90 protein-coding genes, 2 tRNA genes, 1 pseudogene and 1 riboswitch (1 of these 94 only partly in view) are annotated in these 115,343 nt (G+C 44.6%); of the genes and pseudogenes, 31 read left to right on the forward strand and 62 right to left on the reverse strand.

Translation table 11 applies throughout. From position 1 onward, the window contains the following. Window positions 1–133: 133 nt before the first annotated feature. The 14 genes and pseudogenes from F752_RS0100365 to F752_RS0100445 all read right to left on the reverse strand — a co-directional run bounded on the left by F752_RS0100365 (window position 134) and on the right by F752_RS0100445 (window position 16,832). Complete coding sequence (locus tag F752_RS0100365; RefSeq protein ID WP_017729736.1) at window positions 134–3,772, reverse strand: ABC transporter permease/M1 family aminopeptidase; 3,639 nt, start codon at window positions 3,770–3,772, stop codon at window positions 134–136. Between the two features lie 33 nt (window positions 3,773–3,805). Then, window positions 3,806–4,723, reverse strand: a complete 918-nt coding sequence (locus F752_RS0100370; RefSeq protein ID WP_017729737.1) for an ABC transporter ATP-binding protein — start codon at window positions 4,721–4,723, stop codon at window positions 3,806–3,808. Window positions 4,724–4,781: 58 nt separating this feature from the next. Further along, window positions 4,782–6,107, reverse strand: coding sequence for a S41 family peptidase (locus tag F752_RS0100375; protein ID WP_017729738.1), 1,326 nt, complete (start codon window positions 6,105–6,107; stop codon window positions 4,782–4,784). Between the two features lie 1,585 nt (window positions 6,108–7,692). Beyond that, window positions 7,693–7,827, reverse strand: a pseudogene (locus tag F752_RS26940) (site-specific integrase); the annotation flags it as partial. 51 nt (window positions 7,828–7,878) lie between these two features. Further along, window positions 7,879–8,157 carry a hypothetical protein gene (locus F752_RS0100385; RefSeq protein WP_152424974.1) on the reverse strand — a complete coding sequence of 93 codons (279 nt, stop codon included), beginning with the start codon at window positions 8,155–8,157 and terminating at the stop codon, window positions 7,879–7,881. Between the two features lie 721 nt (window positions 8,158–8,878). Next, window positions 8,879–10,105: a site-specific integrase gene (locus F752_RS0100395; protein WP_017729741.1), complete on the reverse strand. Its 1,227-nt coding sequence runs from the start codon at window positions 10,103–10,105 to the stop codon at window positions 8,879–8,881. Window positions 10,106–10,550: 445 nt separating this feature from the next. After that, on the reverse strand, window positions 10,551–11,897 hold the full coding sequence (locus tag F752_RS0100405; protein WP_017729743.1) for an ATP-binding protein: 1,347 nt from the start codon (window positions 11,895–11,897) through the stop codon (window positions 10,551–10,553). Further along, window positions 11,866–12,951 carry a SpoIIE family protein phosphatase gene (locus F752_RS0100410; RefSeq protein ID WP_017729744.1) on the reverse strand — a complete coding sequence of 362 codons (1,086 nt, stop codon included), beginning with the start codon at window positions 12,949–12,951 and terminating at the stop codon, window positions 11,866–11,868. Before F752_RS0100410 ends, F752_RS0100405 begins: the two co-directional genes overlap by 32 nt. Further along, window positions 12,914–13,321 (reverse strand): anti-sigma regulatory factor, encoded by a 408-nt coding sequence (locus F752_RS0100415; RefSeq protein WP_017729745.1) that lies wholly within the window; start codon window positions 13,319–13,321, stop codon window positions 12,914–12,916. Before F752_RS0100415 ends, F752_RS0100410 begins: the two co-directional genes overlap by 38 nt. After that, window positions 13,305–13,721 (reverse strand): STAS domain-containing protein, encoded by a 417-nt coding sequence (locus F752_RS0100420; RefSeq protein ID WP_026135416.1) that lies wholly within the window; start codon window positions 13,719–13,721, stop codon window positions 13,305–13,307. Before F752_RS0100420 ends, F752_RS0100415 begins: the two co-directional genes overlap by 17 nt. Before the next feature lie 17 nt (window positions 13,722–13,738). Next, window positions 13,739–14,593 carry an STAS domain-containing protein gene (locus F752_RS0100425; protein ID WP_017729747.1) on the reverse strand — a complete coding sequence of 285 codons (855 nt, stop codon included), beginning with the start codon at window positions 14,591–14,593 and terminating at the stop codon, window positions 13,739–13,741. A 276-nt stretch (window positions 14,594–14,869) separates the two neighbouring features. Then, window positions 14,870–15,343: a hypothetical protein gene (locus F752_RS0100430; protein ID WP_017729748.1), complete on the reverse strand. Its 474-nt coding sequence runs from the start codon at window positions 15,341–15,343 to the stop codon at window positions 14,870–14,872. A 181-nt stretch (window positions 15,344–15,524) separates the two neighbouring features. After that, window positions 15,525–15,923 carry a hypothetical protein gene (locus tag F752_RS0100440; RefSeq protein WP_017729750.1) on the reverse strand — a complete coding sequence of 133 codons (399 nt, stop codon included), beginning with the start codon at window positions 15,921–15,923 and terminating at the stop codon, window positions 15,525–15,527. Between the two features lie 24 nt (window positions 15,924–15,947). After that, window positions 15,948–16,832: a TIGR02587 family membrane protein gene (locus tag F752_RS0100445; RefSeq protein WP_017729751.1), complete on the reverse strand. Its 885-nt coding sequence runs from the start codon at window positions 16,830–16,832 to the stop codon at window positions 15,948–15,950. Between the two features lie 575 nt (window positions 16,833–17,407). Between F752_RS0100445 and F752_RS0100455 the strand changes: the two genes are divergently transcribed. Continuing rightward, window positions 17,408–18,349 carry a DUF389 domain-containing protein gene (locus F752_RS0100455; RefSeq protein WP_017729753.1) on the forward strand — a complete coding sequence of 314 codons (942 nt, stop codon included), beginning with the start codon at window positions 17,408–17,410 and terminating at the stop codon, window positions 18,347–18,349. Window positions 18,350–18,518: 169 nt separating this feature from the next. Here the strand turns inward: F752_RS0100455 and F752_RS26945 are convergent, their stop codons facing one another. The 5 genes from F752_RS26945 to F752_RS0100485 all read right to left on the reverse strand — a co-directional run bounded on the left by F752_RS26945 (window position 18,519) and on the right by F752_RS0100485 (window position 23,964). After that, a complete protein-coding gene (locus tag F752_RS26945) occupies window positions 18,519–18,674 on the reverse strand; it encodes a hypothetical protein (RefSeq protein ID WP_407635414.1) in 156 nt (51 codons plus the stop codon). Beyond that, complete coding sequence (locus tag F752_RS23225; RefSeq protein WP_081604479.1) at window positions 18,628–18,843, reverse strand: LD-carboxypeptidase; 216 nt, start codon at window positions 18,841–18,843, stop codon at window positions 18,628–18,630. Before F752_RS23225 ends, F752_RS26945 begins: the two co-directional genes overlap by 47 nt. Before the next feature lie 155 nt (window positions 18,844–18,998). Beyond that, on the reverse strand, window positions 18,999–19,403 hold the full coding sequence (locus F752_RS0100465) for a DUF389 domain-containing protein (protein WP_081604480.1): 405 nt from the start codon (window positions 19,401–19,403) through the stop codon (window positions 18,999–19,001). 6 nt (window positions 19,404–19,409) lie between these two features. Continuing rightward, window positions 19,410–19,763, reverse strand: coding sequence for a DUF389 domain-containing protein (locus F752_RS0100470; protein WP_017729756.1), 354 nt, complete (start codon window positions 19,761–19,763; stop codon window positions 19,410–19,412). Window positions 19,764–20,250: 487 nt separating this feature from the next. Next, on the reverse strand, window positions 20,251–23,964 hold the full coding sequence (locus F752_RS0100485) for a PKD domain-containing protein (RefSeq protein WP_081604481.1): 3,714 nt from the start codon (window positions 23,962–23,964) through the stop codon (window positions 20,251–20,253). Between the two features lie 683 nt (window positions 23,965–24,647). Between F752_RS0100485 and F752_RS0100490 the strand changes: the two genes are divergently transcribed. After that, window positions 24,648–25,802 (forward strand): AI-2E family transporter, encoded by a 1,155-nt coding sequence (locus tag F752_RS0100490; protein WP_017729760.1) that lies wholly within the window; start codon window positions 24,648–24,650, stop codon window positions 25,800–25,802. A gap of 159 nt (window positions 25,803–25,961) precedes the next feature. Here F752_RS0100490 and F752_RS0100500 read toward each other — a convergent pair whose 3' ends face one another. The 4 genes from F752_RS0100500 to F752_RS0100525 form a co-directional block, all read right to left on the reverse strand. Continuing rightward, window positions 25,962–26,951 carry an endonuclease/exonuclease/phosphatase family protein gene (locus F752_RS0100500; protein WP_017729761.1) on the reverse strand — a complete coding sequence of 330 codons (990 nt, stop codon included), beginning with the start codon at window positions 26,949–26,951 and terminating at the stop codon, window positions 25,962–25,964. A 115-nt stretch (window positions 26,952–27,066) separates the two neighbouring features. Next, window positions 27,067–28,182, reverse strand: coding sequence for an AI-2E family transporter (locus F752_RS23230; RefSeq protein ID WP_152424977.1), 1,116 nt, complete (start codon window positions 28,180–28,182; stop codon window positions 27,067–27,069). A gap of 117 nt (window positions 28,183–28,299) precedes the next feature. Beyond that, a complete protein-coding gene (locus F752_RS0100520) occupies window positions 28,300–29,190 on the reverse strand; it encodes an ATP-grasp domain-containing protein (RefSeq protein WP_017729765.1) in 891 nt (296 codons plus the stop codon). Window positions 29,191–29,249: 59 nt separating this feature from the next. Continuing rightward, window positions 29,250–30,629, reverse strand: a complete 1,380-nt coding sequence (locus F752_RS0100525; protein ID WP_262491824.1) for a Na+/H+ antiporter NhaC family protein — start codon at window positions 30,627–30,629, stop codon at window positions 29,250–29,252. Between the two features lie 217 nt (window positions 30,630–30,846). After that, window positions 30,847–30,959, reverse strand: a riboswitch (SAM riboswitch). A gap of 366 nt (window positions 30,960–31,325) precedes the next feature. Here F752_RS0100525 and F752_RS0100535 point away from each other — a divergent pair. After that, complete coding sequence (locus F752_RS0100535) at window positions 31,326–32,597, forward strand: PAS domain-containing sensor histidine kinase (protein ID WP_017729768.1); 1,272 nt, start codon at window positions 31,326–31,328, stop codon at window positions 32,595–32,597. 2,154 nt (window positions 32,598–34,751) lie between these two features. Here F752_RS0100535 and F752_RS0100555 read toward each other — a convergent pair. Continuing rightward, on the reverse strand, window positions 34,752–35,126 hold the full coding sequence (locus F752_RS0100555) for a hypothetical protein (RefSeq protein WP_017729771.1): 375 nt from the start codon (window positions 35,124–35,126) through the stop codon (window positions 34,752–34,754). A 71-nt stretch (window positions 35,127–35,197) separates the two neighbouring features. Beyond that, entirely contained in the window at window positions 35,198–35,944 is a 747-nt protein-coding gene (locus F752_RS0100560; RefSeq protein WP_017729772.1) for a ParA family protein, read from the reverse strand. Between the two features lie 304 nt (window positions 35,945–36,248). Between F752_RS0100560 and F752_RS25095 the strand changes: the two genes are divergently transcribed. After that, a complete protein-coding gene (locus tag F752_RS25095; protein WP_081604483.1) occupies window positions 36,249–37,118 on the forward strand; it encodes a DUF6089 family protein in 870 nt (289 codons plus the stop codon). Between the two features lie 548 nt (window positions 37,119–37,666). On the opposite strand, the gene F752_RS0100585 is transcribed toward F752_RS25095, so the two are convergent. Next, window positions 37,667–38,434 (reverse strand): glycosyltransferase family 2 protein, encoded by a 768-nt coding sequence (locus F752_RS0100585; protein ID WP_017729777.1) that lies wholly within the window; start codon window positions 38,432–38,434, stop codon window positions 37,667–37,669. Between the two features lie 428 nt (window positions 38,435–38,862). Beyond that, complete coding sequence (locus F752_RS0100595; RefSeq protein ID WP_017729779.1) at window positions 38,863–39,438, reverse strand: putative colanic acid biosynthesis acetyltransferase; 576 nt, start codon at window positions 39,436–39,438, stop codon at window positions 38,863–38,865. 281 nt (window positions 39,439–39,719) lie between these two features. Between F752_RS0100595 and F752_RS0100600 the strand changes: the two genes are divergently transcribed. From F752_RS0100600 to F752_RS0100610, 3 genes are all read left to right on the forward strand, one after another. Continuing rightward, window positions 39,720–43,721 (forward strand): Ig-like domain-containing protein, encoded by a 4,002-nt coding sequence (locus tag F752_RS0100600; RefSeq protein WP_017729780.1) that lies wholly within the window; start codon window positions 39,720–39,722, stop codon window positions 43,719–43,721. Continuing rightward, entirely contained in the window at window positions 43,722–43,940 is a 219-nt protein-coding gene (locus F752_RS23240) for a PID-CTERM protein-sorting domain-containing protein (RefSeq protein WP_017729781.1), read from the forward strand. 238 nt (window positions 43,941–44,178) lie between these two features. Next, on the forward strand, window positions 44,179–45,015 hold the full coding sequence (locus F752_RS0100610; protein WP_017729782.1) for a hypothetical protein: 837 nt from the start codon (window positions 44,179–44,181) through the stop codon (window positions 45,013–45,015). Window positions 45,016–45,273: 258 nt separating this feature from the next. Here F752_RS0100610 and F752_RS0100620 read toward each other — a convergent pair whose 3' ends face one another. The 6 genes from F752_RS0100620 to F752_RS0100645 form a co-directional block, all read right to left on the reverse strand. Then, entirely contained in the window at window positions 45,274–45,783 is a 510-nt protein-coding gene (locus tag F752_RS0100620) for a hypothetical protein (protein WP_017729784.1), read from the reverse strand. After that, the gene (xrtX, locus tag F752_RS25100) at window positions 45,776–46,318 is read right to left on the reverse strand and encodes an exosortase X (protein ID WP_017729785.1); all 543 of its coding nucleotides are present in this window, start codon (window positions 46,316–46,318) and stop codon (window positions 45,776–45,778) included. The genes F752_RS0100620 and xrtX overlap by 8 nt, the downstream gene beginning before the upstream one ends. A 107-nt stretch (window positions 46,319–46,425) precedes the next feature. Continuing rightward, window positions 46,426–47,577, reverse strand: coding sequence for a glycosyltransferase (locus F752_RS0100630; protein ID WP_017729786.1), 1,152 nt, complete (start codon window positions 47,575–47,577; stop codon window positions 46,426–46,428). A gap of 109 nt (window positions 47,578–47,686) precedes the next feature. Further along, complete coding sequence (gene asnB / locus F752_RS0100635) at window positions 47,687–49,555, reverse strand: asparagine synthase (glutamine-hydrolyzing) (RefSeq protein WP_017729787.1); 1,869 nt, start codon at window positions 49,553–49,555, stop codon at window positions 47,687–47,689. 208 nt (window positions 49,556–49,763) lie between these two features. Next, the gene (locus F752_RS0100640; RefSeq protein ID WP_017729788.1) at window positions 49,764–50,819 is read right to left on the reverse strand and encodes a glycosyltransferase family 4 protein; all 1,056 of its coding nucleotides are present in this window, start codon (window positions 50,817–50,819) and stop codon (window positions 49,764–49,766) included. Next, window positions 50,820–51,752, reverse strand: a complete 933-nt coding sequence (locus F752_RS0100645; RefSeq protein WP_160164064.1) for an O-antigen ligase family protein — start codon at window positions 51,750–51,752, stop codon at window positions 50,820–50,822. Between the two features lie 812 nt (window positions 51,753–52,564). Here F752_RS0100645 and F752_RS0100650 point away from each other — a divergent pair. Then, on the forward strand, window positions 52,565–53,497 hold the full coding sequence (locus F752_RS0100650; RefSeq protein ID WP_026135419.1) for a hypothetical protein: 933 nt from the start codon (window positions 52,565–52,567) through the stop codon (window positions 53,495–53,497). Between the two features lie 91 nt (window positions 53,498–53,588). Here F752_RS0100650 and F752_RS0100655 read toward each other — a convergent pair whose 3' ends face one another. From F752_RS0100655 to F752_RS0100730, 15 genes are all read right to left on the reverse strand, one after another. Further along, window positions 53,589–54,497 carry a glycosyltransferase gene (locus F752_RS0100655; RefSeq protein ID WP_081604484.1) on the reverse strand — a complete coding sequence of 303 codons (909 nt, stop codon included), beginning with the start codon at window positions 54,495–54,497 and terminating at the stop codon, window positions 53,589–53,591. Then, window positions 54,494–55,438 (reverse strand): glycosyltransferase, encoded by a 945-nt coding sequence (locus F752_RS0100660; RefSeq protein WP_017729792.1) that lies wholly within the window; start codon window positions 55,436–55,438, stop codon window positions 54,494–54,496. Before F752_RS0100660 ends, F752_RS0100655 begins: the two co-directional genes overlap by 4 nt. Beyond that, window positions 55,431–56,360, reverse strand: a complete 930-nt coding sequence (locus tag F752_RS25105; protein WP_017729793.1) for a glycosyltransferase family 2 protein — start codon at window positions 56,358–56,360, stop codon at window positions 55,431–55,433. Before F752_RS25105 ends, F752_RS0100660 begins: the two co-directional genes overlap by 8 nt. Window positions 56,361–56,371: 11 nt before the next feature. After that, window positions 56,372–57,469 carry a glycosyltransferase gene (locus F752_RS0100670; protein ID WP_017729794.1) on the reverse strand — a complete coding sequence of 366 codons (1,098 nt, stop codon included), beginning with the start codon at window positions 57,467–57,469 and terminating at the stop codon, window positions 56,372–56,374. Window positions 57,470–57,480: 11 nt separating this feature from the next. After that, window positions 57,481–58,044, reverse strand: coding sequence for a serine acetyltransferase (locus tag F752_RS23255; protein WP_017729795.1), 564 nt, complete (start codon window positions 58,042–58,044; stop codon window positions 57,481–57,483). A gap of 53 nt (window positions 58,045–58,097) precedes the next feature. After that, window positions 58,098–59,852, reverse strand: a complete 1,755-nt coding sequence (locus F752_RS0100680) for an asparagine synthase-related protein (RefSeq protein WP_017729796.1) — start codon at window positions 59,850–59,852, stop codon at window positions 58,098–58,100. Between the two features lie 10 nt (window positions 59,853–59,862). Further along, window positions 59,863–61,299, reverse strand: a complete 1,437-nt coding sequence (locus tag F752_RS0100685) for an MOP flippase family protein (protein WP_017729797.1) — start codon at window positions 61,297–61,299, stop codon at window positions 59,863–59,865. 10 nt (window positions 61,300–61,309) lie between these two features. After that, window positions 61,310–62,446, reverse strand: a complete 1,137-nt coding sequence (locus F752_RS0100690; protein ID WP_017729798.1) for a TDP-N-acetylfucosamine:lipid II N-acetylfucosaminyltransferase — start codon at window positions 62,444–62,446, stop codon at window positions 61,310–61,312. A gap of 14 nt (window positions 62,447–62,460) precedes the next feature. Then, window positions 62,461–63,081: an acetyltransferase gene (locus F752_RS0100695; protein WP_017729799.1), complete on the reverse strand. Its 621-nt coding sequence runs from the start codon at window positions 63,079–63,081 to the stop codon at window positions 62,461–62,463. Between the two features lies 1 nt (window position 63,082). After that, on the reverse strand, window positions 63,083–64,165 hold the full coding sequence (locus tag F752_RS0100700; RefSeq protein ID WP_017729800.1) for a DegT/DnrJ/EryC1/StrS family aminotransferase: 1,083 nt from the start codon (window positions 64,163–64,165) through the stop codon (window positions 63,083–63,085). A gap of 89 nt (window positions 64,166–64,254) precedes the next feature. Further along, window positions 64,255–66,591 carry a GumC family protein gene (locus F752_RS23260; protein ID WP_017729801.1) on the reverse strand — a complete coding sequence of 779 codons (2,337 nt, stop codon included), beginning with the start codon at window positions 66,589–66,591 and terminating at the stop codon, window positions 64,255–64,257. Window positions 66,592–67,171: 580 nt separating this feature from the next. Then, a complete protein-coding gene (gene gmd, locus F752_RS0100715; protein ID WP_017729803.1) occupies window positions 67,172–68,284 on the reverse strand; it encodes a GDP-mannose 4,6-dehydratase in 1,113 nt (370 codons plus the stop codon). A 475-nt stretch (window positions 68,285–68,759) separates the two neighbouring features. Then, on the reverse strand, window positions 68,760–69,059 hold the full coding sequence (locus F752_RS0100720) for a GIY-YIG nuclease family protein (RefSeq protein WP_017729804.1): 300 nt from the start codon (window positions 69,057–69,059) through the stop codon (window positions 68,760–68,762). Window positions 69,060–69,231: 172 nt separating this feature from the next. Further along, window positions 69,232–70,164, reverse strand: coding sequence for a GDP-L-fucose synthase (gene fcl / locus F752_RS0100725; protein ID WP_017729805.1), 933 nt, complete (start codon window positions 70,162–70,164; stop codon window positions 69,232–69,234). A gap of 142 nt (window positions 70,165–70,306) precedes the next feature. After that, window positions 70,307–71,092 carry a polysaccharide biosynthesis/export family protein gene (locus F752_RS0100730; RefSeq protein ID WP_152424980.1) on the reverse strand — a complete coding sequence of 262 codons (786 nt, stop codon included), beginning with the start codon at window positions 71,090–71,092 and terminating at the stop codon, window positions 70,307–70,309. Between the two features lie 831 nt (window positions 71,093–71,923). Between F752_RS0100730 and F752_RS0100745 the strand changes: the two genes are divergently transcribed. From F752_RS0100745 to F752_RS0100790, 5 genes are all read left to right on the forward strand, one after another. Next, window positions 71,924–73,210 (forward strand): citrate synthase, encoded by a 1,287-nt coding sequence (locus F752_RS0100745; RefSeq protein WP_017729809.1) that lies wholly within the window; start codon window positions 71,924–71,926, stop codon window positions 73,208–73,210. A gap of 1,126 nt (window positions 73,211–74,336) precedes the next feature. Then, complete coding sequence (locus tag F752_RS0100765; protein ID WP_017729812.1) at window positions 74,337–74,636, forward strand: GIY-YIG nuclease family protein; 300 nt, start codon at window positions 74,337–74,339, stop codon at window positions 74,634–74,636. Window positions 74,637–75,097: 461 nt separating this feature from the next. Beyond that, window positions 75,098–75,358, forward strand: coding sequence for an acyl-CoA-binding protein (locus F752_RS0100780; RefSeq protein WP_040663910.1), 261 nt, complete (start codon window positions 75,098–75,100; stop codon window positions 75,356–75,358). A gap of 373 nt (window positions 75,359–75,731) precedes the next feature. After that, window positions 75,732–77,411 carry a DEAD/DEAH box helicase gene (locus F752_RS0100785; protein WP_026135421.1) on the forward strand — a complete coding sequence of 560 codons (1,680 nt, stop codon included), beginning with the start codon at window positions 75,732–75,734 and terminating at the stop codon, window positions 77,409–77,411. Between the two features lie 262 nt (window positions 77,412–77,673). After that, a complete protein-coding gene (locus F752_RS0100790; RefSeq protein ID WP_017729817.1) occupies window positions 77,674–78,378 on the forward strand; it encodes a 16S rRNA (uracil(1498)-N(3))-methyltransferase in 705 nt (234 codons plus the stop codon). A gap of 249 nt (window positions 78,379–78,627) precedes the next feature. Here the strand turns inward: F752_RS0100790 and F752_RS0100795 are convergent, their stop codons facing one another. Together F752_RS0100795 and F752_RS0100805 are read right to left on the reverse strand one after the other, a co-directional pair. Next, window positions 78,628–78,930 (reverse strand): GIY-YIG nuclease family protein, encoded by a 303-nt coding sequence (locus tag F752_RS0100795; protein ID WP_017729818.1) that lies wholly within the window; start codon window positions 78,928–78,930, stop codon window positions 78,628–78,630. A 331-nt stretch (window positions 78,931–79,261) separates the two neighbouring features. Next, window positions 79,262–79,789 (reverse strand): hypothetical protein, encoded by a 528-nt coding sequence (locus F752_RS0100805; RefSeq protein ID WP_017729820.1) that lies wholly within the window; start codon window positions 79,787–79,789, stop codon window positions 79,262–79,264. Window positions 79,790–79,905: 116 nt separating this feature from the next. On the opposite strand from F752_RS0100805, the gene F752_RS0100810 reads away from it, so the two are divergent. Beyond that, the gene (locus tag F752_RS0100810) at window positions 79,906–81,186 is read left to right on the forward strand and encodes a nucleoside recognition domain-containing protein (RefSeq protein ID WP_017729821.1); all 1,281 of its coding nucleotides are present in this window, start codon (window positions 79,906–79,908) and stop codon (window positions 81,184–81,186) included. Window positions 81,187–81,322: 136 nt separating this feature from the next. Continuing rightward, window positions 81,323–81,787, forward strand: a complete 465-nt coding sequence (locus F752_RS0100820; protein ID WP_152424981.1) for a DUF7832 domain-containing protein — start codon at window positions 81,323–81,325, stop codon at window positions 81,785–81,787. 551 nt (window positions 81,788–82,338) lie between these two features. Here F752_RS0100820 and F752_RS0100830 read toward each other — a convergent pair. The 4 genes from F752_RS0100830 to F752_RS0100845 all read right to left on the reverse strand — a co-directional run bounded on the left by F752_RS0100830 (window position 82,339) and on the right by F752_RS0100845 (window position 87,399). Then, on the reverse strand, window positions 82,339–84,648 hold the full coding sequence (locus F752_RS0100830; RefSeq protein ID WP_017729824.1) for a Tex family protein: 2,310 nt from the start codon (window positions 84,646–84,648) through the stop codon (window positions 82,339–82,341). Between the two features lie 170 nt (window positions 84,649–84,818). Further along, window positions 84,819–85,409: a hypothetical protein gene (locus F752_RS0100835; RefSeq protein ID WP_017729825.1), complete on the reverse strand. Its 591-nt coding sequence runs from the start codon at window positions 85,407–85,409 to the stop codon at window positions 84,819–84,821. A gap of 272 nt (window positions 85,410–85,681) precedes the next feature. Further along, window positions 85,682–86,755, reverse strand: coding sequence for an agmatinase family protein (locus F752_RS0100840; RefSeq protein WP_017729826.1), 1,074 nt, complete (start codon window positions 86,753–86,755; stop codon window positions 85,682–85,684). Between the two features lie 140 nt (window positions 86,756–86,895). Continuing rightward, on the reverse strand, window positions 86,896–87,399 hold the full coding sequence (locus F752_RS0100845; RefSeq protein ID WP_017729827.1) for a SixA phosphatase family protein: 504 nt from the start codon (window positions 87,397–87,399) through the stop codon (window positions 86,896–86,898). 145 nt (window positions 87,400–87,544) lie between these two features. Here F752_RS0100845 and topA point away from each other — a divergent pair, with 145 nt between their 5' ends. The 3 genes from topA to F752_RS0100865 all read left to right on the forward strand — a co-directional run bounded on the left by topA (window position 87,545) and on the right by F752_RS0100865 (window position 93,413). Further along, complete coding sequence (topA, locus tag F752_RS0100850) at window positions 87,545–89,878, forward strand: type I DNA topoisomerase (RefSeq protein WP_017729828.1); 2,334 nt, start codon at window positions 87,545–87,547, stop codon at window positions 89,876–89,878. A gap of 275 nt (window positions 89,879–90,153) precedes the next feature. Then, complete coding sequence (locus F752_RS25110) at window positions 90,154–92,553, forward strand: PAS domain-containing protein (protein WP_160164066.1); 2,400 nt, start codon at window positions 90,154–90,156, stop codon at window positions 92,551–92,553. 167 nt (window positions 92,554–92,720) lie between these two features. After that, complete coding sequence (locus F752_RS0100865; protein WP_017729831.1) at window positions 92,721–93,413, forward strand: SIR2 family NAD-dependent protein deacylase; 693 nt, start codon at window positions 92,721–92,723, stop codon at window positions 93,411–93,413. A gap of 53 nt (window positions 93,414–93,466) precedes the next feature. Here F752_RS0100865 and F752_RS0100870 read toward each other — a convergent pair whose 3' ends face one another. After that, on the reverse strand, window positions 93,467–94,546 hold the full coding sequence (locus tag F752_RS0100870; protein WP_017729832.1) for an o-succinylbenzoate synthase: 1,080 nt from the start codon (window positions 94,544–94,546) through the stop codon (window positions 93,467–93,469). Window positions 94,547–94,710: 164 nt separating this feature from the next. Between F752_RS0100870 and F752_RS0100875 the strand changes: the two genes are divergently transcribed. The 7 genes from F752_RS0100875 (at window position 94,711) to F752_RS0100900 (ending at window position 100,511) form a co-directional block, all read left to right on the forward strand. Next, the gene (locus F752_RS0100875; protein ID WP_017729833.1) at window positions 94,711–95,217 is read left to right on the forward strand and encodes an inorganic diphosphatase; all 507 of its coding nucleotides are present in this window, start codon (window positions 94,711–94,713) and stop codon (window positions 95,215–95,217) included. Between the two features lie 97 nt (window positions 95,218–95,314). After that, window positions 95,315–96,538 carry an S-adenosylmethionine:tRNA ribosyltransferase-isomerase gene (locus F752_RS0100880; RefSeq protein ID WP_017729834.1) on the forward strand — a complete coding sequence of 408 codons (1,224 nt, stop codon included), beginning with the start codon at window positions 95,315–95,317 and terminating at the stop codon, window positions 96,536–96,538. 45 nt (window positions 96,539–96,583) lie between these two features. Next, on the forward strand, window positions 96,584–97,252 hold the full coding sequence (locus tag F752_RS23270; RefSeq protein WP_323754863.1) for a mechanosensitive ion channel family protein: 669 nt from the start codon (window positions 96,584–96,586) through the stop codon (window positions 97,250–97,252). A gap of 20 nt (window positions 97,253–97,272) precedes the next feature. Beyond that, window positions 97,273–97,467 carry a hypothetical protein gene (locus tag F752_RS26920; protein WP_323754864.1) on the forward strand — a complete coding sequence of 65 codons (195 nt, stop codon included), beginning with the start codon at window positions 97,273–97,275 and terminating at the stop codon, window positions 97,465–97,467. Between the two features lie 95 nt (window positions 97,468–97,562). Beyond that, window positions 97,563–98,024: a ferritin-like domain-containing protein gene (locus tag F752_RS0100890; RefSeq protein WP_017729835.1), complete on the forward strand. Its 462-nt coding sequence runs from the start codon at window positions 97,563–97,565 to the stop codon at window positions 98,022–98,024. Window positions 98,025–98,216: 192 nt separating this feature from the next. Continuing rightward, window positions 98,217–99,494: a tyrosine--tRNA ligase gene (gene tyrS / locus F752_RS0100895; protein WP_017729836.1), complete on the forward strand. Its 1,278-nt coding sequence runs from the start codon at window positions 98,217–98,219 to the stop codon at window positions 99,492–99,494. A gap of 114 nt (window positions 99,495–99,608) precedes the next feature. Next, a complete protein-coding gene (locus F752_RS0100900) occupies window positions 99,609–100,511 on the forward strand; it encodes a diacylglycerol/lipid kinase family protein (RefSeq protein WP_017729837.1) in 903 nt (300 codons plus the stop codon). Between the two features lie 35 nt (window positions 100,512–100,546). Here F752_RS0100900 and F752_RS0100905 read toward each other — a convergent pair whose 3' ends face one another. The 4 genes from F752_RS0100905 to F752_RS0100920 all read right to left on the reverse strand — a co-directional run bounded on the left by F752_RS0100905 (window position 100,547) and on the right by F752_RS0100920 (window position 103,905). Continuing rightward, on the reverse strand, window positions 100,547–101,167 hold the full coding sequence (locus F752_RS0100905; protein WP_017729838.1) for a 1-acyl-sn-glycerol-3-phosphate acyltransferase: 621 nt from the start codon (window positions 101,165–101,167) through the stop codon (window positions 100,547–100,549). Window positions 101,168–101,244: 77 nt separating this feature from the next. Next, window positions 101,245–102,000 carry a patatin-like phospholipase family protein gene (locus F752_RS0100910; protein ID WP_017729839.1) on the reverse strand — a complete coding sequence of 252 codons (756 nt, stop codon included), beginning with the start codon at window positions 101,998–102,000 and terminating at the stop codon, window positions 101,245–101,247. A gap of 4 nt (window positions 102,001–102,004) precedes the next feature. Next, window positions 102,005–102,850, reverse strand: coding sequence for an MBL fold metallo-hydrolase (locus F752_RS0100915; RefSeq protein WP_026135426.1), 846 nt, complete (start codon window positions 102,848–102,850; stop codon window positions 102,005–102,007). Window positions 102,851–102,957: 107 nt separating this feature from the next. Beyond that, window positions 102,958–103,905: an acetyl-CoA carboxylase carboxyltransferase subunit alpha gene (locus tag F752_RS0100920; RefSeq protein ID WP_017729841.1), complete on the reverse strand. Its 948-nt coding sequence runs from the start codon at window positions 103,903–103,905 to the stop codon at window positions 102,958–102,960. 233 nt (window positions 103,906–104,138) lie between these two features. Here F752_RS0100920 and F752_RS0100925 point away from each other — a divergent pair. Further along, window positions 104,139–104,212: transfer RNA gene (locus tag F752_RS0100925), tRNA-Asp, on the forward strand. A 42-nt stretch (window positions 104,213–104,254) separates the two neighbouring features. Then, window positions 104,255–104,328, forward strand: a tRNA-Asp gene (locus F752_RS0100930). Window positions 104,329–104,514: 186 nt separating this feature from the next. On the opposite strand, the gene F752_RS26555 is transcribed toward F752_RS0100930, so the two are convergent. Together F752_RS26555 and F752_RS26785 are read right to left on the reverse strand one after the other, a co-directional pair. Then, window positions 104,515–104,871 (reverse strand): ATP-binding protein, encoded by a 357-nt coding sequence (locus tag F752_RS26555; protein ID WP_316928859.1) that lies wholly within the window; start codon window positions 104,869–104,871, stop codon window positions 104,515–104,517. 39 nt (window positions 104,872–104,910) lie between these two features. After that, window positions 104,911–105,033 carry a hypothetical protein gene (locus F752_RS26785; protein ID WP_017729843.1) on the reverse strand — a complete coding sequence of 41 codons (123 nt, stop codon included), beginning with the start codon at window positions 105,031–105,033 and terminating at the stop codon, window positions 104,911–104,913. A 445-nt stretch (window positions 105,034–105,478) separates the two neighbouring features. Between F752_RS26785 and F752_RS0100945 the strand changes: the two genes are divergently transcribed. Beyond that, a complete protein-coding gene (locus tag F752_RS0100945) occupies window positions 105,479–106,234 on the forward strand; it encodes a prealbumin-like fold domain-containing protein (protein WP_017729844.1) in 756 nt (251 codons plus the stop codon). 186 nt (window positions 106,235–106,420) lie between these two features. After that, window positions 106,421–107,104, forward strand: coding sequence for a tetratricopeptide repeat protein (locus F752_RS23280; RefSeq protein WP_017729845.1), 684 nt, complete (start codon window positions 106,421–106,423; stop codon window positions 107,102–107,104). A gap of 46 nt (window positions 107,105–107,150) precedes the next feature. On the opposite strand, the gene F752_RS0100955 is transcribed toward F752_RS23280, so the two are convergent. After that, a complete protein-coding gene (locus F752_RS0100955) occupies window positions 107,151–110,288 on the reverse strand; it encodes a PAS domain S-box protein (RefSeq protein WP_017729846.1) in 3,138 nt (1,045 codons plus the stop codon). Window positions 110,289–110,727: 439 nt separating this feature from the next. Here F752_RS0100955 and F752_RS23285 point away from each other — a divergent pair, with 439 nt between their 5' ends. Together F752_RS23285 and F752_RS25120 are read left to right on the forward strand one after the other, a co-directional pair. Next, on the forward strand, window positions 110,728–113,127 hold the full coding sequence (locus F752_RS23285; RefSeq protein WP_017729848.1) for a S9 family peptidase: 2,400 nt from the start codon (window positions 110,728–110,730) through the stop codon (window positions 113,125–113,127). 607 nt (window positions 113,128–113,734) lie between these two features. Beyond that, window positions 113,735–115,343, forward strand: the 5' portion of a protein-coding gene (locus F752_RS25120) for an ATP-binding protein (protein WP_017729850.1). The gene runs 560 nt beyond the window's last position; 1,609 of the gene's 2,169 nt are visible here — the first part of the coding sequence; the start codon lies at window positions 113,735–113,737; its stop codon lies beyond the right edge, outside the window.

The following is a 115,343-nucleotide window of genomic DNA, read 5'->3' on the forward strand; positions in this document are numbered from 1 at the left end:
AGTTAAGCCTCTTCATTGTCTACAATTTTGTATGATTTGATTTTAAATTGCTGGCCATATTGGAAAAAAGCCAGTGATTGAATAAAATGGCCCTTCGTTAAAAACCTGGCTAATGTTCCTTATTCGGCAGAGATTATTCACTAGCCCTTAATTCTTTAGTATTGTCATCCGGGTTCCGGTCTATTAGGAGGTGATAGGGATCTATACCTGCTTTCTCTGGCTCCTCAATCACGATAAAATCAAATTTGTTCACCCCCGACTTGAGTTGGTGCTTTTCCAGGTAAATCGGCTTGTCTTTCCATCGGCCGTTGACTTTCTCGCGGGCCATGATGCCTATATCGATCCAGTCATTCAATTTTGCTTCGGTCTCAACACCCTGGCCATCCGCATAGAACTTCTTTGCCTCTACAATTAGAATAACTTTATACTTGTCATTTTCTAGCTTCCTGTAAGTAGCCTCTATTGTTTTATTCTCGTAGAGAGTGATTCTTTCAAACATGTCTGTTACCAGGTACTGCAGTGAATCCGGTGTTACCCCTCTGATGAAATGCAAAAACTCAATTGAGTTGGTGTAGGGAGCCTGCTGGAAGGCAACATCTTTAATATAATCCTGCAATGCCCGGTTGAGCTTCTCTTCACCTAAATAATCTGCCAGTGCATGCATCACCAAACTACCCTTTCTGTAGTGGATGTAATCCTGGTTCTCTACCCGGTAAAGCGGCAGTTCCTTTCTGGCCTCGCCTGTCCTTCCCTGGAGGTAAAGATTCAGCTCATACTCCAGGAACTTCTTCATCATCTCCTCCCCATATTCCTGCTTCATCACCATTAGGGCACTATACTGGCTCAGTGTCTCAGACATGAGCCTGGACCCCTGCACATCACCGCTAACGACCTGCTGTCCCCACCATTGGTGGGCTACCTCGTGTGCCGTTAAGTAAAAGGGATAATCCACTCCTTCATCTTCCTCTATATCCGCTATAAACCCTACTGATTCAGAATAGGGTATAGTATTCGGAAAAGATTGGGCGATAGATTTATATCCTGGAAATTCCAGAATGCGCAACTGCCGGTGCGGGTATGGGCTGAAGTTCGCTGTAAAATAATCTAAGGATTTTTTCACTGAGCTGATCATGCGGTCGAGGTTGTATTCATGGCCCGGGTGATAATAAATCTCAATAGTAACTTCCTTGCCGTCTTTCCCAATCCACTTATCTCTTTTCACGGCATAATCTGCCGAAAGAAAAGCGTAGAAGTTGATGATCGGTGCATCCATTTTATAGTGGAAGTAGCGGCGACCGTTTGCCGTCCACTCTTTTTGCAGGTAACCCGGAGCGAGGGCAATCTGGTCGCTTGCAGTACTGATAATGGCGTTGAAGTTTATCCAGTCAGCATGGTTACTGTAATAATTATTCATGCGGGCTGCGGAATCGGCGACGTCAGCCATATATGGTTTAGGCGGCAGTCCATACTTCTCCCGCAAATGATCGTGACTCAGTTCAAAACTGGGTTGGTACCCGATTTTAGGAAGATAATTGTTTTTGATGAACGTGCCGTTGTAAACAATATCTGTATTGGAACCACTGTTACGGAATCCTTTGGTTTCATAAAGCAAGTCTAAATTCAGGCGAACGGAATCTCCTGGTCGCATCGGCTGAGCCATTTTGTAAATATAGTAGTCGAATTCTTCATCCTTTACAACCAGCCTGGCAGGCTGATTGAGTGTTATCTGACGGATTTCTGCTTCCTCCGGAATATGGAGGTGTACAGAATCTATGGGCTTGCCATATTTGTTCTTGATCCAAAAATGACCTTTGAAGGAGAAGGTGCGTTCCCCGGGATAAATATCTACCTGCAGGTCTACGTCCGTTATGCGTGGCTGCGGGATGGCATCATACTTCTTGTACTTTTTCTCGTAGTTTGCCTGTCGCTCTTCCTGCTGGTCAGAAGTTCTGTAGACATTCAGAATATTGGTGTTGTAGAATATAAATCCACCCGTTAATATGAAGATGGTAAAAGCGGCTGCTGCTATAAGAACTGTTGATCTGGTAAGTTGCATGCGGGCTAATTTAAAGCGCCGCTGGAGCGAAGTTTCTGTGCCTCGCGGCCACAGCATATTCGTGATTACAGCCAGCAACAAAGCAAAGGCGGCCCAGTAAATTTTGTAGACTATGAATGGCCCTACAAAGTGCCCGTACCCATTCATGGCAGAATAAGTAATACCCGGATCAGAGTTGAAGGAGTACAGATTATGCTCCCAGCCTAGTTCTTCTAGAAAAATATTAAACAAGTAGTACACCACCAGGATGAAGTGGCCCAGGTATTTGTTATTTACCACCACCTGTACCAGCATTGCCAGAACAATTAACATGCAGTACTCTATTAACCTAATGCCAAACAGGCCTGTGAAATATACATCCAATTCATATCGATAGTAGCCCTTGAAAGTCTGAACAATTAGGCCGCAGAGCATGACAACCAGTAACAAAACCACCTGTACCAGCATCAGGGCAGAAAGTTTGGAGGTAAACGGCAACCAGTTAGGGACAGGCAAGGTATCGTAGATTTGATTCATGCGCTTGTCGCGTTCCCGCCACACCAGTTCACCAGAATAGAAAATGATAATGATGAATATGAACAAGCCAAACGACCCGCCCAGTACGCGTATCACCGCTGAAGTTACGGGGAAAACAGTAGTACCGTAAAGCTTCCCTAATTGAGCGCCCATAACAAAAACAAAAAGGGTGCCCGCTGTTACAATAGCAATAAAATAAATGCTCCTTACTGTGCCTTTAAACTCCATCTTTGTCAAATGAAAGTACTGTTTCAGGCTCGATTTGAAAGAGAAAGGCTGGGTTACACTTGGTAACGCTATATGTCCTGTTAGTTTAATTTCCTCTGTTGTATGAGCCATACTTTGCTTTCTGAAGAACTTTCTTCCTGCATTAGCAAATGAAAAATTGAACCGGTTATAACAGAAAGCTAAAATGGCAAGGCTTATTGCCAGCCATAAGGTGCGGTTAAGAACTAGCTGATCACTGAACGGCAACATAAGCAGGTTGCGTTCTGCTGAGGTCCAGTAGCGTTGTGTATAATAAATAGCAGCCGATCCCATAGGATCAATCAGGCTGGCAATCATCTCATTGTCCAAGTCGCTGATCAGGCTGCTGGCCATCACGTAAAGTAACAGGAAAATAATCCCACCCACATAAAGAGAGAGCCCGCTCCTCGTTAATGTTCCCAATCCAAAAAAAACAGCACCTGTAAAAAACAGGTTGGGAATAACAATTATCAGATAGGGCTGCAGGTACCATAGGAGGTTGAACGGAGCGAGCTTTTCAGCTTCGACCCACGGCATAAGAGTAGCTAAGAAAGCGCCTGCAGCCAAGCCCATGAATACCAGCAGGGTAATTAGAAATGAACCTGAGAAACGACCAAACAAATAACCTGCCTTTGAGATAGGAGTAGTATAAAAAAGCGGGTGTATTCTGTATTCAAAATCCCTGAAGACAGGAGTTCCCATCATGGAGCAGGTGATGAGTAGGCCATACCAACTCAGTAAGGTAATGATCCAGTTAATCTGGTAAGGGGAATTGGCCAACACTTTTCCGCCACTGTCATCGCCTAGCACAAAACTTTCTCCAAAAGCACCTCCTAGCCCTAGCATGGTCAGAAAAGACATCAGGAATAGCAAACCAGAATAGATGTAAGTGGCAGGCCGCTTTAGCCGGTACCTGAATTCAAATAGTAAAATTTCCTTAAACATGGTATTCATTGTAGGGAGTCGTAAATGGCGCTGAATCCACTTTTAACTCATGGCTGATACTTCCTGCTGTAAGGAGCTGGCTTCGTAAATCTTGCTGAAGTACACATCCTCTAAGACCGGAGCTACGGCTTCAAAATCCTGCCCGGGCCGTGCTTCTGAGTATACATGGATGATGGTTTGACCCGCATAAAGACGGGATGAAATAACCTTGTACCTCAACCGGTGCTCTTCTAATTCATTTTTCCGAATGAACTTTCGCCAGATGCGGCCGTCGATGCTATCGATAACCTGCAGAGGGTCTCCCTCCAGCAAAACTTCACCTCTATTGATGATGGCGAAGTTGCGGCACAGGTCCGTCACGTCCTCAACGATGTGGGTGGAAAGAATGACGATAATGTTCTCACTGATCTCGCTCAGCAGGTTGTGAAAACGATTACGTTCAGCGGGATCAAGACCGGCAGTTGGTTCATCTACTATAATAAGCTGTGGATTACCTAAAAGTGCCTGAGCAATACCAAAGCGTTGCTTCATACCACCAGAATAACCACCTAAGTTTTTCTTGCGAACCTCATACAGGTTTGTTTGCTGCAATAGAGCCTCCACTGCTTCTTTTCGTTCTCTAGAATTGCTGATGCCTTTTAGTACTGCAAAATGGCCCAGCATTTCTTCAGCAGAAATGTTCGGGTACACCCCAAATTCCTGTGGCAGATAGCCAAGAACGCGGCGCATACCCTCTTTCTGTTGCAGCACGTCCATATCGCCAAGCATTATGCTACCGCAATCAGGTTCCTGCAGCGTGGCAATAGTACGCATCAGCGATGATTTACCTGCTCCATTAGGACCCAGCAAGCCAAACATGCCTTTGGGTATGGTAAGGTTTATGTTTTTTAATGCTTTGGTTCCATTGGAATAGGTCTTGGAAAGATTTTGGACCAGTAAAGTTTTGTGCGGATCTTTCATGCTACAAGAAGTTGTTGTGAAAGTTCTGTTTATAATGTCTTTTACCAGACATGGAGCGTTAATTTGTACGGGCAGATTCTTCCATGCTGCCATCTTTGTAAAGACATCGTAGTTTCGTTACACTTCCAGATGCATCTTTCACTATTTGTATCCTGAAAAAGTCCAAACCATGTACACGGAAGATATCTTCTGTAATTGGAGCCAACTTTCTTTTCGGGCTGTTATTTACCTGATAATACAACTCATTACCCTGTAGGTGGATGTTGCTTTCGCCATACCTGCCTGCATATTTAGCTTGAACTTCTTTGCTCAGCTGTACCGGATGTAATTCACTTGCCACAGCCAGTAGCTCCCACTCTAGTTCAGCCTTTTCTCGGGGAGCTTTTTTTTGGTTCATCAATTTCTCCAGCGCAAGGTATTGTGCCTTCAGCAGGGCATTGCCTGCCTCAGAAGGAACATCCGGCATGACGCCTCTGCCTTCCCAATTCGTTTTCGTTACTGCATTGATGGCTCTTGCCACAGGGACGTGCAGGACAAGATCATCATTGACAATATAGGCCTGGGTAGGGTGAGCGCCGCCACCTGTTACCTCCCCTACAATAGTGGCCCTTTTTTGGGTTTGCAGGTTATAGCTTAATTCTTCGGCTGCTGAAAAAGTAAAGCCACTGGTGAGCACATACAGGTCCACTTCCGGCATGCGGGGACCTTCTACCTTCTTAAGTGTATAATAGTCTTTAGTCGTATTGCTGGGCCGGTCGTACAGACTGTTGTAATGAAAGGGCTTTTCATTGAAGAAATAGCTCATCACCAGCTGTACCATTTCAGGATGCCCTCCCCCGTTTTGCCTCAGATCAAGAATGACCGCATCAGCATTTCGGACAAAGCTCATGGCCGAGGCTACGGTCTGGCGGGCTTCCTGACTTAATGGAAAAAACTGATGAAATTCTATATACCCTATATTGCCGGGCAGGTGCTCTACTTTTACAAAGCCAAAGTTCATCCTTTTTCCCTTCCGGAGCTGTTCCCTGTAAAAAGCAGAGTCCGGTTTTTCTACAGACTCCCACTTTCGTACTGCTGCTATCTCCTGTGGGTTATATTGCAACCCCAAATGAAGATCGCGGTGGGTTCTTTGTAAGTCTCCGTTCAGTGCTTCTACAAAGTCCGGATAGGAATGGATGGCCTCGTAAGCCTTCTGCTTATTTTGCTTCCGGACGTAAGAAGCCATTTCCCTTGCCTTATCCGGAAAAACATAGTTTTCTCTTAGCAATGCTGCTATCTTTTTAATCGCTTCGTCCTTTTCCGAAGCAGAAACATTCTCTATTTGTTGCGACAAGGCTGGCAGACAGGACAAAAAGAGGAATACAAAACCAATAAAACTTTTCATAATCAAATAGGAAAAGGTGAATCATCATTTTTGATTTTATCATTAGTCTAAGTCATGAACTGTTCCTTCTGATGAAGGGAAGAAAGGGTGTTGGTGTACATTGGCATTCCTGAAAAAGTAGTTCACTTTATTTCTTTCATGGGTACTGCCTCACATCTATAATGATGGCTCCTTTCCAAATTGAATTGGTGTATGCTGGATCCTTCTGCCTTAAGGAATAAAGGCCTAGCTCTCCACCCCTTTTTAGTTCTCCCCCTAAGGCCCCAATCAAAGCCCAAAGTTTTCCGTTACCTGTTACGTTAAATATTACATATTTATTTTTAATTTAAAAATACAAGATTAAATATTTTGTTTAATTACGCATAGGCATTTATTTATACTATGTAACTACTTTCATTTTAACACCCCAATTATAACCAAAAGACAATTTGGACTCTTCTTTTTGAATTGCTCCAGTAAAGGGTTACTATCCATAGAAGGGATAAAAATGAAAAGTGATGCATATGATGCACAGACTCTTACATCCAGAAGAGAAAGAGAGAGAGAGAGAGAGAGAGAGGTAGTAGAGGGTTTCTCCGCTTTCGCAACCTTGTTCTGCCCTTTACTAATGATGAGTGATAGACTTCAGTAAGATGTTTTTCCTGGAGATCCCTAACTGCAAAAAGTCTCTGCAAAAGCGCTCTTACTCCTGAACTTTTGTCCGGAGTGATGTTGGTCAGCTCCATGGAGGCACCCCCATTCAGGAGACCTCAGCTAAACATTCATTCTAAATCCTTACCCTGCCTGAAGCGAACTACCTGTACAAGGACCTTTCACGGTTCGCCGCCGCGACTAAGCATATTCCAGCTCCTATCTCCCTTGTCAACAGCACATAAAAATCCAGACATCCTCCATGATAATTAAACACTGGCCAACTATTTTACAAATTCACCACCATCCGGCAGCCCGGCGCTTCTTTACCCAAGACTTGGGTTTGCTTTTTTTTAAACTAACCGCACAATTTCATTCATGAGCTCAACACCCAGTTTTACTATCTTTTCATTGATGAAGGAAAATATCCAGCCGACTTTTCCTTCCGGGGAATGCTAGAGGCTATAGGAGCCTACGGCAGCTTCCACTTATGAAGCGACCATACGGGACTACCCTGAACCAACTTTCTCAATCAGAGCATTAGACTTACCGGCTATGGTGCGGTCGTGAAAATTGTAAACTAATTGTAGCCAGGCTTACGCCTACTGTTTCTGCTATGTCTTCATTTCTCCTCTCTTCCTGCAGCGTGAGTAACACATGAGTTCCTTTGACTTTTCTCACTGAATACCTGCCCTTGTTCTAAATAATTTTCGACTCAGCAAATTCCACTGAACTCAGCTGCAGTTTTTCTTTCAACTTCCCCATCTTTCTTCTTCCATTTTAATTAAAAGGAAAAAGACCTGATTTCAGCACTATGATTTCATTTGATTGGACACTAGTCTTCCTTCAGCCTCTCCCTGAGTTTACCCATATCCCCACTCAACTTCCTCTCCACCACTTTAGCATAAATCTGGGTAGTGCTGATCATGGAATGGCCCAGCATTTTACTTACTGATTCAATGGGCCCGCCATTGGAAAGGGTAACAGTGGTGGCAAAAGCGTGGCGGGCGAGGTGAAATACCAGGTGCTCCTGAATACTGCAGATATCAGCTATTTCCTTTAAATAACTGTTGAGCTTCTGATTGGAAATAGGTGGAAAATAGTATCCATTATCAGGGAACGCCTGTAGCCTTTATACTGATCAAGAATATAAGGTGCCTTTGTCAGTAGCGGCACCCGCACCAGGCTTCCTGCTTTCTGGGTCCAATGCCAGCCACTTCTCTCCGTTCATCCCTGTGACAATATTAGCTTCCGTCAGCTGCATTAAAAATATAGGCGAAACCGGTGTAGCAGCTAAAAATAAAAAGTCTCTGACCATCTGAATACGTGGAATGATCAGCCTCTTCTCTTCCACCAATGCCAGTTCTTCTTGGTTAAAAACTCCCGTTCCACTTTTCAAACTTCTGCTTAAAGTTAGCAAAATGGTTCTTTTCCAGCCATTCCATTTTCATAGCCAGATTCACCACCTTTCGAAACGCTCCAGGTGCTTCATCATCCTGCTACTCCAGAGAGGCTTTTGATGATCTTCCTGTTCATAAATTCTGAGAAAATATTAAAATTCACTAACTAAGCCGTAGTTCAGCTCCGTGAGAGGAACATCCTTTTTCCCGAAGCAGCGTTAAGGAAACGCCGCAGATACTTTTGCGTATTAAAGTAGTCTTTCAGGGGCCCTGGTCAGGCTGCTTTTCATCCGGGTGTTGTGATACTCGACGATCTCTAACAGAGAAGGCTATTCCTCCATTGAAATACCCAAATAAGCATTTTAAATGCTTCAGCTGTAAAGCTTTCTCGGGCGGCACGCAGGTCCTGGTAATACAGGAAGACCGCTCCCTCTACCTGTTTAAGATGGGCATTGAAGGTCCCGCCTTCTTCACCTGTAGTTTTCCCAGACATTGAACATTAAAGATAATGTTAAAAATAAAGACGTGTACACATTTTATCTCAAACTCACGCTGCAAAAACCAGTAACGACTTAAGGTATAATACATAGGCTGTCTCTGGAGAGCTCCCCTTTCTCCTAGATTAAATGAGCAATAACAGTAAAGTGGAGAAGCCATTGTTATAGGAAGCAGTTACAAGAAACAAAGGCTACGCCTGGGCCTGGCATTAGGCCTGGTGATTCTGCCGGACCCGGCACCTTCCTAGGAATTCCACTGCACTGCTTTTAGAGCTTTCTTTACGGCTTCCTTGCGAACTTTCCCATAGATCTGGGTGGTGCGGATGTTGGTATGGCCGAGAATCTGCTGCACGACTTCGTAGCTGAGTCCCATGTCCAGCAGCAGAGTGGCGCAGCTGTGGCGGCCCATATGGAAGGTCAGGTTCCGCTTCAGACCGGCCAGAAAGGCAAGCTGCTTCAGACAGCGGTTCACATACTGATTACTGAGGGACCCGAATAATTCATATTCCCCTTTCTTCAGATACTTTTTTACAATTTCTTCAGGCTTACGGTTAAAGAGCAGGTAGATGGGAATCAGCACATCTGTTTTGGTTTTGTGCTGCATGCTGTAATAAAGCGAATAGCCCTCGCCCTTGCTGTACTGCAGGCAGCTTTCATCCAGGCGGACCACATCCGAATAGCGGAGACCGGCATAACAGCTCAGCAGGAACATGTCCCGGATCTTTTCCAGGTACGCCAGGTGAGGGGGAATTTCTACCTGCTCCAGCTTTTGTACTTCTTCGGGGGTTAAATACTTGCGGGCCGTCTGGCTGGCCACCTTGCGGTATTTGGCGGTGCTGAAGCGCAGGAAGGGATCCTGCTGTGGTTCGAGGTAACCTTCCTGAATGGCCCGGCTGACATAGGCCCTGAGCGTTTTAAAGAGTCCGTGGATGCGGGTATAGGAAAGCGGTCGTTCTTCTCCCGAGTGATGAGGAAAGCGGTATTTCAGCAGAAAGCTTTCATACGCCCGGAGCAGTTCAGTCGTCAGCTCGAAAAAGTGCACCTCCTGTTTAAATTCCCGGAAGCGGTTCAGGTCGGAACGATGGGCCCGTTTGGTTTCATACTCCAGCTGGTTATCCGTTTCTACCCAGGTATGCCAGAAGTCCGTAAAGCTGATAGAAGGAGCCCGTACCTGCAGCTGGTCCAGTGAAAGGGCGGGCAGAATCAGAGGGCGACCTGCTTTGGCCTCATTCCGTTCATGGGTGCGGAGTTGCCCCAGGTATTCCTGCAGTTCCTCATTCAGTTCATCAGCACGAGGGTGGTGGTAACTGACCTCGCTGCGGCGTTCATCCCACTCTTTTGGTTTAAGGTAAATACCGGTGCTAATCCACTTTCTTTTCTGCTGATAATAAACCTGAATCTGGACAAGAGCTTCTCCATCTTTATTAAGTTTATTTTTCCGGTTGTAAACGAAGGTGTAGAGGGCTTTCATAGTCGGTGTATTTGGGTATCAAATGGGTATCAAACGGGTATCAAAACTTTAGTAAAAGTTGACTTTAGCTGAGGCCTTTTGATAAAACCAATACACAAAAAAAGGTCTGATACCTACCCGTATCGGCCTTTTTTACTTTCAACTGACTTCATTCGAAGTCAGTTTTGTGCACCCTGCAGCTGCCACCACAGCATATTGGACACCTTTTCCCCTTTGAGGAAATGCAGCAGGCCATTCGCCTGTTCCAGCAGGGAAAAACATTGGGAAAAGTGGTCGTACAGGTTCAGGGATAAGCAATGGCTGTACAGGATTTATTTTCTCAGTACTGGGAGTTTTTTTATTAGTTCGCTCACAGTGCCCGCTGCCGGGTATCTCTTGCCAATGAGGAAAAGCCCATGACCGGAAGAAGGATAGCCCTGAGGGCTTTACTTACCTATGCCTCCCATTACTGCACAAGCTCTGCAGGCCAGGTAAAACAAAATCTGGAACCTTCTCCAGGGGCCTTGGCTTCTTCTATCCAAATTTTACCGCCTTTTTCGGTGATAATTTTTTTGACAATGGCCAGCCCTATTCCTGTACTGTCAGCTTTTTTGGTATTTTCCAGCACTGTAAAAATTTTAAAAACCTTTTCTCTCTTTTTTAAAGGAATACCCGGGCCATTATCTTCTACAAAGAAACAAAAATCACCTGTTTCATTTTGTTCATACCCTACTATTATTCTTCCTTCGACCTTATCATTATATTTAAGGGCATTCGACAAGAGATTACTAAATATCTGGTAAAGGAAAATCTTTTCAGTAAACAAAACAGGGAAGTTCCTTTCAATTTCAAGCGTAAAGCCTTCCGGGAGCACAATGTTGTTTTCCATTTCTTTTAACAGCTCCCCCACATCCACAGTGGTTTTTTCAAGTTTCTCATGCCCGGCCCGGCTATAGGCTAACACGCTCTGAATTAGGTTCTCCATTTTTTGTAGCTGCCCTTTAAAAACCACTACTGTCTTTTCCTGATCTATCTGCCCCATCTCCATCAGTTTTAAAGTTCCCTTCAGGTTATTTAGCGGGGATTTTAAATCATGAGAAACAATATGAGCAAACTCATCCAGCTCTTCATTCCTTTTCAGGAGAAGTTCATTCTGCCGGGCATAATCGTCGGAGAGCTGCTTATTTTTATGATAGTTATTTTCGAGCTCTAAATGAAGAACCTGTATCTCCTCAAGTTGCTCCTGGGCCTGTGTTTTTTTTACCCGTAATTCCTCCAGTGTCTTTAGCAATAAAATATTCTGCCGCTTCAGTTCATCGTACGGAGAAATAGGCGCTAACTGACTAAAATGCTTTCTCCAGCCAGAAAGAATCATGTGGTTTATTGGCGGGTGCGAGCCTGGCAACCGCCTGCCTATTCTCACACAGGTGCCTTCTTCTTCCGAGCTGTCCATTTCAAACTTATCGGAAAGTCTTTTGCAGTTTACAAGACCCGTCCTCTGGCCGCCTGTCTGCAATTCCAGTTTTTTTAACAAGGACCCCAGGTCTTTTATTCCCGGGCCACTATCATGAACAATGGCCTCAATAAAGAAGCTTTGCCCATCTTTAGTGATATAGAACTTAATATCGCCTTTCCCAACATGGACTAATGCATTGCGGCTAATTTCAGAAACTGCCGTCGCAAACTTAGTCTGTTCCGTAAAATTAAGACCGGAAATTTCGGCCAGCTGCATTGCCTTTTTATAAGCAATAACTAAATCAAGTTCCGTATCGAGCGATACTTCAATTATAGGTTTTTGCACCTCTTCCATCATTGATTGGACATCTACTTACTACAATAGTTACATCATCAGTTCCACGGCTATGGTCGCGGTACAAACAAGCTGCCAGAATCGACGGGTCATGCGCCTGAATATGCGGATATTTATTGATATCCCAGCGAGTATTTATTCCGTCGGAATGGAGAATTAAAAGTCTTCCACGCCCCCACTCCAGTTCCTGGTCATGAATACGGGAGGACATTACATGCCCCACAATTCCATTAAATGAAATAAGGCTTTTACCAAAGTCGAAACCTAAGAGTTTTCCGGTAATATTTCCTACCCCACAATAAGAGATAGACTGTTCTTTAAAGTTGTAATTCAGGGCCATCCCTACCGCACCACGGGTTTTCTTAATGGAATGATCAATTTGCTGAAGTACCTGTGCGGGAGAGTTCTTTGGAAGCCGTTTATATACTTCTAATGCTGCTTCTGAGGCTGCATGAGCCTCGGTGCCATGGCCAAGTCCATCTAAAATTAAAACCTGAAATTGATTTTTGTCAGTATCTATATCGAGCTCATAGCCATCTCCACAAAACTCTTCTCCGGGCTTGGGAACTGAGAAGCCCGATGCTATGGGTGGGGTTTGAAGGGGAGCATTTTTATCTGAAGAAAAGAGGCGGGAAAGCAACACTGTTCCCTGCCCGGACTGGGAATATAAATCGAAGTAGTGGGAAAGACGTTTAATAGCTCCCAGTCCTTCTCCTGCCGTTCCGGAGGTTGAGAATCCATCCTGCATGGCCTGGTTAATATTTCCAATGCCTCTTCCTTTATCAATGGAAATAATTTCTATTCCTCCTTTTCCATTCTGGTAAATGATTTTCCAGAGGAACTCCCTTTTTTTATCTCCGAACTTTAATAAATTGGATGAAAGCTCGGCTACAATAATATTCAGTTTTCCAATCTGTTCGACTGAAAACCCTAAACCTTCAGCTGCTTTGGCTATATCTTTTTTAATAATGCTAAAATAGCTTCGGTCCTCAATCCAGTACCTTTTATGTGTCCCGGAATTACTTCTTCCACCGGATGATGGTAACCGTTGTTCCATGCCCCACTGTTGACTTTATTTCGAAAAAATTAACTAGGCGTTTTGCACCAGGCAATCCCAGTCCTAAACTTCTGCCACTAGAGTAGCCATCCTGCATGGCTTTATTTACATCTGCAATGCCGGGGCCATTATCTTTAAAAATCACCTTTATTCCGGTCTGCAGGCGCTCCGAAACAACTTCTATGGTTGTTTCTCCACTACCGGCATATACCAGGATATTCCGCACTAACTCGCTGGCAGCTGTAATAAGTTTGGTCTGGTTCAGGACACTCATACCTATTTTTGTGGCATACTCCCTCAGCCGCTGCCGGAACAACACTACATCCTTTTCAGAAGAGATTTTTATTGTTTCCTTATTCAGACTGATCATTATCATCCATCTCAGCCTCCGACTCCGAATCTTCAGTTAAATCATCAGCCAGCTTTTTCTGTAAAAGGGCCATTCCCTTTTCCACATTAAGAGCAGTGTGTACGCCAGAAAGAGGAAGGCCTAATTCTACCAGGGTAATGGCAACGGCGGGTTGCATACCAACTACGATGGTTTCGGCATCCATTATTCTAGACATGGTGGCAATATTGCCAATAATACGGCCCATAAAAGAATCTACAATGGACACTGCCGATATATCGATCAGTACTCCTTTCGATCCGTTTTTCTGAACCATAATTATCAGGTCATTTTCCAGGTTGAGGGCAAGCCTGTCGTACATATCTACCTGAATGGTTACAAGCAGGAAGGGCCCCATCTTTAATATTGGAATTCTGTCCATTCGTCAGGGTTTTAAGATTAGCTGTTCTTTTTCTTTGCTACCACCAGGTTACTTTTTCTGAAGGCATACTGTAAAGCCGAGGCTAAAGTAGCCTTGGTTTGCACTCCTGCTAAATCAATTCCTAAATGGACAATGGTTTGGGCAATTTCAGGCCTTATCCCGCTAATGATACACTCTGCTCCCATCAGGCGGGTGGCATTCACAGTTTTTATAAGGTGCTGAGCCACCAGGGTATCAACGGTAGGTACACCTGATATATCTAAAATGGCGGTGCTGCTTCCGCTATTAACAATTTCCTGTAACAGGTTTTCCATTACTACCTGAGTCCTTTCGCTATCGAGGGTACCGATGATAGGCAGGGCCAGAATTCCTTCCCAAACCCGGATTACCGGCGTTGAGATTTCATTTATTTCGCTCGATTGCCGGATAATCACTTCTTCTCTTCCTTTAATAAAAGTTTCCATGGTTACCAGGCTCAGGCTATCAAGAAGGTCAGAAATGCGAAGAATTTCCGAAATCAGTGTCGACTGATCTTCTTTTAATTCTTCCTGAAGAATCTGGATGATGGACCTCTTAAGACTTAAAACAAAAGTAGCCGTTTCGCGGGGGCTAAAACCAAGCTGCGCCCTGGTGAGGGAAATTCCTGAAATAATTTCTGTTACCTGGTAATATTCAGGTGCTTCAATATCCTCATAATTATTCGACTTTATGGCTTCAATAAAAGAATTGAGCAGCTCGGCTGACTGGGCATGAAGCTCATCATTGGCCATTAGATCCTCCCTTACAGCAGGATCTTCTGCCTGGTTCTCTACCCAGACCTGTAGTACATCTTTTTTTCTTTTAGTGAGGATTTTTGAAGTGGTATTAGACATTGAAAAATGATTAAAAGTAAGTAAAGGAAAATAAAAACAATCCCTGCCAACAACTATAAAGGTTCCAGATAAATTCCTCCTTGAAAAGGAAAAACATACCTGATTCAGGATTCAGACAAACAAATATAATGTTAAGTGGATTATAAATGCCATTTTTGTCTAAAAATCTATTTACCTGCTACCTATTCCGTTTAACAAAAATCCAGCCCGGGGATTGAAAAAATGGGCTGGATCAATAAATGAAAACCGTGAAACTGGGGCTGTTTAATCCATTCATTAAGTTTCAGTATTAATCTTTTTAACCTCTTTCAACTTCCAGCGCTTCCAGATGGCTAAACTTACGGTGTAAACATTACCTGTCGTAAGGTCGGAGAATATAACTACAGGTGTTTTCGTGCTAAAATCGGTAGCAAAGCCTAAGGGTAAAAGGGTTTGCTTTTTATTACTGTAAACCGCCCGAAGACTAGGGCGATTTTCTCCCGGCCTTTGATCGGCCAGGTCCCTTACCTCCTCTTTGTCAGGAACCTTTTCTTTTTCTTTTATCTTTCCTTTTTCAGGACCCGCAGCAGTGGGTTTTCTGTTCTTCGGCTTTTCTACCTCCTTTTTCTCCGGGTCCTTAGTCCCCGTCTTTTTCTTTGCAACCTTCACCTCCCCCTTGGTATCAGTCACTTTGGCGGCTTTCCCTACCACCTTTTTTTTCGATTCTTTTGTGGCCGGTGAAGTTGTTTTTTTACCTTTTCCTTTCAGCATTCTTTTTTCATAAAAGACAACAAAAAAGGCCTTTTAATTCCATAAATGGCCATTATTTAGAAGAAATAAAGGTAAAACTGCTGGTTTGTAAAAATGAGGAAAGAAAGGAGCTTACCGGGTCCGCCACCTGCTCTCCTTCCATCTTTTCTCAGCTAAAGATAGCCCCGGCATCAAAGCCCTATCAGGGTTGCAGGTAAGTTATAGAAGAAAGGACTAAGGAATCTCCTTTTTGTCTTTCACGATCAAAAATGATCCATCCCACCTGTTCTGACTGAATGGGAACATAGCTAATACTTACTGTACCACTTTCTGTGGCTTTCCCCTTCTGGTAGAGCGTAAATTTTAAGTTAGCATTGGTGGCAGTTTCCTCTCCACGGTTGGTTACCGTTAAACGCCAGGTATAATCGGGTAAATCGGCCCTGTATCTACTTACTACTTCTAATTTAGGGGGAATGCCATCCAGCTTAAAAGACTGGTAAGCAAGATAGCCTATCATACTTAAGGATAAGATTGCGCCAAGGCTAAAAACTGTTAACTGGAGCCAGTTAAAATGAACTTTGTTACCGAATTTGATACTCATAAGTTTCTAAATTCTAGCAAATTTCTACTGCCCGTCAATCAGCAGCCGGCCGGCCGAGGAGCCAATGGAAGCAGGAATACCCAGTACCACCATTTCGGAAGCTGTTAAAAGAATACTGTTTTCTATTCTGCCAAAAAACCACAGCATCCCTAAGGAGGCTAATAGAGCAACGGAATAGCTTACTACAAGATCGTAAATCATTTTTGGTATCGGCGGCCTTTGATCTCTGGCTCCTTTAAAATTACTGAAGAACAAGATGACAGCGCTAAGGGCAAGGGAAATAAGGATCATCAGCAAAATATTTAACTTGCCACTGCCCACGGCCAGCATCTTAATCTCCATTGTAGGCGCCACAGAAGAGGCAAAAAGAATAGCCCCGCAGGCAGACAGGGTTACATCATGAAGAACATCAAAGGTTCCCCCTTTTTCTTCCGGCCCCTCTTTTCCCTGTTCTTTTTCCGATTGTCCCAGCTGTGCAGTACCCACAGAAATTCCGATTGCGACAATCATCGATTCAACCACTAATTTTCCTATCATTTCATTATGGGGCATCTGGAAATTGATGCGGTTTAACAGCCATAGTACCAGAAAACTTACAATTATACCCAGTCCCAGTTCTTCAAATGAATCTTTGGCAACTTCCCACCAGCTGCTATCCTTTCGCATACCGCCGTAACGGTTATAGCCCAGGAGGAGAACATAAGTAACAACGACAATTATCAGGAGATACTCAGGTGGGGCCGTAAAACCACGCCACCACATTTCCATGGTATACAGCAGAGGCAGACTAAACATAAGCCCTCCCACAATTCCTCTTCCATATTCTTTAAGGGTTTCTGTAGCGGATTTCACATCTGCCGAATGGCTCTGCCCGTTATTATCTGAAGAACTGTGGCTTTTTTCTCCCATTCAATTATGGATTACCTAAATAATTAAAAGTTAAAGGATTGTGCACCATCTTTAGAAAAGAAACAACAAATAGAAAAGAAACAACAAAAATTGGATTGTGTTTTTAATGAATAGAATTAAGGTCATTACTGTTGTTGCCTAACGGTAAGAGTAAAAAAAGAAGGCTCCTGTAGAATACTTGTATAGCGAAAAGTTGCCAGAGAAATCCTCTCTTTACACCTCTCCTTTGCTGAAGACCTCTTTCCAATAATGAAGAGTTAAAGGCTCTCAGGTGCAGGTAATTAAAGATAAGTATCCGGACATATTTAGTTTTAACTATTTTATGTTTTACCACCTGGCAACGGGCACCGTGACAAGGATGGATCTTGCCATTTTTTAAGTTCTTTTGTGACACTTATTTGAAAAGATGCCTCCGCTGTCGGCATGACAGACAGTTTAATTTATTTCTTACTACTTAACTCCTTTAGTTCCTCTCAAACCATTCAGATGTTGAAAGGTTACAAAACCAGGCATTCCCGTTGTGCAGGAACTGAAAAAGCTAGCTGATTCAAAAGAAATAAATAATAAATTCTACTATGCGAGTAATAAAGGTAAAGGCACCTGAAGGTTTTGGAAAACAAATCGCCGAACTGGCCTTTCAGGCAGGTGCTTCTGACGTAAGCTTCCAGACCAGTAAAAGAGTAAAATCAGACAACAGCAGCCTTACGGAAGAGGTTATTACAATTGAAACCTCTACTCCTAAAGCAAAGAATTTGGTTGAATCTCTGATGGAAGCACCCTTTTACGATCCAAAAACTTTTAACTTTTCCGTTCAGCACCCTGAAAGTTTATGGGGCAGTGAACTTCCCTCCAAAGAGACCAAACCTCTTATTCAGCCTTCTTCCGATGTGTATGAAGACCTTTGGGAATATACCAACGTTACAGCAGGACTCCTCAGCCGCATCTTTCTTTCCTCTCTCCTGCTGAGCTATGGCATGGTAGAAGGTTATATGCCATTAATCATCGCAAGCCTTCTGTTTCTGCCTTACCACCATAATTTGCTGGCAGTTGGCTTTTCAGGCTGCATCCGGGAATGGCGTTTAATGGGCCAGGGCTTACTGGCTTTCCTGCTTTCAACGCTTATGATTGTTGCCGCAGGGGTAGTGGTAGCCCTTTACCTGGAGCCGGGCATTAAGTTTACGGAGTTCAGCACTCCTCCCTTCCAGAGCTTTTTAATAGCAGCTGTAATTGGTCTGGCAGCGGGCATTGGTGCTGTAGATGACGCAGGGCGGCACGAACTGATTGGCCTTGCCGCCACCGCCCACGTTTCGGTATACCCAGCCTGGTTCGGGCTAAAATTTGTCTACGGATTTTCGCATGGCGATCATCCATGGGAAAAGCTTTGGGTATTTGGAATGGATGTCGTCACCATAATGGTATTTTCCGGAATTGCCTTTGCCATTATGAAAATGAATGGAAAAGGAATCCGGCGCTTTATTGAGGAGAATAAAAATATGGAAATGGAGAAGAAAAGATAAGAAACGCTTTTTTGATGCTAAATTGAATTGGAGCCATAAGATATTTGGAAACTTTTTAGCTGTTTATTTTCTTCCATATGGGCGAATCTTTCAAATCTGCTGTCTCCGCAAAAATGGAGGGACTGAGCCGAAAAAGCCATGGACCCTTTGTTCGTTAATATCTCAGCTCTTAATGTTTGGTACTTTCAAGGCTTATCTGATCATTTTGTTTTGCCTCGAACCGTAACTGTCCGCCTTTCGGGAAAGTAGCCATCGGGTTAATATGTCCAAAATCAAAATTACCTATTACGGGCACCCCTTCCAGTTCTTTTTTGGACCTGACCATTTTCGTAGTCAATATACTTCAGGAGCTGGTTGCCACTGGAGCCTCCATTGGCCGGAATGGTGACCTGCACTTCCGGGCCTGCGAAGGCCTCATGAAGGTCTTCCAGCCGATGTTCTACTGTGGTGGTGCAAAATCCATTAAACTCCTCCACATATTTCCCAAAACTGATTTTAGGCCAGGCTTTTCCAGTCTTTCCTTTCCCTGCTTTTTAATTGATTCACTTTTTTCAGGTGGAAAGCTGTGCGAAGGAGCAATAACCCTTACATGGTCGCCCTTTTAAAGCTTGTTTGGTATCATCATAAATGAAGGAATTAAAATAACTTTTTATTCAGCAGTGGTTTCTCTTCTATGATAATAAGATTTTACCCAGGCGAATACCGGAATAGAAAATACAAGCACCAGGAGTACATCCAGCAGGAAGCGAACAGCGGCAGCTCCTGCAAGGGCAAAATCTCCATCTACCATGCCGATACCAGTAAGGGCGGCCGATGGTACAAGCGCCAGCGCAATCATTACCCCCGAGGTATAGACCGACTTTTGGGTGGCCAACAATACCGCTCCTGCAATACTGGCTACGGACGAAGCAAGCAGGGAGGAAAAAGTAATGCTGCTCCAGTATTTTATCAGTTCCTGAGCGGGCACATAATAAGAAGTGGCAGGTGAAGTAGGTTCCAGGCCGGAAATATCGAGGATAAGGGAAGTAATGGCCGCCCCAATTATCAGTGCCAGATACCCTTAAAAAAAGTCGATGAGCCCATAGGACCATCCCCTGTATTTCGCGAATACTCCAAGGGAAATTCTCACAATCGGCATAAAACCCGGTGCAATCAGCATACCCCCGATAACAATATGCAGGGAGTTATTGGCAATCCCGATGGTGGCCAGGGAGCCGGCTATCATCAACAGTATCATGGTATTGATGGAGGTATTGCTGTCGTTACTAATGGTCATTTCCATCTCTTCCCAGCTTCCTTCATTATTATCCCTGGCAATGGGATGGTAGGCTTGGGTTGGGGAATAGCTGGAGGGTGCAGTGGTCGATACAGATATACCCTTTTCTTCTCCCAAACCATAACCATCAAGCAACATTACCTGGTGCAGAGAGCTGTTAGGGATCGCAAGGCTGATTTCGTCTCCCGGAGGGGATACAGAGACACCCAGTTAAACCTTTAATTCCAGCAGGTGGTCTACCTCCCTGAGATCTTTCAGTAAATGATCTGTTTTTTCAGAAGGGGTAGTAATATTAATCAGTCGAGCCATAGAAAAGTACCTGGTGAGTCAAAAACATTTGAGTTAAACAAATCTTTCCCCCCTCTCTTCGGGCTTTGTTTGTTTTTTTTCAGGTATCTCCTTTTTATGGAATGCCCCCTCTTTTTTGTGGAATTTTGAGAAGAAAGGAAAAGGAATAAAGGCACACGGGTTCTCATACAGTCCTTTTCCGGCCCGTCTGCTACCTGGCATATAAATCTTATTGCTTAGGAAGGAAGCAGGCCTGAAACAACAAAAAATCCCGCACCCCTTCAAAGCTCCTGATGGGAACCTTCCGGAATGCGGGATTAAATTTTATAACCCAGGCTTACTGATGGATTACCCTCAGCATCTTTTTAAATGTTCCCTTTTTATTCTGTACCTGAATAAAATAAGTACCTGGTTCCAGGCCTCCTGACGGAAGGTTAATCCTGTATATGAGCTCCTCTCCTGCTATTGCCTGCACAATTCCCCTGTACAGCTCCTTCAGCATGGGATCATATACCCGAACGCTTAGCTGGTCATTCTCCTTTGATACCAGTTGTAAATGAACATAATCAGTAAAAGGGTTAGGATAAGCTAATAAGTTAGTAACCGAAGCCTCCACCGGATCTGTACCATTTACCAGTGGTTTAACAGTTAGCTGCACCTCTGCCGAATCAGTAGCTCCCTCATTATCCGTAGCCGTAAGGCGGAATACATACACCCCTTCAACCAATCCTACTATCTCTACCTGGGTGGTATCATTTCTGTTCATATTGATTCCTGCCGGTCCGCTCACCTGCTCCCACAAGTAAGATACTATACTTCCATCATTATCATTAGCAGATCCTTTCAGCGTAAAATAATCAACAGGAAGTATAAGCGTGGTATCCTGCATAACATTTACCAGTGGTCCCTGATTTCCCTCAGCCGGTTCAAAAACATTTACAATTACGGTATCGGAAGCAGTAGCCCCTTTATTATCTGTAACGGTAACTTTAAAGGTGTAGGAATCATTTTCCAGTCCCGAAATCGATACTGTCGGCCGGTCTGCATTGCTGAGCGTGGCGGCGCTACCGGAAAGCTTTTCCCAGAGGTAAGAAGAGATTGTACCATCCTCATCGGAAGCCGCTGCTGATAAAGTAACGGAATTGTTGGGTAAGGTTAGGCTGACATCTGTGCCGGCATTGACAGTCGGTGCAATGTTCTCGGCAGGCTTTACTTTCAGCTGAACCTCATCATGGGCGGTAGCTCCTTTATTATCTGTGATGGTAACGCGGAAAATATAGTTTCCTTCCACAAGGTTCGTTACTACCAGCTCTGCTTCGCCTGTTTCGGCAAGGGTAGCCGACGGTCCCTGTACTTTTTCCCAAAGGTAGGTAGAGATAGTTCCATCCGGGTCCCGGGCATCCGCCATAAAAGTGGCGGTATTATTCGGGAGCATAATGGTTTGGTCAGTTCCGGCACTGACCGTTGGTTTTTGGTTAGGAGCTACTTTTACCTCCAGTTCTACCTGGTCAGCGGCCGTTGCCCCTTCGTTATCCTGCACGGTAACTTTAAAGATATAATTCCCCTGCACCAGGCTGGAAAGGGAAAGTCGTGCGGTAGTGGCTCCACTCATGCTGAAAGTGGAGGGGCCGCTTACCTTTTCCCATTTATAGCTTTTAATGCTTCCATCGGCATCTTTAGCCTCCGCCACCAGCACCGCTGTATCGGTAGGAAGGGTAATGGTTTTCTTGCTGCCTGCTTCCACCACCGGTTGCTGGTTAGGGGCGGGAAGAACGGTAAGCTTCACTTCATCCTGAGAAGTGGCCCCCGCTCCATCGGTAACCAGGGCTTTAAATACATACTCCCCTTTTACCGGATTTAGCACCGTAAGCGTGGCGGAGGTGGTATCTTTTAAGGTAACCGCCGGGCCACTTACCTTCTTCCAGAGGTAGCTAAGCGCAGAACCTTCCGGGTCGGAGGCCTTAACGGTGAAGCTTACACTGCTAAGGGGTAAAGTAACTGTTTTATCTTCACCTGCATTTACTACCGGTTCTTTATTCGCAGCAGGGTTTACCACCAGCAAAACTTCATCTGAGGCTTTCCCTCCTTTATCGTCGGTAGCCGTAACTTTAAAGGTGTAGCTTCCTTTTGTTAATCCTGAAAGCGACAGGGTTTTGGTTGTTTGACCCGACATTTCCGCTGCCGGACCTGTCAGCTTTTCCCACAGATAGCTTTTTATTACCCCATCCGGGTCCTTCGCTTCAGCAGTAAGTGTCGCTGTATTGGTTGGCAGAGTGATGGTTTTATCTTCACCCGCACTCACAACCGGCAACTCATTTGGCTTTGGCTTCACTACCACACTTACAGTATCCGAAGCGGTTCCTCCCACATTATCCGCTACACTCACCACAAAAGTATAAGTCCCTTCTTTTAGAGCAGACAGTGACAGCTTAGCAGTGGACTGTCCGTTTACAGTAGCTGTAGTAGGCCCTGAGAGTTGCTTCCAGCTGTATGAGTCAATATTTCCATCAGGGTCCCGGGCCTCTGCCATAAGAGTGGCAGTATCTTCAGGAAGGGTAATGGTTTGGTCGGCGCCGGCATTCACTACCGGCAGTTCATTGGGCTTTGGCTTCACCAGAAGCGCCACTTCCTGGAAAGCGGTAGCCCCTTCGTTATCCTTAACGGTCACTTTAAACTTATAACTTCCTTCTACCAGACCGCTAACGGTTAACTTCTTAGTGGCTGTATCCTTTAAATTGACCACCGGACCCTCCAGCTGTTGCCAGAGGTAAGAAGCGATGGTGCCATCAGAATCCGTTGCATTGGCAGTAAAGCTGGTGCTATTGGTGGGAAGGGTAACTACCTGATCCTGCAAATCGTCTATAACAGGGGCTTTATTCGCAGCTTTATTTACAACAAGAATCACCTCATCGGCATCCATAGCGCCCTCTGCATCCTTTACACTAACCTGAAAAATATAACTTCCTTCTACCAGATTGTTAAGCGAAAGCGTGGCTTTGGTGGTATCTGTCAGGCTAAGCTTTGGCCCTTCGAGTTGTCGCCACAAATAGGTAAGGGCGGTCCCGTCAGGGTCGGAAGCGATGGCGGTAAAGCTTGTACTGTTCGTGGGGAGCGTAAGCGTTTTGTCTTTTCCGGCATCGACCACCGGGGCCTCATTACCATCTGTGACTCCCTCCTTCTGATGGGCCAGCATCCATTCATAAAAATCTTTTTCATTATAGGCTCTGCTCCAGGTGTTATGGCCCACGCTATCATATTCGGTATAACGTACTTCACCACCAGCAGCTCTTACAGCCTCCACTGTTTCACGGGTTACCCAGGCTCTTGGATTGGTATCGAGCTCTCCCTGAAACACCCACAGCGGCACCTTTGCCAGCTGGTCTGCCCAGGCTGGATTACTATGGCCAGACATCGGAATGGCAGCCGCAAAGAGATCAGGTCGGCGGGCTGCAGCGAGCCATACCCCTTTCGCGCCTGCCGATAAGCCGTTGATATAAATTCTGGAAGGATCAATTTTAAGATGTTCCACCAGGTACTCTACCAGCTCAATGGTTTTTCTTAAATCATCATGGAAATAGGAAGCTCCACCATCTTCCTTTACCCAGGTACCATAAAAGTTTTGCGGGAACAGCACAAAACCGGGAAACCGGCCGCTTTCCATTGCTTTTAAATAATCCTTTCCTCCAAACAGAAGCTGATGGTCGTTATTGTCTCTGCGCACATCATCCTCAGGATAAGGAGTGTTACTTTTCGTGGTGTTATTCCACATCATCCTGGCCGACTCACCTCCCCCATGCAGCATTATAATCAGCGGATATTCCTTTGCATCCTGAGCCGTGGAATCGTAGCCGTTCGGGTACAGCAAACGAAAGTTAATCCAATCCCAGTAGCCGTTTTCGGAAGTATAACGGAAAGATTCGTAGGGAGAGGTATCCCAGTTAAGCATCGGGTAGTAGCTAACGGGCTTTACACTTTCTGTTGTTTGTGCCGAAGCCTGGTAGCTAAACAATAATCCTAAAAAGATGAATAAATTAGTGTATAGAATTTTCATAAACTGTCTCAATATATAATTACCATTTCCCCTGTTATTACCTGGATTTAAAGCGTTTTGAGGGGGTATTCCTCATTACCCGGGCATTAGCAGCGCATCCTTCCTGAATATCAGAAAGCTCCACACAACAAAAATAATCTATAATTACCTGAATATCAGATTTGTATGATTTTTATATTTTCAGCCACTTAAAAAATTACAAAGCTCCTCATGAACCACCGTATCGGCCTGACTCTTACCAGTACGCAAAAGGGATAAAAAAGATGCAGCAAAGCGCCTAAAAGGCCTTTATGGCTGGTTGATACCTATTGAACTGGAGCGAAGAAATACCTGGAGAAAAATAAAGGGAAGGGCCATCTCCACAAAGCTTATCGACTCAGTGACAGGCCCTTAGATTTTAAATTAACAATTCACCTATACGATCCTCTGTGAATGGTATCCTTTCTTTCCCGGCCCTGAACTGTAGCTCATTAAATTTCCCCCTCAGCTATGGAGCAGGCATAGAATTCTTCCTTTATTCTGGCTCAGTAAAATTTTATGGCATTAACTGCCTGTAAATATGGAAGGAGTAAAAAAGAATGAGCCATTAAAATATCAGGAGAAAAACAGCCAATATTCAACAAAAGATTCTGTTTGGTGTTTCTCTTTATAGTTTAAACATCTTACTGTTTCTGAACAAATTTATGCAATCTATTCCTGCTTATATAAAATACTTTTTCATTCTGGCGAGTATCATTTTAACCTCCTATGTGCTGATTGTAGGCCAGGCGCTTATCAGCCCTCTTTTAGCAGCGCTCATTGTAGCCCTGCTGCTACATCCGCTCAGCAATAAGTTTGAGAGGCTTAAAATGAACAGAGGTTTCAGTTCCGTCTTCTCTATTCTGGTGGTACTATTGGCCCTATCAGGACTCTCCTATTTCTTTTCTTTTCAGGTCGGTCAAATTTCCAATGATCTTCACTCTATCGGAGGCCGCTTTCAGGAACTGATCGACAGGGGCTATGGCTGGATGGAAGCTACTTTTGGGGTTGAACAACAAGAGCAAACCCGGTACCTGAAAGACTCTCTCAATAGCTTTCTCAAAGATAGTACAGCAGCGGTGACCACCACTGTTTCGGCAACAGCCGATTTCTTTACGGGCTTCTTTCTTTTCCTGATCGCCCTGTTTTTCCTCCTTTACTACCGGAGGTTCTTTGTAGGCTTTTTATATAAATGTTTCAAGAGAGACGACCATCAGAAAGTGGGAACGACCCTTGCTAAAGTGGAAATGGTAGTAAGGAACTACATTGTGGGTTTATTTACGGTTATCTTTATTGTTGCAATTCTCAATTCTGTGGGCCTGATGTTGCTGGGCATTCAGCACGCCATCTTTTTTGGAGTACTGGCTGCTGTACTGACCATTATTCCCTATATCGGCATTCTGATAGGTTCTTTGCTCCCTATTTTATTTGCCCTTGTTACGAAAGATTCTCTCTGGTATCCGCTGGGGGTGGCGCTTCTTTTCTGGAGTGTACAGTTCCTGGAGGGCAACTTTATCACGCCAAATATTGTAGGAGGCAAAGTGAGCATCAATCCTTTTGCCGCCATTATTGCGCTGTTTATCGGAGGCATGTTCTGGGGTGCTCTCGGCATGATTCTTTCCATTCCGGTGCTGGCCATCATCAAGGTCATTTGCGATGCCTCTCCTTCCCTGCTACCGCTGGCCTTTCTGCTCGATAACCCACCGGAAGAGGATATACTGGAAAAGAAATGGGTTCCGCTGGAGAGTATTCTCAGTAAGAGAAGAAGAAAGAAAGCCGAGAAGAAGAAAGAGCAGAACCAGCTGGAAGACCTTCCATAGGCAAATATCTTTTCCGGGCAATTTGCCTCAAAAAGGGAAGAGGAAGAAAAAGCAGCAGGAGGAAAATAAAAAAAAGGAAAGGCTTCGGGAGAGGCCTTTCTTCTTCTAAAAGAACATAACATCACGATGAAGGCTGGAGCTTGCATGCTTAGCTCTTTCCTACTCCTGCAGGCTTATTTTTGTATACAGCGGGTAGTGGTCAGAACCAAACTCCTCCAGTCTTTTCAGCTCAATAAGGGCAAAATCATTGGTAACAAAAACATAATCGAGCGGCCAGGCTGCTATCCAGCTCTTTGCGCTAAAAGTAGGTATAATGCCCCGGCCAATGCGGGTATCATACAGGAGGCCTTCTGTTTCGAAGAGCCGCTCTCTCTGGGCCCAGGCAACATCGTTCAGGTCTCCGGCCACCACGGCAGGCTGCCCGAGCGCTTCCACCATTTCCCCTACCTTTACCAGCGCTACTTCTTCATCACTGGTATCGTTGGGCTCACCGGGGAAGGGTGGCACCGGGTGCACTCCATGGAAGTTAAATAAGCTGCCGGAAGGTAACTGCACCTGTGCATGAAAAGAAGGGACGCTATCGTATTGCAGAAAAAGAATTTCCTGGTTAAGGAGCGGATATTTGGAATACAAAATCATGCCATAGGTATTGTCCAGAGGATATTCCATCCCATAAGGATACGCTTCGTCCAGTGGCTGCAGGGCCTCCTCCCACCAGTTATTCGTTTCCATAGCAAGCAGTATATCAGGGTCATGCTCCTGCACGATATGGATAAAATCTTCCGCCTGCCGGTTGTGCATATACACATTGGCAACCATAAGGTCGAAAGTAGAGGCGGGCGCTGCCTCCTCCTCTGCAATACCCTCCACTGCCGGGTCTACCAGTTCGGTATAAGGGTAAAGATAAAAGCACTGGATAATAATGGTTGCCACAAGACCTATTAAAAAGAACACCTTCCAGAACCCCCAGTCATCGGCCAGCCAGATAAAGAGCGGAATAAGAAGGATGGCCAGGATCAGAAACTGTAACCGTGGAAAGTCCAGTATTTTTATCCACCAGAAATCTTCCGTAGCGATGGCAGAACCAAGGGTGGCAAGAATAACCAGCGTCCCGATTAAAAGAAGCAAATAAAAAAATAGTTTTTTCATGCTGTTCAGAATTTAAGATGAAAACGCTCTTTTTAATAAAGGCAGAGGCTTTTAAAACGGTTAAGCGCTGCTTTTTCAGCCCTTTCTTTTCCCCCGGCAATTTCAGGGATGCACCTTACCTTAAGGCATCAGATTTATCGGTTCTGTTTTCCGGATCACCTATCAGGTAGCCATATGGGTTCAGAGGCTCCACATGGTCAAAAATAACCTTGAGCATACCCAGGAAAGGAATAAAGAGAATCATGCCGGCAACTCCCCAAAGGTAGCCGCCCACCAGCACCGCCATAATGGTAAAGAGCGGATTTAAGCGCACTTTAGTGCCCACTATTTTAGGCGTCAGGTAATAGTTTTCCAGCAGCTGCACAAACACAAACAAGCCCAGTACAGCGAAAAAAGGCCACAGTGCCTCGTTATTGATTAAAGAAGCGATTAACGGAAGACCTGCGCCGATAATAATTCCGATATAGGGAATCAGGTCCAGGAAGGCCGCAAGCACTCCAAAAAAGATCCCCTGTTTGATCCCTATCAGGGTTAAGCCTACGGAATTAATTACCGCGACTATCCCAATTACAATCAGGCGACCCGCCAGGTACTGCTGGCTTACTTTGGCCACTTCTCTACTTACTTCTTCCGCTTCCTCTTTTTTTGGAGAGATCTTCCTGATAAAGTTAATAAAGACATGGCGGTACAGCAGCATCAGGAAAACATATACCAATACCACAATAATGCCTATTATTGCAGCTACTGTCCCCATGGCAATGGATTTTAAACCGGAGAGGAAGCCGGAGAGGTAAGAGGTTATATCAAAGCCCCCCATGTTTCCTCCCTGCTGATTACTGCTATTGGAATTATTCCCCAGCACCTGCCCGATATCAATGCCGAGCTTCGATTCCAGGAAATTCTTTACCTGGTCCAGCATAGCGGTAAACTGCTGCTGAATGCTGGACATCTGAGAGGTAAAGCCGGCTGCCTGGCTCACCAAAAACAAGATAAGCCCCAGCATGAAAAGCAGCAGGATAAAAACGCATATCCCTGAAGACCATTTCCTGGAAGCCCCCTTCCTCTCACAGAATTTAGCTGCCGGCCAGAGAAGCATAGAGAACAATACCGCAAGCGCAACCGGAATCAAAAAGCTACGGGCATGATAGAGGCCGAAAAAAAACAAAACGATAAACAGCAGGATGTAGCTGTAATAGGTAATGGAGCTTTTCCTGAAATTAACTATTTCCATAGAGGAGTACTTTTCTTCAAATTGATTAAACAAACCCTGTTTAATTAATCGTTGAAAAGAAAAGTTGTTTCAGCAGTGGCTGTTTAATTTCTCTATCCCAAACTTCAGGGAGCTTTTTTATTCCACCGTTTCACTGACCCGCCGGGTTAGGGTTTGCAGGGCCTGATAATAATTTTCATAACTTCCCGGGGAGCCGGCTAAGTACAGGAAAGGTTCTATCAGCTCCAGTTCCATCAGGCAAAAAGTGCCATTTATCTGAACCCCATCTACCCTTGCATAGAGGCAGTCCCGGGCAAAAGCCGCGATATATCTTTTTGCCTGCTCCAGCAGGGCCTCGGGAGCTGTCTGGGGGTGTACACTTCCGCCATGTACATGCTGTACCCGGAAGTCGCCACTCTTCGCCCTCTTTAACAGGCAATGGCTAAACTGCCCATTAAAAAATACCAGTGACCATTCTCCTTCTTCCTGGATCTGAGAAATAAAAGGCTGCACCAGAAAAGCTTCCTGCTCCAGCAGCAGGTTGAGCCTGCCGGAAAGTTCTTCGGCTTCTTTACGGTTAAAAGAGAAAGTGTTTTTTGCGCCTCCACTTACGGCCGGTTTCACAATCAGCTGCTCTGTTGCAAAATGGTCGAAATATTTTTCCAGCGATACCTTTTCTCCTTTTTCCAACAGCTCAAAAGGAATCAGCGGCAAGCCGGCCGCTTCAATATCTTTCAGGTAATGCTTATCGCTATTCCAGCGAACGATGGCCGAAGGGTTTAGCAACGGCACTTCTAACTGATCCAGCCGGTTTAACCAGTGGAGGAAAGCCTCGTACTTATCGAAATAATCCCAGGGAGCTTTCAGCAGTACCCAATCGTAAGCTGCCCAGTCCACCTCCGGGTCATCCCATATTTCTTTTCTGACCTGCAGCCCCCTGGCCTGCAGATATTCGAGTAATAAAGTGTTTTCCTCTTCGATGAGCGAAAACTTCCCGGAGCCCTGGTAACAAACAAACGCAATGTCCATTCTATTTTTTTTGCCGCAATGATACATTAAAAACTTTTAAACAGAGGCACAAAGCTTCCTCAGGCCGCCTTTTTTAACACTTTCCCCTTTTGCTCAGCCAGACCGGTTGGTTCTTTTCGTCTTCCCTTTACAGGAAGGGAAATACTTAGCAGGCTCGTCAGTAATAGCAAGTAGAGGTACCAGGCATAAGGCAGCACATCGAAATAGGCCAGGCTCCCTTCGGTAAAGCTGAGCAGAATGAGCATCTGGGCTCCATAGGGAAGCAGCCCCTGCACAAAACAGGCAAAAATATCGAGTAAGGCCGCCACTTTTCGTTTGTCCACTCCAAACTGGAGGCTTATTTCCCTGGCCAGCGGACCTGCAATAACGATAGAAACCGTATTATTGGCTATGGCCATATTCGTCGTTCCTACCAGAGCTCCAATTCCCAGTTGGGCTGTTTTGGGGGTGTGAATGGCGCCCTTAACCTTTCTGAGCAGGAAGTCAATACCCCCGGCTTCCGCCACCATGGCGGCCAGACCACCCGTAAGCATCGACAGGAGAAAAATATCCGTCATGCCGGTAAAACCTTTGTATACTTCCTGGCTAATGCCAAGCCAGCCGAAATCGCCTGCCAGAATACCAGACAAACCGGAAAACAGGGTACCAATGGTTAGCACATTAAAAACGTTTACGCCTGCAACCGCCAGCCCCACCACCAGCAGGTAGGGAAGAATTCTCCATAAGGCCAGCGGGGCACTTTCTTCCCCGGCTCCTACTACCGCCTCCGCATAAAAGCCGCTTAGCAGGAGCAGGATAATGGTGAGCAAGGCAGCGGGTCCTGCTATGCGGAGATTGATTCTGAATTTATCCTTCATTTCACATTCCTGCGTTTGGGTAGCAGCAATGGTCGTGTCGGAAATCATGGAAAGGTTATCGCCAAACATAGCCCCTCCCAAAAGCGCGCCCATCATCAGGGGCAGCGAAATACCACTTTCTGCTGCCAGCCCAGCAGCGATAGGCCCCAAAGCCACTATGGCCCCTACAGAGGTTCCGGTGGCGGTGGAGAGAAAAGCGGCCAGCACAAAGATGCCGAGGGCCAGGTACTGAAGCGGAATAAGATGAAGGCCCAGCTGAACCGTAGCCTCAACTCCTCCCATGGCTGCTGTAACGGTGGCAAATGCCCCAGCCAGGAGGTAGATAAGGCACATGGTAATGATTTTACTATCGCCACAGCCCCGGATGAGGGCCGCCACCTTGGCATCGGCGGAACCCCTCAGGATCAAAAAAGCAGCAATAACCCCCAACACCACCGCTACCGGCGCACTAAAGGCATAAAAGTCATCGAGCAAAAGCCCGGTTCCAAGAAAAGAAAGAACAAATACCAGAAAAGGGAGGAGTGCCCACCCTCCTGCATTCGGAATGGTTTTCATTTTTGAAGAAGTTAATAAGGGAACAATAGAAAGGTCGCCAGTGCCTCGTCCACAGCTTAAGTGGCCTAAAAGGAAGCCTGGCTAATCTGACTTTCCGGAATTAACGGAAAGTGCTAAAAGAATGATAAAAGGAATTAATTACAACAGCAACAACAACAGCCAGACGTCACCCATTGGAGGGATGATTTGGGGGAATAGGAATGCTGAAACTTCAGGCTGCTGCTAGGTGATTTTTTCATCTCGGTATTTATATTTTCCTTGTCAGGACAGGAATTAGCACCTTGGTAGAGCCTCAAAGGCCTGCGCCAGGTTGCCAGAGTTTCACAGAGCCTGTCTCTCCACTCTTCTGTATAAATAAAAACTCCTGAACAGGAGCACTGCAAAAGTATATGCCAGCTGCCATTTTGCCAAGACCTGCAGGAAAAACCTTATTGTGAAAAAGAAGTAAAAGGAAAGAATATAAAAAGAGAAGCAGGCTGCGGAGACCCAGGAAGTTGTAAATTTGAAAAACCGGCAGGTGGAGAGTACCTGAAATTGAAATGGCCACAGGAGAAGTTTTTCCTCTCAAAAAATGCTCTTTTTGCCTGGGGTGAAAAAAACCTTTAATAGCTACCAGAAACAGGACTGACTGTTTCCATAAGACTTCCATCTTCACTTTTTAAGGTGCTTTTTGCTGGCTGGCTATAACAGAATGTTATTTTCCTTAGTTTCTGTACAAACCACATGAAACAACCATCATTTAAGTACTTATTAAGCCTGCTGATTTTTATCACCGGGGTGGCCACGATGCTATTCCTGGCCTTTCTTCTTCAGCAGAAAGACGGTCCTTTAACCAGTGGGCACAAACTTTCTTTAGGGGCAGGCTTCCTGCTTGTACTGATTAATACCGGCCTGGCTTTTTTCTTTTCCCGAAGGATGGAGAAGAAGTATCAGGAACAGGCCCTCCAGAACCGGCAATTGTTCCAGGAAAACCCCACTCCCATGTGGGTATTCGATAAGGATAGCCTGGCCTTTGTCGCTGTAAACGAAGCAGCTGTACAGCAGTATGGCTACTCAAAGGAGGAATTTCTGCAAATGAGCATCCTGGATATCCGGCCACCTGAAGACAAGCAAAAAGTCAGGGACAATGTAAGCGATGCTCCCCAGGGCTATTACAGTACAGGAATCTGGCGTCATCTCCGGAAGGATGGAACCTTCATACATGTTAAAATTTCCAGCCATGGCATCATTTTCAGAAACCGTCCTTCTGAAATCATTCTCGTATATGATGTGAGCCAGCAGGTGCGCTATGAAGAGGAAAGGGAGGAGCTGCTGAACAGCCTGCTGCACCAGAATCATCAGCTGGAGGAGTTCGCCAATATTGTTTCGCACCAGCTCCGGGCGCCGGTTGCCAATCTGTTAGGTCTGGCCCAGTTATTTAAAATTTCCAGCCCTGAAGAGGTAAGCGAGATTATCCAGAAAATAAATCTTTCTGCCCAGCGCTTAGACAGGTCCATTAAAGAAGTGGCGCTTCTGATAGAGAAAAGGAAAGACCTGAGTGCCCCTAAAGAAGAGGTCGAGCTCGAAGAAGTTTTACAACAGTCAAGTTACTACCTTGAACACCAGATACAACGCTCCGGCGCTTCCATTACCCATGACTTCCGGGCACTGCCAATTCTTTGCAGCGTACGTACCTATGTGCAGGATATTATCAACAACCTGCTCACCAATGCCATCAAATACCGCGATCCGGAGAAAAAGGTTAAAATCCGTCTCCGCTCTTTCAGGAAAGACAAGCGGGCTTACATTAGCATCCAGGATAATGGCCTCGGGCTGGATCTGGAAAAGTATGGAGAGGCGATTGGGAAACCATTTACCCGCTTCCACTTCCATGTTCCGGGGAGCGGTATAGGCTTGTCGCTGGTAAAAACCCAGCTCGAATTACTGGAAGGAGACATCCGTTTCAGGAGTAGCCCCGGCGAAGGAATGGAGGTTGTGCTGTCCTTTCCTCTGTAAACTGAAAATACCAGTAACAAAGGTAACATCGGAGAACCTAATATTACCCGGTAACACTCTGCGTAATGATAATATAATATGAATACTGTTCCCTATACGCCGCTCTTTCTATTCCGCTGTTGAAAATAAAACAAAAAAGGCGGGGATCTTATCCTCTGTCACACGATCTTACAGGTCCGGTGCAGGAAACAGAGCAGCTAGTGCCTGTTAGCCTGGTTCGATGGTCGTGATGGATGCGTACTTCCCGAAGGAATGAGCGCCATTCAAGGAGCATAAACCTCTATACCTAAAAGCATTTACACCAATACCCGCCATATGTACTTCTAAACTCTTCCAGTCCCTTTAAATTGTACATTCGCCTGCTATCCTGTTCAGGTATTTCTTTTCTCTCACAAACTCTCACTGCCTTCTTATCCTTCCTGAGGAGGACGGAAGAAGATTTCTGTTGTTGCGCTCATCATCATGCCCACAGTTTACTTACTCCCACACCTTTTCTGCGAAGAGGAGCAGGAAGGATATTGGCGGTTATTCTCACCACTGAGCTGATAAAAGCCAACTCGCTTACTTTTTACTACCTTCCTAAGCTCCTCTTTTCCAATAGTGTTAATTACCTGTAGTAACATTGATAACACCATTAATACCAGTAATCATGAGTTACTGTAAGTCCTTTGCTATGCCTGGTCATGTCTTTAAGCAGACAGCCCGGCGACCTCATTTCTCCTTCTGAAACCTGCACCACCTTCTCCTTTGCCACGGTCCTAATGAGCTACCTCCTGTGGAGAACCATAAAAATGGAGATAAGGTACTATAATCACGGATTTTACCGTCTCCCATCCTTTCCGCTTAAAATCAAAAAATGAACATCAATCATATCAGTAACCTTCATAACTTTAGTAACAATAATAACTACCATAATAAAAGTATCATTCTCCATATAGAAAAGCACGATAATAGTGATAATATAAAGAATACACCACCTGCTGCCCCTGAAAAGAAAAATGCCCTTAATCCACTCTTGCAAAAAAGAATTAAAACTCCACTTCTACTCCAATGCTTCTTTCCCGGAGGTTGTACATTTCGGGCTTTAGGTTGCCTTAATGAAACCATTACTGCGCCAAAAAATGTTTAATACCGGTAACATTAGTAACAGGGTGACATCTCTTTCAGGTGAATGAAGAGCCTCATTAACATAATTTTGGTCGCTTGATATACAAACCATTAAGTGTAGCGTATTGGACAAATCTCCGGTAAAAGAAACATGCTCCTCACCACCATTTTGAAAGAAAGAATAAAAGTTTGAAAAGGAAGCTACCAGTAATCTCATTAGCATCCGTAACATTCAGAACACCGGGTTACTGAGCGTGTTATAGTGGCAGAGCAGCCTTTTATACTAAAAATGATGAATATAGAATGCAGAAAAGTAAACTCAGCTGATCCCGCTTTTAATAAAAGGGTTTAAAGAAAGTAAGTCATCCTAATTTAAACTGAACCCGGAATCAGGAGTGTGAAAAAGCCAGGCTGTTTCTGATGAATCAACATTCCGTGTCCTGCTGACGTTAGCGGAGGCCGTGCGGGAAGCCTCTTTCCACCTAACATAATCTTTTTAAACTTCAGGTATTTGAAGGATTTCTCCTGCCGTCGAAATGACAAAATTAGAGTTAAAGGTATTTATCAGACACAGCTTAGAAAATGTCCTCCTTTAACGTGAGGTATGGAATGAAAACACCATTAAGCAACTTCTAAAACAGCTTAAACAGACTCGTCATCCTGCATGGGTGGCCCCAGGGCTGCAGGGATCTCAGCCTGTTTAGTATAATCCATGCTCAGGATTCCGGATTTCCCTTGCTCTTCGTCCGGAATGACGGTAGGTGACAGACCTTAGAAGAACCTACCATTCCCGGGTTCACGTTTATTAAAGCGATTTCTGCACTGCCCGGAATCTTTAAATATTTCACCCCTTAAAAAGCCAACAGCCTTTACAGGAAGAACCGGTTTTGTTTACTGAAATAAAAAAAAGGAAGGGAAACAGCATTTTTACTGAAAGGGAAAATGCCTGGTGGAGAGAATATGATTAGTTGAAAAAGTTACCTGGTAACACTGGTAATAAAAATAACCCGGCAAACACCTTGTTCACCGGGTTAATATTGTTGCTGATTAACCTGCTCTTCCTCTACGGATGCGCTGGGCTCTTTCCTGCTCCCTTTCCTTTAACTTATCCGGCCTGGGCTTTATCTCCCCGGCCGATTCAAACAACATATCCAGCGCTTCGTGCATGGCATCCTTCTGGGTATAATAAGAGTCTTCCGTAACCCGAATCATGTGCACATAATCTTTCAGTTTCTCCAGGTAGTCTTCCCGAATCACGAAGGTTTGCCGCAGGTCTTTCGGCACTTCTTCCTCCTGCTTCACCACCTGGGGCGGCTGGGCATCCTTTTCAGAAGGTGGGGTCGAAACCAGACTTTTGATCCCCCTCTTCTCATTTAAATTGGTTTTATCTATTGCTGATTTAAAGCTTTTCCTCTGGGCCATTCTTCACCATGTTTATCGTGTTACTCATATTAATCATAACACCTGTATTATCAAAAAATTATCTCTCTTTCTTACGGGCGGACTAAAATTTCATCTACCAGCGAGGCATAATCTACCGCCCCGTAGCTTTTTGGATTATAGGAAAAAATATCCTGCCAGTGGCTGGGCGCCTCGGCCAGGGTAACATTATCCCGAATCACCGTCCGGAACACCTTATCCTTAAAGTGCTCCTGTACCAGCTCGGCAATGTCACGATTCAGCACCTTACGGCCATCAAACTGGGTGGTAAACACCCCGCTGATGTGCAGATTCGGGTTGATATTTTCCTTTACCAGGTCCACTATCTCGAATAATTTATCCAGACCGTGCAGAGCCAGGAACTGTGCCTGCAGGGGAATATATATTTCATCGGCAGCGGCAAAAGCGTTTATGGTAATCAGTCCCAGCGAAGGCGCACAGTCCAGCAGGATATAATCATACTGATCGCGCACCTTTTCCACCAGCTTTTTCAGAATTGTTTCGCGGGCTATTTTAGAGGCCAGCTCCACTTCTGCCCCGGCCAGGTCAAGAGTAGAGGCTACCACATGCAGGGTGTCACGCAGCTCATAAGGGCGCAGTTCATACTCTCCAATCAGGGAACCATACACAGTATACTCCGGGTCCTGTATTCCGAAGCACTGGGTAAGGTTCGCCTGCGGATCCATGTCGATCAGCAATACTCGTTTGCCCTTATTCGCCAGGCCTGCACCAATGTTTACGGTAGAAGTGGTTTTACCTACGCCCCCTTTGTGGTTGCTTAATGCAATGACTTTAGTCATGTCCTTATTATAATTAGTATTGAAATTAAGATGAACCCAAAGAATACAGTAGACACTGTATTACTGATGTTACTCGTATTACTACTATTCTTTGTATTGCTAATATTGTAATTATTCTTCCAACGAACAATAGCAAATCATAACTTCCAAAAAACTTTCTATCCCATAGCGGAAATATCAAAAGTGCTGCCAACCTTTTTTCCTTTTGTTTCGTCTTTTTGGCGGAAACCTTTTAAATATTGCACGCATTTTCTTACTTTCATTCCTTCTCTTTATATTTGCCTGTCACCCTAACCATTGCTGTATGTCCTTTTCCAGAATTATAGCCGTTTGCATTACTTTCCTGCTCCTTAGCTCCGCTGTCGCAGAGGCCCAAACTTTCAGGAAGTTCAGAAACCGCTATAATCAGCGGATGTACAGACACGGGCAGGTAAGCTTTACAGCCGGGGCAGGCCTCAGCACTTACTTCGGCGACCTTAAAGCAAATGAAACCGACCTTTGGGCAAAACCTAGCATACAGCTGGGATTAATGTACCGCTACAACAACCATCTCCACTTCCGATCAGAGCTCACCTGGTATCGCATTTCGGGTGCAGATTCCTTAAATGATTTCGAAAATACCATCGTTGATCGAAATTTGTCTTTCCGCTCCGATAACTTTGAGTGGAATGTGGTAGCCCTCTGGCAGTTTTATAATAAATACTCCCGTTATAACAGGCCCACCCTAAACCCATATGCTTTTGCAGGGACAGGAATTACGACGAATAATCCTAAAACACGCTATGAGGGAGAGTGGGTAGCATTACAGCCGCTGGAGACGGAGGGGGTTAACTATGGGAGGATTACACTGGTGATCCCTGCCGGACTGGGTCTTACTTATCATGCCAGTCCCAAGTGGGATATCTCAGCAGAGTTTGGATACCGCATTACCTTTACAGATTATCTCGATGATGCCAGCACCAATTACCGGGATCCGGAAAGTTTTGGAGAGGATGAACTGGCCCGGGAGCTTGCTGACAGAAGAGATGAGCTTGGTTATACTCCCCGCTATACGGGTTCCAATTACAGAGGAAACCCTTCTAATAATGACTGGTATCTTATCACTGGACTAAAAGTAAACTACTCTCCGGGTGCTATAAATAACAGGCGATACCGGCGCTCGAAATACAGGTAAAAGCATTTACTTTCTCTTTCCTGTCATCACTCTTCCCATTTCCTGAAAAACAGCTCTAATAACTCCATAGTGTTCCCTTCGTTAAATGGACTTAAAGTTTCTTTTGAATAGATGACTCTACCTGTTTTTGTCAAAAAACACATAAAGTTGAGGCAAGACATTAGTAACAGAAACCTAAACAGGGTCAATTTTTCCTGTCCCAGACTGTTCTGGTTCAACAAAGAATACCAGATAACCTTTCAACAGGTTTGGGCATTAAAAATGATAATGGTCTTGGCCTGTAGATTGTTCGGCACCAGATGGCTTAACAGCTTATTGGCAGTTTCTTCTTTTCGTTCACCAATAGAGAGTAATGGATGGGCGGGCATTTTGAAACAGGAAATCGATCTACCAGGCTTATAAATGATCAACCAGTATACACCCAATTGCTCCTTACCGAATGGTTCCATAGGTGCTTCTATCTGGAACCCTCCACTATACTCCTACTCCGGGAGGAGTTTTCCCTTGAGTCCAATCGCTGGTGTTGAATATTATTCGATGATTTTGTATTAGCTGTAGCTTCTACGACGGAATGAAAGGAACTGAGGAAGTTTACGCAGTGGCTTAAGGAAGCGGGTATAAAATTTCGGGTGAAGATTGTTTTTCTTCCAGGCCATAAAGTCTTCCTTGTTTGCCCGAAGACGGTTCTTGAGGCTACGATTGCTTTCGCCACCTACCCTCATCTTCACTAATGTATCAGGAATGTAATGGGTACTGATACCATGCTTATAGAGCAGGCGGAGCATCAGTTCATAATCTGCCGCACTCTTGAATTCAGTATCATAGAGGCCGAAACGTTCATAAAAGACCTTTTTCACATAAAAAGTCGGGTGGGGCGGCATCCATCCCCTTTGAAAGCGATTCCTTTTATATTCCCCGCTCCGCCAGTCCCGGACAACCCGAAGGGTATCATGCTGGGCCACATAATGCAAATCAGCATACACACTATCGACAGCGTTTTGTTGAAAAGCTTTTGCAATTTTGGAAACGACCCCAGAGTGATAAAACAAATCATCGGAATGTAACAGGCCCACCACATCGCCACTGGCCAGTTTTATTCCTTTATTGATGGCATCATACAGCCCCTTGTCGGGCTCCGAAATAAACCTGCTAATTCTGCTGCCATAGCCTTTTACCAGTTCAAGCGTACCATCCGTCGAAGCGCCATCCACGATAATGTACTCCAAATCAGGATAGTCCTGGCCAAGTACCGATTCGATGGTTTCGCGAATAGTATTGATATTATTATATACAACTGTTACAACAGATATTTTCACAGCAGTTTTTTGTTATCAGATGCCAAATTGCTTAACACTTAACAACAAATGTATCCTTCTTTCCAGTTAACTAAAAATCAAAACCAGAAGGAGAGTTGACATGTCATGTAAGAATTGTGTATGGAATGTATGAAGTTTGGGATTTACATAGAAGACAAACTTCAGAAGGATAAGGAAGCTTCTTGTATGGCTGAGGCTCAATGTTTTCAGAAGCCAGCCTTTTCTATAGAAAATGATTTCCCTGCCATACAGTGACCTTTTTTGGGAGGAATGAGACCAGAGACATCTGGTTCAGACAGCCTTGCAAGCCCTCTTTTATCTGTTATGTATTCCTTTTGAAGGTTTTAGCTGGAAATCGGGGAAGAATTTCCGGGTATGAGGTGCTTTAAAATTGCAGGGAAGATGCCGGCTGTGGTGTTCCATCCTTCTCACAAGCTCTCTCCATTCTCTATTTCCCGCTCCCTTACTGGCAGAGCCGGGTTTCCCTGGTAAATAGTATAAGCCTGGAGTGCTTTGGTTGCGACAGAATTAACCGCCAGCACCGAATGGCTCCCACATTTCACTCCCGGGCAGACGACGCTCTGTGCTCCTATCCATACCCCGTTCTCCAACACAATTTTCCCTACCATCAGGTCGAAGCTGGTCCTGCGGTAGTCGTGGTTGCCGGTCAGCAGCATGGCCCCCTGCGAAATACAAACATTATTCCCTAATTGCACCAGGACAAGATTATCAATCCACACCCCCTCTCCAATCCAGCAGTGGTGACCCATTTCCACCAGCCAGGGATATTTAATGTTCACCCCGGGCTTTATCACTACTCCCTTCCCAACTTTAGCGCCAAAAAGGCGCAGCAGGAGCACCTTTAAACTGCTCAGTGGATTCAGTGGATTGATAAAGAACAAGATATTGCAAAAGTACCAGAGCAACTGCTTAAATTTGCTCCCACCCGGATTGTACCAACTGTTATCGAATTTATGAAGATTGACTGTAAGCTTTTCCGACATTTTAAAAGAAGTTGCGGTGATACAGCAAAGATAAGAAGGTCTGAAAGAAATGAATGAAACAAGGAAATTTTTATAAAACTTATAGTTCCAACATTCACCAAGCAATTTCCGTCTTTCTGCAAATACCACTTATTTAACCGTAAGACAATTAAAGCAAAATTCGGCCTACTTCGCCTTCTCCTTTTTAGTTTTTATTTGGATTTATTTGTAGATTTGAATGTTTGGGCATCTAGATCCAGTCCATTTAGAGTCCAAAGATGTAAGAAAAACCCAAAGATTGTATGAAAATAAAATTTTACTTATTAAGTAGTTTATTCTCTCTCCTTAGCATGGCAGCCTTTTCCCAAACTGCCGGTGATTTCCGTTCAGCGGCCTCGGGGAACTGGAATGATCCCGCCACCTGGCAAACTTTCAACGGAACCAGCTGGGTTGCTGCCTCAAATTATCCTACGTCTACTGACGGATATATTATATTAGTAGGAGGGAATACTGTGACAATCCCTTCGGCTGTGTCTATCAAAGCAGACCAGGTTCTTGTTCAGGAAAAGGCCCAATTATTGATTGCTAAGGATGCAACTTTAGATTTGGTTAATGGTTTGGGCACTGAACTTGATATTTCACAAGCGGTAAGCGGCACAACTCCTGGAATAGTAAAGGTAAGGGGTCTTCTAAAAGCAAATAATGAGGCTCTTATTTCATCAACTGTAAGCTCTTTGTTTGTAGAGGATGGAGGAACCTATCAGCACCATTATACAATGACCAATGGAAATATCCCATCCGCTAACTGGGGAACAGGTTCTACTCTGTTAATCAGTGGATTAACTTCAAGTGAAGCAGCTCCAGGGAACCTTTCTCAGGATTTCCATCATGTAGTCTGGAATACACCAGACCTTAATAATACCAATGATGTAATTAACATTGTACCTGGGACGGATCTTAAAAATATTGGAGGAAATCTTTCTATCCTGCATTCAGGTTCTGCTTCTCTCACTTTTTCCGGTGAAGCTACAGAAGGGCTTTCCATCAATAATAATTTTAGCATCAGCAACAATTCAAACGTTGAAATTAACGGAAGTGTTCTGGTGAATAAGACATTAGAGTTATCCAACAGCACCCTTCTAAATTCAGGTGGATTAACATTGGCTGAGGGGGCTACTTTTCTTTTTGAAGGTACTTCCGTGCTGAATGGGGTTTCCCCTACTGCAAGAGGGGGCTATAGTGTCCATTATAAAAGTCAAAATACTCCTGTAACTACCGGTTTGGAATTTCCTTCTGGTGGAACCCCTTTGCTCAATTTAACTGTAGAAAACGGTACCCTCAGCTTATCAAACCCTGACACCGTTAATGGTACACTTCGCATTTTGACTTCAGGTACTTTACTCTTAAATGGAAAAGATATTTACCTGAAAGGAGATTTTTTTAATGCCGGCACCCTGGAAGCAGGAACAAATAAAGTGGCCTTTATTGGCGTAAGTCCTCAACTGATTGAAGGTACTTCTGTTACTACTTTTTATGATCTGGAAATTTTAAATTCAACCGCACCTGGACTAACAGCCTATTCGCCCGTAAATATCATTAATTCGGTTGTGCTTGGTGAAGGAGTTACCTTTGATCCGGATGGAGGGGACCTGGCTACAGATGGAGGGAACAATGTCACTCTCCTATCCACTTCCCTGAACCAGGCTGCCTTTATTGCCCCTGTTCCAGCAACCTCACAAATAGCAGGTAACATAGTTTTACAACACTATATTCCTCCAGTACCTATGTACCGGTATTTAACCACCGCCACTAAAAACTTGATACTAGATCAGTGGACAGATGACTTTGAGGTTTATGGGAGCTATGCGGGAGGACCTGGGGGTAATGCTTCTATGTATGTATATGATGAACCTCAGGGAAAGTTCCTTGCCTACCCGGGAAGCTCTGGTTCTTTAAGCTCACCCATTGAGGTGGGAAAAGGATATACAGCATACTTGGATGAGGCAACTACTCCGACAATTATTGACACCAGAGGTCGGGTAATTTCAGGTGGTTTTTCTTTTCCATTAACATACACTATCAATTCACCTGTTCCAGGAGACAATCAGATCGGCAATCCTTATCCATCTTCTATTGAATGGGCTTCTCCTTACTGGCATAGGGAAAATGTAAGCCCAAGTATAAGAATATATAAAAGAGTTAGCGGCAAAAATGTTTATTTAACCTTAAATGCAATTACAGGAATAGGATTAAATGCTGAAAATACTCGAATAGCAAGTGGTCAGGCATTTTTTGCAGAAGCAATCGGACCTAACCCTCTACTTTCTGCAACAGAAAGCGTAAAAATTGCTACTGCAAGCAAACCATCTATTGAGGATGTAATCGTTGTTACACTTTCCAATAGTACTTTCCAGGATCAACTGGCTTTAGCCTTCAGAGAAGGTGCAACAGAAAATTATGATGGGAGATTTGATAGCAAAAAAATAAAAAACTCTTCTATTAACCTATATTCACAGGCTCCCGATGGAAAAGTAATTGCTCAGAATGTACAAAACTGGTTTTCCTGTACTCTGGATTTCCCAATGGTTATTGACCTTGCTCCAGCTGGTTCTTACCAGCTTAGCTTCAGCCATTTGGAAAGTTTGAGTAAAGAAGTCGATATTTTATTGCAAGACAATTTCCTGAATTCCAGTACATTGTTGACTCCTGAAACAATTTATCAATTTGATATTACTTCAGATCCATTAACCTATGGTTCTGATCGGTTCAGTTTAATCTTAAGCTATTCCATACCTGAAGTTACTTCTATTACCTATACAGGTTCCTGCAGTGAAGAGATTCCTGTTACAGTGAATGGAACAGTAGCGGGTAAAAACTACCAGCTATTCAAAGGCACTACAGCTGTCACTGTTCCTGTAGCGGCCACCTCTGATGTTACCTCTTTCATGATCAGTAAGGCAGATCTTACAGAAGGAATCAATACCATCAGTATCCAGGGCGCACATCCTGGCTGTACTCCTGTTAGCATGGCAACAGAACTGCAGCTGGATTATAGCGGAAGCTACACCATCAGCAGCACAACAGGAGCAACCTCCTGTACCACAGGAGCAGTAACTTTAACAGCGGCTGCCTCCTCGGAAAAAGCTTTCTACCGCTGGTATGAAAGCTCAACAGCGGCAACTCCCCTCCAGGAAGGGACCGCAGGTACATTTACAACACCTGTACTGCAGCAATCAGCCACCTATTATGTTGCAGCTGTAAATGCTTATGGATGTGAAAGCCAAAGAGTAGCCGTGGAGGCTGTTATTTTAGCCGTACCTGAAGTTACTTCCATCACCTATACAGGTTCCTGCAGTGAAGAGATTCCTGTTACAGTGAATGGAACAGTAGCGGGTAAAAACTACCAGCTATTCAAAGGCACTACAGCTGTCACTGTTCCTGTAGCGGCCACCTCTGATGTTACCTCTTTCATGATCAGTAAGGCAGATCTTACAGAAGGAATCAATACCATCAGTATCCAGGGCGCACATCCTGGCTGTACTCCTGTTAGCATGGCAACAGAACTGCAGCTGGATTATAGCGGAAGCTACACCATCAGCAGCACAACAGGAGCAACCTCCTGTACCACAGGAGCAGTAACTTTAACAGCGGCTGCCTCCTCGGAAAAAGCTTTCTACCGCTGGTATGAAAGCTCAACAGCGGCAACTCCCCTCCAGGAAGGGACCGCAGGTACATTTACAACACCTGTACTGCAGCAATCAGCCACCTATTATGTTGCAGCTGTAAATGCTTATGGATGTGAAAGCCAAAGAGTAGCCGTGGAGGCTGTTATTCAAAATTTTGAAAAGCCTGTAATAATTATTGAAGATGGTAAGTTAGTTTCCAGCTATACAACAGGAAACCAATGGCTACTAAATGGTTCTCCAATTGCGAATGCAAATGGGACCAGTTTTACACCTACAGAAGATGGGACCTACGACCTGGAGGTGAATAACGATGGATGTTTATTATTAGCAGATGAAATAGCATTTACCATCACGGGAATTGATGAAGAGGATGAAAGTGTCTTCATCTCCTTATACCCCAATCCTGCTCAGAGCTCCTTTAAGGTTGAAGGGACATTAATAGCTGGAAACACGAAAGGAACATATTATATTTACCAGCTGAACGGAACTATTGTACAACATGGTAGCATTACAAATGAAGAAAATGTTATCAACATTGAAAGTTTAGATTCTGGTCTCTTTTTAATTAGGATAAAAGCAGGTGAAAAGGTTTTCTTTGAAAAATTGATAAAAAGATAGATGAAAAAAGCATTAAAAAGTGGAGGGAAGTTGGCTTTCCTCTTTTTCTTCTTAAATATTAGTTATCTCTATTCACAAGTACCTAATAATGGAAATAATCCAAATAATATTCCTATTGATGGAGGAGCCTCCCTACTTGCCGCTGCCGGAGTAGCATATGGGATAAAGAAGTACCGGGATTTTAGAAAAAACTCCTCCGAACAGGAAGATAATATGTAATTTAAAGCCCTGTTTAACGACAGGGCTTTTTTCATGGAAGAAATTAAAATTATTTGCTGTAGGTGCTAACCAATAACATGAAATGATACCTATATTGAAGAGGAAAGAACCTTCTGAAGCGAAGACAGTCTAAAAATCTACTTGCCATTTATGCTAATTAAGTATGCTTTTTACTGCTCCTGCTACAGGGTTGCAGGAGCTTTTTCTTGTATAAATTCTAGAAATGTTCTAAACATCAATGGGCGCAAACATCATCGATCTTCTCAATATATTTTTACTCGTATTTTCTTTACTTATCGCCATACTTTTACCATTTGAGACCTTCCTTTTTGCTTATGCCATTTTGGGCCCCTTACATTATTTAACTGAGATTAATTGGTTAAATAACCGAAGCTATTTTGCCAAAGGAAAAAACCAAGTCTGGATTCTCATTTTATTAACTTTCCTTATTTCTATCCCTACCCTTACGTATGGCCTGTTTGTTTTGGAAGATAATAGTCTGGTTCATCGAATGGTGAAGCCTCTGCAACAGATATCCAGTGAGCTGATTCTCATTTCCTTCATCACCTCCATCGGATTAGTCTATCTGCATAAACGGACACAGCTAATCCCCCTTTTATTATTTGCTCTGGGGCTTACCTATTTTATACGGTCCTTACCCTTCTATTCAGTTCTTATTGGCGTTTTTCTGCCCACCCTTGTTCATGTTTATCTTTTCACTTTAGCGTTCATGCTCCATGGTGTTCTAAAGAGAAAAAATATCATGGGAATTCTTTCTTTTACCCTTGCCTTATTTTGCCCGCTTATCATCTTCCTCTTACCAGCGGAATGGAGTGTAGGCATGACAGATGAGACGGTGGTATCGAAATACCTGGAAAGCAATTTAAAACATCTAAGTATAACTATCGCCGGGCTTTTTACAAATAAGGAGACAAGTCCGGAAAAGCTGATGGTATCAAAAGTTGGCATTCAAATACAGACTTTTATCGCCTTTGCCTATTTATATCATTATTTAAACTGGTTTTCAAAGATATCCATTATCGGATGGCTTAAAAGTACCTCAGGAAAAAATTAACTCTGATAGGAATCGCCTGGCTGTTTTCCATGTCTTTCTACTACTACGATTACAAGCTCGCTTTTACTGTTCTTTTCTTTATGAGCCTTTTACATGTAGTCTTAGAATTTCCATTAAATGTAGTTTGTATCAGGGAGATTTTTTCATCCACTCAAAGGCTGTTGGTTAACAGGGGCAGGAAAAAGCAGGAAGTGAGTTATAATGAAGTGAGTTATAATGTAAAAAGAAAAACAGGTGCATAATAGGCCAGACTAAGCCTCATACTTCCTTGCTCCCTTTCTCAGAAAGAGTCAATATGGGAATAAAGAGAATCAGCAGAAAAGGTAGCTGGAGCAGGTTCTTTAGCTGCTGCGCAACTCCATACCCCAACTCATAGCTTTTTAGCAGCAGGCTCAGGCCTACCAACCCCCCACAGAGCATACTCAGGAATGCATAGGCTGCAATGACCAGCCAGAAATACGCTTTCTTTCCGAACCACAGCCCTACAATCAAAGCGGAGAAGAGCATCATGCTGCTGTTCAGCAAAAGAGTGGTGAACCAGCGTGGGTCACGGACAAACTGCTGTAGCAGTCCCTCCATATTCATCGGATAGCTTTGCAGGTTGGGCGCCGAACGGCCAATGAGAAAGGGGGCCTCGGAAAGGAAGAAGTTAAGAATGTAGCGCTCCCGGAACCAGCCGATCAGCACGATGCACAGGGCACTCATCAGGATTACCGACCAGCTAAAGGGGCCCCTCCCTTTCTTGATGGTGAGGCCGCTTTCAAACATGTGCATTTTTTGTTCCGGGGCTCTTCTTCTGCGGTACCGGCTGCATATTGACCCACTTCATCCACATCAGAAAAATAGCTGCATAAATAAGGATGGTAAATATATATTTATGACTGATATCCAGCCAGTTAGGGTAATGAAGCTGAATGAGGCATAAAAGCACTATCCGTGCAATATTCATGGCATAGATCAGGAGCAGGCCACCCCCGATAAAGGCAAGCTTCTTTCCCCATTGCTTTCCGAACAGCAGGATAAAGCCGGCAAACATGGCATACAGTACCAGGCCGTTACAGGAGTGGGCAATGTAGAGCAGCGGATTTCCCGCTACCACCATGGCTTCGCCATAAGAGGTGAGCTGGTTTACGATGGGAATGTCCATCCAGGAAAACACTACACTGCTGTGGGCTGCGGCCAGGGAAGTGAGCCAGTTATCTACCGTACCCTCCCCTTTCAGCCAGAGCTCATAGCCAAAAATCCACAAAAGTAGAAGTCCAAGGGCTTTGACTACGAAAAGGATAAGTTTCTTATTTTGCATGCTTTCCTCTACTGAAGACTTTACAGTTTAGTTCCTCCCGGACGATAATTCATAAAGAAGAATTCTTCCTGACCTTAAAATATCCGTTTGTTAAACATACGCAATCTTCATAAGATTCCAAAAAGCTCCAGGTACTGCTGTTTTAAGTCCTTCTCCTCCAGGTAAGCAACCGCATAAGCATGCGCACCCTGGTGCCAGTGTTGAAATTCCGGGTCGGGCATATCGGTCAGCTCCTTCAGCTTTTCAATCCAGGGCTTCTGTTGGAGAGGCAGGTCCCAGCCAGCTCTTACCTGCTCCAGCTCCTTCCAGGGCGTCTGGTTACTTATGAGCACCGGCACCCCTGCTCCCAGGGCTTCAAATATGGCATGGCCGAAGTTTTCTCCCAGCGTAGGCAACACAAAGCAATCGTACTGCTGTAGCAGATCCGTAACCTCCTCCGGCGGGATGGCCCCTTTATAATTAACCTGAATATGGGACGGCAGCTGGTTGATTGCCCCCTGCAGCAGCTGCCAGTAATCCTCCTCCTTTATCGGACCGTAGATGTCATAGGAAAGCTCTAAGCCGGCAGGCACTTCTTTCAGGCACTTCAGTAGGAAGAGCAGGTTTTTGGTGCGGGCAATGAGAGAGACCGAAACCAGCCGGAGGCTTCCTGCTGCTTTTGTATGCTGCCCTGGGGAGGAAGGAACAAGAGGCACATTCCCCAGCAGGCTAAGCGGGCCCTTTTTCCCAGAGAACAGCTGGATGTCGGCCTGCTCCTGCGGGTCTGTGGCCTGCCAGTGGAGGCCTTTATGTAAGCCCAAGGCTTTAAACACTCTTAAATAGAGCTTCTTTTTAGGGGCTTTAAGAGAAAGGGCAGAAGGCTTAAGCATCCCCCGCGGCGCTAGCACAATCTTCGGCTGCCATGACGAGTCCTTCAGGCGAAGGAAACGCAAAGCCAGTAAAGGGTACAATACCGCATAGGGGGTAAACAAACCATTGATGTACACGACCTCCGGCCGAATCCTCCTCAGTTGCTGATACACACACTTTACACTCAGTCCTTTCAGGGAACCATAAAACACCTCTACATTTTTACTGAAGGGGACCCACTGGTCCTTTTCCACGGTTAAGGGAGCACCTCCTAAATCCACTGCCGAGGTGTAGACGTACATCCGGCAGGATTCAGATAATAGGGCGGTCAGGTTCTGCAGGGAGCGGATAGGCCCCCCTGCTTTATAAGCAGGGCTAAAGTAGTCGTAGAAAATAAGGATGCTTTTCAAAGTTCTTTTTTCATAATAAGTTCAGCCATTAGATTCTTAACTCCACAACTCTTTTTAAATCAATTTTCCATGGCTTTAGACCCTTGGAAAGTTCTCCCACACCTTAGGGCTACAGCTCTACCTCATTCTGTTCAAGCCAATGACTGAGCACGACCAGCGGCCAGATGCGGGAATAGGAAACATTCGGATCTCCTTGTTTGAACTGCTGCCACAGCCTGGCAATGCCTTCTTCCTTAAACACCCCTCCGGTAGCGAGCTGTTGGAGCTGATGGTCGGCTAAATCGTGCAGCTCCCCTTTCAGCCAGTGGGCCCAGGGAAACTCAAAGCCCATTTTCGGGCGGTTCACAATATTATCCGGCAGCAGATGCGGGAGGCTGTCGATGAGCAGCTTCTTTTTCGTGTGCGGGTATTTTATTTTATCCGGCACCGCCAGTACATATTCTACCAGGCGGTAGTCCAGGAAAGGTACCCTCAGCTCGAGGGCATGGGCCATGCTCATCTGGTCGGAATCGCGCAGCAGCACGTTTTGCATGTAGGAGCCAATCTCAGCACGGGAGGTGGCCGAAAGGATATCATTATTCACACCCTCCGCTTCCAGTGAGGCAGTAAGGGCATCGGCGGGTAGCTGTGCCCCTGCCAGCAGCTGTTGCACCTGCTCTTCCAGGAATACCCGGCGGGTACAGGCAAAGTTACTGCCAAATGAAAAGGCAGGTGCTGCCAGGGCAGCACGTATTTTGCCCGCAGCAATGCCGGGTTTCATCTTATAGAGAGTTTCCCCTGCCAGCTTCCGTACACCGACAGGCAGCTTCCATAAGCCCTTCAGCCTTTCCAGGCGCTGCATCCGCCGGAAGACTGCATAGCCGGCAAAGAGCTCATCGCCCCCCAGGCCGGTCAGGGCCATGCTGATGCCCACTTCTTTCGTGGCCTTCGATACCACATAGGTATTCGGGCCATCACCGCTGGGGTGATCCATTGCCTGCAGGGCTGCAGGAAGCAACCCCAGGAAATCAGCCGGGCTCAACTTTATCTCTTTATGTTCTGTTTTAAACTTCTCTGCAATCTGCCGGGCATAGCGTGCCTCACTGAACTGCTCCTCGGCAAAAGAGATATTAAAGGTATGTACAGGGCGGGAGCTTACTTCCGCCATGATGCCCACCACAAGGCTGGAGTCAATCCCGCCGGAAAGGAAAGCACCGAAAGGCACATCGGCCACCAGGCGGCACTCAACCGCCTCATACATCCGCTTCCTTATTTCCTGGTGAATCTCAGCAGCAGGTGTACCGTTCAGCTGGTACTGCTGTGCTTCTGCCTTCCACCAGCGGTGGATACTCCACTCCGGTTTTCCTGCCGTCAACCCAATGCGCAGGAAAGTGCCCGGCATCAGCATCTTTACCCCTTCTACGATGGTATCCGGGGCATGCACGGTCTGGTAGCGCAGGTAATCGACCAGGGCTCTCCGTTCGGCCTTTTTTGGCACCAGGCCAGATTGTAGAAGGGGCCGCAGCTCCGAACTAAAAGAAAGCAGGCCCTGCCCGGAGTAGAAATACAAGGGCTTAATGCCCAGACGGTCGCGGGCAATGAAAACAGTTTTGGTTTCCCGGTCGTAGAGGGCAAAGGCAAACATGCCGTTCATATGCTCCAGACAACCTTCCCCCCACTTTGCATAAGCGGCCAAGATCACCTCCGTATCCGTTCCGGTGCGGTAGGGGTAATCCAGCTGTTTTTTCAGCTCCCGGTAATTATAGATCTCCCCATTAAAAACCAGCACATAGCGTCCATCGTGACTGAGCATCGGCTGGTGGCCGGCACTGCTGAGGTCGATAATGGAAAGGCGCCGATGCCCCAAGGCGATACACTCCTCCACAAAAAAGCCGGCATCATCCGGCCCCCGGTGCTGAAGGGTATTGTTCATTTTATCGATCCGCTCCCGGGCCTGGCCAGCTTCCTGAAGGCCCAGGATCCCATTTATTCCGCACATATTTTTAGTCTTGAGTCGTGAGTCTTGAGTCGTGAGACATCTTAAAGTACCTCATTCAATTATAATTCATGAGGTCACATTCTTCTTGTAGCTTTTAGTAAGGTCGATAGTAAACTGGCTTAAACATCGCTACTTATTTTCCCAGAACAGCCTCTTTTGTCATCCCCGCAGGGGATCTTTCTTTCTCTACTCCGAGGAATAAATAAAATCACTTCCTTCCCCGCTCTACCACTTCCATCAAGGTTTGGCTCCATTGTGTGGGGCTGATGGTTTTGGACAGTTGGTGGGAATGCACTCCCATCCTTTCCAGCGCTTCACCTTCACCTTCCATCACCTTCCGCATGGCGGCTTTAAGGGAATCTTTATCAGCCGGTTCGAAAAAAAAGCCATTCTTCCCTTCTTCCAGGAATTGGCTTGCTGCACCTACTGCACGGCTGCAAAGCAGGGGAAAGCCTGCTGCGGCCATTTCGTGCACCACCACCCCCCAGGGCTCAAAGTGGGAGGCTAAAACAAACACACTGCTCTCCAGCAGGTAGGGTGCAATCTCCTGCGGCTGCACAAAACCAATATGTTGAATGCCTGGATATTCTCTTCGGTTCTCCCATTCCGCCCCTGTTCCCAGGCAGCAAAGCTCCCAATCAGTTTCTAACTCCTTCTGCAGCTCTTCAAAAGCCGCCCACAGCTCGAATATCCCTTTATGCCTGATGTAACGCCCCACGTACAGGAAGCGCTTCAATTGTTTTCCCTTCTTTTTCTTCTGCTGGTAAATAGAATCAAACCAGCGGGTATCTGCGGAGTAAAAACCTTTCAGGATGCTGGAGGAATCAAACCCAAGCTTCCTCGCATACAACTCCTGCGGTTTCCCGGGCACCCACAGATAATCGAAGTAACGGCGGATAGTAAAAGGGCTGACCAGGCGTGCCAAATGCTGCTTCGCGCTTCCCAACCAGTGATTGTCCATGCTACCAATGACAGGAATTTTTCCTTTGAAATTTTTACAAACAGAAACATAACCTTTATCCATCCATCCACTGCTAATGATGGCAGCAGGTTGCAAAGCTTCTACCAGTTCAAACATGCCTTCCTGATCCAATTTCTGCCGCTCGTACACCTTTACCCTTTCCGGAAACTGAAAGACAAAGGGAGCCTCGGCTTTCAGCGGCCAGCGCACAATATGCACTTCCACCTCATAATCCTTTACCAGCTGATGTACGCTGGCCATGAAATAATCTGCTAACTCTGTATAAAGGAAAAGAATCTTCATTTATTCCTCCGTTTTTTGGAGATGCAAAGATACTTCTTTTTGAGTAGGCGGAAAATATTTTCCCTGCAGAAGCAATGTCAGTGTGATATAGAAAATGATAGACCAGGAATTTAAAGAGGCAGTAAGCCATGATTCAAAAAAAGCCAGAAAGCCCGCACTTACCAGTAAGGGGAAAGCAAAATGAGTTTTAAACATTGCTTTAAAAAAATAACCAATAAGAGGGACAAAGAAAAGAAGCATCCCAATTAAACCGATATTCATCCAAAAAGTAAGGTAAGAATTATGAATATTCCCCTGATGCTGAACTAAATCCGGTATTACTTCATAATATTTACCCATCCATCTTACCTCCTCTGCATAAGCAAATCCTTCACCTGCCCAAAACCCCTTTTGCTGAATCTCAAGCCAGGCAGCTTCCCATACATAAATTCTTCCTGAAGCCATATCCAGCGTATCTAAACGAAAGAATTCGGCATAGCCAAGATCTGCTACCAGAGCTTCGAGATTATTCAACAACCAAAAGCCAAATACCCCCAGTACAACCACAAAAAGGATACCTGTTATATTTGATATTCTGCACAGGGGAACCAACATAATGAAGAGCAACAGGGAAACCATTGAATTCCTTGAGCCAGAAAGAAGTAAAACCAGTGAAATCAGTACAATCCCTGTCCAGTGATCCTTCCTGGAAAATGAAGATGGTCTGAAGTTAAAAATAACAATTGCCAGCATTCCGAAAAGGGCTGCATAAATACCAATACCGTTTGGGTTTCGGAATATTCCGTTAAGCCGTCCCATCATGGCAGCACCAAACCTGGGCAACACGAAATATAATACAATACTAACCCCCAGAATAAAATATCCGGAATAAACCAGATAACGGAACAGCTTTTCCTCATCTTTTTCCCGTAAGTACTGTACAAATGAAGGCACAACGATAAGAAGCAGTAAATAGGATAAAGCCTTCTGAAAAGAGACAAATAGTATGGGATAATTTATAAAACTGCTTAGAATGGAATAAATAGCAAAAGGAATAAAGGCATAAAAAAAAGGATTAATTCTTACTGGTGTTTTACCCGAAAAAAGAACAAAAACAAGTAAAAACAATATCACAGGCCTTAATGGAGAAGAAAACCCCAGATAAGGAACGGCGCTATCTGCAAAAATAAGGATTATCCAGAACCCGATAAAGAGTTCAAAATACTTTCGGTCCCTGAACCAGGAAAAAAAAGAAAGCATTACTACCAGCACTGCGACAGCAACAGAAGCAATTCCACTCAAAATCCAGATGACAGGATTCTTTATCAGCTGATGGTTTAAAAGAAATTTCAAATAAAACAATATTTTTGCAAATACATGAGTCCGTTAACAATAAAAAAGTGGGGTTATTGGATAATGGTCACCAAAAAACCTCGAAACAAGATGCTTTTTAATACAAATATAAGCCTATAATTGTATTATTTTTAAAGATTATGCACCTAATTAAGAATTTCTGTCTCCCCTTTTTACAAGAAAATTATGGTGTTTTTGCTTGAATCCAGACAAAACAAAAATTCTTAGCACAAACAATCTGATTCATAAAAAAAGTTAGTAGTTTAGTGGGGGTTTTCCCGTGGTAGTTCCGTTTATTGCTGTTTAAAAACTTAATTTTGTGAATTGAAAGAAGTAATTTCGGTAAGATTTCTAAATTTTATAGTTGAATTATCATAGCCCTGATACTAAAAATATTCCCGCCTTTCTTAAGAGTGTTTTCTAGACAAAAAATAAAATATTCTGCTTTAATATTCCTAGCGATTCTTTTTTCGGGGGAGATAATCCTTCGCTATTGCTTTGGTTTTGGTGATGCAGTCCTGATGCAGTCCGACCCTGACTTTGAGTATATAGCTCAACCAAAACAAAAAAGACTCCGATTAAGAAACAATGTTCTTTACAACGAATTTGGAATGCGTAATGAGGCGCTAAAAGATAGTTGTGTAAAGATTTTAGGTTTTGGAGACTCAGTAATTAACGGGGGGACCTTAACAAACCAAGACGACCTTGCAACCCGTAAGTTATCAGAAAGTTTAAGTGAATCATTAGATACATGTGTACAGGTGCTAAATATTTCTGCGGGAAGCTGGGGACCTGATAATGCAGCTGCTTATTTAAAGAAGTATGGCAATTTTAATGCAAGTCTTATATTTTTAGTGGCAAATTCCCATGATGCCCACGACAATATGACTTTTGATCCAGTTGTAGGTGTTTATCCGGACTTCCCTGACAGGCAATATGCTTTTGCCTTGCATGAACTTTTGGACCGCTATATCTTTCCTTATTTTTTCAAAGCCCGATATAATCAGAACGTTTCTTCAGGAATCAACAAAAACGGAAAAGGTTTTAACCAGGGTTTTAAAATGCTGTCAGAGCATGCAAAAAGAGAGAATATCCCGTTCATTATTTACCTACATCCGGAAATTTCCGAACTAACGAAAGGAAAATATAATGATCAGGGTCAGGAAATCATTCGTTTTGCTGAAAAGAACAATATCAGGATTATTAAAGCACTTGATTACCAGCTCCAGGAGAATGAATACAGAGATCAGATTCACATAAATGAGGCTGGCCAGGAGCATCTGTCCGAAACTATTGAGCCTGTTATTTTAGATTTAATTCAAAATAAGGTTACTTCAGCCAATTGAACAAATTAAGAAGCAGATCCATTCTGAAGTATCATATTATGATTATTAATAATTAACTGAACAGCTTGAATCTCCGGCAAAACAGGCGTTGTTATTTTAAACACCTGAAGTAGGCATCAATAATTGAAGGGAGCTTTTGATCAGAATGGCCCTTACTCTTCAGGTAGAAAAGCAATGTTTTGACACTAAATAAAGAGGCTAAAACAAAGGCCGAAAGCCAGCTACTGTGCTTCCTTAAAAACTTCACCTGATTTTTTCTAACATGTATATATCGCCAGTCAATGGAATATGCACTTGTTTTTTCAGCACCAAAATGCACTATACTCAGCCCCGGCCAATAAACTCTTCTGTAGCCCTGCAGATATATTTTGTAACACAAATCCTGTTCCTCTCCATACATAAAATACGAAGGATCAAAGCCTCCGGCAGAACGAAAAACAGCTGCCCTTACAACAAAGCAAACTCCATTCACACATTCAACATCCTTTATTGCAGGCTTTTCCTCGATATATGAAAGATTTGAATATGCCTTTTTGAAATTTAAAGCTGTTTTAATTGAAACAAAGGGTAAAATAGTATTTTGAAGTTGCTTTTTATCTTCTTTAAGCACAGCCGGGCCTACAATGCCAATGGATTTATCCTGGTCCAGTAACATAACCAAATCCTGCAAATATCCTGAATTAATAACTTCAGCATCAGTGTTAATTACATGTAAATAGTCTGCCCTATACTTATCAACTGCATATTCGAAACCAAAATTTACACCTCCGCCAAAGCCCACATTGTTCTTATTTTTAATAATTTCACAGGTGAAACCACCGTCCTGAGAAACAATAAAATCACTTAATCTTTTAAAGGCTCTTTCCTCTGAACAATTATCCACCACCACTACCCGATGATTTGTACAAGTAAGACTCCTTAAAGAAGTAAGCAAATTTATACAATCTTCAGGCGAATTGAAATGAACCACTATACTCACCACTTGTGGCTGATTTTTCATTTTTTAAGATAGTTAAAGAAGCTTTCCCCTTTAAAAAATAAGCCTACCCTTTTTATTCTGTAATAAGCAGCCTCCCTGCCTTTTAACACTCCGGGAAGCACAGATACTAAAAGGCCTGCTGCAAAAACAGTTCTGTAAAGAAGATATTTCCGACTGCTTGAATACTTCCTGAAGTAAGAGGACATTCCGGAATAATTATCCAGATCAAGATACACTTTAAGCTTTGGATTTGCCAAATGTGTTCCTCCTTTAGACTGGTAGTGAATTACTTTCGCGTCTGTTACCTGTTTTATTCTGAAACCTGAATTAATAATTTGCTTACAAAGCTCAACATCAGAACCATATATACAATATGCTTCATTCAGTGTTCTGCGATCATTTCTGAACAATATGGCGGCTCCGGCCGGCTGTTCCACATACTGATCCTGTGAAAAATCCACATCAAGACACAGGTACTTCCTGAAACTTTTAAAATACTTCTGGAAGCGTACCGGAACAAAATGTTCTACAGCAAGACCTGACACAGTCGGAAAGGTTCTGGTATAATTCTGGAATGAACCATCAGGATAAACCAGCGTAGGAGCCACCGCCCCTAAACTTTCATCATTCAAAATGTGGGACAGCAACTTTCCAAGTGTATCAGGCAATAAACTGGCATCGGGATTCAGCAGCATAATAAACTTTCCCTTTGCTGCTTTTATTCCGATGTTACACCCTTTCGTAAAACCATGGTTTACCTTTTCTTCAAAGAAAGTAATCTTCCCTTCAAAAGCTTTAATTTCATCTGTTGTTCCGTCTTTTGATGCATTATCAATGACAATGGTTTCCGTATCAGGGATATTAACACAGGATGCTATGCATTGCTTTATTACATCCCGGCAGTTGTAGCTTACTATTACAACAGAAACCAGCTGCCGATTCTTTTCTTTCCCTCTATTCATTCCAAACCTGTTCGAGTCTGCTGGTTGTTTTATTTTCGGAACTGTAAAAACCAGCTACACACCTTTTTACAAATAATTTTAATGCCACCGGCAGAAACTGCAGGCCATAACCGGAAACAGTTTCGTACAACTTCCTGGTAAAACCCTCTTTTTGATTAGCCAGTAACTTATACTGAAAGAAAGCTCTCTTAGCCGCCATATGAAGCTTTCGGTCCTCAGGATAGATTTTTTCAAGGGCAGGAATATTCTTTTCCAGAACCCTTACCATGGTCGCATTCATTTTGGTCTGATTTGATGTCATGCTCCCTTTTCTTAACCGTACCTCTGATAGTATACTATCCTGATGATAAAACCTGCTGCCTGCCACACTCAGCCTTAACCATAAGTCCCAGTCTTCCAGTTCTCTTAATAATTCATCAAAGAGGCCTGCTCTGATAACTGCATCTTTACGAACCATTATACTGTTTACATGAATAAAATTGCCATAAAGCAGGTTCTGCAGTATGTGTCCGGCATAATTCGGGAAGGCGGTCTCTATTTTACAGCCTGGTTCTCCATCTTTGAAGAAGGCCGATGAAGAATAAACTGCATCATATGACAGATTACAATCTAAAAACCTAGCCTGCATTGATAATTTAGCCGGTAGTACAATATCATCTGAATCTAAAAACACCAGGTAGTTGCCGGAAGCTGCTTTAATACCTGTATTACGAGCACCTGCCAGTCCTTTGTTCTGCTGATAAATACACCTGAAGTTTTCCAGATGAATATAATTCGCTACAACTTCAGGTGTATTATCTTTGGAGCCATCGTCAACTACTATAACTTCAAAGCTATCATAATCTGATTGTAAAATACTGTCTATCGCTTCTTGCAAAAAGATGGCAGTGTTATAATTTGGTATGATAACAGATACTTTCAATTATTTAAACTCTAAAATAAATCTTCAATCAGCTGAATAGTCCTTCTGGCTGTTTCTTTCCAGTTATATTTAGAAATGATAGCATTTCTGGCTGCTTTTCCAATTTGCTCTCTTTCCTCTGCATTATTCTTCAGAAACAAAATTTGTTCAATTATTTCATTAACAGAATTGCTGGTTAAAAATCCATTCTTTCCATCTTCAATAACTTCAGCGATCTGTCCCATATTTGTTCCAATGATCGGTAGTTCCATAGCCATAAAATCATACATTTTAAGGGGGGAATTGTAGAAACCAATAGGACTCCAGTTGAACCTGTTGTACAGGCACAAAGCTACATCAGCAAAATTTAAGAAATCCGGTAGTTTTAGGTAATTTATCTCACCTAAAGATATTAAATTAGGTAGTACTACCTGATTATAAATGGAAACATTTGAAATATACAGAAACACTACATCTCTATCTATACCCTTCATTTTAGCGGCTACTTCTCCAATTAAGGAAGTTCCCTGCCATTTAAAAGCAGCATTTCCCGCCCATACTACTACAAATTTTCCTGCTGTCATTCCAGCCAGCGGATTGTTTTCATCTTTCACTTTAGGCTTAAACAGTTCAGGATCTGAACCATTTGGTATGTAGTGAGAATTCTGAACCTTAAAACGCTCTTTCATATCTTTTTGAAGAGCTTCGCTAACAGAAATACTTAAGTCACATAATTTTGCAAGTGATTTTCTTTTGTTATTTTGGGTTTTTACCCATTTTTTTACGGATAATGGGATCCTAGACGGATCATAATTAGCCAAAGCTTCTTCGCTAGGAGAATTTACCTCCCAAACAATTTTTTTTTTACCTAATGATAATAATTTAATTAAAGTAAACCAGTCATTCTTTAACCAAGGGTTTAGGCGTATGTAGATAACATCCGAATTATTATAAAAATTAACAATACCGCTAGGGCTTTTTGGGAAATCCCTCGTCAGTTCATTTTTGCCAACTCCAATGGTATTTACCTGATATCCAAGCTTTTTAAAATTCGTTACTAACTGATAACCATGTACAGACGCACTGGAGGTAAGGGGATAAAATTTTGTATATATTAAACCTATGTTCATTGAATCTTTTTTTATGAATGGTTATCCTCTTCCCATTTTCCTTTTTCATAGTAAACCCATTTTCCATTCCTTTTTGTAAAGAAACGATTATCTAATTTATCTTTAAGAATAATTCTGGTAGGTGCTGCAACCGCAACAGAATTATCCGGCATATCTTCATAAACTATGCAGTTAGCACCAATTCTGCAATTGTTACCAATTTTAACACTTCCAATAATTTTAGCACCTGCACCTATATAACAACTATCTCCTATAACAGGTGCACCAAAAGTTTTTGAGCCCTGTATAGTATTGGAAACAATAGTAACATGTTGAAAGATTACACAATTTTTACCGACTACACTACCCCCTGAGATAAATATACCATACAAGTCGTGAGGAAAAAAAGGGATTTCTTCAAATGAAGCATCCACACTTATCCAGCTACCGTACGACTTTAGCTTTTTATCATATGCAGTTTGGAAACAATTTTTAAGAAACCTGTTATTTTTAAATTTAAACACAGCATTTCTTACTTGCCAGATATTATAGACAGATGAAATAATACCTGCAGTCAACTGGACGAAAAGCTTCATATTTTCTAAAATTTCTAACTTTCTGACCTACACTATAATATTCAGCAAACGGATTAGTTATGTGTCCGGAAATTTATAACAGATTCTGAAATAAAGATTTGCCTGAACCACAACTCCATAGTAAGAGCAGCCAGTACTTTTTCAGAAAGATCCTGCTTTCCCCTTAAATGAGGTTCTACGTATTCTTTCAGCAAATCTCTGTCTGTAAAAGAAGGATAAACAGCCGTCTCAGGATTCAGCATTTTAAGCAGAAATGTTGAAAATTCCGGCTCACGGAGCCAAGCAGCATAATTATGATATTTCCACACCGGCTCAGTTTGTAGCTTTAATTTTATAGGTATATTTTTAATTTTGCGCTTTATTTTGAATATAAGATCATTTTTCTGACCAATAGGTACAATTCCGTGAGTTGTGTGAATGTCCCTGAATAATTCAGGTAAATGCTTGGTTATACAGGCAATATACAGCCTGCTGTTAGCTCTGTATTCATCAGGCAGTCCGTAAATGAATTCCATTATGTTATTATCATAAAATGGTTTTCTTTGTTCCACTAATTTAGCGTGTTCTATGGAACCCGAGTTTGTAAACCGCCTGACTCTCGTATCCAGAAAGTAAGGGTCTTCATGCTCAATGTCATAAAATGAATCTGTAAAAGGGGCAAACTTCACTCCAACACCTAACTTTTTAAAGGCTACTTCCTGTGTTATCCTTGAATTATATTGTGTTATCCACCCTCCCCCAACATTCAAATCGCCGGAAAAACCATTTAAATTTATATCGCATATCTTCTTTATAAAGCCATGAAAACCAGATGAATGCATATGCATCAGATTAAACATCCCATCTGTTTTCCAGACTCCAGTTTCTCTTTCGCTATACCAGCTATTACTGTTTAATTCCAGAAAAGAATGTTTGCAGCCTTTCTTTTTTGCCACTTTTTTTGCCAGAAGTACATCAACGCTATCAGGTACTCCCCATGTTAATGTTTCTACACTACAGGGTGATTCTAATAATGATAAAATCACTCTGCTATCTGTACCACCACTCAAGGTTAATCCAATATTTTCCTCTCTGTTAGTTTTTTCATTGACAGACTTGGTAAGCAGGAAATGAAGCTTATCTACAGCCTCATCAAAATGTATTTTTTGTGGAGTTATTTTTGACCAGGTCCAGTATCTCTGAACTGAGGAAGTGTTACTTTGTAAGTTATAGCGATACAGGGTGGCGGCATCAGCTAAATGTACATCCTGAAACCATGTCCGAGAACCTGTTAAATAACCAAGCTCCAGGAAAACATCTACCATTTCCTGGTCTATATCGGGCGCTTTTTTAAGGATGTATTTAAAACATTTTAATTCAGAAGCCCAGGCTAAAGCTCCTGCATTATTATAAATATAAACAGGTTTTAAACCATATCTGTCACTGATAATAATTATCTCTGAGGTGGGAACATGATAAAGTACAGCTGAAAAATAGCCATTAACATGACTACAAAAATCAGCCAGATTATTTGAAATAAAGGCCTCAGTTAAGGTATGAGCAAAGTCTGAATATGAAAAATTAAAACGAATGGAAAGTTCTTCTAAATTATATACCTCTCCTTCAACCCACACCAGACAATTATTAGAACGAAATGGTGACTCCTTCTCTCCTATTATATTGAGGTGAGCTCTTGACGCTATTATGTACTCATCCTGATATACCTCATCTTTTTTATAACTTTCATCATAAATTAGATTATCCAGCGCAGTACTAAATGACTGTAAACTAAAAACATCATTTTTCGAATGTCCAACTAAGCCTGGCATTATTATAATTTTATAATTTTAAACTTCTAAGATCGATATACCTGCCATTTAGAAAGTAGATTATGCTCAAAAAAACAACCCCACCAACAGCAGATTTAATTATTAACCCGATGAGAGGACTGCTAATAAAATTAAATGAGCTAAAAGAGCCTACTACTATTACCATAATAGCTGCTATTACCAGAAAAACCAACACTTTAAGCAAAATAGGCCTGTAGTTAATCCCTGCAACTCTATGAATAAAGAAGTGCCACAACCAGCCAAATAGCAGCATAAGCAGTAGCTGGGAAAAACCGGCAGCCTGTAGAGTAGGCACATTAAGTAAGATCAGATACGTAACGAAGCTTGTGCCTGCCAGTAAAATTAAATTCCACTTTAAAATAACTTCCGGTTTCCCTTTTGCCAATACTAATGCTCCTCCAATGTTACCAAAAGCCCTGAATAAACCTACTGCCGCCAGATAGGGCAATATACCCGCAGCTAAAATCCACTCTGTACCATAAACAACTGTAATAAATTCTGTGGAAACGATGCTTAATCCTGCTAAAATCGGAACATTTATGAGCATTACCAGAATGACCGCTTTTGTATAGTAGGAATTTAATGATTCCTTATCATCCTGTATTTTAGAAAAAACAGGAAATGCAATGTTTGTAATAACCGGGTTAATTTTACTAATTGGCAAAATACTTATATTATATGCAATAGTATAAATTCCCAGTAATTCCGCACCCAGAATTCTGCCAATAATTAATTTGTCAACATTAGCGGAAAGATAATTGACTGTACCTCCGGAGAAATTGTAAAAGCCAAACTTCAGGTAAGGCTTTATTTCCGGAAAATTAAATTCAAATTTTGGATTATTATATTGCAGTCCGTAAATAAAGCTGCCCAAGGCGATTACAGCTGAATATACAATCGCACCATAAACCAGAGAATAAACTCCGAATCCATAGTACGCTAAGCCTACTGTAAAGACAAAGGAGAAAAGAATCGCAAGCAACGAAATTTTTGAGCTCAGATTAAACCTTAAATTCTTTCTTAAAATAACTGCGAACTGTGATCCCACCGGGGTAATAATTAAATTTATACCCACCAGCGGAATTAAATCATTTAATAGAGGCTCATCATAAAAAGCAGCAAATAACCCTCTTGTATAATAAAGAATAATAAACAGGAAAAGACCTACTGCAATATTCAGCCAGTACAAAGAAGAAAGCTGTCTGCTGCTTGTGTCCTGCTTCTGAATTACTGCACTACTGATGCCAAAATCTGAAATCATGCCTGCAAAGCCAATAATAACATACAAAATAGCCATAAGCCCAAAGTCTGTGGGCGTAACAAGGCGGGCAAGTATAACAGTTTGCAGGAACTGGAGAAGAGTACTAATTACAGTGGTTAAAGTAGACCATTTCACTCCCCTGATTACCTCTTTTTTTAGGTCCATACTCCTGCTATCAAATCGTTAATAATGTATGATATCTTTCATTCGACTTCTCCTCTCCAAAATGTTTCAGTAACAGAGACTGATTGAGACTTCTGTCAGCCGACGTCAAAAGACTATTAAAACTGATTTCATCAATTTCATCCAATGCATAAATTTTAAAACCTAAGCAGTTTAGTAATTTATACAAATTGCTTTCTCCGCACATAAACACCTTAACTCCAATCCATAATAAGGCAATTATGTTCCCCCATGCCTGAGATCTTTTGTGGGGCATAATGGCAAAGCCAACACTTTTTAAAATAGCATGGTATTCATCAGGCATTAAGAAATCCAGTAAAGGAGTGAATTTATCCCCCAGAATGCGCTTCCCTCCGGAAATTACCTGGCTAATGTACTCTTCTGAACCAGAGTAGGATAAAGGAACATAAACTTTAGAATGCTCCAGATGCACATCTGAAAGGAGTTGTATAGCATCGAGATGGTTATTTGCAGGATTAGCTGAGTTTCCTATTAAAACATTTGTTTCACCGACGGCGGTATCAGGATTAAGCGGAAAAGTAAACTGCTCAACAGTACCATAAGTAAAATCTATATAGTTGAAATCTGCTTTGAAATAATTTTTAATGATCTGGTAATCTTCATAAATATAATGAGCGAAAAAGTCCACCCTGTTAATGGCCTTTTGGTATTGTCTCAGATCCAGAGATTCATAATGCTTTTTCTTAATTGTCTTCAACCTGAACAAACCCTTAGCCACCCATGATTGGGGGATTTCTTCTCTATTTAAAACAGAGGAGGTGTTCTCCAGATAATGTCCGTTCCTGAAATCCGGAAGATCAAAAACATCTGCTCCCCAGAAAATCCAGACGACTTTTATTCCTTTTGGAATTGAACTGATAAATTTCAACAGCTCTTTTGAAAGATAATGAATATAGATGGTACGATAGGAAGACAGATCACCAACTATTTTATTAAAAGCTTCGGAGTATAGAGATGCGATCAGGACTTCCTGATTTTTAACAAACTTCAACTTATGCCCATCGACCGGCACATAAATGACAAACCGTTGTACATCATTTAATTGTTGCTTAGCTCTGGCAATAAAAAAATCTATGAATTTATCGTCATGTGTAATATGTAAAACCATTCTTTCAGCAATATTTATTTTAGTCTGCCCGGTACTCCAATAACTACAGAATTTGAAGGCACATCTTTAATTACAACAGCACCCGCTCCTATTACAACATTCTGTCCCACTTTAACATTAGGTAAAATAGTTGCTGAAGCACCGATAAACGATAAATCCCCGATTTCAGCACCTCCCAATACTACGGCACCAGGACTCACTTCCACATAATCTCCAATTTTACAATCGTGATGCACCAGTACACCTGCATTTAAAAGCACGCCATTCCCGATTTTCACAGAGTTGGAAATAAAGACATTATGCATAATATTGAGTCCCTGCCCCAGGTGAACTTCATATGTGCCAATTATAGCGGTACCGGAGATCACTGAAGTAAAAATAAAACCTTCCGTACTAAATTTTTCTGATAGGGTCTTCCGAACTAACGGACCGCCCACACCCAATGTAAATACTTTACTCTTATCTTTAAAATATTCTTTTGCAGCTGCTAAATCTCTTATTAGAGGAAATTCACCTAAAAAAGAAGAACCGATATTCTCTGATATATCGTCATAAAAGGCAAGTTCCTTTACAAGACGCTTTTCAAGTACGGCAACAATGTCTCTGGCATGTCCTTTTGCCCCAATAACAAGCATTTCACTGGTATTTTTGAACTCTTAATAAGATCCTTGCTATCATATCTATTTCTTCATAAGACAAATCATAATACAAAGGTAAACACAGCGCTCTTTTTGAAACCGCACCCGCAATCGGAACGTCATATTCTTTCACATACGGAAGAGTTTCCAGGGAAGGGTAAAAATATCTTCTGGAAAAAATCTGATACTTCTCCAGCTCTGCTTTTGATTTTAATAATTGTTCTTCGGAAGGAAATATGATGGGGTAATAAGCATAATTATACTGGGTATAACTCTGAATTATAGGTCTTTCAATATTCAGTTTTTCTAACTTTAAATGATAATAATTTGAAAGCTCCTCTCTTTTCTGTATAATATTTTTTATAAATGGAAGATTACTGAGTCCCATTGCGGCATGAAATTCAGAGTTTTTACCATTGATACCGAGATCAGCAAAACTTTCTGTTCCTTCATGCCCGAAATTTCTTAAATAAGACATTTTCTTTAACAGGCCCGGGTCCTTTGTTATAACTGCTCCGCCTTCGATTGTATGAAAAAGCTTGGTAGCATGAAAACTTGTGGTACTGATATCACCAAAACCGAATACACTTTCACCTTTATACTGCGTGCCAAAACAGTGGGCAGCATCATATATTACTTTTAAATTGTGCTTGGAGGCTATTTTCTCAATCTTCTCCACATCACACGGATTTCCATACACATGTGTGGCCAGAATAGCAGAGGTATTTTCTGTAACAGCAGCTTCAATTTTTTCAGGATCAATATTCAATGTTTTACTGTCAATATCCACAAAAACAGGAACACATCCTTCCCAGACAATACTACTGGTTGTTGCCACATACGAAAACGGAGTGGTAATAACTTCCCCTTTTAAATTTAAAGCCTTAATAGCAATTTGAAGTGCAATAGTACCATTGTTTAAATAAAGTAAATGATCTAATTCCAGATAATCTTTTAGCTTTAACTCAAGCTCATTCACCAACGGCCCATGGTTGGTTAACCAGTTTCTCTTCCAAATTCCATTTATATAATTCTCAAAAACCTCCTTTGGAGGTAAAAAGGGCTTGGTTACGGGTATCATTTTAAATGTTACTCAACTTTTATTTCCATAGAACAAATAAATACTTTTCATCCAGCTTCATTTAGTATTCCACCACTTAGCTGCCTAATCTATTCAGTATAGTATGGACTTTCGGATCCATACCCATACCCATACCCATACCCATACCCATACCGATTCAATTTTTGGTCGTTATATAAGAGGCTTACATTGGCAATTTTCCCTGTTTCATACATTTCCTGTAACGATTTGATATGCTCGGCCTTGGTATAATTCTGCCGAACCAGGAAAACTGTATGATCGGAATAGGGAGTCAGCACCAATGCATCGGTAACTAAGCCAATTGGCGGTGAATCCAGTACGATGATATCAAACTGTTCCTTCAACAAGTTCATCAGTTCCTGCATTTCATGGCTCATCAGTAGCTCTGATGGATTAGGTGGAATAAGTCCTCCTGTAATAAGGTAAAGATTAGGGATATTGGTTTGCTGAATAATTTCCGTCAGGAGGGCCTGCCCACTTAAGTAATTGCTCAGCCCAATGTCATTATTCAGTTGGAAGCCTTCAAATACTTTGGGCTTCCGTAGGTCACCGCCTAAAATAAGCGTTTTTTTCCCGCTAAAGGCGTATACCGTTGCCAGGTTGGCAGAACAAAAGGTTTTTCCCTCTCCACTTACAGAGGAGGTAAGCAAATAAGTTTTACAGCCGCTTTCTTTATTCTTCGTGAAAAACTGCAGGTTGGACCGTACCGAACGGAAAGATTCCGCCACGGCAGAGCGCGGCTTTTCTGCCACTACTAAATTGGTATTAGTAGGGTTATGGCCAATAGTTCCAAGGAATGGGATGCTGCTGAGGGCCGTTAAATCATCTTTATAGCGGATGCGGTCATTAAAGTAAAAGAAGAGGAACAGGATGCCGATGGGTAAACCCAAGCCCCCGGCAAGGGCGACAACATAATTTTTTTGCACATTGGGGGAAATCGGTCCACCTATCAGTTTGGCGGGGTTCACTACCCGTATACTGGCGGTGGTAGAGGCTTTGGTAATGCCTGCTTCTGCTTTTTTTTGCATCAGGAAGAGGTACAGATCTTCGCTAAGCTCGTACATCCGCCTTATGTTAACATACTCCCTTTCTACCTTTGGTAAAGCTTCCATTTCCCCTTCCAGGCGGGCAATCCTTTTATTGACATCCTGTTGACTTATCACCAGGTTCGCCCGCAGGTTTTCTACATACTCTGCAATATTTTCCTTTACATCAATAATCTGGTTAGTTATACCAGAAAGGAAAGGATTTTCTACACTAGATGCTTCTTTCACCTGGTTCCTTTGCATTTGCAAGTTCACTAACTGGATAACAAGGTTATTTAGAACTTCATCTGTAATCCCTACAGTGGCAGGAACTACCGGCTCCCCCTCCTGGTCTTTCCGGATGTAATCCTGGATGTAATCATAATACTGTTGCTGAATCCGGTATTGCCCTCGGCTTACCTCCAATTCGTTTAATCGTTCGAGCAGGACGGTGGACTCGGCACTTAAGTTCACCCCAAGATTATCCCGCTTAAAGTTTTCCAGATTTGTTTCAATCTTGCTAAGAGAATCTGAAATCCCCTCTAACTGATCCGAAATAAATTCAATTGTTCTGGAAGCATTCTCTGTTTTATTACGGGTATTCTGCTGAATATAAGTATCCGCCAGCGTATTCAAAAAGTCAATCCCTTTCTGTGGGGTAGATCCATAAATGGTTAAATCAAGGAGAGAGGCTCCTTCTGCCGTCCAGGAAGTTTGAAGTCGGCTCCCATAAGAGCGGGCTACGGCAACCGGGTGCGAAAACTGGAGAACGAGGCGGTTGTTGATAAACTGGCTGTTTTCGAGCCCGGGAAGGGGATAAATGAGGATGGTCTTCCCACTGATTTGAAATGGAACCCCAAAAGAGAATTTATCCGCCTCGCCTAATGGCTGTTCATCTTCCTCCCGCTGCGGTGCGAGATAGAACGTTTCAGCATCGGCAATCATAAACACAAAAGACTGCCCGAAAGGGAGTTCAGATTCCTCAATAGGCTGGATGCTTATTTCCGGCCTCGGATAAATTTCGGTGGTTTTAACCCTTCCTTCTTTATAGAAAGCGATGTGGAAATCCAGCTTTTCCACCACCTCCAGCATCACAGGGTCGGCCTTGATCAGGTAAGGTTCATTATAATAATTAGGGTTCCCCTGCAGGAGCGGGTTGTTGGCATAGAGGATGGCGGCAGAGTTATCAAGGCCAGGCTCTTCCTTTACATAAATCGACATGCTCACCGGGTATATTCTATGAGAGTATTTGTTTACCAGAAATGCAGCACATAAAGCTACCACCAGGCAGGCGATTACAGCATACCAGTATTTAAGCACGAAAAAGAGAAACTTTTTCAGATCCGCCAGTGCGTCATCCTGTTTTTTAATGGTTTGCAATGATCCCTAATCGTTTATTTATTGTGGAACTTATTTTTCCTGACTTGCAAATGTATAGAATTTCGGCTTCTTTTTAAGTGTTATTCCTATCACTTTCCTACTTCACAAATGTCCTTACCTCCCTCCCCCACTTATGTCATCCTGACGCCATAGCGGAAGGATCTTTCTTCGTTTCGGCTTCACTGGTGCTTCCATCTTGGAAAGGTCCGGCAACGGTCCCGGTCTGGCGTGAACCATTGGGGAACCGCGTCCGACTCCCCTGTGGGGGCCGCTTTCATCGGGAGGTCAAACCATTTAAGTTGAGGATTCAGCAGTCAAAAAGCCTTCTCCCATTCAGGAGATTGCCGCGCTGCGCTCGCAATGACAACACCATTGGGGATTATACTTTTTTGTTTCTTTACTAACCTCTCCTTTATTGTCATCCTGAAGCCGACCTGAAGGATCTTTCTTCGCTTCGGCTTCATGGGTACTTCCATTTTAGAATGATCGCTTCGCGCGGCGCCCGCCTCCGTCGGGATGTCAAACCATTGAAGAAAGAGACACTACAGCTCTCATCTCCGCTCCCTTTGCGAAGAACTTTTTATTCGTAGTAATTAAACGTTTTATACCCCGAATCCATCAAATGTTTTTCGCGCTGCATTAGTTCCAGATCTGAACGGGTCATATCTTTTACAAGGGCAGGGAGGTCGTACTTTGGTTTCCAGCCCAGCTCTTCCCTGGCTTTGGTGGCATCGCCAATCAGCAGTTCCACCTCTGTCGGGCGGAAATAACGCGGATCGACGGCTACAATTTCCTGTCCTGCAGGTAAGGGATACAGGCCGCTGCTGCTGCTTTTTACATAGCCTTTTTCCTCTACGCCTTCTCCTTTAAATTCCACTTCAATGCCAAGCTCTCCGAAAGTCATGCGCACAAATTCCCGCACCCTGGTGGTAATGCCGGTCGCAATTACATAATCATCGGCTTTATCGCCCTGCAGCACCCTGTACATGGCTTCCACATAGTCTTTGGCATGGCCCCAGTCGCGCTGCGCATCGAGGTTGCCCAGGAACATTTTTTCCTGCATACCTAAAGCGATACGGGCAGCGGCACGGGTGATTTTACGCGTCACAAAGGTCTCCCCTCTGATGGGCGATTCGTGGTTGAAGAGGATACCGTTGCAGGCATACATGCCATAGGCTTCACGATAGTTGACCGTAATCCAGTAGCCGTACAACTTGGCCACTGCATAAGGCGAGCGGGGATAGAAGGGTGTCTTTTCGCTTTGAGGTACCGCCTGTACCAAACCATAAAGTTCGGAGGTAGAAGCCTGGTAAATACGGGTTTTGTTGGTCAATCCTAATATTCGCACCGCTTCCAGCACCCGTAGCGTACCCAGACCATCGGCATTGGCCGTGTATTCCGGCGTATCAAAGCTAACCTTAACATGGCTCATGGCGGCCAGGTTATAAATTTCATCCGGCTGCACTTCCTGGATGATACGGATGAGGTTGGTGGAATCCGTCAGGTCGCCATAATGCAGCTTCAGCCTGAGGTTTTGCTCATGCGGGTCCTGGTACAGGTGGTCGATACGGTCAGTATTAAAAAGGGAGGAGCGGCGTTTGAGGCCATGCACCATGTAGCCCTTTTTGATTAACAATTCCGCCAGGTAAGCACCATCCTGTCCGGTGATACCGGTGATTAAAGCAGTCTTCATATAATGTTGTGGTTCACGCAGAGGGCGAATGTAGGGGTTTACGCAAAGTTCGCAAAGTTTTCTCGCCGCACATGTGTGTTTATCTCTTTTATTAATCTCTATTTTTCAATTCTTTAGTACTCAACTTAGTACTCAACGCTCCTTTATGTCATCCTGAGGAATGAAGGCGACTAAGCGTCCCCAAAACCTCTTTCTTCGCCTCTGCTTCAATGGTGCTACCGACCTGGAAAGATCCCTCCTAAGGTCGGGATGACAATACATTTAAGAGGATGACAGACCATCGGAGACCTACTATTCCATTTCTTTACTACCTTCACCCCTACTTGTCATCCTGAGCCCAAAGGCGAAGGATCTTTCTCACTCAGGATTTTCCGTCAAGCTTCTGGTTGGGAAAGATCCCTCCTTTGGTCGGGATGACAGACCATTGATAAATGACCAGACCATTAATGATGACAATTCCGCCATTATATTTTTACTACACCTCCCCGTTCAGGAACTTCCATTCAGGGTTGAAGTCTTCAATCAATTTCACCTTCTTTTCCCGACGCCAGCCTTTTATTTCTTTTTCCTTCCTAATTGCATCCAGCACATTTGGATGCCTTTCCCAATAAACCAGGTGGAAACAGAAATATTTTTCCTGCAAAGGTTTCCTTCTTTCCCCTCTCTCACTGAAATGCTGGTCAAGACAATTCCGCAGGCCATTTGTCACGCCAGTGTAAAAACCTGTTTTAGCAGAATTCATCAGGAAATAGATATAATAATTATGATGGCTCATGGATTTGTAGAAACATAATTATCAGGTTCATATCAGCCTTTGCGCCCTTCGCGCAAAACTTTGCGTCCTTGGCGGGAAGCTTCACCCCCGCAATTTAGCCCTTCCTGAAACTTTTTGCACCCTTAGGCAGGAAAATATTCCCGGCAAAAACCATTTTTTCTTACATAAAAATCTACTCCAGGTAATTCTGCTTAAAGTCCTGATAAGCAGCTTCTATACCTTGCTTAAGCGGAGTGGAATGTTTCCAGCCAAGATCGTGCAACTTCCTTACATTCATGAGCTTACGAGGTGTGCCGTCGGGTTTGCTAGTATCGAAGGAAATATGTCCCTCATAGCCGACAATATTCCTCACCAGCCGGGCCAGTTCTCCAATGGGAATATCTTCTCCCGTACCGATATTCACCAGCTCTTTTTCGTGGTAATGTTCCATCAGGAAGAGGCAGGCATCGGCCAGATCGTCGGCAAAGAGAAACTCGCGGCGGGGCGTTCCTGTACCCCACACCACCACCTCCGGCAGCTGCTGTTCCTTTGCTTCGTGGAAACGACGAATAAGGGCGGGCAGCACATGGGAATTTTCCGGGTGGTAATTATCGCCATAGCCATAGAGGTTGGTAGGCATGACCGATATAAAGTTGCAGCCATACTGGTCGCGGTAGGCCTCGCACAGCTTGATGCCGGCAATTTTGGCAATGGCATAGGGCTCATTGGTGGGCTCCAGCGGCCCGGTGAGCAGATACTCTTCCCGCAGCGGCTGAGGAGCCATTTTAGGATAGATGCAGCTGGAGCCCAGGAACATCACCTTTCGCACCCCCTGCTGCCAGGAGGCATGAATGATATTGGACTCGATCATCAGGTTGTCGTAGAGGAATTCAGCCCGGTAGGTGTTATTGGCCAGTATGCCCCCTACTTTGGCCGCTGCCAGGAATACATAATCCGGTTTTTCTTCCGCAAAGAATTGATGAACAGCTGCCTGGTTCCGCAGGTCCAGTTCTTTTGAATTTCGGACAAGAATATTTTTGAAGCCCCGCTTAACAAGTGCACGCTTGATGGCCCCTCCCACCATCCCTCGATGGCCTGCAATGTATATTTTCGAATCTTTATGCATAATCAATTATTGTAACAGTTTCACGCTTATTTCACGAGAAGTCCGCGGATGTTTTCCCAAAAGCCGCAGAGAAGTATTTTTATTTTTCCTTAGCGACCTTGCGAAAAGAATTTGCGCGCTCTGCGCGGACCCTTCATCTTCCTTAATTTCCCCCTGGCCCAAAGCGGAGAAAGATCAGCGTAAGGGAGGTAAGAAGGGAAATTCCAAGGGCAATGTTCCGGGCAGTAAAGGTATTAAAGGTTTTGGCCTTGAGTGGTCTGACAATGATGAGGTCGTTGGGCTTCAGGTAGAAGTAAGGCGATTCAATGAGCTCGTCATCCAGCAGGTTAACAAAGGCAATATCCACCTGCTCCCCCATTCGACGCACGATCTTTACGTTGGCCCTGTCCGCATACTCACTCAGGCCGCCGGCATTCCCTACGGCTTCCATGATGCTGTATTTGGGGTCGAAGGTCGTGAAGGTGCCCTGCTGCGCCACTTCTCCCAGCACCGTATAATTGAAATTGAGGAGTTTAACCCGTACGGTAGGAGATTTAAGGTAGCCATCTACGGCCTGGAATATTTTTTGCCTGGCCTCCGGAAGGCTGAGCCCCTGTAGTTCGATCTCCCCTACCACGGGCAGTTCAATATTACCATCCGGGTCGATCAGGTAACCCGATAAGAGCGGATCCTCTCCTTCCGCACCTGTACTCCCCGCCTGGCTGAAAAAGTCGTATTCTTCAGGGGTAAGGCTGGCAATTTTAATAGACAGTATATCGCCCGGCTGCAGGGAATAGGCATAATCTCCTGCATACAGGGTTTTGACTACCGTATCTTTGGGATAATTATTCAGCTCTCCGGGCCTTTCCTGCAAATAGGTTTGTTTCCTTACCGGAACACATTGGGAGAAGAGGGTCAGCAACAGAAGTCCGACTAGTAACCTGTACATGAATTTATACTTATTTGAGCGGCCAAATATACTATTTTATATCACCATTCCCCAACGGCAGGTACTGCAATTCTATTGTTGTACCGCCCATGGGAAGGAGATCCCCGCCTGCGCGGGGATGACCTAGATCGTGCAGGCTGAGCAGGTCGGGTGGGAAGCGGTGGTAAGATGATGTATGTTCCAGGCGAGATAGCCAGCCTTGTCATGCCCGCAGGGCATCTGGAGATTACAAAGTTAGCAGAAAGGCTAAAAATTAATTGCTCTTCCCTCTCCAGGTTTTTCCTTACAGGAGAAACATCCTTAGATTCCCTGCGGGTAAAATAGGCTTATTCTGTCATTTTCAGGTCAAAGGCAAATACGCGTCCCGGACTGCGCGTCCCGGACTGCCTGCTGAGCGGGGGATTTATTCAGTGGTTTTAATTCTACTCCTATTCAGGAGGTCGCCATTGGTGATTTTATACAAGGGAGACTTTCCTGCTATTGCGAGCCCGTCGCGCCATTACTCACATCTCCCGACTCCCGTCTCACGACTCATACCTCATACCTCATACCTCATAAGCAAAACAATTTCACCTTCTTTCCTTTTACCTAAAAGGACAGCGCTCATGATGAGGATTCGGTAGAATTTACTGACTTTCACCTTTTTAGGAATATTTTTAGAAGAAGGGACGGAGAAAGAACCGGCAGGAATGCTGAAATGAAGCAGGACAAACGTTTGAGAAAGCAGGAAAAATCGCCATTTTTGCAGCTGAAGCGCGTAACAAATTCAAAAAAACACTTTTTTTATAGTATATTCGCTCCTGAAAAATTTTATATATAAACTTTTGAGATATGTCAGATACCGCAGAGTTAAAGTTTAACGGAAACACTTATCAGCTACCGGTCATAACAGGCTCTGAAAACGAGCAGGGCATTCAAATAAGCAACCTTCGGGCGGAGAGCGGGCTCATTACCATGGACCCCGGCTTTAAGAATACCGGCTCCACGCAGAGTGCCATTACTTTTCTGGATGGCGAAAAAGGAATTCTCCGTTACCGCGGATACAGCATCGAAGACCTTGCCGACCGCTCTACCTTCCTGGAAGTGGCTTACCTCCTGATTTACGGAGACCTTCCCAGCGCCGAGGCTTTCGCCAAATTCCGCCAGGAAATCACTTTCCACACCCTTGTCCACGAAGACATTAAAAAAATTCTGGATGGCTTCCCGTCCAATGCGCACCCGATGGGTGTTCTTTCTTCCCTGGTGTGTACGCTAACAGCTTTTTATCCTAAATCGCTCGATCCAAACCGCAGCTGGGATGAAGTGAACCTGAGCATCATCCGCATACTGGCGAAGATGCCGACTTTCGCGGCCTGGTCGTACAAAAACGAAATGGGCCACCCGGTTATTTATCCTGATAACAAGCTGGACTATTGCTCTAACTTCCTGCGTATGATGTTTGGTCTGCCAACCGATAATTACGAAGTGGACCCTGTGGTCGCTTCTGCCCTCGACAAGCTTCTCATCCTGCATGCCGACCACGAGCAGAACTGCTCTACTTCTACGGTTCGGATTGTAGGCTCTTCGCAGGCCAGCCTGTACTCTGCGATTTCTGCCGGTATCAATGCCCTCTGGGGACCACTCCATGGTGGTGCCAACCAGGCGGTAATTGAAATGCTGGAGCAGATTAAAGCCGATGGTGGCGACACTGCCAAGTTTATTGCCAAGGCAAAAGACAAGAACGATTCATTTCGCCTGATGGGTTTTGGCCACCGGGTATACAAAAACTTCGACCCACGTGCCAAAATCATCAAGAAGGCAGCCGACGATGTGCTGAACAAGCTGGGTATCAACGACCCGATTCTGGAGATTGCCAAGAAGCTGGAAGAAACTGCCCTGAACGATGAGTACTTCGTGGAGCGCAAGCTGTACCCGAACGTTGACTTCTACTCAGGTATTATCTACCGCGCCATCGGTATCCCTACTGAAATGTTTACGGTGATGTTTGCCCTGGGTCGCCTCCCCGGCTGGATTGCCCAGTGGAAAGAGATGCGCGAGAACCGCGAGCCAATCGGTCGCCCACGCCAGATTTACACCGGTCCACAGCTGCGCGAGTACGTTGACCTGAATAAGCGTTAAAAAATACTTTCTGTAATGGAAGAGCCCTGGAGAAATTCAGGGCTTTTTTTGTATGCATGCAGAGGAGAGGGAAGAATTTCTCCTCCTGATTCTCTTGGTATAAGAAGCCCTTTTGTTCAGGTCTATTTTGCACAGCAGGCAAAAGAAGGATAACCGGAAGAGATTCCTGGTCTCCGCTAAAGCTCCGCAAGGAATGACGGTGAGGGAAATTATGCTCTACGATATGGGAGGACGAGAAGGAAAGCTATGCTCGTGGTAAGCCTTATAAGGGCCCCGGGTCAGGGCAAATGAAAACTATAGACTTGAAGCTGATAACAAACCCGAGGCGGAGCCTCCTGCCAGCGGGGAGCTTTTATGCGGGCGGAGGGCGTATAGGTTTTTGGTTCAATAGGAAGGGAAATGTTTTTTAACCAGTGTCCATACCAGGGCGTTAGTGGCGCCGGGGAAAGAGGCTATAGCAATCACCTGATTCCGGCAATGGAACAAGAGGGAGAAGCTATTTATTGGCCCCTGTTTTAAGTTAGAAGGTTGCCACGCTCAGTCGCACCTCCTTCCCTCGTAATGACAGCCAGAGAAAACCTAGCCACCTTGTCATCCCCGCCAGGGGAGCTGGTGAGACTTCCATGAAGAGTCAGGTGTAAATGGTCAACAAAACCACTCTTACTCCGCCTACCCCCTCCTCTAAAAGGGTTTCAAAAGTAAGGAGAAGCGAATAAGATTTCCTGCCTGCGCGGCCCGGGGAAGGACAATAGGTGAGATGCTCATATTCAATTAATTTTTCTTTAAACCGGTTCAATGTTATAATGACAGACAAAGCTTCTTTTTCAGAACGGCTAACCTGAGGAATTCTAAGCCACCTTGTCATCCCCGAAGGGGATCTAAAGAAGTATCGGTTTGAAAAAGAATTGAAGAGAAAGAAAGAAGAAAAACCTTCCCTTTCCCCATAGAAGCGCTTCCTTTATATAAACAGCGCTAGCTTCCCTGCCTGTGCGGCCCGGGTGAATGACCAATCTGCTTATTTAGCAAGAAATACCTGGTCAGAGCAGCTCCTTTACTTCTTTCATTAGAAACTCAAACCTTCGTCATTCCTTTCCAGTCATTTTAGAAAAGAGAACAGAAGGGATTAATGAGCAGGCAGCATAATTACTACGTCTATATCACAACCAATCCTAAAAAGACCGTGCTTTACACCGGCATGACCAACAATCTGACGGCTCGCCTCCAGCAGCATTACGCCAACAGAGGAAAGAAAGAAACTTTTGCCGGAAGTTATTTCTGTTATTGCCTCCTCTATTATGAAAGACACCAATACGTACAACATGCGATTGAACGGGAGAAGGAAATAAAGGGCTACAGCAGGCAGCAGAAAGAGGATTTAATTAGCGAGTTTAATCCGGAGTGGAATTTTCTGAATGTGAATGAATGAGCAAGTGCTGCTTCGGGTTTTACCGGATTTTTTTGTGAGGGTTTCCTTCTTTCCTAAGTATCCTCTTCTGCTCATCCTTTACCCATTCAGATCCCCTGCCTCCGCGGCCCGGCGGGATGACAAAGGAAAGGTCTCCTTCAATAGTGTCCATAATTTAGCAGTGGTTCCTTTGGTTCCTTTCCGCCAGTTGAACAACTGCTCCCTAAAAAGCCTATTGCAGAAAGAGAATCCACTTTGTCACCCCCGAAGGAGGGCTAGAAAAGCCATCGGCAGGAAAAAGAACTTCTACTCCTAAATGGTAAAAACCGGCATAGCAGGAGAAGAATTAATTGTGCAGGATATGGCTGCCTTTCCCTCCTTCTATTATTTTTCTGCACTTAGTCTGCATGCATACTATATTTTCTGTATATTCACCCACCAGAATTCATAATTTCTAATTGATCATTTTTAATTACTATACCATGGCTACACCAGAACAATTCGAGGCGGCTGTTCAACAGTCAAAAACACTTCCCCAACGCCCTTCCAATGATGACCTTCTGTTACTATATGCCCTCTTTAAGCAGGCGACCGAAGGCGATGTGAGCGGAGAGCGACCGGGTGGTTTTGACTTTAAAGCCATTGCCAAATATGATGCCTGGGCGGCTCAAAAAGGCAAAAGTGGCGAAGAGGCCCGGGACGGGTATGTGAAACTTGTAGAAAGACTTGCAAATAATCAATAATTATTTCATACATTTGCACAGCGAATGAATTATTCCCCGTCCTGCATGGTTATCATGCAGGACAGTTTTATGCACCAGCGGCGAAAGCCTACGGCATAAAACTGTGAAGCGAAAAAAGAAGTAGATATTAAGTGCCTGAGTTTTTAACTAAGCGAAATGGATTGGGCCATATAATATCCTTCAGAGTATTATGTGTGGAACATCCTTAGCTGGTACAGGCAACGCCCTCCGGAAGTACCCCTTCCTTTAAAGCCAACCCTTTTCGAACCAGATTCTCTTGTCCTGCCGCCCTGCGGTAACAGGACCGGGGAAAGACGTTCTATACATTCTCCTCCCGAGCAATAAAATCTTAATTTATCATAAATACAATTGAATGAGTAACGTTAATTTCGAGGATCTTGGCCTGTCGTCGGCTACCATGCAGGCATTGCAACAAATGGGTTTTACCCAGGCATCGCCTATTCAAGCCCAGGCAATTCCTCATCTTTTAGAGGGTAAAGACGTCATTGGTCAGGCCCAAACCGGCACCGGAAAAACGGCTGCCTTTGGTATTCCCCTGGCTGAGCGTATCGACCCTGCCAATAAGGCCATACAGGCCCTGGTACTTTGCCCTACCCGCGAACTGGCGGTACAGGTAAATACCGAATTAAAGAAAATCCTTCAGTTTCACCCTAAGCTTAATACCCTAGCAATATATGGTGGTGAATCTATTGATAAGCAATTTAAAGCGCTTAAGCGTGGCGTACAGATTATTGTCGGCACACCGGGCCGTGTACAGGACCACCTGAACCGCGGCACCATTAAGCTGGACAACCTTCAGATGCTTGTGCTGGACGAAGCGGACGAAATGCTGGACATGGGCTTCCGCGAAGACATTGAAAGCATCCTGACCCATGCCCCGCAAGGAATCCAGACGATCTTCTTCTCCGCTACCATGCCAAAACCTATCCTGGAGCTGACCAAAAAGTATCAGCAGGATCCTGTGCTGGTAAAGATGGAAATGAAGGAGCTGACGGTAGAGCGTATCGAACAGATTTACTATGAAGTAAGAAGAAGCGATAAGTTTGACCTGCTGCAGGTAGTGATTGAGCTTCATCAGCTAAATATGATGCTGGTATTCTGTAATACCAAGCGGATGTGCGACGAGCTGGTCGAAAAACTTCAGGCAGCCGGATTGGGAGCCGAAGCTTTACACGGGGACCTGAGCCAGGCACAGCGCGACCGGGTGATGGCGAAATTCCGGAATGGCACATCAAACATTCTCGTAGCCACCGATGTAGCTGCCCGTGGTATTGATGTGAAAGGCGTAGATGCTGTTATCAACTATGACCTTCCGCAGGAAACAGAGCAGTATGTACATCGGATTGGCCGTACAGGCCGCGCCGGCACCACCGGACAGGCCTTTACCTTTGTGGATAAGCGCGAAAGAGGCAAGCTGAAGGATATCGAACGCTATACCAAAGCGACTGTTAACCGTCATGAGCTTCCGTCTTCAGGCGAAATCCTTAAAATGAAGCACCAGAAGATTGTGGAAGATATGCGCCAGACGCTCGAGAACGAAAACCTGGAAGCGTACAACCATATTCTGGAAGCGCTCTACCAGGAAGGTTATGACTATACCCAGATTGCAGCTGCCTTCGCCCAAAAATTACTGGCGAAAAATGAAGCCCGCATCAAAGACCTGAAGCTGGAAAAACCATCGGAAGGACGCTCTAACGGCCGCGAGCGGAACAACGACCGCAGCAACGGACGGAACAATGAACGCAGTGGCGGAGCCGCCAGAGGAAAAGGAAACAGCAACTTTATCCCTGATGGAGATGTGGCCCGCCTGTTCTTTAACCTTGGTAAAAAAGCCAAAGTGAGCCCTGCCGACTTCCTGGGCGCCATTACCGGCGAAACAGGATTGCCTGGCAGAAAAGTAGGTGATATCGATATTTACGACAAATTTACTTTCGTAGATGTTCCGGCCGAAGATGCTCAGAAAATCATCCAGATTATGAGCCGCCGGAAAATCAAAGGAAAATCAGTGAATGTAGAACTGGCTGATAACTAAAGTAGAACATACGAAAGGAAATTCTGCGATTGCCTGGGATGAGGAAAGGACAAACCACCTCAAACTTTAATCACCCGGAATTTCATTTTACCTGATTCCTTTTTCCACTATAAAGAAAAGGAATGAAAGCCTTAAAGCTGCTGTTTAATAACAGCAGCTTTTTTTATGTTTGCACTGGAAAGTGTCCGACTACAGGAGTTAACAGACACCCGTCAGTGACAAGCCCGGAATATTATCCTGTTCATTGTATAGCCGATAAAAAATGCAAGTATTCTACCAGCCAGACCTACCCCACACCCTTCAGCTACCGGAGGAAGAAGCAAAGCATTGCCAGCGGGTACTCCGCCACCAACCGGGAGACATCATTCATGTAACGGACGGGCACGGAAGCCTGTATACCGCACGCCTGACGGGTGAGCAACCAAAAAGATGCAGCTTTGAAATAGTAGAGCAGCTTCGAATAGCGGAAGAAAAACCTTATGCCATACACATTGCCATTGCCCCTACCAAGAACAGTGAAAGGCTGGAGTGGTTTCTGGAAAAAGCAATGGAGTTCGGCATCGATGAAATTAGCCTCCTGCAGTGTCGGCATAGCGAAAGAAGTAAGATAAACATGGACAGACTGGAGAAGAAAGCCATCAGTGCCATGAAGCAGTCACTCAACCTCCGCATGCCCCGGATCCATCCACTGCTAAAACTCGAAGACTTTATTCGGAATAGCGAAGCCAGCAAAAGCCAGCGTTTTATTGCCTATGTCGATGAAACTATTCCACAGCACCTGAAAGAGGCAGCCAAAGCAGGAGCACCGGCCTGTGTTTTAATTGGCCCCGAGGGAGATTTTGCCGCAGAAGAAATTACTGCTGCCCGTGAAGCAGGTTTTATCCCGGTAAGTTTGGGTAAAAGCAGGCTCCGCACCGAGACAGCCGGAATCGCCGCCTGCCACATTTTAAATCTGCTGAATGAGTAAAGAAACCAATGACTGTCCTTCAGCTACATTCCTTTCTTACCCACCTCCCAGCCTACGCGGCCCGGCCTAGGTAGGCTTGCTCCGATCACGTCATTCCGGCCTTGAGCCGGGATCTCTACCTCCATGGCAGCAGATTCCTTGTCTGCGCTAAAGCTCCGCAAGGAATGACGGTAAGAGAAGCACCGCAGGGAATGACGAAAACAGTGAGAGAGAAATGGCGGTATTGACGGATGACGGCAAAGAGGAATTTTACTGCATATCCTCAATTTCGCCCGAAAGGTCAGTTAACAGAGGATTTACCTTTTGAATCAACTGCTCCTTCCATTCTCTCTTCCAGTTCTTCAACTGCTTCTCCCTTTGGATTGCCTCTTCGATAGAGGGATAAAACTCATAGTAGAGCAAATCTGTGCACCTGTATCTCTGCGTAAAAACTGATCCGGAACCATCTTTATGTTGCTGAATTCTTGCATAAAGATTGGCAGTTACACCAATATACAGGACGGTTCTGCCTTTATTAGTGAGTATGTAGATATAGCCACCTTTGCCAGTCATATTATGATATTGCCGGAAGGGAAGAAATGTTTGCGAGCTGGCAACGATTCTCCCTAATTATATTATCTGCGCCCTCACCCCCCTCTCCAGTCTTCCCGGCCTACGCGGCCCATCTCCCGTCATCCCGATCCACGTCATCCCGGCCTTGAGCCACGTCATCCCGGCCTTGAGCCACGTCATCCCGGCCTTGAGCCGGGATCTCTACCTCCATGGCAGCAGATTCCTTGTCTGCGCTAAAGCTTCGCAAGGAATGACGGTAAGGGACGCTCCGTTCGGAATGGAGAAAGCAGTGAGAGAAATGGCTGAGGAGGGAAATAAAAGCAAAAAAAATCTACTCCTCTACTTCCTGCACCAACTCATACTCCAGCAGAATACTTTCCCCTCCCTCCTGAGGTATTTCCAGAATAAGTTGCTGACTGCTCAGGAGCCTGATGAGCTGAACCGTTGTGTCGGGCAAAAGGGTGGTATCGGCAGGTACATCAATAAATAAAAGACTATCCGTGGTATTAAACTGCGGGCTTTTCAGCGCCACCACCTGGCGGCTCAGGTAGATCGTATCTCCCGCATTACAGGCCGTGGTATCGCGGTAAAAATCGGCCAGGAAGGGAAGCTTCGTATTTTCCCTTGCATTTTCTCTAAACCGAACAAAATAACCCGTCCGGCAACTGTCTTCGAGGTAATATTCGCTGTGCTGAATCCACAATTTCTCCCCTTCTCCCACCAGCAGGCGGCGAATTTCAGCGGGTGTAAAAAGGGCAGGTTCTTCAACCGCATCATCCGAACAGCCATATAGAAGGCCTGAGAGGCCGATAAGAAGGCTCGCCAGTAGTAAAAAAAGGCTGTGTTTTCTTTTTCTCATGCGGATCAAAATTAGCGTATCTTCATGACAGATACCAGTTTACTTTTTATTTTTCCATTGGTTGTTTCTTTATACCTTTAAGCTCCCGAATTTTAAAACAAGTACGGCAGCCCTTTATGGTGTTAAATTACATCTGGATCTTTTTCTTTCTGATAGCTTTTGTGGTGGCGCTCGTGCGCGTGATCGGTTATTTCTTCCGCCATTTCTTACTGGAACAATGGGGCTGGGTTTTCGACAAGGCAGACCTGACGGTTTTCTCTGCCATGGTCAAAAGTACCTTCGAAATGGCCGAAACCAGTGTAAACATTGCAGTATACCTCATAGGGGTGATGACGCTCTGGCTGGGCATAATGAAAATTGGTGAAGCCGGAGGGGCGGTAAATGTACTGGCCCGAATGGTGGCTCCTCTTTTCAACAGGCTGTTTCCTGATCTGCCCAAAAACCATCCTGCCTATGGCTCCATGCTGATGAACTTCTCGGCCAATATGCTTGGGCTGGACAATGCCGCCACTCCCCTGGGGCTTAAAGCCATGCGGGAGTTGCAGGGACTTAACCCCCATAAAGATACGGCCACCAATGCCCAGGTGATGTTCCTTGTACTGAATACCTCCGGGCTCACCATCATTCCCATAAGTATCCTGGCCCTGAGGGGGGCAGCGGAAGCTGCCAACCCTTCCGATGTTTTCATCCCCATCCTGCTGGCCACCTTTTTCTCTACCCTGGCCGGCTTAATAGCGGTTTCTTTTTACCAGCGACTCAACCTGCTTCAGCCGGTGGTACTGGCTTATTTGGGAGGAGCCACCTTACTGATTGCCGGTATTATCGTTTATTTTATGCAGCTTAGTCCGGATGAAGTGGCAGAAGTATCTACTTTCGCAGGCAACTTTATTCTGTTCTCCATCATAATTGTGTTTGTGGTGCTGGCCTTCCGGAAACGTATAGATGTGTATGATAATTTTATTGAAGGAGCCAAAGAAGGTTTTACGGTAGCGGTAAACATTATTCCCTACCTGGTGGCTATGCTGGTGGCCATTGGGGTTTTAAGAGCCTCAGGCGCCCTTGACCTGATTATGGAGGGCCTTAGAGTAGCCATAGGCCTTACAGGAGTGGACACCCGTTTTGTGGATGCCCTTCCTACCGCCCTCATGAAGCCATTAAGTGGTGGAGCCTCCAGGGGCCTGATGGTGGAAACCATGGAAACCTTCGGGGCCGATTCCTTTGCAGGCAAGCTTGCTTCTGTTTTCCAGGGTTCTACGGAAACCACCTTTTATGTAATTGCCGTTTACTTTGGCTCTGTTAGTATTCGAAATACCCGTCACGCTATTGTCTGTGGCTTAATAGCGGACCTTACCGGAATTATTGCCGCCATTTTTATGGCTTATATTTTCTTTGGTTAAGATTTGGAAGCAGCCCTAAAACAAAAATATTAACTAATTATTTTAAGCAAATGGCGATGAATTTTATTATTATTGACCTCTATGGAAGAATAATATTTGCACTGCCGGAAATTATTGCTTATCAAAAACTATGAAAATGGAAGCACTCAACCATAAATCATCCTCTTCTTTGGACAAAAACATTTACGATAACGCCAAAAACCATTTCCTTGGCAACTTTCCTGAATCTCTGCCCATCGAGCAGGCCTATGTACATATTGGTATGTTTTTAGGGTGGATGATTGAGTCAGGTCATTATTCTGAATTTTTCGAAGATGAAGCTGCTGTACAGGTTATCCGTTTTAAGCGGCGGGAGATTAGCTGTACCATTCTGAGCGAAATGTGGGATGGCTACCTGGGCCATGAGTTGTTCGATAAAACCGGCAATATGTTTACCTACTATTACTATGGCGGTGGTCTCTATCGCAAAGATTATGAAACCGTGCTGGCCCCCGACCTTCCTTCTATTTACCACGTAAAGGACAGCTGGGAGAATTTTGAAAAGCTCAGCAAGAAAATTGACCAGCGTTTTGCAGACTGGCAAAAACTGATTGGTGACTAATGATTAACAGTGACTGTAGAAATATAAAAAAGGCTGAGCCTCAGTACGGGAGCTCAGCCTTTTTTATTTTGCTTCCATGAGGGAATCAAATCCCTGCTATACCAAACTGGACAAAGCTCATTCCATAAGATGTAGTGCTGTAAGCCAGGGCGAATCCCCTCCTGGGGCTAATTGTAGAAAAATTTCTTATGGCGGAAATAGCCCATCTTGTCATGGCCCCCGGGGAATCTGAGGAGTAAAAGAGAAGATCAAATAGGTGAAATAGGGCAAAAGAACTTTATTCTACTGCTCCATTTGGGCTACACTTTAAAAGTGGTGCTTTATAAGACTTCCCCAGTGGGAATGAAAAAGGGGCTTTTCTTCAGTTATCAAATTTCTCTACAGGATTAGCTCCTGCGAGGGCCGCCTGACCGGGAAGGGGCTTCCTAAAAGGAGTATAAGCTCCATTATCTATTGAAGGAAGCTCATTATTTGGTAAAAAAGAAGTGAAGCATTGGCTCGCAAATGCTTCACTTCTTTTTTACCATTATTTATCTATTATGCCCTGCTTCTTAACGGCCGCCGAATTTATTTTTGAGGTTCTGAAGCATTGCCGCCATATCACCTTCCTCCTCTTTCGCACCGCCATTATTGCGTCGGCTGTTGTTCCGGGAATCGCCATTCCGGGAATCGCCATTCCGGGAGTCGCCACTCCGGGAACCTTTGCCTTTAGGGGCAGGAGCGGCAAAAGGATCACTTTTCAGCGAAAGGCCGATACGGTTCCTTGGCACATCCACTTCCACAACGGTAACCATGACCTGCTGCTGTACACTCACCACTTCGGCAGGATTGCTCACAAACTGATCGGCCAGGTGGCTGATATGCACCAGTCCGTCCTGGTGGACACCCACATCGACAAAAGCGCCAAAGTTGGTGACGTTCGTTACAATGCCGGGTAACTTCATCCCAACCTTCAGGTCGTCGATGGTATTGACGCCTTCTTCAAAAGCAAAGGCTTCGAACTGCTGTCGGGGGTCACGTCCCGGCTTTTCCAGCTCGGCGAGGATATCCTGCAGGGTAGGTAAACCCACCGTATCCGAAACATACTTTTTAAGCTCGATCTGGCTTCTTTTTTCTTTGCTGGCCATCAGCTCATCAATGGTGCAGCCTACATCTTTGGCCATTTGCTTTACAATGGCATAACGCTCCGGGTGAACGGCACTTCCATCGAGCGGATTTTCAGCATTGTGGATCCGCAAAAAGCCTGCTGCCTGCTCAAAAGCTTTATCACCCAGTCTGGGGACTTTTTTCAGCGCATTCCGCTCTTTAAAGGGGCCGTTTTCATTCCGGTAGTTGATAATATTCTGGGCGAGGCTGGGTCCCAGGCCAGACACATACGTAAGCAGCTGCTTACTGGCAGTATTTACTTCTACACCTACCCGGTTTACACAGCTCATCACGGTATCGTCAAGACTCTGCTTAAGCTGCCCCTGGTCTACATCGTGCTGGTACTGACCTACACCTATGGACTTTGGATCGAGCTTTACCAGCTCCGCCAGCGGGTCCATTAAGCGACGACCAATGGAAACAGCACCACGGACGGTCAGGTCCTGATCCGGAAACTCTTCCCTGGCCACTTCGGAAGCCGAGTAAATAGAGGCTCCGCTTTCGTTGACCATGACCACCAGGGGATTTCCCGGCAGTTTCAGGCTGCGGACAAAGCTTTCGGTTTCACGGCTGGCAGTTCCGTTGCCGATGGCAATGGCCTCAATCTGATGTTTCTCGCAAAGGGTATATAGCAGATTGGCCGATTCCCCGATTTTCCGCTGCGGCTCATTAGGAAATATGGCCTGGTACTCCAGTAATTTCCCCTGCGCATTCAGGCACACCAGCTTACAGCCGGTACGGAAGCCGGGGTCGATCGCCATAACACTTTTCTGCCCGAGTGGTGCGGTAAGCAGCAGCTCTCTCAGGTTCTCTGCAAATACGCGGATAGCTTCTTCATCGGCCTTCTTTTTGGTATTGAGGCGAATTTCAGTTTCCATGGAAGGCTTCAGGAGGCGCTTGTAAGCATCTTTTACCGCCAGCTGCACCTGTTCCGCAGCCGCATTACTTCCCTTTACGAACTGGTCTTCCAGTAAATGGATGGCTCTGTCTTCTTCCGGCGCAATGTCAAGCATCAAAACCAGTTCCTTTTCTCCACGCCGCATGGCCAGAATTCTGTGTGAAGGGGCTTTTGAAACAGGCTCTTCCCATTCAAAATAATCTTTGAATTTCTTTCCTTCCTCTTCCTTACCCGTCATTACGCGTGAACGAAAAGTTCCTTCCTTCAGGTACAGCTCACGCATACGGCTCCTGGCAGTGGCATCTTCGTTTATCCATTCGGCAATGATGTGGCGGGCACCTTCCAGCGCTTCCTCTGCACTGTTTACTTCTTTTTCACTATCCACAAACTTCCCTCCTTCTGCCTGCAGATCGAAACTGCCCTGTTCCATTATTTTTGTAGCCAGTGGCTCCAGTCCTTTTTCACGGGCAATGGTGGCTTTGGTTCTTCTTTTAGGCTTGTAAGGCAGGTAAATATCTTCCAGCACGGCCATGGTTTCGGCCCCCATTACCTTTTCCCGGAGCTCTTCCGTTAGTACCTTTTGCTCTTCAAGCGATTTCAGGATGGCTTCCCTCCTTTTGTCCAGCTCTTTTAACTGTTCGGCACGGTCGCGGATGGCGGCAATAGCCACTTCATCCAGGCTTCCGGTCATTTCTTTTCGATAACGGGCAATAAAGGGCACCGTTCCTCCCTCTTCCAGCAGGGCCATAGTTGCGGAAACCTGCCGGTTTGAAATCCCCAATTCGGAAGCAATTTTTTCAGAATAATTTTGCGACATTCTTTATTTACTTTTTGCTGATTTGCGAGTGTACCATACAAAAATAACAAAAAGCCCGATGCCCCTTACTCTTGATTTTTAACTATTTTCTCCTATCGAAAAGCCATCCATAAAAAAGCACCTTTTCCTATGGGAAAAGGTGCCATTTAGAGTATTAAATTGTCTTTTAATTAAATTTCATATTCGGAAACGCTTTTATCCACAGCAGCCATCATGCTCCTTACATCCGTCTGCTCGTTCAGGTAACCTTTACTCACCATTCCACTGATAAACTTTCCTCTCAGCTGTTCATCCTTCAGCAATAAAACCAGTTTTTCCTGTTTTACCCTTAGCAGGTCCATTTCCATCATTTTAAAAACTATCGCTTTCCGGCAGTCCTGCGCCTCTCCGGCGGTTTTTACTCCTTTTTCCAGCACATTTGCTATAAGGCTTTTATAACTCCTCCTGCTATCTTCCACCAATTGCTCCATCCTCTTCACATCCTTAATTCCATCGACCTGCCTCAGGAAAGCATCAAATTCTTTTTCCTTAACCTTCATGGTAGCTGCCGTGGCCTTATCCATCGAAAACAGAAAGGCATCTAATTTCTCTTCCATTATCTGCAGTACCCGCTCCCCTTCCTTAAGGGTCGTTTTATTAATATCGTAAGAAGTATAAAGGTAACGTTCTACTTTTTCCTGCACCCCCGTTTGGGCGTTTACAGAAAAGCAGGAGAAAAGCGCCGATCCAAACAAAAAAACATAAACATGTAAGCTTTTCATATTTGGCTAAAGATTATGAGAGAAAACAGCAGATTATTCATGCTATTCAATCTCAAATTAAATCAATAGCCCCGTTAAATACAAATACTTTAAAAAATATTTCATTTAATTGAATAACTTATCTCTATCGTTCAGGCTGCTACCCACCTACTATATTTCCTTCCGCTATGTATGATAAAATTCCAAAACAACGAAAAACCTTTATTTGCTGATGAATAAAAAAGCACAGCCTTTATAAGACTGTGCTCCTCCTTCATTTTTATCCGGCTAAACTACTTCTTCAGGTTCAGCCATCCATTCGAAACACCTGCAAGGTTTGCCAGCCGGTATAAAACCCTTGCGCCAACATTTCCATTCCAGTCACTGTAATAGCCAGGGGCTACTTCACATAAGTCAAAGCCCACAATGGTTCGGCCACTTTCCACGACCGCCTTCAGCAGGTACATGGCCTGTTCAAATTCGAGTCCACCGGGCACAGGTGTTCCTGTTCCGGGGCAAAGCTTTGGATCCAGGCCGTCTATATCGAAGCTTACATATACCTGTTTTGGCAGCGGCTCTAATATATCCCGGACCTGCTGTTGCCAGGTTTTTCCCTCATAACTTTGCTCTTTTAGCGCCCGGTCATAAAAAATAGTTACCCGCTCCTTTTCCTTCTGCGCCAGTTGAACTTCCGCTCCGCATATATCCCTGATTCCCACCTGCACCAGTTTTTCTACCTCCTTTATTTGAAGGGCATTGTACATAATGGAAGCATGGGAATAGGTAAAGCCTTCGTAAGCCTTGCGCAGGTCGGCGTGAGCATCGATTTGAAGGATACCGAAAGCACCCTTTTCTTCAGCAATAGCCTGCATAAGCCCCAGTGGGGTGCTATGGTCGCCCCCCAGTACAACAGGAAGTTTGCCGGCCTCTATTAGCTCCACGGCTTCTTTTTTTACCCAGGCAGTTAATTGCTCGCCTGCCTCATTTACCGAGGCAGGCAAATTACGGATAGCTTCCCGCTGGGTTGAAAGAGTATCTTCTTCCAGTGCCTTGATATAATGAGCGGCTTTTGCCCTGAGTTCGTCGCTGCGATGGAGCCACTTTTCAGAAACCGGCAGCATGGCCAGTCCCATTTTCCAGGCATCGGGAATATCGGGCTGATGCAAATCCAGCTGCGGGGAAGCCTCCAGCACTGCCTCCGGGCCCTTAGCCGTACCGGAATTATAAGAAACGGTTACTTCCCAGGGGACCGGAATCACTACCACCTGTGCCTGCTCTGGTGTAAAAGGCAAACCAAAAAGGGTACCAACGGCCCCTACTCCATTCGGATCAAAATTCTTTATTGCTTCTTCTTTGCTATTATACATCTGTTTAAATTATTCAAGCTTAACGGCCGCTTTACCATTGCCTCAAGGATGGCTGCTTTCAGGCTTAACCTCCTTTTTACCCGTCACTTCCCTTCCTGCCAGCTTCTATAACAAGGTACGGGCGGCTACTCACTATTAAACTATACCTGGGCATATACGGCGGGAGCAATATACTCCTGCAGGTCCATGGTTTTCCCTGAAATTTCTGCCCACTTATCTGCTTCGGTTGTCAGGCGCAGTACCCCACCAGCCTCCAGGGTTTCTACGATATTACCTGTCAGGTATTCCACGGTATAAGGCAATACAGGGTTATGGCCGATAATAACTACCTGCTTCCATTTCTCTTCAAGCTGATTAATGAGCGAAAGCATCAGCCGGACCGAGGATTCGTATAAATCATCATGAAAAACCACTTCCTTCCCTGGCCCTAAAATTTTTTCAGCCAGCAGCTCTGCCGTTGTTCTGGCTCTTACAGCTGCACTGGAAAGCAGGGCATCGGGCTTCACTCCTTTTTCATGTAAAAAACTCGCCAGTTGCATGGCCCGTATCGATCCACTCTCCGACAATTCACGTTCATTATCTGCCTGTCCGCGAAAGGCTTCCCGTGCCAGTGAATGACGGATAAAAAACAATTCTTTCCCCATTTCTCTTTTCTTTATCTAAAAAATCAATTTCAATTTCAGGAAGCCAATTTAACAAACATCCGGGAGTTAATGCGCCTCCATCTTTGCAATTTTTCATTTTATTTACGGATATTTGAAGAATCGTGCGAAACAAAATAATTTTTTTATGTCTAAAAATCTGGTAATAGTAGAGTCGCCTGCCAAGGCCAAAACAATTGAAGGATACCTCGGAAAAGACTTTAAGGTAACCTCCAGTTATGGCCATGTACGCGACCTCCCCAAGGGAAATAATGCCATCGATATAGAACACGGATTCCAGCCTACTTACGTAGTCAGCAATGATAAAAAAGAGGTAATTAAGGAACTTAAGAAGCTGGCCAAGGAAGCAGAAATGATTTACCTGGCGAGTGACGATGACCGTGAAGGAGAAGCCATAAGCTGGCACTTAAAAGAAACACTTAACTTAAAGGAGAACAATACCAAAAGAATCGTATTCAGGGAAATTACCAAAAATGCCATCCTGAATGCCATTCAAAACCCAAGGGGCATTGACCTTGACCTGGTGCATGCCCAGCAGGCCCGCCGGGTATTAGACCGGCTGGTAGGTTTTGAACTTTCCCCGGTACTGTGGAAAAAGATTAAACGCGGCCTTTCTGCCGGGCGGGTACAGTCCGTTGCTGTGCGCTTGGTGGTGGAGCGCGAGCGGGAAATTGAACAGTTTGAAAGTAAGAGCGCCTTTAGGGTAACTGCTGAATTCTTGCTTGAAGGAGGTAAAACCCTGCAGGCAGAGCTGGGCGAACGCTTTAATACCAAAGAGGAGGCTCAGGCTTTCCTGGAAAAATGTGTAGGCGCCTCCTTTACCATCGACAGCCTCGAAAAGAAGCCCGGCAAAAGAACGCCGGCGGCCCCTTTTACCACCTCTACCCTTCAGCAGGAAGCTTCGCGCAAACTGGGCTACTCAGTTAGCCGCACCATGTCGCTGGCACAACGCCTGTACGAAGCTGGTAAAATTTCTTATATGCGTACCGACTCTACCGGCCTTTCGGACGAAGCGGTGCAAAAAGCCAGCAGTGAAATCAGGAAGTCGTATGGCGACGATTATCTGCAGGTACGGCAGTACAAAACCAAGTCGCAGGGTGCCCAGGAAGCACACGAAGCAATTCGCCCTACAGACTTTAGCCAGCAGAATGCAAGCAGCGACTATGCGGAGCAGCGCCTGTATGAACTCATCTGGAAGCGGACTATTGCCTCACAGATGGCAGAGGCCCGTCTGGAGAAAACGACTGTAAAAATAGGTATCAGCGGTGTTGACCAGCAGCTGCAGGCCAGTGGCGAAGTGGTAACCTTCGATGGTTTCCTTAAAGTATATACCGAGTCGACCGATGAGGATGGTGAAGAACAGCAGGAAGCAAAAGGAATGCTTCCTCCCCTGAAAGAAGGGCAACAGCTGACCCTTGATCACCTGAAAGCAAGAGAAACCTTTAGCCGCCCTCCGGCTCGTTATACAGAAGCCATGCTGGTAAAAAAGCTGGAAGAAATGGGCATTGGCCGTCCTTCTACTTACGCTCCCACCATCTCCACCATCCAGAAAAGAGGATATGTGGTAAAGGAGGAGCGCGAAGGAAAAGAACGCCGCTTTACTGAACTCCTGCTTAAAAAAGATAAGCTGACGGAAAAGCAGGGAACGGAAACCACTGGTGCAGAAAAAAATAAACTCTCCCCAACCAATGTGGCGATGGTGGTGAATGATTTTCTGGTAGAACATTTTCCTAACGTGATCGACTTTTCTTTTACCGCCAGGGTGGAGAAAGAATTCGACGAAATTGCCCATGGTGAAATCGCGTGGGATAAAATGATTGGAAACTTCTACGATGGTTTCCATCAGAAGGTAGAAAACACCGAAAATATCGAGCGGGCCTCAGTAGGTTCGGCAAAGGAACTGGGTACCGATCCTAAAACAGGTAAACTCGTTATTGCCCGCCTCGGAAAATTCGGACCTATTGTGCAACTGGGCGAAACCCCTGAAGGCGAAGAGGATGAAAAGCCACAGTATGCCAGCCTGCGGAAAGGGCAGTTCATCGAAAGCATTACCCTTGAAGAGGCCCTGGAGCTGTTTAAGCTTCCCCGCACCGTAGGCACCTATGAAGATAAAGACATTGTGGCAGCCGTTGGCCGCTTTGGTCCTTACCTCCGGCACGATGGTAAGTTTTATTCCTTAGGCAAGGAGCACGATCCTTTAACAATCGATGAAGAAACTTCGGTGGAGCTGATAGAAGCAAAACGGAAAGCCGATGCTGAAAAACTCATTAAATCGTTTGATGAAAACCCGGAAATCCAGATCCTGAACGGCCGCTGGGGCCCCTACATAAAAGCCGGAAAGAAAAACGTAAAAATTCCTAAGGATCGTGATCCGGAGGATTTAAGCCTGAAGGATTGCCTTGAGCTGGCAGAAAAAACGCCAGAGAAGAAAAAAAGAGGCTTTACCCGAAAGAAAAAATAAAATAAAGCTTGGTTTTCAAAAGCCCTGCCGGTATTCCCGGCAGGGCTTTTTATATTCATACCGTTAGGCGGCTTTTTCCCTCCATAAAAGCTTAAGCATAACTTTTTGAAGAATATTATTTTTTATTATATTAGAAGATGATTTGTTAATATCAGCTATGGTAGTCCATGGCGGAATAAACACTCAATCTCTCCTTCGAACCTATGGCAACTTTCCTACAATCCATCTTTTCCTTTAACAGCATTAAAGGAAACATAATAAAAGCCTTGTTTAGCATGGGATTTATAACAGCCCTGCTACTCTTCCTTGTTTTATGGCAAAGCCAGCAGCTGGAAAAGAAAAAAACACTTCTCCTGGAGCAGTACCAGCCGGCTCAACAGGCTGCCACACAACTAGGAGGCAGCCTGCATAAAAGCATGCTGCTGCTCACGGCTTTCCTGGAAACGGGTAAAGAGACCTATCGTGCGGACTGGGAGAGGAGCTGGGAGGGGCAAATTGTTCCGGAAAAAGAGGTTATAACTGCCCTTGTCCCTCAGCTGGAACAGGCAGGCAGCAGCCGTTTCTTACAGCTCCTGCAGGGTGAAATTGCGGCCCTTCAGCAGCAACAGCAATCTATCGTAGAGCAGGTTCAGCAACTGCAAAACAGCGGATTTTATTCCTCTAGCACAGATGAAAGGCTTCTTTATCGTCAGAAAGATATAAGAGAACAACTACAGAAAGAAATTCTGCCCAGGGTTACAGCCTTAAATGAACAGACGGTTCTTTTGATTACACAGGCTCAAAACCTGAGCCGGGAGGCCAGCCAGAAATTAGAAGCAGACCTGGCACTTCTGCGGAACGGGGCAATTGCGGCTTTTATCCTATGTATTATCCTGGGCGTAGGCCTTGGCTACTTTCTTATTTCACAACTCTTCCGGAGCTTGTATCATATAAAACGGGCAGTAAAAGAATTGCGGAGAGGAAACTTGCCGGAGGAGATCAGGCAAAGTAAAAATGAAACCGCTCATATTACAGCGGAACTCAAAATGCTCACACAGCACCTCCAGCAGGTAGAACAATTAGCCCTGCGGATTGGCGAAGGAAACTTCGACCAGAACATCGATGCCTTTGAAAATGAAGGCGCACTCGGGGAATCCCTGGCCAGCATGAAGAGCAGCCTGAGCCGCATTGCGATGGAAGACAGGCAACGCAATTGGGTGAATGAAGGCTTTGCTAAATTTGGCGACCTGATGCGTGAAAATAACCAAAGCATTTCCGCCTTGTGCGATGCAGTAACCCGCCAGTTGGTAAAATATGTGAATGCCAACCAGGGAGCCATCTTCCTTCTCGAAAATGAAGATACGGAAATGGAAAGCGCTTACCTGAATCTCACCGCCTGCTATGCTTACGAAAAGAAAAAATACGTGAACAAGCAAATTTTCAAAGGAGAAGGGCTGGTAGGACAGGCCTGGCAGGAAAAAGACACGCTCCTTATCAATGATGTTCCGGAGGAATACATCAATATCAGGTCCGGCCTTGGCGGCAGCAATCCTAAAGCTATTTTAATGGTTCCTCTGGCGGTAAATGAGGATATTCAGGGGGTGCTGGAACTGGCTTCTTTCCGCGATTTCGAAGAATACCAGATTACCTTTATCAAGAAGGTGGCCGAAAACCTTGCTGCTGCGGTTGCCAATGCACGCAACAACGAGCGGACCCTTTCCCTGCTGGAGGAGTCGCAGGAACTGGCGGAAGCCATGCGGGCCCAGGAAGAGGAAATGCGCCAGAATATGGAGGAACTGGAAGCGACGCAGGAAGAAATGGTCCGCGCCCAGGTAGAAACAAACCAAAAGGAACAGAACCTGAACTCCGTCATTAACAACACCACTGACACCATTTTTGCCATCGACCGCGACTATCGCATTACTGTTGTTAACCAGGTTTTAAAAGAAAAATATAAAAGCATGGGTATTATGCTCGAAACAGGCACTTATATCCATGAAATTCTTCCGGAAGCCGCCTGGCAGAAATGGAAGGCGCGCTACGACCGGGCCCTGGCCGGTGAGCAGTATTCCATCATTGAAGAATCAAGTGGCTCAAAAGGCACCAAATATTCCCAAACCTACCATAATCCTATAGTGGATGAAAACGGGGCAGTAACCGGCGTTTCGGTTATTTCGCGCGATGTAACAGAAACAGTCGTTAACCAGCAGCTGATCCAGCGGAAGCAGTCTACACTCAATGCCATCATCAACAGCACCGACGACACCTACTTTGCCATCGATACCGATTACCGAATCCTGATTGCCAACAAAACACTGAAAGGCCGCTTCGCCCTTAGTGGCATCAGCCTGGAAGAAGGAGATAATATCTTTGACAAACTGGCAAAGGAGCAGCATGCCTACTGGAAGAACCTTTACGACAGGGCCCTGGGAGGGGAATCCTTTGTTATAAACCAGGAAAGGCCAGTGGGGGATAAAGTTCTTTTTATTGAAGTATACTGCAACCCTATTCTGGACGAGGAAAGCGGTAAGGTGATGGGTGCCTCTGTTATGTCGAAAGATATTACCCGCTGGAAATCCGCCATAGAAGAAAAAGAAGCAAGAGAGCAGGAGCTAAAGAAGCTCCGCCAGTCGATAGGTCTCGAAGAAAGCCTGGAAGAGCAGGGGAAAAACGGGCAGAACAGAAAAAGCCGGTAGATGAACAGATAGGGAACCAGTATTCCTCCACCCTTTCTGCTGTTGTTAATCCATAAAGTTCAGAGTTATCAGGAGGGGATCAGTTACTGGCAGCAGCTCTTTTCAGAACCAACCCTTCCTCAAGAGCGTTGAAGGTAAATACAGAACTGAAACCCTGATACTGCCTCATGAAAAAGATTGTTGCCCTTACCGGAGCTGGCATTAGTGCCGAGAGTGGAATACCTACCTTCAGAGATGCCAATGGCTTGTGGGAAGGCCACGACATAATGGAAGTAGCCACACCGGAAGCTTTTGAAAGGAACCCCACCCTGGTACTGGAATTTTATAACCAACGGCGAAAAGCAGCTTTATCTGTTGAACCCAATGCCGGCCATTTGGCACTGGCCGAGCTGGAAAAGCATTTTGAGGTGAGCGTAATTACCCAGAATGTGGACCCTCTGCACGAGAAAGCAGGGTCCAGTCATGTGATTCATTTACACGGCGAGTTATTTAAAAGCAGAAGTACCGCTACCGACCAGGTTTATGAAATGGAAGGCTGGGAACTGAACCCGGGAGACTGTTGTGAAAAAGGCGCTCAGCTTCGACCTCATATCGTTTGGTTTGGGGAAGCTGTCCCGATGATGGAAACGGCTATAGAAGAGGCTCTTTCGGCCGACATTTTTTTAGTCATCGGCACCTCCATGCTGGTGTATCCTGCTGCCGGCCTGATTAATTTCGTGGGGGAGGAAGTGCCAAAATATATTATCGACCCTAAAATGCCCGAGCTCCCTTCACGCCCTAACCTTCATAAGATCGCAGAAAAAGCAAGTACCGGACTTCCCCGCCTCGCGCAAAGCCTTATTCAGCAGTATGGAAAGTAAAAGGTGAATAAAGCCAACTGCAAATTTCCAATCCTACCCCTTTAGTCCAGGAGCTATAATCCTAGCTGCCGTAAATCCCAGGTGGCTCCTGGCTTGTACTTCAGTTCTCCCCGCTCTAACTCCAGAGGAGAAGGTATATTATTATGATACAACTGCCCTGTTCCCAGGCCCTGTGGTTTATCTACCGGGTAGCTAGCGGTAAACTGGCTAATGGCGTTCAGCCCGATATCCGATTCCAGGGCCGATGTCATCCACCAGCCAATTTTTCGCTCTTCTGCCATTTGTATCCATTGTCGGCAGGAGGCTATGCCCCCTAAAAGGGAAGGTTTTAGGATGATGAAGGAAGGTTTGATCTGATCCAGTAAGGCCGCTCCTTCCATTTCAACCTCAATCCCTATCAGCTCTTCGTCGAGCGCCACCTGAACCGGCGACAGCCGGCATAGCTGCTCCATTGCAGCTGGCTGCCCGGCTTTAATGGGTTGTTCAATGGAATGGAGATCATATTGTGCTAACCGCCGGAGTTTATCCATTGCCTCATCCGGAGTAAAAGCCCCGTTGGCATCTACCCTTATGGTAATTTCGTCGGCAGAATAGTGCGTTCGTACTTCTTCCAGGATGGCACATTCCTCTTCAAAATGAATGGCGCCGATTTTCATTTTCAAACATTGAAAACCCGCGGAAAGCTTTTGTTCCAGCCGCTCCTGCATCTGTTTTTTTTCTCCCATCCATATCAGGCCGTTAATGGGCAGGGCCTGCTCCCCGCTTACGAAGGAATTTTTAAAAATTACTCTTCTGCCACCATGGAGCCAGTCCAGGAGAGCTGTTTCCAGGGCAAAGCAGAGGGAGGGCCATTCTGTACCGCAAATATTTCGGGCCAGCCATAAAGCGTTTTCTTCCGAAGCGGGAGCTTCTTCCATACTTACTTTATCACAAACTTCCTGCAGCTTTTCCTCCAGGTCGGGCCGGTCATCGATACTCAGTCCGGGCAGGGGTCCTGCTTCCCCTATCCCCTGCTTTTTGCCGTCACTGATTATAATATAGAAGCTTTTCTTCTCCTCCAGTACTCCTCTGGAGGTACCTGCCGGAAATTTAAAACGAAGCGTGTGGGTGGTATAGCGGGCACTTAATTTCATGAGGAAGTTGGGAATAAAAGTAACATAAACAGTTGCAGCGGGTTATACAGGCATAGGTCCTGCCGGCGTACAAAAGCTGTGAATTTATTTAATTTTATACAATTTTCCACTAAATTTGCAGCCCCATTTTAGATAGTCATCCAAAATAATCTATTATAAAAAAGATGAGTGATAAGAACGATTTTACAATTGATGTAGTAGTGGAAATCCCTAAGGGGAGCCGTAACAAATACGAGTACGATTACGAGAAAAAGATGATCCGCTACGACCGCATGATTTTTTCATCCATGCACTACCCAAGCGATTATGGCTTTGTTCCTGAGACACTTGCTGAAGACGGCGATGCCCTCGATGCGCTGGTGTTGGTTTCCGAGCCCACTTTCCCGGGTTGCTTAATTGAGGTCCGCCCGATTGGTCTCTTCCGGATGCGCGATGAAAAAGGGCCGGATGCCAAGCTACTGTGTGTACCCACCAGCGACCCTATCTGGAATTCGCTGACAGACCTGAGCCAAGTAAATGAGCACCTTAAAAATGAGATCGAGCACTTCTTCCAGGTTTACAAAGACCTTGAAAAGAAAAAAGTGGGGATTGAAGGCTGGGAAAGTAAAGAGCAGGCCTTAAATATTATAAAGGAATCTCAGAAAAGATACCTGGAAAACAATTCAAAATAAAGAATTTCCGGAGGCTGCTTTTTAAACGACTACAGGCATTAACCCTCCGGCAGTCAGGAAAAGAGCAGCCTTTTCTTTTAATTTTATTTCCTCCCCCATGAACCCTTCCTCCCCTTCCCTCTTTGCGGACATCCTCTTAGCAGATTACCGCTACCATTTACCGGAAGAAGCCATTGCAAAATACCCGCTGGGCGAACGGGACCAGAGCAAACTGCTGCTCTACCGGAAGGGAAGCATCCATCATCAGCAGTTTTCTGAAATCCCTGACCTGCTGCCGGAAAACAGTCTCCTGTTTTTCAATAACACCCGTGTTATTCCGGCCCGTATGTTCTTCAGGAAGGAAAGCGGCGCACAGATAGAGATTTTCCTCCTCCAGCCTGCTGCACCCGATGTTTTAATTAGCGAACTGCTCGCGGAAGAAAAACAATGCCGCTGGAAGTGCATGATTGGCAATTTAAAGCGCTGGAAGGAAAATACTGAACTGGAAAAAACATTAACCGTAGAAGGGCAGGCCGTAAAAGTAAGGGCACGGCTCGAAAATCGTTCCGAAGGCATTGTTCATTTTCAGTGGGACCAGACGCTTCCTTTTGCTGCCCTGGTTGAAACGGGTGGAGAAATACCCCTCCCCCCTTACCTGAACCGCAAGCCCGAAGAAAGCGATAAGCCCCGCTACCAGACCGTTTACAGCAAAGAAGCGGGTGCAGTGGCAGCTCCCACGGCAGGGCTTCATTTTACCCAGGCCATTCTCAACCGCCTGGCGCAAAAAGATATTCAGGCCCATTACCTGACGCTGCATGTCAGCGCTGGTACTTTTCGGCCCATAAAAGATTCAGTGGCCGAGCACCCCATGCACCGGGAACAGATCATAATTCGCCGCCAGAATATCGAGGCGCTGTTATCGGCCAAAGGGCCACTCATTGCCGTAGGCACCACCTCCATGCGAACCCTGGAAAGCCTGTACTGGTATGGAGTAAAACTTCTTTCTAAACCCGATGCTCCTTTTTTTATAAGCAAAGAAGAAGCCTATACTTATCCGGAAGATAAACTTCCCCTTCCAAAGCAGGCTCTTGAGGCTGTTTTAAGCAAGATGGAAGCAGAAGGAAAAGAAGAAATCTGGGGAGAGACAGAAATATTTATCGTACCTGGTTACCAGTTCAGGCTGGTAAAAGGACTGGTAACCAATTTTCACCAGCCGGAAAGTACCCTGGTATTGCTCATTGCCGCTTTTATTGGGCCGGATTGGAAAAAGGTTTACCAGGAGGCACTATCCGGGGGATACCGCTTTCTTAGCTATGGCGATTCTTCTCTTTTATTACCATAAGCTTCTTCCACTTATGGAATATTTGTAAATTAGGTCGAGCGTAAAATGGAAGAGATTTTTCAATACTTTAAGGAATTTGGTTTAGGGATATTCGATATCCTGAATGCTCCTTTTGCTACTTTAGGATCTACCGAAATCAGCATTAACTCGCTGATTTATTTTATCTTCTCCATTTTTCTGCTGCTTTTTGTCGCTAAAAAAACGCGGCAGTTCCTGGTGAACAGGATTCTCAGCAGGACAAAACTGGACACGGGTATCAGCCAGTCTATTGGCACCATTGCCCGCTATACCATTATCATCCTCGGGCTGGTTATTATTTTCCAGTCTGCCGGCCTGGATCTTTCTGCCCTGGGTGTTATAGCCGGTGCTTTGGGTGTGGGTATTGGTTTTGGCCTTCAGAATATTACCAACAACTTTATTTCTGGTCTTATCATTCTGCTGGAGCGCCCCATTAAAGTAGGCGATAGGGTGGAAGTGGGAGATACCAACGGAGATGTGGTTAAAATAGCTGCCAGGGCCACCACCATCATTACCAATGACAACATCTCTATCATCATCCCTAATTCAGAATTTATTTCGAACAGGGTAACGAACTGGAGCCATAACAACCGCATGGTCAGGTTTCGCTTTCCTGTAGGAGTGGCGTATAAAGAAGATCCGGAAAAAATAAGAGAGCTTTTACTCGCCGTCGCCTCCGAGCTGAAGGAATTTTAAAAAGCCCTGCTCCCAGCCTTATGTTTACCGCTTATGGCGACAACTCCCTCAACTTTGAATTGTGGGTCTGGACCATTAAGTATACCAACAGACCTCAGGTGTTAAAGAGCGAGCTTTACTTCCGCATCTTTAACGCTTTCAAAGAGAATAGCGTGGAAATTCCTTTCCCTCAGCGGGACCTCCACCTTCGCTCCGGATTCGATAAGCTGCAGTAAATACCCTGTTGCGGCTAAGCAGCTCCTCTGCAACCCGCTTTTCTTCCTTCCGTATAATAGGATATCATTTTTTGTTTAATTGAAATTTTTTAATTATGGAAGATAAATCAAATAATAAAGTGGAAGCTGTAGATGTGCTTAATCACCTGCTGGAAAGAAATTATGATGCAGAGAAGGGGTACAAGAAAGCAGCCGAAGATATTGACAATTCACTGCTTAAGGATTTCTTCAGAGATTATTCAGGCCAGCGCTATACTTTTGGCCATGAAATAAAAGAAGAAATTCGCCGAATGAATGGCGAGCCCGAAAAAGGAAGTAGTGTAAAAGGTGATTTGCACAGAACCTGGATTGACGTTAAAAGCCTGCTGACAGGTAAAGACAATGAAGCAGTGGTAAAAGAGTGTATTCGTGGGGAAACCACTGCTCTGGAAGATTATGAAGATGCCTTGCGCCGTACAGACCTTCCGCCAACAACACGCGAAGTTGTGCAGCGTCAGCACGACCAGATTCAGGGAGCGGTAAACCGCCTGAACCAGATCCAGAACACGCTGAAATAGAGAAACAGTAAGCTGATTGAAATCCAAAACAAAATCAGCAATCAACTATCGCAAAGCTCCGGAGTAATTTCCGGAGCTTTTTGCTTTTTAGGTTCTTCCATTCAAAAAACAGGCTCCCCGCCTCCTATTACGGCAGATATGATTATATTTGCCTCCTGACCATTTGCTCTGTAATATAATTTGAATTCACACATGAAGGACCTGATAGCTGAACTGCGCTGGAGAGGCATGATCCAGGACATGACTCCCGGAACCGAAGAACAATTGAAAAAGGAAATGACCCATGCCTATATTGGCTTTGACCCTACTGCCGATTCGCTGCACATTGGCAACCTGGCCACTATCATGCTCCTGAAACAATTGCAGCTGGCCGGCCATAAGCCGTATGCCCTGGTAGGCGGTGCTACCGGCATGATTGGGGACCCTTCCTTTAAAAATGCTGAAAGAAACCTCCTCGATGAAGACACCCTCCGCCACAACCAGGAAGGTATTCATAAGCAGCTGCACCGCTTCCTTGACTTTGGGGAAGCCCCCAATGCAGCTGTAATGCTCAATAATTACGATTGGTTTAAGGAGTTCAGCTTCCTTGGCTTCCTGCGCGATGTAGGAAAGCATATTACCATTAACTATATGACCTCGAAAGATTCGGTTAAAAAGCGCCTGGAATCCGGCCTTTCCTTTACCGAGTTTTCTTACCAGCTCCTGCAGGGCTATGACTTTTATTACCTGAACAAAAACATGGGCATAAAACTGCAAATGGGAGGCTCCGATCAGTGGGGCAATATTACCACCGGAACAGAACTTATCCGGCGCATGTCAGGCGGAGAGGCGCATGCCCTCACTACCCCCCTTCTCACCAAAGCCGATGGCACCAAATTTGGCAAATCGGAAGGTGGCAATGTCTGGCTGGATCCGGAACGGACCTCTCCTTACCAGTTTTACCAGTTCTGGCTCAATGTGCGCGACGAAGACCTTCCCCGCCTGCTTCGGGTATATACCTTGTTCAGCGAAGAAGAAATTATAGGTCTTGAGCAGAATCCAAACCCGAATGAAGCTAAGCGGGAGCTGGCCCGGGAGGTAACCACACGGGTACATTCCGAAAAAGAATACCTGCAGGCGGTAAAAGCCTCCAACATCCTCTTTGGTCGCTCCACCGTCGAAGACCTGCAGGACATTGATGAGAGAACCCTCCTGCAGGTATTTGAAGGAGTTCCGCAGGTAAGTCTTACCAAAGATGCCCTCTCGGCAGCCCAGGATTATGCCGAACTGCTGTCGGAAACCACCCAGGGTCTTATTTTCTCTTCAAAAGGTGAAGCCCGCCGAATGATCAAGGGAGGAGGCGTTAGTATTAATAAAGTAAAAGTGGAAGATGCCAACCGTACGCCTGAGACTCATCTTCTCCAGGGAAAATACCTTTTAGTGCAGAAAGGAAAGAAAAACTATTACCTCATTTCCGTAGTTGAAGGATAAAACATTTTAACCTAAATGCCTTATTAGCCTGAAAGTACATTACCTGCAAGTGCTCCAACAGAGGTGGTTCTGTACCCAGGAGAGCAAAGAGGCCTGTTTTATCACTTTTACCCAATGGAAGATTTACCAAGGATAGATGAGCTAAAGAAGTTTCTTTTTGTCATTAATCCTATTGCCGGTGAGCGTGATAAAGAAGAATTTCAGTCCCAGATTGAAGAGCTGAGCTTAACTTACAACTGGCTGTACAGAATTTATCTGACAACCGGTGAAGATGATGCAGAGCAGATAAAGGAGCTTCTGCAACATTTTAATCCAGAGCTTGTAATTGCCGTAGGAGGAGATGGAACCGTAAATATGGTGGCTGAGCTTTTAGCCGGCACTAAAATAGCTTTAGGGATTGTACCTGCCGGCTCAGGAAATGGCTTATCTAAAGATTTAAATATTCCGCAAAATGACCAGGACGGGGCATTTAACCAGCTCCTGCATGGCCATATTGCCATGATAGATACTTTATGGGCCAATGAGCATTTTTTTATGCACCTGGCCGACATTGGCTTTAATGCCCATATCGTGAAGCTGTTCAGCAGAAGCAAGAGCAGAGGACTACTTACCTACATTCGCTTTGTACTGAAGGAATTTTCCAGCTACCCCACGAATTATTACGAAATTGAAACAGATAACGGGAGCTTTAAAGGAAATGCCTTTATGATTACGGTAGCCAACTCTAATCGATTTGGTAGTAATCTCACCATAAACCCGGATGGAAACTGGTCGGACGGGCAGTTTGAGGTGGTCATTATTAAGCGGTTTCCTAAAAAGGAGGCTTTTATGCTGTTCTTCCGCCTGCTAACCAAAAAGATTAAGTTCTCTCCCCACTGCATTATTTTACGCTGCACCAGGGCCACCATCCACTGCGAAAAGAAAAAGACCCTGCAATACGACGGAGAGGTAGCTGGCAAGGTTACCAAAGTAGATTTCAAAATAAAGCCCCGCAACCTCAGGATTATCGTTCCTTAAGCTGCGAGGCTATCCTATTTTAATGCGACCTGAACCTATCCCGCTTTTACCACGGAAGGAGATTTGTAGGTCATATCCATCCGACTTATGTCAACGCCTTTTTCCGGGTATTTTCCTTTTATCTGATCGTAAAACTCCAGGATCTTCACCATGTCGGCCTGTAAATCGCCCGATGGAAAAATTACAGGACCAATGCCGGCATGTTTTTTAGAATAGTCGAGATAGCCGCAAACAATCGGTACCTGCGCCCGAAGGGCCACCTGGTAAAAACCCGTTTTCCATTTCTTCACAAACTTACGGGTAGCCTCGGGGGTAACCATAACCACCAGCTCGTCGCGCTCATTAAAAAGTTTGGCCATGGCATGCACCATACTCCCCTGCCCTCTGCGGTGGGCTTTGGTTTTATCGCGCTCAACAGGAATCGCTCCCAACCATTTTAATATGATATTGAGCGGAAAGTAGCGCATCATTTCTGCCTTAATCGTATAGCGCAGCGGTATACCCATGATGTAAAAGGCCGTACGGGCATAAAATAAATCCCAGTTACTGGTATGCGGACCGGCAATCATCACACACTTTTTCACATCGGCAGGCAATTTCCCCACGACTTTCCAGCCGGTAAGGGTAAAAAGAAAATGAGCAAGAGGTTTTAGCATAAATCTTTTCTATCTCTACAGTAATCTTTGTTTCTATAACAATTAAAGGCTCCAATTGTGACCATAATCAAGAACTTTTATTCCAGCTCTTCCATAATTACCGGCATTTGCTCCTTTATCCAGGCATAGCTTTGAGTAAAAATTTCTTCTGTTTTCTTAAAATCAAATACCTTTACCTTCTTCAGGAAATCAGGCTCCAAAAATACATCGCAAAGTCCTTTTCTTTGCTCTACATTGGCATTAATTGTCAGAAGAAAAGTTCTTTCCATCAATCCTTTAATGTGGAACTGGCTAAAATCTTCATCGACCGGATTGGTATGAATGCCCAAAACCTTATCACAACTCCATTTCAGCGGCTCTACGGGGAGGTTATTGATAAGACCTCCATCAATATATAACTCCCCATCTACCTTTACAGGATGGAAAATGACCGGAAGGCAACAAGACGCAAGCACTGCAGCTTTAAGCGGTCCTTTGGAAAAGAAAGTGGTCTTTCCCGAGCGGACCTGCGTAGCCGCCACCACCAGCGGCACCTTCAGTTCTTCGAAAGTTTCTGGCAGGTGTGGCAGGCAAAAAGAGAGCGCCTTTTCCACATCCAGCAATCCACGAAAGCTAAAAGCAGGTCTGATAGCAGAAAAGATCTGGGTTTGAAGCAAGAGCTCCAATATCTCTTCCGGCTCCTTTCCGGCGGCCAGTAAAGCTGCGGCCAGGGCACCTGCACTGGAGCCGGTGTATTCGCCGGCCATAACCCCCTCTTCCTGCAGGCCTTTAATAATACCCAGGTGGGCTATGCAACGAATGCCCCCACCAGATAAAGCGATTCCTAATTTCATTCGCTTACAGATCTGCCAGGCGAAAGGTCTCTTTCAGTCTAACTCCTTTTTCAGTATGCTGTACGGTGCAGCATTCGTTCTCCGGATCATGCTCAAAGAACAGCACCCATTCCTCATCGGCTGCCTGCTGCAGAATCCGCTCTTTTTCTTCCAGAGTTAAGAGGGGGCGGGTATCATAGCCCATTACATAGGGCAGAGGAATATGACCAATGGAAGGCAACAGATCGGCCATGTAAACAAGGGTTCTTCCTTTATACTGAAGCTTCGGAAGCATCTGGTGATCGGTATGACCATTTACATACAAAACCTCCATGCCCGGCAGGGGCATCGGTTGATCATTGGAAATAAAATGAAGATGCCCGCTTTCTTCCATCGGAAGAATGTTTTCTTTTAGAAAGGAGGCTTTTTCCCTGGCATTCGGGTGGACTGCCCACTCCCAATGTTCTTTATTGCTCCAGTAGCGGGCATTCTTAAACACCAGCTCTAACTTTTCCTTATTATCATCAACATAGGCCACTCCTCCGCCACAATGGTCGAAGTGGAGGTGGGTAAGAAACATATCGGTGATATCGGCCGCCGCAAAACCAGCCTTGTGCAGCGACTTATGCAGAGAGTCCTCTCCATGAAGGTAATAATGGCTGAAGAATTTGGCATCCTGTTTATCTCCTATACCATTGTCAATCAACATAAGCCGGTTACCATCCTCCACCAGGAGGCAGCGCATAGCCCAGCGGCACATATTATTTTCATCGGCCGGATTGGTTCTTTGCCACAAAGCTTTTGGAACAACCCCAAACATGGCACCCCCATCTAATTTAAAATAACCTGCATTGATAATGTGTAGCTTCATAAGTAAAAAATAAGTTTTTACAATTCCCCTAGTAGGCCTTTTTGCTTTAAACAATAAAAAACCACATAAAGAAGTTTATGTGGTTTTGAAAAGTCTATTTTATTTTACTAACCGGTGTATACTCCCATGGAAGAAAATTTCTCTATCCGCTGGTCCACCCGCTCTTCCGGGCTCAGCTTCTGCAGTTCCTTCAGCTGGCTTAGAATTTCTTTTTTAACACTCTGGTAAATGGCTTCCGGATCTGTATGAGCACCTCCCAATGGTTCTTCGATGATACCATCTACAAGCTTAAACTGCAACATATCCTGCGCCGTAAGCTTAAGTGCCTCTGCTGCCTGCTCTTTAAAATCCCAGCTGTGCCAGAGAATAGATGAGCAGGATTCCGGCGAAATAACAGAGTACCAGGTATTTTCGAGCATCAGCACACGGTCACCAATGGCCACTCCCAGAGCTCCGCCCGAGGCACCTTCGCCAATTATAATACAGATTACAGGCACTTTCAGCATAAACATATCCCGGATATTCCGGGCAATGGCTTCACCTTGCCCTCTCTCTTCTGCTTCCATACCAGGGAAAGCACCAGGAGTGTCAATCAACACCACAATGGGCTTTTTAAATTTTTCTGCCAGCTTCATCAGCCGAAGGGCTTTACGGTACCCTTCCGGATTCGCCATTCCGAAATTACGCATTTGCCGCTGTTTGGTATTCCGGCCTTTCTGCTGCCCAATAAACATAAAGGACTCCTTTCCCACGAGACCAAAGCCTCCTACCATGGCTTTATCATCGCCAAAATTGCGATCGCCATGCAGTTCTACAAACTCATCGGTGATACTGTAAATATAGTCCAGGGCATAGGGCCTGTCGGCGTGCCTGGAAAGCTGTACGCGTTGCCAACGGGTAAGATTTTGAAAGGTATCTTCCTTTAACTGCTTAATCCGGTTTTCAAGGGATTTTACGGCATCACTTACATCTACATTGCTCTCCTGAGCAAGTTCTTTCATATCTTTCAGCTTCTCTTCGAGGTCAGCTATGGGTTTTTCAAATTCCAGGAGCATGTACTTTTTTTATTTGGTAAGACAATAAATGGCTTAACGGGCAGTAAAATTATTAAAATATAGCCGATTTAACGATTGATAAACAAATTTTTTACACAATTTTAATAATTAGCCATTGTAAATCAGTTTATTGCGAAATGTACAGAAAAATATTAATCCATACATTTGCATAGTAGGCCTAATGCGTATACTTTTGCATCACCTTACGGAAATGACCGGGAGGAAAAATTGAAGGAGCGGTAGTTCAGTTGGTTAGAATACCTGCCTGTCACGCAGGGGGTCGCGGGTTCGAGTCCCGTCCGTTCCGCATTGTTTATTGATTTATTTCCGGAAGAATCTCCAAAGTATTGGAGCGGTAGTTCAGTTGGTTAGAATACCTGCCTGTCACGCAGGGGGTCGCGGGTTCGAGTCCCGTCCGTTCCGCTTAAAAGCCTCTACATTTAGTTGTAGGGGCTTTTTTTATGTTTTTTTGATATCCTTGAAACCTCACACATTCTTTACAAGGTTTTTTCCTTACAGGAATGACCTGCGTGGGTGCTCCAGGCCAACAGCAGGCTTACTGCTATCTGACATCAAATGTACCCGCTCCAAATTAAGCAACCCTACTCCTTATAAGTAAACCTTAAAAGTTGTTCCTTCACCTAAAGAACTTTCTACTTCAATTTTACCTCCCCCATCTTCCACCATTCTTTTTACAATGAACAGCCCCACTCCTGTTCCTTCTACATCCTTGCTTATTCTGGTGTATCGGGTAAAGATCATTTCCTGTTTATCTTCAGCAATACCACGTCCACTATCCCGAACGGACATGAGTATGTAATCATTTAACTTTTCGGTTTTAATTAATATCTCAGGTGTTCGGTCTGCTGCCCTGTATTTTATGGCATTACTTAAAAGATTATAATCGATACCTCTGATATTCTTTTTCGAAAACCCTACTGCGGATACATTAAATTCAGTAATAATTCATGCATCAGTTTCCACGATTTTATCTTTCAATGAAAGCTAAGCATCTTCAATAACCTTCTCCAAAATTGATTTCTCTACTTCTTCTGCACGAGCGGTGGTATCATTGCTGGTACTGATTTTTGTGGTAAGGTCGCCAATGCTTTTTCTGAGGTTTCCCACAGATAAACTTAATACATTAATGATGGATTTTGCGTCCTCCTCTTCCGTTTTTGAAGCATCTTCAAAAGCTTAATCAATCCTTCTATGTTGGCAAGAGGACCTTTAAGGTCGTGAGAACAGGAGAAATTGTCATTTTAAGCTTTGTTAAATTAGAGCCCCTCCAGTCTCACATGACTTGAACACCTCAGCATTCACCATTATTCGTTCCTGAAGCCGTTGCAACATAATATTACATGAGAACCCACCATCCCGGGCAGGGCTATCTCCACAAATTCCATATCTGCCTTTACACCTAAGGACCTGAGTCATTGAATATAAAACAGTCCCGGCAAAAAGATGTCAATCACCACAAAAGCACAAAAAAAATAGATTTATTACCTTCCATTGGTATAGCTCCTCAATAGCAGTAGTATTGCAGTTAACCATCAACAAATTTTATTTAAACATGAAACAGCATTACACCAGCCTTCTCTGTCTTTTTGCTCTTTCCCTGTTCCTTTTCTCTTCCAGCTGTTCCCCGGAAGATGAGCCTAAACCTGAGCCTGTAACAGGAACTTCCATGGAATTTACCATTCTAAATAATGACGGAAATCCTGTTGAAGGAGCGCTGGTTAAGCTGTATGATTCCGAGGAGAACTATCTTCAGGAGAGCGAAAGTGCATTAGCAGGAAGCGGGACCAGTGACGAAAACGGAAAAGTAAAGCTTAGCGGGCTGGATCCCAAAACATACTACTTCAGTGTAACTTATGGTACGTCTACTTTTTTAACCAATTGGGACGGCATAGTTACCACCGAAGAACCATTAGAGGAACTCAAGATAAACACGCTCAGTGTCGTGATAAAGGAAAGCGTTCTGGGATACATAGCCGGCTACCAAAAGAGCTGGATCCTTGATAAAATTTATGTTGGCGAGCAGGATTATACTCATCAACTCCCTGCCTGCTCCCGTGATGGTCTGATGACCTTTACGAAAAGTTTCCTGCACCACCATGACGAAGGAGCTACCAAATGCGAAAGTACAGACCCGCAGGAAAAATCCGGCCATTTCTCCATAAACGGTAATTCCATTACCACCGTATACGAAGATGGAGACGATGTAATTATTAACATTCTGAGCATGGGTAAGGATAAGCTGGAAATAAATGGCCCTGACCTTCACCCGGATGCAAGACTGATATTTAAGGCTGTTTATACGCAATAAAAGAAGGCACCTTAGATTATACGTTTCTTCAGTATTTGAAGCCCCACCCATACCTGGCTGGGACTTTTTGCTTATTAATTAATCCCGGCCTTCCTCCGCTAAAACTCCCGTCTCTGTCCTTTTTTCGCCACTTCCCTGTCCTTTTAAGGCAGGAATTGTTAACTTTACCTAAACCAACCAGCAAAAATGATGAATGACCTTTTGGAGAAAGCCAATGAACTTTTCAGGCAGGAACAATATGAAGATGCTATTACCCTTTGCCTGCAGGTACTCCAGCAGGAGCCTGAAAATTTAACAGCTCTTACCTCCATTAGTGCAGCCTATGTAAAGCTGGAACGCTTTGGCGAAGCCCTCAACTATTTTAACACTGCAATTCAAATTCAACCTAACAACCCTGTTCTCCACAGTGAAAGAGGAGTGGCCTACTTTTTAAATGCCCAGATAGAAGAAGCATTAGCCGACCTTGACCTGGCCCAAAAGCTTGATCCGGAAAACCCCTACCGCTACAGTAGCCGGGCCTTTGTAAAGGATAAGGCAGGCGATCCGGAGGGAGCTATTGCCGATTATAAAAAGGCCGTAGAGCTCGATCCTGAAGACTCTGTCTCCTTCAACAACCTGGGACTCATCCAGGAAAAACTAGGGCGTCGGGAACAGGCAAGCAAAAGTTTTACGAAAGCCGATGCACTGGATGGAAACATCGTTCAACAGGTCGACCCGGCAAGGATACAGGCACAGTACGCGCCCACTAAAAGGAAAAGACGACCCAGAGTAAATATGAGACAGTATGGCTCTGTGGCCCGTTCGGTGCTAACGACCCGTTCAGGCTTCAGGGACTTTGTTTCCTTTTTATTTAAAAAAAGAGCCCGTTAAGGGCAAAATCTTATTTACATAACTTAAAAAAGGCAGGGCTATTTACCTACTCCCCGGCAGGTTCCGGTGAAATGGGTGGCAGCTCTATTTTAAAGGTTGTTCCTTTATACATTACACTGTAAAGCGTTACCCGCCCCCCCAGCTTTTCAACTGCATTTTTCAAAATATACAATCCAAGACCTGAACCACTGGAACGCTCATTCCCCCTGAAGAACATATTAAAGATTTTAGGCTGAATATTGCTGTCAATGCCAATTCCATTGTCAGACACTTTGATAATAATCCGGTCTGATTCTTCTTTTTTTCGGATTTCTACCTTGACAAATGGATCCACATCCTGCCGCTTATACTTGATGGAATTCTCCACCAGGTTCTGGAAAATTACAGCCAGCAGACGTTCATCACTAACAAAACCTCTTATATCTTCAATATCGCGCTGAAAAAACATATTCCTGCTCTCTGTCATCCCCTGCATTTTGCTGAAGATGCTGCTCACCAGCTCTCCCAAATTGACTTCGGAAGGTCTGAATTCACTTTCCTTGATTTTGGTTAGTTCAATGAGGGTAAGGGTAATGGTATTTAAGCGAAGTACCTGACTATTATACATATCAAAGAGCGAGCAGGCTTTTTCGCTAAATTGTTCATACTGCACCAGGTTGTACAAACCCATTAAGGTAGCAATAGGACCTCTCAGGTCGTGCGAGGCCCTGTAGACAAAAGTATCAAGTTCATTGTTCTTGAAAATCAGGTCCTGCTCAATCTTCTTCTGTTGCGATATATCCCTGATAATGGTGGAGTAACTTTCCACTTCCCCCTCATTATTCTTATGCGCAATAATTACCTGCGATACCGGTACTTCCGTTCCATCCCAGCGAATGTACTGGTTCTGTCCGTCCCAGGTTCCGTGAATGGCAGCATGCTCAAGTTCTTTTTTGGTAAGTCTCCGGGCATGCTTTGGCGACTGAAAATGGCTGAACGTTTTGTGAAGCATTTCTTCCTCTTCCTTAATTCCAAAAAAGGATTTTCCGGCTTTGTTCAGGTAAGAAATACTGCCATCGACATGAGCGATCCCCACAATATCCGAAGTGGTTTCAATAATGGCATCCAGCTGATTCTTTTTCGTTTCGGTCCGCCTGATTTCTGTAATATCCTGAACGGTGCCAAAAAAACGGAGAGAAAACGGCTGTTTATTTATTTTAATGCTGAGGTAAATATGACGGATATCGCCATCGGAACGGACAATTCTCAGCTCTGTTTGTTCGGTAAAAGAATCGTCTGCAGATTGCGTGGCCCTGTTTACAACCTGACGATAATGCTCATAATCGTCCGGCAGGATAATCTCTTTGCACCTGTCAATGCTAATAACATTCCCTTCCTCTATTTCCGCAGTGCTTCCTATTATTTCAAGCACCTCGTCACTCACTATAAAGCATTGGAGAGAAGGATCAAACTCCCAGGTACCAAGGTTAGCCAGGCGAAGAGCATCGGCCAGCTTAGCTTCACTGCGCTTCAGCTCCTGGGTGCGGGTATCTACTAAACGTTCCAGGCTGGTACGGTACTCTTCCAGCTCCTGTTCGGTAAGACGCAGGTAGGTAATGTCCTGGCTGGTGCCATAAGCTTTTGCTATACGACCATCTTCCCCTATCTCGAGACGAACACTTGCCAGAATATGCACAATTTCTCCATCTGTGCGCCTGATTCTGTAATCGATTACCTCCTGAAAGTCTTCACTACAGCTTTCCAGTGCCGCATCAATCACGAAGCGAAACTTGCCCAAATCATCCCTCACTACAAACTGCTCTACGAACTCTCTTCCCGACAATCCTTTCTTCTGCGACTCAGGGAACCCCAGGAGACCATTAAATTCCGGATTAAGGATAACCTGGTCTGACAGGAAATCATACTCCCATGCCGACAGCCGCGTTACTTTAAAAGCATCCTGCAGTTTTCTTTCACTTTTTTGCAGCTGAAGCTGGGTTTTCTTTTGGTCGGTAATATCTCTGGCTGTCGTTATCACGGTATTTACCTTCCCCTGTTCCCCAAATTCAGGAATCAGGTACCAATCAACCCATCTCCCTGTTGGCAGTTGCAGGTCGAGCCTGTGGCTTTCTCCAGAGTCAAATACTTTCCGTAGAGCCTCCTTACACTGCCGTGCAAATTCAGGCGGAAAACCCATTTCTGCATGTGTTTTTCCAATAAATTCCTCCTCCTTAAAACCAATCTGCCCTTCGACCTGCGAATTAACAACCAGGTGGCGATAAGCCCTGTCGAACTGCATGATAACATCAGGAGAATAATTCGCCAGCAGCCTAAAGCGCTCCAATGACTTTTTTAGTGCTTTCTGACTTCTCTTCAGGTTTTTATTTTCCTTTCGAAGACTCTCCAGTTCAATGGCCGACAAAGTGGCTGAAGGGTAATTCTGTGCCAGACCATGAAGGTTTACAGGGCGGAGCAACAATCGGCAGTAGTTCTCCCATTTTTCTTTCCCCTCTTCTTCCTGCAGATTAACCTGAAATAAAACCTGCTTCCGTTCTTTGGTGAGAAAGACAAGGCTTACCTCCTGCCGAGCCCCCTTTTCTTCCTGCAATCTCTTAATCCAATGCTCTGCTTTGGCAGGCTCCCCTAATCCATTTTCAGAATAAACAAGTAAGTCCGCCAGGGAAGAAATCTCCATTAGCTCCTGAATGCTGTAACCAAGGCAAGAGGCTGCTACAGAATCGGCAAAAACTATTTCGCCTTTCTGGTTCACCTTTATCTCGCCCACAGGTTGTGACGGGATGGAAAATGTGAGAGACAACGGAGAGCGATGCCCATTCTTCTCCTTTTCACTCAATCTCCACTTACATTGGTACACCACCTCTCCTTCCTGCTCCTGTTGCAGGGCAAGAACTATTACTTCCGCTACAAAAAGCTCCTCCTGCTGATTTTTACAAAGGAAGGTATCTTTGCCAACGCCTTCATCATGAGCCTGACGAATTATTTGATGAAACTTTTGCAGAGAGGGAACACCGTTTGCCTGCTCCGCTGGAAAAAAGTTTTCTAAACGGGCATTTAAAAAGCTAAACCTGTCTTCGAAACCAAAAAAATCAAGAGCAGCCCTACTTCCTTCCAGCACTTTTGTACCGACAAAAAGGATTATAGGATCAGAGGATGACTGAATAATATGGATGGAATCCTTTTTCATTTTACAAGGAAAGCAGCAAAACCTTAGATAGTATGAACAAAGGGGGAAACGAGCACTGGAACCAGCAATCTTTTTTCATTGAACTTCTCCGTTTCAAACTTAGCCTTTATTTGGATATGTAAGTTTAACACTTTTATTGAACTTTTTACCAGAACTCTTCTTTTTTATTTTAGTCTACACTCACTTCTTACCCTAATAAAAGCCATTTATTTTTATAAGTGAAGGGAATAATTAAATTGTATAGCCGGAAGGTTCAGCCACTTTGTACAATTTGCTTCCTCTGCTCAACATGTACTTTTTAGGGAGAATTAAGCACAACAAACTTTAAAATGCAGTTAACCAGAATATTCCGTATTTTTGAATTTTCATCAAAACAGGAGGAAAGTGGCCCGAACTATCGCCACCAACTGATCCTGGAAACCCTTATCGTTTAAGCTATATGATGCAGAAAAAGTCTCTGAAAATGATCCTGCTCCTCTTATTCATGAGCAGTGGTATCTATGCCCAGGAAAAAGAGCGGCCTGAGCTAAGTGTTCAGCAAATAATGCAGGACCCAAAAATTTGGATTGGAACCGCTCCTTCCGGCCTTGAGTGGGCAGAGGATGGCCGAAACCTTTTCTTTTACTGGAATCCGAAAAAGGCAGCAGGCGATTCTTTATACAAAATTAACCTCCGGAGCCGAAAAATAATGGAAGCGGAGCCAGCAGAAGAGCAGTTTATCATGGCCCGTGAAGTGGATACCGACCCCTCCGGCCGTAGAAAGTTATATATTCTGAAGGGACAGTTGTTTGAGCGGGATCTTAAAAGCAACCGCAGGCACATGCTTTACCAGACCCTTAACAGTATTAGCAGTGCTAAATACGATAAAGAAGGCCAGGATATTTTATTTGTGCAGGATGATAATTTATTTAAGCTCCACCGCCCTACTGCTGCCCTTGAACAACTAACGGATTTTCGTGCCGGAAAAGCCAAGGAAGAGCCTACCCCTAAAAAACAGGACCAGTGGCTTGAACAGGATCAGTTGGCTAACTTCGAAGTCTTGCGGCAGCGGAAGGAGCGTAGAGAGCAGGAAGAGGCATATGAAAAAATGCAGGAACCCAGCAAACCGCTAACCATATATACCGGCGAAAGTCAGGTAAATGATATCTCGATTAGTCCTGACGAACGTTTTATCACTTACCAGCTAACAGATGAGGAGGACAACAATTCAACTGAGGTTCCAGATTATGTAACTGAATCGGGTTATACCGAAATGTTGCAGGCGCGCCCAAAAGTTGGCCACGAACAAATGCAGGTGGAATTTGGCATCTATGACAGACAGTTAGATACGACTTATGTTTTGGAGGAAGAGGACTTACCAGGCCTTGATAAGCTACCGGAGTTTGCTAATGAATATAAAAAAGAATTTGAGCGCCTCCAGGAGGTAATCGTTCATGGACCTCTGTATCCGGAGAATGGAGCGAACAAAGCGCTCATCGAAATCCGCAGCCTTGACAATAAAGATCGATGGATTGCCCTTCTCGATTTAGAAACAGGAAAACCAAAAGTTTTGGATCACCAGCGTGATGAGGCCTGGATTGGAGGGCCTGGTATTGACTGGCTGTTTAGCATGGGCGAAATGGGCTGGATGCCCGACGGGCAAAAAGTATGGTTCCAGTCGGAAGAAAGCGGCTATTCACACCTGTACACCGCTGATATCCAAAATGGCAAAAAGGAGCAGCTTACCTCCGGAAAATTTGAGATTTATGAACCCCAATTATCGGAGGATGGCAAAAGCTGGTATTTCCATGCCAATAAAGTTCACCCGGGCGAACGGCATTTTTACCGCATGCCGGCTAAGGGAGGAGAAGTGGTTCAGCTTACGGAAATGGAAGGCAGAAATGATGTTGTCCTTTCCCCGGACGAAAAGACGCTAGCCATTTTGCATTCCTTTGCAAACCGACCGCCAGAAATATACATAAAACCTGCAAAAGCAGGCGTAGCCGCCGAAAAAGTTACTGAATCACTTACAGAAGAATGGAAAGCCTACCCCTGGAGGGAGCCTGAATTCATTACTTTTACAGCCAGCGATGGAACAGAGGTGCCTGCCCGCCTGTACCAGCCCGAAGGAGGCTCTGAAGGTAAACCTGCCGTTGTGTTTGTTCATGGTGCAGGCTACCTCCAGAATGCCCACAAATGGTGGAGCTCCTATTTCAGGGAATATATGTTCCATAACCTTTTAGTCGACAAAGGCTACACTGTGCTGGATATTGACTATCGTGGCAGCGCCGGCTACGGGCGCGACTGGAGAACAGCCATCTACCGCCATATGGGCGGAAAAGACCTGAGCGACCAGGTAGACGGAGCCAAATGGCTGGTGGAAGAGTTAGGAGCAGATCCTGAAAACCTCGGGATATACGGTGGCTCCTATGGTGGTTTTATCACCTTAATGGCCATGTTTACCCAGCCGGAGGTATTTGAGTCAGGCGCAGCCCTCCGATCTGTTACAGACTGGGCACATTACAATCACCCCTATACCAGCAATATCCTGAACGAGCCCTATGCCGACAGTCTGGCCTATGCCCGCAGCTCGCCTATTTATTTTGCAGAAGGATTAGAAGGGAATCTTTTAATTGCTCACGGAATGATCGACACAAATGTACATTTCCAGGATGTGGTGAGACTCTCTCAGCGGCTTATTGAGCTGGGAAAAGAAAACTGGGAGCTAGCAGTTTATCCGCTGGAAGGCCATGGCTTTGTGGAGCCAAGCAGCTGGACGGATGAGTACAGCCGTATTCTGAAGCTCTTTGAAGAAACACTTAAAGATAAAGCCCCTGTCCCTGAAGAGGGGTCTAACTAAAACACCGATACCTCATATCATAAAATGTTGCTACGGCCCTAGCTGTAGCAACATTTTTTTTTGTTATGCCTCAACATCCTTTCGGCTTCCTTTTTCCATCACAAATTCCGGCCATTTCTCTCAGATGGATATCTGTTCCGTACTCAGTTATAGCAAAGAGGTTAGCAACGCTTCATTAAAAATGATTTCTAATGGAATGTTCTCCTTCTACAAATTGCCAAAGTTAAAGGATGGGGCGACTGATCAGGTGAAGTTTGGTATAGGAAAGTTTATCGAAAAATTTTTCAAATTAAACGAAACAGGTAATTTATTACATCATCCTGTTTATGGATTTCCAGTTCGCTAGCAAGCTAAAAAAGCATTTTTTCCCGGTTTCTGTGGTTACAGATCAGAAAAAAAAGTGCTTAACATTAATTATCTTCTCTGTCAAAGGACCTAAGAATGATGTTTCAGCTTTTCCTGCTTCGAAAGTAATATTCCGTCACAGCAAAACTTAAACTAAAATTGGATTTATCATGCACAGGCTTTCAATCCTTCATGAACTTCTATATTTTTGATTTTGCTGGAAAAGCAATCCTGTAATTCCTTTTAAAGCGATTCATTAAGAATGTGTTATTTCAAAAAGTTCTGCTTCCTTTTCTCCTTCTTTATTCTTTCCATTTCTGCAGAAGCAGCAGAACCTGATTCTATTATTATAAAAACCTTTAGTGCCGGAGATTACAAGGCAACTTCCATCAATTATTCAGCCGTTGAAGGTGAGGATGGTGTGGTATATTTCGCAAACGAGAGTGGAGTTTTAGCTTATGATGGCAGTGAATGGACACTTATTTCAGTAAAGGACTTTTCAGCAGTTACGGCACTTTTGGCAAAAGATGAGAGAATTTTTGTAGGGGCTGGAAACGAGCTTGGCTATATCGAGCGCAATGCAGAAGGGGTATATGAGTATACCTCCCTGCGCCATCTTCTGGAACTGCCAAGAGAGGAATCGGTAGGCTTTATCTGGCAGATTGTTTCTGTTGGAAAGGATATTTATTTTTCTTCCATGGAGATGCTGCTGCGTTACGATGGCACTGATATTCATAAAATTGATGTGAAGAAAGCTTACATCTTTGCCATTGGTGAAAAGCTGTTTGTTTCCCCTGCTGAAAAAGGACTCGCCCTTGTGGTAAAAGATTCCCTCCATACGGTCAATAAAGAATTCTCTTTAAAAGATGATAATGCTTTTGGATACCTGAAGGGTTTAAAAGGAGAACAGCTGCTGGTAACGGCTGATAATGGAATTTTTGAAATCGACACCAGCACCTATAAAACCAGGCCATGGAAAGGAAAGGAAAATGATTTTTTAAAAAAGAATTCTGTCTATTTCGGACTCACCTGGCAAGACAGCCTTTATGCTTTTTCCACGGCTAAAAGCGGACTTTTCTTCCTAAACAGAGAGGGGGAAATCGTTAAATCTTTCAATAAGGAGAATGGATTAACAGGAACCTATCTGCGTGAAATGGTGACAGATAAGCGGGGAAACCTTTGGGTTACTTCAGATTCAGGACTTAATTATCTTCAGCCTTACTCTTCCGAAAATGACTCCAGCTTGTTAAAAACGGTTATCCGTTCCGTATCCGGTAACGAACAAAACCTCCCTTTTTCCTCCAGAGAGTCTGAACTGGTTCTTGGGGAAGCCTTTACAGGCACCGTTGTTTTCCATTATGCCACCCCCGGCTTCCACAAAGACGAACTGGAGTATAGTTATTTCCTGGAAGGTTTTGAAGAAGGCTGGTCCAACTGGAAATCTGATGTTAAAAAAGAATATACCAACCTCAATGGAGGTTCTTACACATTTCATGTAAAAGCCCGTTATAAAGGAAAAACAGAATCTTTAAAAGCTTCTCTTCCTATAAGCATACCAACACCATGGTTTAAAACCACTCCAGCTTTCATTCTCGGCTTTCTTCTTCTTTCAACAGTTATTTTATCGGGAGTACATTATAGAACAAAAAGGCTGCACCTGCTAAACAAGCGCCTTGGCAAAATAATCAGCAACCGTACCCAGGAATTGGTCGAGCAGAGGGAGCAGCTAAGGGCTACCAACAATGAACTCCGTATCAAGAATATAGAGCTAGACAACTTTGTCTATCGCTCCTCTCATGACCTGGTGGCCCCTTTAAAATCCTTAAAAGGACTCATTAATGTGGCCCAGCTAGAGAAAGAAATTGGGAATC

Origin of the sequence: Nafulsella turpanensis ZLM-10 (genome assembly GCF_000346615.1) — a bacterium.
GTDB classification, from domain to species: Bacteria; Bacteroidota; Bacteroidia; order Cytophagales; family Cyclobacteriaceae; genus Nafulsella; species Nafulsella turpanensis.

Coding starts and splice junctions, on each gene's coding strand:
- F752_RS0100365 (WP_017729736.1), bottom strand. CDS start 3,772: ATGAATACCATGTTTAAGGAAATTTTACTATTTGAATTCAGGTACCGG.
- F752_RS0100370 (WP_017729737.1), bottom strand. CDS start 4,723: ATGAAAGATCCGCACAAAACTTTACTGGTCCAAAATCTTTCCAAGACC.
- F752_RS0100375 (WP_017729738.1), bottom strand. CDS start 6,107: ATGAAAAGTTTTATTGGTTTTGTATTCCTCTTTTTGTCCTGTCTGCCA.
- F752_RS0100395 (WP_017729741.1), bottom strand. CDS start 10,105: ATGAAAGCCCTCTACACCTTCGTTTACAACCGGAAAAATAAACTTAAT.
- F752_RS0100405 (WP_017729743.1), bottom strand. CDS start 11,897: ATGATGGAAGAGGTGCAAAAACCTATAATTGAAGTATCGCTCGATACG.
- F752_RS0100410 (WP_017729744.1), bottom strand. CDS start 12,951: ATGGAACAACGGTTACCATCATCCGGTGGAAGAAGTAATTCCGGGACA.
- F752_RS0100415 (WP_017729745.1), bottom strand. CDS start 13,321: ATGATCAGTCTGAATAAGGAAACAATAAAAATCTCTTCTGAAAAGGAT.
- F752_RS0100420 (WP_026135416.1), bottom strand. CDS start 13,721: ATGGACAGAATTCCAATATTAAAGATGGGGCCCTTCCTGCTTGTAACC.
- F752_RS0100425 (WP_017729747.1), bottom strand. CDS start 14,593: ATGTCTAATACCACTTCAAAAATCCTCACTAAAAGAAAAAAAGATGTA.
- F752_RS0100430 (WP_017729748.1), bottom strand. CDS start 15,343: ATGCTGAAAGGAAAAGGTAAAAAAACAACTTCACCGGCCACAAAAGAA.
- F752_RS0100440 (WP_017729750.1), bottom strand. CDS start 15,923: ATGAGTATCAAATTCGGTAACAAAGTTCATTTTAACTGGCTCCAGTTA.
- F752_RS0100445 (WP_017729751.1), bottom strand. CDS start 16,832: ATGGGAGAAAAAAGCCACAGTTCTTCAGATAATAACGGGCAGAGCCAT.
- F752_RS0100455 (WP_017729753.1), top strand. CDS start 17,408: ATGCGAGTAATAAAGGTAAAGGCACCTGAAGGTTTTGGAAAACAAATC.
- F752_RS26945 (WP_407635414.1), bottom strand. CDS start 18,674: ATGGTCAGGTCCAAAAAAGAACTGGAAGGGGTGCCCGTAATAGGTAAT.
- F752_RS0100470 (WP_017729756.1), bottom strand. CDS start 19,763: ATGTTGCTTGATGGTTATGGTTTGGGAGAAGAAAAGGGTATATCTGTA.
- F752_RS0100485 (WP_081604481.1), bottom strand. CDS start 23,964: ATGAAAATTCTATACACTAATTTATTCATCTTTTTAGGATTATTGTTT.
- F752_RS0100490 (WP_017729760.1), top strand. CDS start 24,648: ATGCAATCTATTCCTGCTTATATAAAATACTTTTTCATTCTGGCGAGT.
- F752_RS0100500 (WP_017729761.1), bottom strand. CDS start 26,951: ATGAAAAAACTATTTTTTTATTTGCTTCTTTTAATCGGGACGCTGGTT.
- F752_RS23230 (WP_152424977.1), bottom strand. CDS start 28,182: ATGGAAATAGTTAATTTCAGGAAAAGCTCCATTACCTATTACAGCTAC.
- F752_RS0100520 (WP_017729765.1), bottom strand. CDS start 29,190: ATGGACATTGCGTTTGTTTGTTACCAGGGCTCCGGGAAGTTTTCGCTC.
- F752_RS0100535 (WP_017729768.1), top strand. CDS start 31,326: ATGAAACAACCATCATTTAAGTACTTATTAAGCCTGCTGATTTTTATC.
- F752_RS0100555 (WP_017729771.1), bottom strand. CDS start 35,126: ATGGCCCAGAGGAAAAGCTTTAAATCAGCAATAGATAAAACCAATTTA.
- F752_RS0100560 (WP_017729772.1), bottom strand. CDS start 35,944: ATGACTAAAGTCATTGCATTAAGCAACCACAAAGGGGGCGTAGGTAAA.
- F752_RS25095 (WP_081604483.1), top strand. CDS start 36,249: ATGTCCTTTTCCAGAATTATAGCCGTTTGCATTACTTTCCTGCTCCTT.
- F752_RS0100595 (WP_017729779.1), bottom strand. CDS start 39,438: ATGTCGGAAAAGCTTACAGTCAATCTTCATAAATTCGATAACAGTTGG.
- F752_RS0100600 (WP_017729780.1), top strand. CDS start 39,720: ATGAAAATAAAATTTTACTTATTAAGTAGTTTATTCTCTCTCCTTAGC.
- F752_RS23240 (WP_017729781.1), top strand. CDS start 43,722: ATGAAAAAAGCATTAAAAAGTGGAGGGAAGTTGGCTTTCCTCTTTTTC.
- F752_RS0100610 (WP_017729782.1), top strand. CDS start 44,179: ATGGGCGCAAACATCATCGATCTTCTCAATATATTTTTACTCGTATTT.
- F752_RS0100620 (WP_017729784.1), bottom strand. CDS start 45,783: ATGTTTGAAAGCGGCCTCACCATCAAGAAAGGGAGGGGCCCCTTTAGC.
- xrtX (WP_017729785.1), bottom strand. CDS start 46,318: ATGCAAAATAAGAAACTTATCCTTTTCGTAGTCAAAGCCCTTGGACTT.
- asnB (WP_017729787.1), bottom strand. CDS start 49,555: ATGTGCGGAATAAATGGGATCCTGGGCCTTCAGGAAGCTGGCCAGGCC.
- F752_RS0100640 (WP_017729788.1), bottom strand. CDS start 50,819: ATGAAGATTCTTTTCCTTTATACAGAGTTAGCAGATTATTTCATGGCC.
- F752_RS0100655 (WP_081604484.1), bottom strand. CDS start 54,497: ATGAAAAATCAGCCACAAGTGGTGAGTATAGTGGTTCATTTCAATTCG.
- F752_RS0100660 (WP_017729792.1), bottom strand. CDS start 55,438: ATGAATAGAGGGAAAGAAAAGAATCGGCAGCTGGTTTCTGTTGTAATA.
- F752_RS0100670 (WP_017729794.1), bottom strand. CDS start 57,469: ATGAACATAGGTTTAATATATACAAAATTTTATCCCCTTACCTCCAGT.
- F752_RS23255 (WP_017729795.1), bottom strand. CDS start 58,044: ATGAAGCTTTTCGTCCAGTTGACTGCAGGTATTATTTCATCTGTCTAT.
- F752_RS0100680 (WP_017729796.1), bottom strand. CDS start 59,852: ATGCCAGGCTTAGTTGGACATTCGAAAAATGATGTTTTTAGTTTACAG.
- F752_RS0100685 (WP_017729797.1), bottom strand. CDS start 61,299: ATGGACCTAAAAAAAGAGGTAATCAGGGGAGTGAAATGGTCTACTTTA.
- F752_RS0100690 (WP_017729798.1), bottom strand. CDS start 62,446: ATGGTTTTACATATTACACATGACGATAAATTCATAGATTTTTTTATT.
- F752_RS0100695 (WP_017729799.1), bottom strand. CDS start 63,081: ATGCTTGTTATTGGGGCAAAAGGACATGCCAGAGACATTGTTGCCGTA.
- F752_RS0100700 (WP_017729800.1), bottom strand. CDS start 64,165: ATGATACCCGTAACCAAGCCCTTTTTACCTCCAAAGGAGGTTTTTGAG.
- gmd (WP_017729803.1), bottom strand. CDS start 68,284: ATGAAGACTGCTTTAATCACCGGTATCACCGGACAGGATGGTGCTTAC.
- F752_RS0100720 (WP_017729804.1), bottom strand. CDS start 69,059: ATGAGCCATCATAATTATTATATCTATTTCCTGATGAATTCTGCTAAA.
- fcl (WP_017729805.1), bottom strand. CDS start 70,164: ATGCATAAAGATTCGAAAATATACATTGCAGGCCATCGAGGGATGGTG.
- F752_RS0100730 (WP_152424980.1), bottom strand. CDS start 71,092: ATGTACAGGTTACTAGTCGGACTTCTGTTGCTGACCCTCTTCTCCCAA.
- F752_RS0100745 (WP_017729809.1), top strand. CDS start 71,924: ATGTCAGATACCGCAGAGTTAAAGTTTAACGGAAACACTTATCAGCTA.
- F752_RS0100765 (WP_017729812.1), top strand. CDS start 74,337: ATGAGCAGGCAGCATAATTACTACGTCTATATCACAACCAATCCTAAA.
- F752_RS0100780 (WP_040663910.1), top strand. CDS start 75,098: ATGGCTACACCAGAACAATTCGAGGCGGCTGTTCAACAGTCAAAAACA.
- F752_RS0100785 (WP_026135421.1), top strand. CDS start 75,732: ATGAGTAACGTTAATTTCGAGGATCTTGGCCTGTCGTCGGCTACCATG.
- F752_RS0100790 (WP_017729817.1), top strand. CDS start 77,674: ATGCAAGTATTCTACCAGCCAGACCTACCCCACACCCTTCAGCTACCG.
- F752_RS0100795 (WP_017729818.1), bottom strand. CDS start 78,930: ATGACTGGCAAAGGTGGCTATATCTACATACTCACTAATAAAGGCAGA.
- F752_RS0100805 (WP_017729820.1), bottom strand. CDS start 79,789: ATGAGAAAAAGAAAACACAGCCTTTTTTTACTACTGGCGAGCCTTCTT.
- F752_RS0100810 (WP_017729821.1), top strand. CDS start 79,906: ATGGTGTTAAATTACATCTGGATCTTTTTCTTTCTGATAGCTTTTGTG.
- F752_RS0100820 (WP_152424981.1), top strand. CDS start 81,323: ATGGAAGCACTCAACCATAAATCATCCTCTTCTTTGGACAAAAACATT.
- F752_RS0100830 (WP_017729824.1), bottom strand. CDS start 84,648: ATGTCGCAAAATTATTCTGAAAAAATTGCTTCCGAATTGGGGATTTCA.
- F752_RS0100835 (WP_017729825.1), bottom strand. CDS start 85,409: ATGAAAAGCTTACATGTTTATGTTTTTTTGTTTGGATCGGCGCTTTTC.
- F752_RS0100840 (WP_017729826.1), bottom strand. CDS start 86,755: ATGTATAATAGCAAAGAAGAAGCAATAAAGAATTTTGATCCGAATGGA.
- F752_RS0100845 (WP_017729827.1), bottom strand. CDS start 87,399: ATGGGGAAAGAATTGTTTTTTATCCGTCATTCACTGGCACGGGAAGCC.
- topA (WP_017729828.1), top strand. CDS start 87,545: ATGTCTAAAAATCTGGTAATAGTAGAGTCGCCTGCCAAGGCCAAAACA.
- F752_RS25110 (WP_160164066.1), top strand. CDS start 90,154: ATGGGATTTATAACAGCCCTGCTACTCTTCCTTGTTTTATGGCAAAGC.
- F752_RS0100865 (WP_017729831.1), top strand. CDS start 92,721: ATGAAAAAGATTGTTGCCCTTACCGGAGCTGGCATTAGTGCCGAGAGT.
- F752_RS0100870 (WP_017729832.1), bottom strand. CDS start 94,546: ATGAAATTAAGTGCCCGCTATACCACCCACACGCTTCGTTTTAAATTT.
- F752_RS0100875 (WP_017729833.1), top strand. CDS start 94,711: ATGAGTGATAAGAACGATTTTACAATTGATGTAGTAGTGGAAATCCCT.
- F752_RS0100880 (WP_017729834.1), top strand. CDS start 95,315: ATGAACCCTTCCTCCCCTTCCCTCTTTGCGGACATCCTCTTAGCAGAT.
- F752_RS23270 (WP_323754863.1), top strand. CDS start 96,584: ATGGAAGAGATTTTTCAATACTTTAAGGAATTTGGTTTAGGGATATTC.
- F752_RS26920 (WP_323754864.1), top strand. CDS start 97,273: ATGTTTACCGCTTATGGCGACAACTCCCTCAACTTTGAATTGTGGGTC.
- F752_RS0100890 (WP_017729835.1), top strand. CDS start 97,563: ATGGAAGATAAATCAAATAATAAAGTGGAAGCTGTAGATGTGCTTAAT.
- tyrS (WP_017729836.1), top strand. CDS start 98,217: ATGAAGGACCTGATAGCTGAACTGCGCTGGAGAGGCATGATCCAGGAC.
- F752_RS0100900 (WP_017729837.1), top strand. CDS start 99,609: ATGGAAGATTTACCAAGGATAGATGAGCTAAAGAAGTTTCTTTTTGTC.
- F752_RS0100905 (WP_017729838.1), bottom strand. CDS start 101,167: ATGCTAAAACCTCTTGCTCATTTTCTTTTTACCCTTACCGGCTGGAAA.
- F752_RS0100910 (WP_017729839.1), bottom strand. CDS start 102,000: ATGAAATTAGGAATCGCTTTATCTGGTGGGGGCATTCGTTGCATAGCC.
- F752_RS0100915 (WP_026135426.1), bottom strand. CDS start 102,850: ATGAAGCTACACATTATCAATGCAGGTTATTTTAAATTAGATGGGGGT.
- F752_RS0100920 (WP_017729841.1), bottom strand. CDS start 103,905: ATGCTCCTGGAATTTGAAAAACCCATAGCTGACCTCGAAGAGAAGCTG.
- F752_RS0100945 (WP_017729844.1), top strand. CDS start 105,479: ATGAAACAGCATTACACCAGCCTTCTCTGTCTTTTTGCTCTTTCCCTG.
- F752_RS23280 (WP_017729845.1), top strand. CDS start 106,421: ATGATGAATGACCTTTTGGAGAAAGCCAATGAACTTTTCAGGCAGGAA.
- F752_RS0100955 (WP_017729846.1), bottom strand. CDS start 110,288: ATGAAAAAGGATTCCATCCATATTATTCAGTCATCCTCTGATCCTATA.
- F752_RS23285 (WP_017729848.1), top strand. CDS start 110,728: ATGATGCAGAAAAAGTCTCTGAAAATGATCCTGCTCCTCTTATTCATG.